105 protein-coding genes (1 of these 105 running past the window's edge) are annotated in these 115,343 nt (G+C 43.5%); 27 read left to right on the top strand and 78 right to left on the bottom strand.

The annotated features are described in order from the left end of the window. Positions 1 to 365: the 5' end (the start) of a formimidoylglutamase gene (locus J4N23_RS08555; protein ID WP_207426543.1), read on the bottom strand. Its footprint begins 820 nt before the window's first position; the window shows 365 of its 1,185 coding nt (coding positions 1–365); the start codon lies at positions 363 to 365; the stop codon falls past the left edge of the window. A 113-nt stretch (positions 366 to 478) separates the two neighbouring features. On the opposite strand from J4N23_RS08555, the gene J4N23_RS08550 reads away from it, so the two are divergent. The 4 genes from J4N23_RS08550 to J4N23_RS08535 all read left to right on the top strand — a co-directional run bounded on the left by J4N23_RS08550 (position 479) and on the right by J4N23_RS08535 (position 4,329). Further along, the gene (locus J4N23_RS08550) at positions 479 to 1,450 is read left to right on the top strand and encodes an NAD-dependent epimerase/dehydratase family protein (protein ID WP_207426542.1); all 972 of its coding nucleotides are present in this window, start codon (positions 479 to 481) and stop codon (positions 1,448 to 1,450) included. Between the two features lie 57 nt (positions 1,451 to 1,507). After that, positions 1,508 to 2,800: an HAD-IB family phosphatase gene (locus J4N23_RS08545; RefSeq protein WP_207426541.1), complete on the top strand. Its 1,293-nt coding sequence runs from the start codon at positions 1,508 to 1,510 to the stop codon at positions 2,798 to 2,800. A 15-nt stretch (positions 2,801 to 2,815) separates the two neighbouring features. After that, positions 2,816 to 3,184 carry a fluoride efflux transporter CrcB gene (gene crcB, locus J4N23_RS08540; RefSeq protein WP_207426540.1) on the top strand — a complete coding sequence of 123 codons (369 nt, stop codon included), beginning with the start codon at positions 2,816 to 2,818 and terminating at the stop codon, positions 3,182 to 3,184. Between the two features lie 80 nt (positions 3,185 to 3,264). Then, positions 3,265 to 4,329 (top strand): branched-chain amino acid aminotransferase, encoded by a 1,065-nt coding sequence (locus tag J4N23_RS08535; protein WP_207426539.1) that lies wholly within the window; start codon positions 3,265 to 3,267, stop codon positions 4,327 to 4,329. A 40-nt stretch (positions 4,330 to 4,369) separates the two neighbouring features. Here the strand turns inward: J4N23_RS08535 and J4N23_RS08530 are convergent, their stop codons facing one another. Continuing rightward, entirely contained in the window at positions 4,370 to 6,178 is a 1,809-nt protein-coding gene (locus J4N23_RS08530; protein WP_207426538.1) for a hypothetical protein, read from the bottom strand. Positions 6,179 to 6,298: 120 nt separating this feature from the next. Between J4N23_RS08530 and miaB the strand changes: the two genes are divergently transcribed. The 7 genes from miaB to groL all read left to right on the top strand — a co-directional run bounded on the left by miaB (position 6,299) and on the right by groL (position 13,651). After that, positions 6,299 to 7,720 carry a tRNA (N6-isopentenyl adenosine(37)-C2)-methylthiotransferase MiaB gene (miaB, locus tag J4N23_RS08525; RefSeq protein ID WP_207426537.1) on the top strand — a complete coding sequence of 474 codons (1,422 nt, stop codon included), beginning with the start codon at positions 6,299 to 6,301 and terminating at the stop codon, positions 7,718 to 7,720. An 84-nt stretch (positions 7,721 to 7,804) separates the two neighbouring features. Then, positions 7,805 to 9,040: a sigma-54-dependent Fis family transcriptional regulator gene (locus J4N23_RS08520; protein WP_207426536.1), complete on the top strand. Its 1,236-nt coding sequence runs from the start codon at positions 7,805 to 7,807 to the stop codon at positions 9,038 to 9,040. A 6-nt stretch (positions 9,041 to 9,046) separates the two neighbouring features. Next, positions 9,047 to 9,562 carry an LptE family protein gene (locus J4N23_RS08515; protein WP_207426535.1) on the top strand — a complete coding sequence of 172 codons (516 nt, stop codon included), beginning with the start codon at positions 9,047 to 9,049 and terminating at the stop codon, positions 9,560 to 9,562. 29 nt (positions 9,563 to 9,591) lie between these two features. Continuing rightward, positions 9,592 to 11,109 (top strand): hypothetical protein, encoded by a 1,518-nt coding sequence (locus tag J4N23_RS08510; RefSeq protein ID WP_207426534.1) that lies wholly within the window; start codon positions 9,592 to 9,594, stop codon positions 11,107 to 11,109. Positions 11,110 to 11,120: 11 nt separating this feature from the next. Beyond that, complete coding sequence (gene secG / locus J4N23_RS08505; RefSeq protein ID WP_207426533.1) at positions 11,121 to 11,471, top strand: preprotein translocase subunit SecG; 351 nt, start codon at positions 11,121 to 11,123, stop codon at positions 11,469 to 11,471. 210 nt (positions 11,472 to 11,681) lie between these two features. Then, the gene (groES, locus tag J4N23_RS08500) at positions 11,682 to 11,957 is read left to right on the top strand and encodes a co-chaperone GroES (RefSeq protein WP_207426532.1); all 276 of its coding nucleotides are present in this window, start codon (positions 11,682 to 11,684) and stop codon (positions 11,955 to 11,957) included. A gap of 56 nt (positions 11,958 to 12,013) precedes the next feature. Then, positions 12,014 to 13,651, top strand: a complete 1,638-nt coding sequence (gene groL / locus J4N23_RS08495) for a chaperonin GroEL (protein ID WP_207426531.1) — start codon at positions 12,014 to 12,016, stop codon at positions 13,649 to 13,651. A gap of 160 nt (positions 13,652 to 13,811) precedes the next feature. Here groL and J4N23_RS08490 read toward each other — a convergent pair whose 3' ends face one another. Beyond that, positions 13,812 to 14,528 carry a hypothetical protein gene (locus J4N23_RS08490; RefSeq protein WP_207426530.1) on the bottom strand — a complete coding sequence of 239 codons (717 nt, stop codon included), beginning with the start codon at positions 14,526 to 14,528 and terminating at the stop codon, positions 13,812 to 13,814. A 170-nt stretch (positions 14,529 to 14,698) separates the two neighbouring features. Here J4N23_RS08490 and J4N23_RS08485 point away from each other — a divergent pair, with 170 nt between their 5' ends. After that, on the top strand, positions 14,699 to 16,078 hold the full coding sequence (locus J4N23_RS08485) for a LutB/LldF family L-lactate oxidation iron-sulfur protein (protein ID WP_207426529.1): 1,380 nt from the start codon (positions 14,699 to 14,701) through the stop codon (positions 16,076 to 16,078). Between the two features lie 200 nt (positions 16,079 to 16,278). Then, complete coding sequence (locus J4N23_RS08480) at positions 16,279 to 17,064, top strand: hypothetical protein (protein WP_207426528.1); 786 nt, start codon at positions 16,279 to 16,281, stop codon at positions 17,062 to 17,064. Here J4N23_RS08480 and J4N23_RS08475 read toward each other — a convergent pair. The 20 genes from J4N23_RS08475 to J4N23_RS08380 form a co-directional block, all read right to left on the bottom strand. Then, entirely contained in the window at positions 17,061 to 17,672 is a 612-nt protein-coding gene (locus tag J4N23_RS08475) for a SprT-like domain-containing protein (RefSeq protein WP_207426527.1), read from the bottom strand. The genes J4N23_RS08480 and J4N23_RS08475 overlap by 4 nt on opposite strands. Positions 17,673 to 17,684: 12 nt before the next feature. After that, complete coding sequence (gene feoB, locus J4N23_RS08470) at positions 17,685 to 19,799, bottom strand: ferrous iron transport protein B (protein ID WP_207426526.1); 2,115 nt, start codon at positions 19,797 to 19,799, stop codon at positions 17,685 to 17,687. Positions 19,800 to 19,812: 13 nt separating this feature from the next. Next, the gene (locus J4N23_RS08465) at positions 19,813 to 20,028 is read right to left on the bottom strand and encodes a FeoA family protein (protein WP_207426525.1); all 216 of its coding nucleotides are present in this window, start codon (positions 20,026 to 20,028) and stop codon (positions 19,813 to 19,815) included. 199 nt (positions 20,029 to 20,227) lie between these two features. Further along, positions 20,228 to 20,626, bottom strand: coding sequence for a VanZ family protein (locus tag J4N23_RS08460; RefSeq protein WP_207426524.1), 399 nt, complete (start codon positions 20,624 to 20,626; stop codon positions 20,228 to 20,230). After that, positions 20,626 to 21,006, bottom strand: a complete 381-nt coding sequence (gene gcvH, locus J4N23_RS08455) for a glycine cleavage system protein GcvH (RefSeq protein WP_207426523.1) — start codon at positions 21,004 to 21,006, stop codon at positions 20,626 to 20,628. The genes J4N23_RS08460 and gcvH overlap by 1 nt, the downstream gene beginning before the upstream one ends. A 62-nt stretch (positions 21,007 to 21,068) precedes the next feature. Beyond that, a complete protein-coding gene (sprA, locus tag J4N23_RS08450) occupies positions 21,069 to 28,064 on the bottom strand; it encodes a cell surface protein SprA (RefSeq protein WP_207426522.1) in 6,996 nt (2,331 codons plus the stop codon). A gap of 80 nt (positions 28,065 to 28,144) precedes the next feature. Then, on the bottom strand, positions 28,145 to 28,729 hold the full coding sequence (ruvA, locus tag J4N23_RS08445; protein WP_207426521.1) for a Holliday junction branch migration protein RuvA: 585 nt from the start codon (positions 28,727 to 28,729) through the stop codon (positions 28,145 to 28,147). 7 nt (positions 28,730 to 28,736) lie between these two features. Continuing rightward, positions 28,737 to 31,055 (bottom strand): NADP-dependent malic enzyme, encoded by a 2,319-nt coding sequence (locus J4N23_RS08440; protein WP_207426520.1) that lies wholly within the window; start codon positions 31,053 to 31,055, stop codon positions 28,737 to 28,739. A 110-nt stretch (positions 31,056 to 31,165) separates the two neighbouring features. After that, positions 31,166 to 32,374, bottom strand: coding sequence for a lytic transglycosylase domain-containing protein (locus J4N23_RS08435; protein ID WP_207426519.1), 1,209 nt, complete (start codon positions 32,372 to 32,374; stop codon positions 31,166 to 31,168). Between the two features lie 49 nt (positions 32,375 to 32,423). Then, on the bottom strand, positions 32,424 to 33,857 hold the full coding sequence (gene gatA, locus J4N23_RS08430) for an Asp-tRNA(Asn)/Glu-tRNA(Gln) amidotransferase subunit GatA (protein ID WP_207426518.1): 1,434 nt from the start codon (positions 33,855 to 33,857) through the stop codon (positions 32,424 to 32,426). A 175-nt stretch (positions 33,858 to 34,032) separates the two neighbouring features. Continuing rightward, on the bottom strand, positions 34,033 to 34,221 hold the full coding sequence (gene tatA / locus J4N23_RS08425; protein WP_207426517.1) for a twin-arginine translocase TatA/TatE family subunit: 189 nt from the start codon (positions 34,219 to 34,221) through the stop codon (positions 34,033 to 34,035). Position 34,222: 1 nt separating this feature from the next. After that, entirely contained in the window at positions 34,223 to 34,489 is a 267-nt protein-coding gene (locus J4N23_RS08420) for a twin-arginine translocase TatA/TatE family subunit (protein WP_207426516.1), read from the bottom strand. Between the two features lie 52 nt (positions 34,490 to 34,541). Continuing rightward, positions 34,542 to 35,804, bottom strand: coding sequence for a murein hydrolase activator EnvC (locus J4N23_RS08415; protein ID WP_207426515.1), 1,263 nt, complete (start codon positions 35,802 to 35,804; stop codon positions 34,542 to 34,544). 17 nt (positions 35,805 to 35,821) lie between these two features. Beyond that, on the bottom strand, positions 35,822 to 36,622 hold the full coding sequence (locus J4N23_RS08410; RefSeq protein ID WP_207426514.1) for a DUF4292 domain-containing protein: 801 nt from the start codon (positions 36,620 to 36,622) through the stop codon (positions 35,822 to 35,824). Further along, positions 36,600 to 38,321 (bottom strand): tetratricopeptide repeat protein, encoded by a 1,722-nt coding sequence (locus J4N23_RS08405; protein WP_207426513.1) that lies wholly within the window; start codon positions 38,319 to 38,321, stop codon positions 36,600 to 36,602. Before J4N23_RS08405 ends, J4N23_RS08410 begins: the two co-directional genes overlap by 23 nt. Before the next feature lie 2 nt (positions 38,322 to 38,323). Next, a complete protein-coding gene (dut, locus tag J4N23_RS08400) occupies positions 38,324 to 38,758 on the bottom strand; it encodes a dUTP diphosphatase (RefSeq protein ID WP_207426512.1) in 435 nt (144 codons plus the stop codon). Beyond that, positions 38,755 to 40,251, bottom strand: a complete 1,497-nt coding sequence (locus J4N23_RS08395) for a lipopolysaccharide biosynthesis protein (RefSeq protein WP_207426511.1) — start codon at positions 40,249 to 40,251, stop codon at positions 38,755 to 38,757. The genes dut and J4N23_RS08395 overlap by 4 nt, the downstream gene beginning before the upstream one ends. A gap of 22 nt (positions 40,252 to 40,273) precedes the next feature. After that, positions 40,274 to 40,558, bottom strand: a complete 285-nt coding sequence (locus tag J4N23_RS08390; RefSeq protein ID WP_207426510.1) for an acylphosphatase — start codon at positions 40,556 to 40,558, stop codon at positions 40,274 to 40,276. Beyond that, positions 40,555 to 41,499, bottom strand: a complete 945-nt coding sequence (locus tag J4N23_RS08385) for a nitronate monooxygenase family protein (RefSeq protein ID WP_207426509.1) — start codon at positions 41,497 to 41,499, stop codon at positions 40,555 to 40,557. The genes J4N23_RS08390 and J4N23_RS08385 overlap by 4 nt, the downstream gene beginning before the upstream one ends. Before the next feature lie 43 nt (positions 41,500 to 41,542). Continuing rightward, the gene (locus J4N23_RS08380; protein WP_207426508.1) at positions 41,543 to 42,718 is read right to left on the bottom strand and encodes an amidohydrolase family protein; all 1,176 of its coding nucleotides are present in this window, start codon (positions 42,716 to 42,718) and stop codon (positions 41,543 to 41,545) included. A 125-nt stretch (positions 42,719 to 42,843) separates the two neighbouring features. Between J4N23_RS08380 and rlmN the strand changes: the two genes are divergently transcribed. The 3 genes from rlmN to J4N23_RS08365 are packed head-to-tail and all read left to right on the top strand — an operon-like array spanning position 42,844 to position 45,988. Next, on the top strand, positions 42,844 to 43,896 hold the full coding sequence (gene rlmN / locus J4N23_RS08375; protein ID WP_207426507.1) for a 23S rRNA (adenine(2503)-C(2))-methyltransferase RlmN: 1,053 nt from the start codon (positions 42,844 to 42,846) through the stop codon (positions 43,894 to 43,896). A gap of 31 nt (positions 43,897 to 43,927) precedes the next feature. Continuing rightward, entirely contained in the window at positions 43,928 to 44,626 is a 699-nt protein-coding gene (locus J4N23_RS08370; protein ID WP_207426506.1) for a ComF family protein, read from the top strand. A 6-nt stretch (positions 44,627 to 44,632) separates the two neighbouring features. Further along, positions 44,633 to 45,988, top strand: a complete 1,356-nt coding sequence (locus J4N23_RS08365) for a right-handed parallel beta-helix repeat-containing protein (protein WP_207426505.1) — start codon at positions 44,633 to 44,635, stop codon at positions 45,986 to 45,988. A 657-nt stretch (positions 45,989 to 46,645) separates the two neighbouring features. Here J4N23_RS08365 and glyA read toward each other — a convergent pair. Beyond that, a complete protein-coding gene (glyA, locus tag J4N23_RS08360; protein ID WP_207426504.1) occupies positions 46,646 to 47,917 on the bottom strand; it encodes a serine hydroxymethyltransferase in 1,272 nt (423 codons plus the stop codon). A 27-nt stretch (positions 47,918 to 47,944) separates the two neighbouring features. Beyond that, positions 47,945 to 48,700: a ScpA family protein gene (locus tag J4N23_RS08355; protein ID WP_370527246.1), complete on the bottom strand. Its 756-nt coding sequence runs from the start codon at positions 48,698 to 48,700 to the stop codon at positions 47,945 to 47,947. 117 nt (positions 48,701 to 48,817) lie between these two features. On the opposite strand from J4N23_RS08355, the gene dxs reads away from it, so the two are divergent. Beyond that, complete coding sequence (gene dxs, locus J4N23_RS08350; RefSeq protein ID WP_207426503.1) at positions 48,818 to 50,746, top strand: 1-deoxy-D-xylulose-5-phosphate synthase; 1,929 nt, start codon at positions 48,818 to 48,820, stop codon at positions 50,744 to 50,746. A gap of 1,187 nt (positions 50,747 to 51,933) precedes the next feature. Beyond that, positions 51,934 to 52,770: an FkbM family methyltransferase gene (locus tag J4N23_RS08345; protein ID WP_207426502.1), complete on the top strand. Its 837-nt coding sequence runs from the start codon at positions 51,934 to 51,936 to the stop codon at positions 52,768 to 52,770. Positions 52,771 to 52,802: 32 nt separating this feature from the next. Here the strand turns inward: J4N23_RS08345 and J4N23_RS08340 are convergent, their stop codons facing one another. The 6 genes from J4N23_RS08340 to J4N23_RS08315 form a co-directional block, all read right to left on the bottom strand. Then, positions 52,803 to 53,594, bottom strand: coding sequence for a glycosyltransferase (locus J4N23_RS08340; RefSeq protein ID WP_207426501.1), 792 nt, complete (start codon positions 53,592 to 53,594; stop codon positions 52,803 to 52,805). Continuing rightward, positions 53,591 to 54,370, bottom strand: a complete 780-nt coding sequence (locus tag J4N23_RS08335) for a hypothetical protein (RefSeq protein ID WP_207426500.1) — start codon at positions 54,368 to 54,370, stop codon at positions 53,591 to 53,593. The genes J4N23_RS08340 and J4N23_RS08335 overlap by 4 nt, the downstream gene beginning before the upstream one ends. A 30-nt stretch (positions 54,371 to 54,400) precedes the next feature. Further along, positions 54,401 to 55,183 (bottom strand): class I SAM-dependent methyltransferase, encoded by a 783-nt coding sequence (locus J4N23_RS08330; protein WP_207426499.1) that lies wholly within the window; start codon positions 55,181 to 55,183, stop codon positions 54,401 to 54,403. A gap of 188 nt (positions 55,184 to 55,371) precedes the next feature. Beyond that, a complete protein-coding gene (locus tag J4N23_RS08325; RefSeq protein ID WP_207426498.1) occupies positions 55,372 to 56,082 on the bottom strand; it encodes a glycosyltransferase family 2 protein in 711 nt (236 codons plus the stop codon). 158 nt (positions 56,083 to 56,240) lie between these two features. Continuing rightward, positions 56,241 to 56,828: an adenylyl-sulfate kinase gene (gene cysC / locus J4N23_RS08320; protein ID WP_255534792.1), complete on the bottom strand. Its 588-nt coding sequence runs from the start codon at positions 56,826 to 56,828 to the stop codon at positions 56,241 to 56,243. Between the two features lie 193 nt (positions 56,829 to 57,021). Next, entirely contained in the window at positions 57,022 to 57,438 is a 417-nt protein-coding gene (locus J4N23_RS08315) for a hypothetical protein (protein ID WP_207426496.1), read from the bottom strand. A gap of 122 nt (positions 57,439 to 57,560) precedes the next feature. Between J4N23_RS08315 and J4N23_RS08310 the strand changes: the two genes are divergently transcribed. Next, positions 57,561 to 57,749, top strand: a complete 189-nt coding sequence (locus J4N23_RS08310; protein ID WP_207426495.1) for a hypothetical protein — start codon at positions 57,561 to 57,563, stop codon at positions 57,747 to 57,749. Positions 57,750 to 57,843: 94 nt separating this feature from the next. Here the strand turns inward: J4N23_RS08310 and J4N23_RS08305 are convergent, their stop codons facing one another. The 41 genes from J4N23_RS08305 to upp form a co-directional block, all read right to left on the bottom strand. Further along, positions 57,844 to 59,247, bottom strand: coding sequence for a lipopolysaccharide biosynthesis protein (locus J4N23_RS08305; RefSeq protein WP_207426494.1), 1,404 nt, complete (start codon positions 59,245 to 59,247; stop codon positions 57,844 to 57,846). A gap of 129 nt (positions 59,248 to 59,376) precedes the next feature. After that, positions 59,377 to 60,165: a sulfotransferase gene (locus J4N23_RS08300; RefSeq protein WP_207426493.1), complete on the bottom strand. Its 789-nt coding sequence runs from the start codon at positions 60,163 to 60,165 to the stop codon at positions 59,377 to 59,379. Then, positions 60,152 to 60,949, bottom strand: a complete 798-nt coding sequence (locus tag J4N23_RS08295; RefSeq protein WP_207426492.1) for a sulfotransferase — start codon at positions 60,947 to 60,949, stop codon at positions 60,152 to 60,154. Before J4N23_RS08295 ends, J4N23_RS08300 begins: the two co-directional genes overlap by 14 nt. Continuing rightward, positions 60,939 to 62,123, bottom strand: coding sequence for a glycoside hydrolase family 99-like domain-containing protein (locus tag J4N23_RS08290; protein ID WP_207426491.1), 1,185 nt, complete (start codon positions 62,121 to 62,123; stop codon positions 60,939 to 60,941). Before J4N23_RS08290 ends, J4N23_RS08295 begins: the two co-directional genes overlap by 11 nt. Before the next feature lie 183 nt (positions 62,124 to 62,306). Beyond that, complete coding sequence (locus tag J4N23_RS08285) at positions 62,307 to 63,938, bottom strand: gliding motility protein RemB (protein ID WP_207426490.1); 1,632 nt, start codon at positions 63,936 to 63,938, stop codon at positions 62,307 to 62,309. An 88-nt stretch (positions 63,939 to 64,026) separates the two neighbouring features. Further along, positions 64,027 to 65,181, bottom strand: coding sequence for an MraY family glycosyltransferase (locus tag J4N23_RS08280; RefSeq protein WP_207426489.1), 1,155 nt, complete (start codon positions 65,179 to 65,181; stop codon positions 64,027 to 64,029). Between the two features lie 107 nt (positions 65,182 to 65,288). Further along, positions 65,289 to 66,065, bottom strand: a complete 777-nt coding sequence (locus J4N23_RS08275; protein ID WP_242689163.1) for a glycosyltransferase family 2 protein — start codon at positions 66,063 to 66,065, stop codon at positions 65,289 to 65,291. Further along, a complete protein-coding gene (locus J4N23_RS08270) occupies positions 66,052 to 67,182 on the bottom strand; it encodes a glycosyltransferase family 4 protein (RefSeq protein WP_207426488.1) in 1,131 nt (376 codons plus the stop codon). The genes J4N23_RS08275 and J4N23_RS08270 overlap by 14 nt, the downstream gene beginning before the upstream one ends. Before the next feature lie 31 nt (positions 67,183 to 67,213). Then, the gene (locus J4N23_RS08265; protein ID WP_207426487.1) at positions 67,214 to 68,098 is read right to left on the bottom strand and encodes an FkbM family methyltransferase; all 885 of its coding nucleotides are present in this window, start codon (positions 68,096 to 68,098) and stop codon (positions 67,214 to 67,216) included. A gap of 33 nt (positions 68,099 to 68,131) precedes the next feature. Then, complete coding sequence (locus tag J4N23_RS08260; protein WP_207426486.1) at positions 68,132 to 69,202, bottom strand: glycosyltransferase family 4 protein; 1,071 nt, start codon at positions 69,200 to 69,202, stop codon at positions 68,132 to 68,134. Then, positions 69,186 to 70,073, bottom strand: a complete 888-nt coding sequence (locus J4N23_RS08255) for an O-antigen ligase (protein WP_207426485.1) — start codon at positions 70,071 to 70,073, stop codon at positions 69,186 to 69,188. Before J4N23_RS08255 ends, J4N23_RS08260 begins: the two co-directional genes overlap by 17 nt. A gap of 382 nt (positions 70,074 to 70,455) precedes the next feature. Further along, positions 70,456 to 71,262, bottom strand: coding sequence for a glycosyltransferase family 2 protein (locus J4N23_RS08250; protein ID WP_207426484.1), 807 nt, complete (start codon positions 71,260 to 71,262; stop codon positions 70,456 to 70,458). Then, positions 71,259 to 72,509 carry a hypothetical protein gene (locus J4N23_RS08245; protein WP_207426483.1) on the bottom strand — a complete coding sequence of 417 codons (1,251 nt, stop codon included), beginning with the start codon at positions 72,507 to 72,509 and terminating at the stop codon, positions 71,259 to 71,261. The genes J4N23_RS08250 and J4N23_RS08245 overlap by 4 nt, the downstream gene beginning before the upstream one ends. Next, positions 72,506 to 73,117, bottom strand: coding sequence for an acyltransferase (locus tag J4N23_RS08240; RefSeq protein ID WP_207426482.1), 612 nt, complete (start codon positions 73,115 to 73,117; stop codon positions 72,506 to 72,508). Before J4N23_RS08240 ends, J4N23_RS08245 begins: the two co-directional genes overlap by 4 nt. An 11-nt stretch (positions 73,118 to 73,128) precedes the next feature. After that, positions 73,129 to 74,544, bottom strand: a complete 1,416-nt coding sequence (locus J4N23_RS08235; RefSeq protein WP_207426481.1) for a hypothetical protein — start codon at positions 74,542 to 74,544, stop codon at positions 73,129 to 73,131. Positions 74,545 to 74,642: 98 nt separating this feature from the next. Next, a complete protein-coding gene (locus J4N23_RS08230; protein WP_207426480.1) occupies positions 74,643 to 75,944 on the bottom strand; it encodes an O-antigen translocase in 1,302 nt (433 codons plus the stop codon). Next, the gene (locus J4N23_RS08225) at positions 75,934 to 77,034 is read right to left on the bottom strand and encodes a DegT/DnrJ/EryC1/StrS aminotransferase family protein (protein ID WP_207426479.1); all 1,101 of its coding nucleotides are present in this window, start codon (positions 77,032 to 77,034) and stop codon (positions 75,934 to 75,936) included. The genes J4N23_RS08230 and J4N23_RS08225 overlap by 11 nt, the downstream gene beginning before the upstream one ends. Then, positions 77,024 to 78,004 carry a GNAT family N-acetyltransferase gene (locus J4N23_RS08220; protein ID WP_207426478.1) on the bottom strand — a complete coding sequence of 327 codons (981 nt, stop codon included), beginning with the start codon at positions 78,002 to 78,004 and terminating at the stop codon, positions 77,024 to 77,026. The genes J4N23_RS08225 and J4N23_RS08220 overlap by 11 nt, the downstream gene beginning before the upstream one ends. Positions 78,005 to 78,006: 2 nt before the next feature. Then, on the bottom strand, positions 78,007 to 78,855 hold the full coding sequence (locus tag J4N23_RS08215) for a methionyl-tRNA formyltransferase (protein WP_207426477.1): 849 nt from the start codon (positions 78,853 to 78,855) through the stop codon (positions 78,007 to 78,009). Continuing rightward, entirely contained in the window at positions 78,845 to 79,264 is a 420-nt protein-coding gene (locus J4N23_RS08210) for an FdtA/QdtA family cupin domain-containing protein (RefSeq protein ID WP_207426476.1), read from the bottom strand. Before J4N23_RS08210 ends, J4N23_RS08215 begins: the two co-directional genes overlap by 11 nt. Then, the gene (locus tag J4N23_RS08205) at positions 79,245 to 79,664 is read right to left on the bottom strand and encodes an FdtA/QdtA family cupin domain-containing protein (protein WP_207426475.1); all 420 of its coding nucleotides are present in this window, start codon (positions 79,662 to 79,664) and stop codon (positions 79,245 to 79,247) included. Before J4N23_RS08205 ends, J4N23_RS08210 begins: the two co-directional genes overlap by 20 nt. 10 nt (positions 79,665 to 79,674) lie before the next feature. Further along, positions 79,675 to 80,736, bottom strand: coding sequence for a lipopolysaccharide biosynthesis protein (locus J4N23_RS08200; protein WP_207426474.1), 1,062 nt, complete (start codon positions 80,734 to 80,736; stop codon positions 79,675 to 79,677). Between the two features lie 24 nt (positions 80,737 to 80,760). Next, positions 80,761 to 83,217, bottom strand: a complete 2,457-nt coding sequence (locus J4N23_RS08195; protein WP_370527244.1) for an SLBB domain-containing protein — start codon at positions 83,215 to 83,217, stop codon at positions 80,761 to 80,763. 151 nt (positions 83,218 to 83,368) lie between these two features. Beyond that, a complete protein-coding gene (gmd, locus tag J4N23_RS08190; protein ID WP_207426472.1) occupies positions 83,369 to 84,505 on the bottom strand; it encodes a GDP-mannose 4,6-dehydratase in 1,137 nt (378 codons plus the stop codon). Positions 84,506 to 84,926: 421 nt separating this feature from the next. After that, the gene (locus J4N23_RS08185; RefSeq protein ID WP_207426471.1) at positions 84,927 to 86,195 is read right to left on the bottom strand and encodes a nucleotide sugar dehydrogenase; all 1,269 of its coding nucleotides are present in this window, start codon (positions 86,193 to 86,195) and stop codon (positions 84,927 to 84,929) included. A 36-nt stretch (positions 86,196 to 86,231) separates the two neighbouring features. After that, positions 86,232 to 87,098, bottom strand: coding sequence for a glucose-1-phosphate thymidylyltransferase RfbA (rfbA, locus tag J4N23_RS08180; protein WP_207426470.1), 867 nt, complete (start codon positions 87,096 to 87,098; stop codon positions 86,232 to 86,234). Positions 87,099 to 87,139: 41 nt separating this feature from the next. Further along, positions 87,140 to 87,991, bottom strand: a complete 852-nt coding sequence (rfbD, locus tag J4N23_RS08175) for a dTDP-4-dehydrorhamnose reductase (RefSeq protein WP_207426469.1) — start codon at positions 87,989 to 87,991, stop codon at positions 87,140 to 87,142. 150 nt (positions 87,992 to 88,141) lie between these two features. Beyond that, positions 88,142 to 89,020: a hypothetical protein gene (locus tag J4N23_RS08170; protein ID WP_207426468.1), complete on the bottom strand. Its 879-nt coding sequence runs from the start codon at positions 89,018 to 89,020 to the stop codon at positions 88,142 to 88,144. 222 nt (positions 89,021 to 89,242) lie between these two features. Continuing rightward, positions 89,243 to 89,806 carry a DUF3109 family protein gene (locus J4N23_RS08165; RefSeq protein ID WP_207426467.1) on the bottom strand — a complete coding sequence of 188 codons (564 nt, stop codon included), beginning with the start codon at positions 89,804 to 89,806 and terminating at the stop codon, positions 89,243 to 89,245. Between the two features lie 11 nt (positions 89,807 to 89,817). Beyond that, positions 89,818 to 90,594 (bottom strand): DUF3108 domain-containing protein, encoded by a 777-nt coding sequence (locus J4N23_RS08160; protein WP_207426466.1) that lies wholly within the window; start codon positions 90,592 to 90,594, stop codon positions 89,818 to 89,820. An 88-nt stretch (positions 90,595 to 90,682) separates the two neighbouring features. After that, complete coding sequence (locus J4N23_RS08155; protein WP_207426465.1) at positions 90,683 to 91,198, bottom strand: DUF2480 family protein; 516 nt, start codon at positions 91,196 to 91,198, stop codon at positions 90,683 to 90,685. Positions 91,199 to 91,315: 117 nt separating this feature from the next. Beyond that, the gene (locus J4N23_RS08150) at positions 91,316 to 93,415 is read right to left on the bottom strand and encodes a SurA N-terminal domain-containing protein (protein WP_370527243.1); all 2,100 of its coding nucleotides are present in this window, start codon (positions 93,413 to 93,415) and stop codon (positions 91,316 to 91,318) included. A gap of 176 nt (positions 93,416 to 93,591) precedes the next feature. Further along, the gene (gene lptC / locus J4N23_RS08145; protein ID WP_207426463.1) at positions 93,592 to 94,164 is read right to left on the bottom strand and encodes an LPS export ABC transporter periplasmic protein LptC; all 573 of its coding nucleotides are present in this window, start codon (positions 94,162 to 94,164) and stop codon (positions 93,592 to 93,594) included. A gap of 10 nt (positions 94,165 to 94,174) precedes the next feature. Then, positions 94,175 to 95,464, bottom strand: coding sequence for a hypothetical protein (locus J4N23_RS08140; RefSeq protein ID WP_207426462.1), 1,290 nt, complete (start codon positions 95,462 to 95,464; stop codon positions 94,175 to 94,177). After that, the gene (locus J4N23_RS08135) at positions 95,457 to 96,200 is read right to left on the bottom strand and encodes a type III pantothenate kinase (protein ID WP_207426461.1); all 744 of its coding nucleotides are present in this window, start codon (positions 96,198 to 96,200) and stop codon (positions 95,457 to 95,459) included. Before J4N23_RS08135 ends, J4N23_RS08140 begins: the two co-directional genes overlap by 8 nt. A 159-nt stretch (positions 96,201 to 96,359) precedes the next feature. Then, the gene (locus J4N23_RS08130; RefSeq protein WP_207426460.1) at positions 96,360 to 97,340 is read right to left on the bottom strand and encodes a DUF6427 family protein; all 981 of its coding nucleotides are present in this window, start codon (positions 97,338 to 97,340) and stop codon (positions 96,360 to 96,362) included. A gap of 53 nt (positions 97,341 to 97,393) precedes the next feature. Further along, positions 97,394 to 98,389, bottom strand: coding sequence for a glycosyltransferase family protein (locus tag J4N23_RS08125; RefSeq protein WP_207426459.1), 996 nt, complete (start codon positions 98,387 to 98,389; stop codon positions 97,394 to 97,396). Positions 98,390 to 98,408: 19 nt separating this feature from the next. Continuing rightward, positions 98,409 to 99,260, bottom strand: a complete 852-nt coding sequence (locus tag J4N23_RS08120) for a UDP-2,3-diacylglucosamine diphosphatase (RefSeq protein WP_207426458.1) — start codon at positions 99,258 to 99,260, stop codon at positions 98,409 to 98,411. Positions 99,261 to 99,474: 214 nt separating this feature from the next. Further along, the gene (locus J4N23_RS08115; RefSeq protein ID WP_207426457.1) at positions 99,475 to 100,005 is read right to left on the bottom strand and encodes a DinB family protein; all 531 of its coding nucleotides are present in this window, start codon (positions 100,003 to 100,005) and stop codon (positions 99,475 to 99,477) included. Next, the gene (locus J4N23_RS08110; RefSeq protein WP_207426456.1) at positions 100,002 to 100,694 is read right to left on the bottom strand and encodes a YjjG family noncanonical pyrimidine nucleotidase; all 693 of its coding nucleotides are present in this window, start codon (positions 100,692 to 100,694) and stop codon (positions 100,002 to 100,004) included. The genes J4N23_RS08115 and J4N23_RS08110 overlap by 4 nt, the downstream gene beginning before the upstream one ends. 81 nt (positions 100,695 to 100,775) lie before the next feature. After that, positions 100,776 to 101,420, bottom strand: a complete 645-nt coding sequence (gene upp / locus J4N23_RS08105; protein ID WP_207426455.1) for a uracil phosphoribosyltransferase — start codon at positions 101,418 to 101,420, stop codon at positions 100,776 to 100,778. 201 nt (positions 101,421 to 101,621) lie between these two features. Here upp and uvrB point away from each other — a divergent pair, with 201 nt between their 5' ends. From uvrB to J4N23_RS08075, 6 genes are all read left to right on the top strand, one after another. Beyond that, a complete protein-coding gene (gene uvrB, locus J4N23_RS08100; RefSeq protein ID WP_207426454.1) occupies positions 101,622 to 103,667 on the top strand; it encodes an excinuclease ABC subunit UvrB in 2,046 nt (681 codons plus the stop codon). A gap of 46 nt (positions 103,668 to 103,713) precedes the next feature. Continuing rightward, on the top strand, positions 103,714 to 103,914 hold the full coding sequence (locus tag J4N23_RS08095) for a hypothetical protein (RefSeq protein WP_207426453.1): 201 nt from the start codon (positions 103,714 to 103,716) through the stop codon (positions 103,912 to 103,914). Next, the gene (locus tag J4N23_RS08090; RefSeq protein ID WP_207426452.1) at positions 103,896 to 104,291 is read left to right on the top strand and encodes a type II toxin-antitoxin system VapC family toxin; all 396 of its coding nucleotides are present in this window, start codon (positions 103,896 to 103,898) and stop codon (positions 104,289 to 104,291) included. Before J4N23_RS08095 ends, J4N23_RS08090 begins: the two co-directional genes overlap by 19 nt. Positions 104,292 to 104,360: 69 nt before the next feature. Continuing rightward, positions 104,361 to 104,558 (top strand): YwbE family protein, encoded by a 198-nt coding sequence (locus tag J4N23_RS08085; protein ID WP_207426451.1) that lies wholly within the window; start codon positions 104,361 to 104,363, stop codon positions 104,556 to 104,558. 81 nt (positions 104,559 to 104,639) lie between these two features. Continuing rightward, positions 104,640 to 104,918 (top strand): DUF4834 family protein, encoded by a 279-nt coding sequence (locus J4N23_RS08080; protein ID WP_242689162.1) that lies wholly within the window; start codon positions 104,640 to 104,642, stop codon positions 104,916 to 104,918. 137 nt (positions 104,919 to 105,055) lie between these two features. Beyond that, on the top strand, positions 105,056 to 107,521 hold the full coding sequence (locus J4N23_RS08075) for a YfhO family protein (protein ID WP_207426450.1): 2,466 nt from the start codon (positions 105,056 to 105,058) through the stop codon (positions 107,519 to 107,521). Positions 107,522 to 107,577: 56 nt separating this feature from the next. On the opposite strand, the gene J4N23_RS08070 is transcribed toward J4N23_RS08075, so the two are convergent. Genes J4N23_RS08070 through J4N23_RS08060 form a run of 3 tightly spaced genes read right to left on the bottom strand, consistent with a single transcriptional unit; the run spans position 107,578 to position 110,219 of the window. Then, positions 107,578 to 108,183, bottom strand: coding sequence for a hypothetical protein (locus J4N23_RS08070; protein WP_207426449.1), 606 nt, complete (start codon positions 108,181 to 108,183; stop codon positions 107,578 to 107,580). After that, positions 108,176 to 108,937 (bottom strand): glycosyltransferase family 2 protein, encoded by a 762-nt coding sequence (locus tag J4N23_RS08065; RefSeq protein ID WP_207426448.1) that lies wholly within the window; start codon positions 108,935 to 108,937, stop codon positions 108,176 to 108,178. Before J4N23_RS08065 ends, J4N23_RS08070 begins: the two co-directional genes overlap by 8 nt. Beyond that, positions 108,915 to 110,219: a glycosyltransferase family 4 protein gene (locus J4N23_RS08060; protein WP_242689161.1), complete on the bottom strand. Its 1,305-nt coding sequence runs from the start codon at positions 110,217 to 110,219 to the stop codon at positions 108,915 to 108,917. Before J4N23_RS08060 ends, J4N23_RS08065 begins: the two co-directional genes overlap by 23 nt. Positions 110,220 to 110,249: 30 nt before the next feature. On the opposite strand from J4N23_RS08060, the gene J4N23_RS08055 reads away from it, so the two are divergent. Next, positions 110,250 to 110,996 (top strand): bifunctional 2-polyprenyl-6-hydroxyphenol methylase/3-demethylubiquinol 3-O-methyltransferase UbiG, encoded by a 747-nt coding sequence (locus J4N23_RS08055; protein ID WP_207426447.1) that lies wholly within the window; start codon positions 110,250 to 110,252, stop codon positions 110,994 to 110,996. Here the strand turns inward: J4N23_RS08055 and J4N23_RS08050 are convergent, their stop codons facing one another. The 3 genes from J4N23_RS08050 to J4N23_RS08040 are packed head-to-tail and all read right to left on the bottom strand — an operon-like array spanning position 110,997 to position 113,664. Next, positions 110,997 to 111,911: a sugar transferase gene (locus tag J4N23_RS08050; protein WP_207426446.1), complete on the bottom strand. Its 915-nt coding sequence runs from the start codon at positions 111,909 to 111,911 to the stop codon at positions 110,997 to 110,999. A gap of 25 nt (positions 111,912 to 111,936) precedes the next feature. Continuing rightward, a complete protein-coding gene (locus J4N23_RS08045) occupies positions 111,937 to 112,659 on the bottom strand; it encodes a class I SAM-dependent methyltransferase (protein ID WP_207426445.1) in 723 nt (240 codons plus the stop codon). Between the two features lie 6 nt (positions 112,660 to 112,665). Then, positions 112,666 to 113,664: a glycosyltransferase gene (locus tag J4N23_RS08040; RefSeq protein ID WP_207426444.1), complete on the bottom strand. Its 999-nt coding sequence runs from the start codon at positions 113,662 to 113,664 to the stop codon at positions 112,666 to 112,668. Between the two features lie 53 nt (positions 113,665 to 113,717). Here J4N23_RS08040 and J4N23_RS08035 point away from each other — a divergent pair, with 53 nt between their 5' ends. After that, positions 113,718 to 115,202 carry a lipopolysaccharide biosynthesis protein gene (locus tag J4N23_RS08035; protein ID WP_207426443.1) on the top strand — a complete coding sequence of 495 codons (1,485 nt, stop codon included), beginning with the start codon at positions 113,718 to 113,720 and terminating at the stop codon, positions 115,200 to 115,202. Positions 115,203 to 115,343 lie beyond the last annotated feature (141 nt).

Here is a 115,343-nt window from a genome sequence, read left to right as displayed (position 1 = left end):
ATTAACGGGACGATATCCTTTTTAATCAACTCAGTGACTACGGTTTTCAGGGCGATATAAGTATCAGCAACCCGGTGACCTGCGCGAATATTTCCCAGATCCACAATTTTGGTGGTATAGCTACCCTCGTAAAGGCTGTACAACTTCTCCCGCACGTAATCTGGCCCGAGGCCACAGCCCTGGTTGTCCACCGCATTCCTATCTTCCAAAACGCCGATAATGGCAATATCAAACTTTTGTTCCTCGAGATCCGGAAAATCACTAGAGAAGATTTCCACTTTAGAACCCAACTGGCTGACGTATAAGGCATCGCCCGGGTTGAACTTTTTTGCATCTAAAGGAGAAAGAAAATCGGCTAATGACATAGTTTGAGCTTTTTTGCTTCTGCCGCTTCTTCGCGCGAGCAATATCCTGTTTCGTTTCGCCCAAATATCAACTTTATTAAATACTTTTGAAAGCAATTTCAATTTTCGGGCGGATGGTATTAGTAACCGGGGCTACCGGATTTTTAGGTTCTGAACTTGTTAAACAACTTTCCCTGGCCGGGGAACAGGTACGTGTCCTCAGGCGCCCTGACTCCGTGATTCCAACTATTCTTCGGGATATTGATACAGTAGAATGGGTTAATGCCGACATTCTTGACTACTTTTCGTTGGAAAGCGCGCTCCAGGGAATAACCAAAATATACCATTGCGCTGCCTATATCTCCTTTCGGCGATCTGATAAAAAGAAACTTTTAAAACTTAACCGGGAGGGAACTGCTCACCTGGTTAATCTGGCACTTGACCTCGGAGTGGAGAAATTCGTTCACGTCAGCTCGGTGGCGGCACTTGGCGAAGCGAAAGAGGGGAAGCCGGTATCCGAACAAAATCACTGGGAGTTTAATGGTACCCAGCACGGCTATTCCATCTCCAAATATGAAAGTGAGATGGAAGTTTGGAGAGGCATTTCGGAGGGGCTGCAGGCGGTCGTTGTAAATCCTTCCTTAATTATTGGTGCAGGAGCCGGGACGAAGGGCAGCGGGCAAATTTTTGAAATGATCCGAAAAGGTGTGAAGTTTTATCCTTCGGGGTCCTGCGGCCTGGTAGATGTAGAAGACGTAGCAAGAGCAATGATCTTACTGATGAACAGCGACCTGAGCGCTGAGCGCTTCATCCTGAATGCAGAAAACTGGCAATACAAAGAGCTTTTCGTTGAAGCCGCAACCTGTTTCGGTACTAAAATTCCAAGTGTAGAGGCAAAATCATGGATGATGGAATTAGCCTGGAGGGGTGCTTCCATTGCTGCTGCATTTAGCGGAAAAGACTACGGTCTTACCCGAGATACGGCACGGAACTCGCTCAAGCGCTTAAAATATTCTAACGAAAAGTTCCTCCGGCATTTCCCCTCGTTCCATTATAAGCCTGTAAAAAAGTCGGTTGAAGAGATTTGCAGAGCTTTAAAAGATTAAACTATTACTACATTTGCAGCAATTTTTTAAACACGAGGCTGCATCCCATTTATAGCAATGAAGAATTTTTACATTATCGATTTTGATAGCACATTTACTCAGGTTGAAGCACTAGATGAGTTGGTACGTATATCCCTGAAAGATCATCCCGAAAGGGAAAGGATTTATAAGGAGATTGAAGACCTTACGAATGCTGCTATGGAAGGCCGTCTTTCTTTCCGTCAAAGCTTGTCAGAAAGAGTAAAACTTCTTCATGCTAATCAGGATCACCTGAAAACGCTGGTTAGCAGACTGAAGAAAAAGGTTTCCTCCTCCTTCTCCCGCAACAGGGCATTTTTCAAAAAGCATGCAGATGAAGTATTAATTGTATCGGGCGGATTTAAGGAATTTATTACTCCAGTAGTACTTCCCTATCATATAAAACAAGAAAACATCTATGCCAATACCTTCAAGTTTGACGAGGAGGGAAAGATTATAGGTTACGACGATACCAATCCTCTCTCAGAAGAAGGTGGCAAAGTAAAGTTGCTGCGGGAGCTGAACCTGCAGGGCAATATTTTTGGTATTGGCGACGGATACTCTGACTTCCAGTTAAAGGAATCCGGTTTGATCCAGAAGTTTTATGCATACACAGAAAATATCGCCCGTCAAAGCATTTTGGAAAAAGCGGACCATATCACGCCGAGCTTTGATGAGTTTCTGTATGTCAACAATCTTCCAAGAGCGATATCCTACCCTAAAAACCGGATACTGTGTTTAATTGTAGGAGACGTGCCAGAACAGGCGATCCAGGTTTTGAAGAAGGATGGATTCTCAATAAGACACAAAACAAGCTTTGAGGAAAAGTATGTGGCAGATGTAGGTATGTTACTATTGGCGGACGGACAGAAGCTGGAAGATCATCAACTGGAGCGGGCTGTAAAGTTAAAAACCATTGGATACCTCGGTCATAGTCGGGAAAATATTACCATGGATATAGCAACGGAGATGGGTATTGTCGTTTTTGATGATCCGAAACAAAACCCACGGAACAGCCAGTTTATCCCCAAACGGATGGCAGATTTCATCAATAAAGGAGACACCTATCTAAGCACGAATTTCCCTAATCTTCAATTGCCTAAGATTGCAAGTGCCCATCGTTTGATCCATATCCACAGCAACGTTCCTGGTATCATGGCCCAGATAAACCAGGTATTCGCTCGTCATAACATCAACATCCTGGGACAGTTCCTGATGACGAATCAGCAAATTGGTTACGCGATTACGGATGTGAGTGCGCAGTACGACAAACAAGTATTGAAGGAACTAAAACAAATAGATCACACGATTAAATTCCGGGTGCTCTATTAGGATTGCAAATAAAAGATGAAGCTGTTGCTGGTATTTTTAGGAGGGGGGCTGGGTAGCATAGCCCGCTTCCTTATTGGCAGACTCTATTCCACCTGGCAACCGGCCTTCCCCTTCGCTACCCTTACGTCCAATTTTCTAAGCTGCGTTGTTTTTGGTGTCGTCATTGCCTTGGGAACAGAAAAACTGCACATCAGCGAACCCCTAAAACTATTATTAATCACCGGTTTCTGCGGCGGATTCAGCACCTACTCCAGTTTCACCTTTGAAACAGTGGAGCTCTTCAGGGGAAGTCAGCACGGCCTCGCCTTTGCCAATATTGTTATCAACTTCCTGCTAAGTGTTGGCGGGCTTTCTCTGGGGACATTGGTAGCTAAACTTTTCTAAAGCACGGGTTTAATGATAAAAAAATCGCAGAAAAACTGTTAATTTGCGGCATTGTTATCTCTATAAAACCCTTTTGAGTTGTGGCCGATACACTTGATATAAAAATTTCAAAAACTACTACCTCTAAATTACCCGAAACAGACTTTAGCAATCTGCCTTTTGGTAAGATCTTTTCTGACCATATGTTCGTTGCGGATTACGATAATGGCGAATGGAAAAACTTTGAGATTGTTCCTTACGGCAATCTTTCTTTCAGTCCGGCAATGGCCTCATTACATTATGGCCAGACCTTTTTTGAGGGACTAAAGGCTTTCAAACAAAAAGACGGTAAAATAGTCGTTTTCCGCCCTTATAAAAACGCCCAGCGCTTCAACTTGTCGGCTGCCCGTATGTGTATGCCGGCACTGTCAGAAGAAATCTTCGTTAAAAGCATTGCGGCACTGGTAGATTTAGACAGGAATTGGGTTCCTGACGCTGCCAACCACTCGCTGTATATCCGCCCTTTCATGTTTGCTACCGACCCCTATCTTGGAGTACAGCCATCAAAGAGCTATAAGTATATGATTTTGACCTGTCCGGTAGGCGCCTACTTTGCCAAGCCGCTGAAGGTTAAAATCGAGAACAAGTATTCGCGTGCAAGCGAAGGAGGATTCGGATTTGCGAAGGCGGGAGGCAATTATGGAGGTTCTCTTTTCCCTGCGCAGGAAGCATTAAAAGAAGGGTTCGATCAAGTCATCTGGACAGATGGGAAGGACCATGCGTTCATAGAAGAGCTGGGAGCTGCAAACGTAATGTTCGTGATCGACGGCACCCTGGTAACGCCCTCAACCAGAGACACTATATTAAACGGAGTTACACGTGACTCGGTACTTACACTTGCACGGAATTGGGGAGTACCAGTAGAAGAGCGAAGGGTTTCGGTAGCCGAAGTTATTGAAGGCCTGAAAGCTGGTAAACTAACGGAAGCCTTTGGAGTTGGAACAGCTGCTACTGTTACTTCCATTGCGACGATCGGCTACGAAGGCGAGCTGTATCACCTGCCTGAAGCTACTGCTGATCAGTTCTCAAGCAAAGCTTTGAAAATACTTACAGATATGCGTTACGGTCTTGCTCCTGACGAGTTTGACTGGAACTACGTGATATAAAAAAATGATCCGGGTGGCCGAATAGCCGCCCGGACTATTCTTATCTGTTTCTCTTCTGCCTTCGTTTCAACCTTTTCTCCCGTCGCAGATCCCGTTTCTTTTCCCGCACTTCCTCATCCTGAGTAATCCCTTTCAGCTGATTCATCAGGTGCTGTTCTCGCTCCCTGGTTAAACCTATACTTTCCTGTAAACCAGTATAGATACTGTTCCACATGGAACTAAAAAAAGCAATGGAATCAGGACGATAATATTGGATCCTTCCAACCCGCAAAGGCTCTCCCGCTGTAGGGTTATCTTCTTTTAGGAGCAGATTGTTCGCCACAAGCGACTTCAAAGTATTTCTTTGCAACAGCTTATTCTCGTTAATCGAAAATATGCCCACTCCAAGGTTTTCATAAAACAGCTTTATGCTTCCTTCTGATCGCCTGTAATCTGCCTTTACATCGAACTCCGCCTTAATGACCCTTCCGGAATTAAACTGCATTAAAGCGAGTGGTCGCAATACAGAGTTGAAAACCCGTGTATTTATTTCTCCTACCCTCCCCCTATAATTATATGCTGCTTCCGCGGAACGTAAATCAAAGTCAATCTTCATTTCAAAAGCACCCTTCCCAAATAACAGCGCCCGAAAATCAGATTTGGCCCAGCTATTTTTTGCTATCCGCGATGAGTCATTGGTTACATTCAGAACTTTGCCGTTAATCGAATTAAAAAACACCCTACCTGTTTTCGCAGTCACCGGATTATATTCGGCATAGGTGATCGAGGAGTTTCGAAGTTTTAAGGTGTCAATACTCGTATTCAACCGGAAACGTTTTAGCGCAACATGGGGAAAATTTCTTCCGCGATCATACAGTGGTTTAGGAATAGTTTTGTTTGAAAACGCGTTCAACTCGAGTCTTCCTAATGAAAGACTTGAAGCTCGAAGTCGTCTCCTGTCAATCAATGTTTTAAAGTCTATATTTTCGAGCTTTATTTCTTCCACACCTACCACATAGCGAATTCTCTTCGTTCTTCTATCGGGCAAAAGGGACATCTCCGGAAAACGAGGAATAAGTTTAAATCCTTCCACAGTAGCTTCCTTTTTAGATGAAGAAGCTTTGAGTTCATCAAAGTATATTTTATAGGAACTGTCTCTCGAGAAATATTCGTGCCCCTGAATGCGCAGAGAAATATCTTTAGAGAAATAGAAGCGATTTTTGTCCAGATGACTTGTAGAATCAATCAGCAGGTCTGAGACCGTGACTGACAAATTCTTCACTCCGTCAATTTCTGCCTTCTGAATAGTCTCATCTATATACTGAAAATTGGCATTGTGAAGCTCAATGCGGTGAATATGTATAGCTTTAAGATATTTAGATAGCCGCTGCCAGGCAGTGCGTCTATCCTCCGACTCTTCTACATCATCGTTACGGTTTTGAAAGTATACTTTGATCTCCGGCTCGTTTATGATCAACGCATTCACTATCAACTTCCTGTCGAAATAAGCCTTAAGCGGATGCGCACCCTTCAGCACTAAACTTTTAACTTGAACAGTGTAAATGTGAGTTGGGTTCGAACCTTTGCGCAGTAATGCGGCATAGACTGCCGGATCAGGTTGGAATTTAATGTCCCGTAGTTTTACATTACCACTCAGAGGGTTGATTTGTATGCCTGAAAAACTAATTGTGTATAAACCGTCCGTCGAACTGGTGATAGTCTCTTTTATCCGATCAGCAACCGTCGGCTCTATTTTCCGGGCCATGTAGATCATCGCCGAAAAAAATAAAACCAATAGAACAGTCAGCAGAGCTAAAGCCAGCTTAAGTCTGAAAGACACTCTTTTAACCTGCTTTTGCGTTAGGGTCATTCACCTTTTACCTCTTCTAAATAACAAGGTTACTCATCATATCGTTTTTTGTAAAAAATAGCCGGCTGACATCCTGTCATTCATTTAAATCCGTACTTTTGACATTCCAAAATTTAAAAGATGTTTAGTCCACAGGTAAGTGAAAAAGAACATGACGAAGCCCGGCAAGGCGAAGCCTTAGTGCTGGAGAATACGACGGGAAAAAACAGCGGCCGGAAGCTCTATATTGAGAGTTATGGCTGTGCAATGAATTTTTCTGACAGTGAGATCGTAGCTTCTATCATGATGGAGATGGGTTTCGAAACTACAGGAGAATATAAAGAAGCTGACGTAGTTTTTATAAATACTTGCTCGATCAGGGAAAACGCGGAGCAAAGAGTACGTAACAGACTTCGCGAATTCAAAGCAGTGAAAGCTAAAAATCCTGGCTTGGTGGTCGGTGTGCTGGGATGTATGGCGGAGCGGCTAAAAGCAAAATTTCTGGAAGAAGAGAAGTTGGTAGATGTGGTGGTAGGCCCGGACGCCTACCGTGATCTGCCGAATCTTATAGATCGTGTTGACGATGGTAATAAGGCCGTAAATGTATTGCTTTCCCGTGAGGAAACATATGCTGATATCAACCCCGTTCGGCTTAATTCAAATGGAATTAGCGCCTTTATTTCCATTATGCGCGGTTGTGACAATATGTGTTCGTTCTGCGTAGTACCTTTTACGCGTGGAAGGGAGCGCAGTCGCGATGCTAAGTCGATTATACAGGAGGCGCAGGATCTGTTTAACGAAGGTTACCGGGAAGTGACTCTACTCGGCCAAAATGTCGACTCCTACAAATGGAGCAATGAGGAGGGTACCGAAAAAGTCAACTTTGCTCAGTTGCTTGAGATGGTAGCGATTGTCAGCCCCGAACTTCGGGTGCGTTTTTCAACATCCCATCCCAAAGATATTACTGATGAAGTGCTCGAGACGATGGCAAAATACGAGAACATCTGTAAATATATCCACTTGCCCGTGCAGTCTGGAAATTCTCGAGTGCTCGAATTAATGAACAGAACATATGACAGAGAGTGGTACATCAACAGGGTCGACGCTATTCGCCGTATCCTGCCCGGTTGTGCTATCTCGACCGATGTGATCGCAGGCTTCTGTTCGGAGAGCGAAGAAGAGCATCAGGAAACGTTGAGTATGATGGATTATGTAAAGTACGACTTCGCCTATATGTTCATGTACTCCGAACGACCAGGAACCCTCGCTGCGAAACGATATGCAGACGACGTTCCTGAGGAGGTAAAAAAACGACGGCTGACTGAAATAGTAAATAAACAACAACAACATTCGCACGAAAGATTGTTAGGACAAGTGGGTCAGGTGCACAAAGTATTGATCGACGGTTTTTCAAAGAAATCAAAGGATGACTACGCGGGCAGAAACGACCAGAACGCAACGGTCGTATTCCCGGTAGACTCCAGGGTTAAGCCAGGGCAGTATGTAAATGTCCTAGTGGAGAAATGCACCACGGCCACCCTGATAGGACGAATTGTTGGTTAATTACATGATTTAAACAGGACGACCGGGAGTCAATAGAAGTGCAGGTACACCTGCTTCCCGACTCTCCACTCTTAACAGAGCAAAATGGATATCCAAGACATTAAAAACCGGTTTGGTATTATCGGAAATTCTCCCCTGTTAAACCGTGCTATCGATATTGCCCGGCAGGTGGCTCCTACCGATATTTCGGTGCTAATTACGGGTGAAAGTGGAAGTGGAAAAGAAGTTTTTTCACATATCATTCATCATTTAAGCGCACGGAAGCACGGTCCTTTTATAGCGGTTAACTGTGGGGCCATTCCTGAGGGAACGATAGATTCCGAACTCTTCGGTCACGAAAAGGGTTCTTTCACCGGGGCACACGAGGCTCGGAAGGGATATTTCGAGGTGGTAAACGGTGGAACAATCTTCCTCGACGAGGTGGCTGAACTTCCCCTTGGAACACAGGCCCGGTTGCTGCGCGTGCTCGAAACCGGTGAATACTTGCGCGTGGGATCATCGAAGGTTCAAAAAACTGACGTGAGGATCGTTGCTGCTACCAATGTCGACGTTTTTGATGCTGTGAGAAACGGCAAATTCAGGGAAGACTTGTACTACCGCCTAAACACGGTTCCTTTGAAAATCCCGGCTCTGCGCGAACGCCAGGAGGACATTTACCTACTTTTCAGAAAGTTTATCGCCGATTTCACAAATAAGTACCGCAGTCCGTCAGTACAGCTGGATGCCGAAGCACAGCAAGTTCTAACGAAGTACAGCTGGCCTGGAAACGTGCGACAACTAAAAAATATTGCTGAGCAGATAGCAGTACTCGAGAAAGAAAGAAATCTTACCGGACAGTCGATCCTCAAATACATTCCCGCGGAGAGCAACACCAGTAATTTACCAATGCTGGTAAGTAAAGACAAGAAAGAAGATTTCTCAGAAAGAGATCTCCTGTATAAAGTGCTGTTCGACATGAAGCGGGATATGGTAGAACTTAAAAAGCTGGTAGCCGAGATCATCAAAAACGGGGGAAACCCTGCTGCTTTAACAGCAAATCCGCAGCTGATTAACCAGCTTTACCATGATGTGGAGCTATTAGGAGCTGAAGAACAGGCTCCCACTATCACTATTCATCATCCCGAGAAGGCAAAGGCTGATTTTAACTTTTCCCACCATGAGGAAGAGGTCGAAGAATCTCTTTCGTTGATTGAAAAAGAATCGGATCTGATCAAGAAAGCACTAAAAAAGCATAAGGGGAAACGAAAGCTGGCAGCGCAGGAATTGGGAATCTCCGAACGCACTTTGTACCGTAAAATAAAAGAATTAAACCTGAGTTAGTAAGAAATGAGATTCACTTTAAAAAAGGCTCTTTTGCTAATCCTGCCCCTTACGTTTTTCATGCAGTCATGCTGGATATACAGCTTTTCAGGAGCATCTATTCCGGCAAATATGAAAACGTTCTCGGTTTCCTTTTTCGAAAATACTGCACCCCTGGTAGTACCCTATTTGAGCCAACAATTTACGGAAGCTTTAAAAGAGCGAGTGCGTAACCAATCGGGCCTCTCTATGGTAAGGGAGAACGCCGACGGAACTTTTGAGGGTAGAATAACAGATTACAGCATAAAACCGGTTGCAGTAACTGCCGATGAACGTGCAGGACTTAGCCGGCTGACTATCACCGTAAACGTTAAATTCACCAATACTGTTGACAACGAATATAGTTTCGAACAATCATTTACCCGCTATACTGACTTTGATATACAGGCTCGCTCCCTGCAGCAGCAAGAACCTGAGATGATCAGGCTGGTGACACAGATGCTTACGGAAGATATCTTTAACCGCGCTTTCGCAAACTGGTAGTTTAATTTTAAATTTATTCTTTACTGAACATGGTGGAAGAACAACGTCTGACAAGTCAAACAGAAATTACTCGGATACTTTCAGATCCTGAAGCAATTACAGCCCGGGACTTATCAATACTGGAAGATCTGACCAAAGAATTTCCTTATTGCCAGTCCTTCCACTACGCCTATACCTCTGCGCTGCGCAGGTTCCAGCCTCAACAGTATGAGCACTATGTGCAAAAGGCAGCGTTTTACTCGCCTGAAAGGGAAGTCCTTTATAAATACATCCACCAGCCGGAACGCTTCAAGTATGTCCTGCAAGCGCCGGGTGTTGACCAGATATTAGTCGATGAGCCGGTTGCTGAAATAGACACTTCCTCTGATTCGCTCCCCCTTGCTTCCACAGAGCTGGAAGACGCAGTTGAAAATTTATCGGTGGATGAAAGCGACGAAGAAATAATCGAACCGATGCAGAGCGATACTGAGTCACCTGACTTACCAGAGCTCGAGCTTTCCTCAGAAGATCCTGAAAGCGAACCAGCAACAGAAAGGAGTTTGGAGAATGTGAGTGAAGAAGCTTCTGTTTCGGAAGATGATTTTTCGAGTTCCAATTTCACTGCTCTTGAGTTGGAAGACGATCAGGAGGAAGACGATGAAGCAATCGAACTGCATAATAGTTCGCCAGAAATTGAAAGTGTAGTTCCTGAAGAACTGCCTTTGCCAATTCCGGTTTCAATTGAAAATGCCTATTATTCAGTAGCAGACGAGATTGAAACGGTGATACCGGAAGTAGAATCCCCTTTCGGAGAAAAGGAAACAGAGGGCCATCCGGCGATCAATGCCGTCGAAGAAGAAGCTAGTCCGGAAATCGCATCCGAACAGGAGGAAATTGTAGCTGCTCCCGCCAACGACCCCGCAGAAGATCGGCGGATAGTGGGAAGCATTGCATCCTCAGACTACTTTGTTTTTGACCGCTCGGCTGTTGATCCTCTAAAATCGCCGGCGATTGAAGAAAACCAGGAGCCTGATCCGGCAGAGGTACAAGAAGTGAATGACCTGGCCAAATATCATGATGATACACTGCCTTATACATTCCTTTGGTGGCTGCATAAAACCCGAAAAGAGTACGCTGCTACTTATCAGCCCTATGTTATTAAAGCTCCGGCTTTCGGGGTGCAGAAAGCAGGCAATGCAGAATTGAACCAGCAGATAATTGAGAACATCTTTCATATACAACCAGAGTTAAACACTTTCCCGCCCAATGTGCTAGCCAGCCCTCCTGTCGAGACAAAGAAGAAAGAGGACGAGATCATTGAAAAATTCATCAAAGAAGAGCCGCAGATAAGACCTCCGCAACTTACTCAGCTGGATACAGAAAATAAGGCGCGTAAAAGCTCGGAAGATAACCTGGACCTGGTTACTGAGACGCTAGCGAGAATCTATACTGACCAGATGTTGTATCACAAGGCCATTGATATCTACAAAAAATTAAGTTTGAAATTCCCGGAGAAAAAGCTTTACTTTGCGGGTCAAATTGAAGAATTAGAAAAGAAAATCCATTAATTATATTTATCATGTTTTATACACTGGTTATTCTGGCAATTATTGTTTGCGTTTTGTTGGCTCTGATTATTTTGATCCAGGAACCAAAAGGGGGCGGCCTTACTTCAGGCTTCGCGGGATCAAATAACATTATGGGAGTTCAACGCACTGGCGATATTTTGGAAAAAGGAACCTGGATTCTTACAATATCATTAATGGTAATCGTATTACTTATAAATGTGGTAATTCCTAAAGGCGGCACTTCTGGCCAAAGTGGAGAAGATCTCCAAAACCAGATTAACAAGCCAGCAACCTCTGTTCCAGCAGCGCCTGCTTTACCTGGTGCTACTCCTAAAGCAGCTGGTGATACCTCTAAAAGATAGAAGATTCGCATCTACAGATACAAGGCTCCGCAAGGAGCCTTTTTTGTTGCTGACACTTCCCTGACAGGCTGACATTGCATTCGTAATCTCTACTCAAGAGCTGACCCGATAAAAATGAAATTTTGACAACTTTAAGTCGAAAAAACAGCAATTTCAGGCTTTGGCATAATAAGTGACCGGTAGGGAACAGAATTAAAATCATATTAAACTATGTCATTAAATATTAAACCAATCGCAGACAGAGTAGTAGTTGAAGCTGCTCCTGCAGAAGAAAAGACAGCATCAGGAATCTATATCCCTGACACAGCTAAAGAGAAACCTCAAAGAGGAACTGTAGTTGCCGTTGGAGATGGCAAAAAAGATGAGCCTTTAACTGTTAAAGTTGGTGACCAGGTTTTATATGGCAAGTATGCCGGTACTGAAATTACTTATGATGGTAAAGAGTACCTGATTATGCGTGAATCTGACATTTACGCGGTTCTTTAATTTAGATGACGAAGAACTAGAAACTCTCTCATTTACTAAAACAAAAAAAAACTAAAATGGCAAAACAAGTTAAATACAACGTTGAAGCACGCGACGCCCTAAAAAGAGGTGTTGATACCTTAGCTAACGCAGTTAAGGTTACTTTAGGACCAAAAGGTCGTAACGTAATTATCGATAAGAAATTCGGTTCTCCTGCTGTAACTAAAGATGGTGTTACTGTAGCTAAAGAAATCGAACTGAAAGACAGTTTAGAGAACATGGGCGCTCAGATGGTAAAAGAAGTAGCTTCTAAAACTGCTGATATTGCAGGTGATGGAACTACAACTGCAACCGTTCTCGCTCAGGCTATCGTGACTGCCGGTATCAAAAACGTAGCTGCTGGTGCCAACCCAATGGACCTGAAACGTGGTATTGATAAAGCTGTTGCTGCAGTAGTTGAGAACCTAAAAACTCAATCACAAACTGTAGGTGAAGACAACAACAAAATCAAACAAGTTGCTTCAATCTCAGCAAACAACGACGAAGTAATCGGTTCGTTAATTGCTGATGCAATGGCTAAAGTTGGTAAAGATGGTGTTATCACTGTTGAAGAAGCAAAAGGTACTGAAACTGAAGTAAAAACTGTAGAAGGTATGCAGTTTGACCGCGGTTACCTTTCTCCTTACTTCGTAACCAACGCTGATAAAATGGAAGCGGAATTGGACAATCCTTACATCCTGATCTATGACAAAAAGATCAGCAGCATGAAAGAATTGCTTCCTGTTCTTGAAAAACAAGTTCAAACTGGTAAACCTCTTTTGATTATTTCTGAAGACCTTGACGGTGAAGCTTTAGCTACTTTAGTAGTAAACAAGATCCGTGGTTCACTGAAAGTTGCTGCCGTTAAAGCTCCAGGCTTCGGTGATCGTCGTAAAGCGATGCTTGAAGATATTGCTATCTTAACTGGCGGTACCGTGATCTCTGAAGAAAGAGGATATAAATTAGAAAACGCCGATCTTTCTTACCTTGGTCAGGCTGAGAAAGTAGTTGTTGATAAAGACAATACTACCATCATCAATGGTGCTGGTAACCCTGAGGATATCAAAGCTCGCGTTAACCAGATCAAATCTCAAATCGAAACTACTACTTCCGACTACGATCGCGAGAAGCTACAAGAGCGCCTTGCTAAACTAGCTGGTGGTGTTGCAGTTCTTTACGTAGGTGCTGCTACTGAAGTAGAGATGAAAGAGAAAAAAGACCGCGTTGATGATGCGTTACATGCAACTCGTGCTGCAGTTGAAGAAGGTATCGTAGCTGGTGGAGGTGTTGCTTTCATCCGCGCAGTATCTGCTTTAGCTGACTTAAAAGGCGAAAACGAGGATGAGAATACTGGTATCCAGATCATCCGTCGTGCTATCGAAGAGCCTCTTCGTCAAATTTGCGAAAACGCAGGTATCGAAGGCTCTATCGTAGTGCAGAAAGTAAAAGAAGGCGAAGGCGACTTCGGTTACAACGCTCGTGCTGATCGTTACGAGAACCTAATCAGCGCTGGTGTTATCGATCCAACTAAAGTATCTCGTGTTGCTTTAGAGAACGCTGCTTCTATTGCTGCGATGTTGCTAACTACCGAGTGTGTACTAGCTGACGATCCAGAAGATGAAAAAGCTGGTGCAGGTATGCCTCCAATGGGCGGTGGCATGGGCGGCATGATGTAATCAGGCAATCCTTAAAGGAACCCAAATAAAACAAAGCGGCTGTACGGAAATGTACGGCCGCTTTTGTTTTTGATCGATAGACGAATCCTACGTCTTTTAAAATTGCAAAAAGAAAGCCGCTATCCTGGGATAGCAGCTCGAAAGTCATATGCAGTTGCGTTTATTTCTGCGCGTAAACAACTCCCTTTCTTACAATCTTCCGGCCTTGCGAATCAATCACCTCCTGCGGCGTTCTGTTCCAGTTAGCCTCGCCATTATGTGTAAACCTGGTAATCACCATGTGGCTGTTTACATCAGTTAAAGTCGCGTTAAGAAACATATTGTAAGTTTTGGGCGTAAGCCCTACCCCTGTAGCATTAGTATTATGGTTGTTATCTTTTTTACTGAGCAGATTATCAAGTACGTTTGCAGCCACGCCAATTCCAAGGGAAGCCGTCTCGGACATAATTCTATCCTCTTTCACCCGCACTTTAAGCACCATGTCCGCCCCCACCAACCTACCCAGACTGTCCGGATTCATCGCCCACGAATCTCTTATATCAATTCCACGTTCGCTCAAAATGCTATTTATCCGATCCACATTGATCAGTTCAACTGCCTTCTTTTTTTTACTCCCTGATTTAGCTTTGAAAAGATATTGGCTGTACAGCTGATTTTGAATCAACGTACTTTCCTCTTCTTCGCGAAGCATCTTTTTAGAAACAGTCATCCCTTTCGGGAGACGACCTGTAAACTCCACTTCCACCGGAAGTATTGCTACCCTTTTCCCTTCCAGGTCCACCTGTTTTAAATACGCTTTGTTATTATAAACTCTTCCTGAACACGCTTGCAACAATACTACCGCTGCTAACATCGTTTTAAATGCAATCCTTTTCATGTGACAAAAATCTAAGTATGTGATTAATCTAAGTGTGTATTGTATACCTATGACGTAGCTGGAAAGGCAGAAGTTACAAGCTGAAGCAGAAATTCTGAGATTGCATCAAACTTTCCTATTTATTGAAACATTACTAATATCTATCTTATAAAAATCAATAACTTCGCATAATGACAAAATTCGCCGAGGATTTTCTGGAAACATCTGACAATAAGGCATTTGACTTGAACCACCGCCGCATCATCAACTTCAACATGGGCAGATATCATACGGCGGTAGAAAGAGGATTGTCAAAGCTGGCCAATCTGGATGCTGCTAAAAAAAAGGCGCACACCATCAAATGGCGGGTGATGGAGAACCTCGACAAATACTTGCCTGAGTTCGAGGCCAACTTCCAGAAGAAGGGCGGGAAAGTGATCTGGGCAAATGACGCCGAGGAAGCTAACCGCGAGATCCTAAACATCCTGAAAAAGGCGAATGCCAGAAGCGTTATCAAGTCGAAATCGATGTCAACCGAGGAAATTCATTTGAACGAATTTCTAGAAGAACATCATATTGAGACACTTGAAAGTGACTTGGGTGAATATATTGTTCAACTGCTAGGTCAAAAGCCTTACCATATTGTAACCCCTGCGATGCATCTTAGCAAAGAAGATATTGCTAAGCTTTTTCATGAAAAACTCGGTACTCCGGCAGACGCCACCCCTGAGCAGCTGACGCTGAAAGCGCGGGAAGTATTAAGAGAAAAATACCTTACAGCTGATGTGGGGATAACGGGAGCCAACTTTTTACTGGCAGATACAGGTAGTATTGCGCTGACTGAAAATGAAGGAAATGCGCGGCTATCGACTACTTTCCCAAAAATCCATATTGTAATTGCTGGGATTGAGAAGGTAATTCCATCCATTACTGATCTGGATTTGTTCTGGCCACTATTAGCCACTCATGGCACTGGTCAAAATCTTACGGTGTACAATACCATCCTCGGTGGCCCGCGACAAGATTGGGAAACTGACGGCCCCGAAGAGATGTACGTGATTTTGCTCGATAACGGCAGAACAAACCTACTTGCTCAGAAAGAACAGCGCCAGGGTCTTTACTGCATACGGTGCGGAGCTTGCCTAAATGCCTGCCCTATCTACAAAAATGTAGGCGGCCATACCTACGAGACCACCTATAGCGGCCCTATTGGCTCTGTCATCACTCCTCACATGAAGGGCATGGAGGACTTCAAGCACCTGAGTTACGCTTCCAGTCTTTGCGGAAAGTGTACCGAAGTTTGTCCCGTTAAAATTGATATCCATAAAATGCTACTCTTAAATAGGAGAGATTCGGTACGGGACGGGATGACTACGAAAGTCGAAAAGATGGGCTGGAAAGGCTGGAAAAAAGGAATGCTGAAGAGGAAGTTCATGGATTTGGTGGGAGGCAAAATGAAAAACTTCCTGATGCGAAACTTCTTCAGGAAAGCTTGGGGAAAATACCGGGAACTTCCTGAACTAGCACCTAAGTCGTTCAGCAAACAGTGGCAGGAGAAAAGCGGGGAATAGCCCTTCAATCTGCCCTAGTGCTTTATATACACTACTGCCTCAAATACTGAACAGCCATGGGGCATGAAGTGCTGCGCTAGTGAGTAGAATGCCTTTAAGGTTCGTCTTCCTCTCTATAAAGAAAGCAATGTGTCAAAATATTTTCGCGTAGAAGTACCTATGGCACGGTATTTCTACGCTCTGCATAATGACAAATAGTTATGCGAAGGATTAAGGTTGGGATTGGGGTCGTGTTAATGAGCGTGCTGCTAATGTTTACTTGCGAAGAATTTTCTTGGGTTAGTGGGACTGCTGCTTCAGCAAGTGCCTTGGTGAAGTCGGACGAAAACCGCCTTGCTTGTTATGCGGATTCCGTTGATGCAATTCTACCGCATCTTTCCTTGCAAAAAAGCTTGATCTACCAGCAGGGAAACTATTCCTTCCAGGTCTTTAAATATATGACTAATGGTGAACCTGTACTATATATTGAGAGGGGAAGCAACGGAAGAGAGGGGCAGGTCGAGAAAAAATACTATGTGAAAGACAACAGGCTGGCTCTTTATGAAGAGAATGCTGTTACTAACAACTCTACCAAACCTTACGTTGCTACGAAGGCCTACTTCAAAAACAACAGATTATTTTACGCCGAGCAAAAGGTTGCTTTAAGTGATTCGGGACTGCAGCGGGTGCGTTTTCAAAAAGCTAACCTTCCAGCTACTTTTAACGTACCAAACCTCTCTACGTACGAAGACGCTCTAACACAGAGAGGAAATTTCGATCTGGTTTTTGAGGGCATCGCAGAATCCCCTAAAGCCAAGTATATTATTTTAGGCAAAAGTGGCTATAAGGGTTACCGCGCTCCTATCCGTGTCGCAAACGAGGACGCCTTTATTCATGAGCTATCTACGAACGCCTATGAGTACAGAGGTGAAAAACTGGAGATTGACTGGGAAATAGGTGACACGAACGAAGTTCTTTACGAAAGTGGGCGACTAAGCAGAAACTAGTCACCTATCGGGGATACTTCTGCTAGAGGATTAAAAAGGTAAATCTTGCCGGAGGACAGCTCTTCACATTTAAACCTCTTCCGGACCCGTTCACCTTTCCTGAAAATCCTTCCATCGCTAATTTTAAATACAGTCGCTACAGGCAAGTTTTCGACTAAAAACACTCCTTCCGGCTTGGAATCATACTTTTTAAGCGCTCGAAAGAGATTGCTGTCGCTGCAGCTAGAGGCAGCAGGATTTTCTAGGTAGAGACTGATGGCGGTCTTCAGGTCCGGCGGAAAAATATCCTGGTCGAAAAAAGGTTTCATCATCCTTTTAAAGTTAGCTTTCCACTCGGCCCCATGAGGTCTTACCTTACCCTTATATTCGTTCCAGGTTAAAAGATGGGCAAATTCATGCACTGTGGTGACAAGGAAAGCGAAAGGGTTTAGATCGAAATTAACGGAGATACGATGCCCTGCCCCCCGGAAAGGAGCGCGGTAATCACCAAATTTGGTATTTCGGTTTCTCGAAATTTTGAATTCGCACTGAAAGTAGTCTATCCACCGAGCTATGAGAGGAGCCGCTCCAGCAGGAAGATAATTAGCAAGTACCGCTGCCTTTTCCAAAAACGTTCCCTTCTATTTGAGTAAATGATATACTACAAGGCTGGAAACGTAGGCCAGGACGGTCATGTAAGCTAGCTGTATCATAGGCCATTTCCAACTTTTGGTTTCCCGATAGACAATCGCCAGAGTACTCATACACTGCATCGCGAAAGCATAAAAGACCATGAGAGAAAAAGCAACGGCAGTGGTAAATATAGGTTGTCCTGTTTCAGGATTTTTTGCTGAGGCCATTTTCTCTCGAACTGACTCCTCCTGCGCTTCGTCAGTCCCTACACTGTAAATTGTTGCCATCGTCCCTACAAATACCTCGCGTGCTGCAAAAGAGGTGATGAGAGCTATCCCAATCTTCCAGTCAAATCCGAGCGGCTTTATCACGGGCTCTATAGTCTTCCCAATAATTCCGGCGTACGAATTCTCGAGCTTCTCAGAAGCATAAAGATTTTGAACTTCTTCTGAGGGAGTGACGCCCGTTACCTTCGCTGTTTGATACTTCTGCTCCAGCACTTCCATCCTGGCAGGAGGACCATAAGACGACAGCACCCATAGTATGACCGAAATCGCGATGATCACTTTTCCTGCTTCTATAATAAACGTCTTCACTTTTTCGTACATCGTAAAAGCAACGTTGTTCCATCTAGGCAAGCGGTACACAGGCAATTCCATTATGAAATAACCCCGTTCGCCCGACTTAATCAATAACTTTATTACCCAGGCCACCAGCACCGCCATGACCATACTAAGGACATACATTGACATGAGTACAAGGCCCTGTAAATTAATCAGCCCCCCGAAAGACTCATCAGGAACGACGAGCGAAATCAACAAGGTATAAATCGGCAAACGTGCTGAACAGCTTACTAAAGGCGTTACCATAATGGTGATCATCCTGTCCTTCCAGTTCTCAATAGTTCTGGCACTCATGATAGAAGGGACTGCACAGGCCAGTCCTCCAATAAGAGGCACCACCGACTTTCCGTTGAGCCCAACCTTACGCATGATTTTATCCATCATGAACGTAACGCGAGCCATATAGCCTGTATCTTCAAGCACGGATATAAAGGCAAAAAGAATAGCGATCTGCGGAATAAAAACGAGCACCCCGCTTAGTCCCGCTAACACTCCGTCAACTAGAAGATCTGCCAAAGGGCCGGGAGGCAAGGCATTATGAGCGGCTTCAGAAACCCAGACGAAGGCCTCTTCAATCAAAGTCATGGGAAACTCGGACCAGGCGAAGATAGCCTGGAATATAATGAACAGCACCGCAAAGAAAATGAGGAAACCCCAGAAGCGATGCGTTAGCACACTGTCAATCTTATTACTGAATGTTTCCTTAGTCCCTTCAGGTTTGAACTTGACTGTATCAAGCAACACATCGTTGATGAAGTTGTAGCGAGCAATAGTTTCCGCTGCCTGCGCTTTTGTCGAATGGAAGGAATACTCTTTCTCTATCTCCTCAATTCTGTCGCTTTGTTCAGGGGTAAGAAATTTGAGCGTTTCATGCTGATGGGCAAACTGGAGTGCCGTGTAAGGCTCATCAACCAGAAACTCCGTTTGAATCTTTCCAATAAGTCCTGGGGCAAGCGCTGCAACCTCTATTGTTTCCAGCTGTAACGGCATTTTCGAAGCATAGCTTAAAGCTTCCCGAAGTTTCCCAATATTGGCATTTTTACGGGCGCAAACAGGAATAACCTGAACACCCAGACGCTTAGAAAGCTCATCGACGTTTATCTCGGTGCCCGCCTTTTCCGCCAGATCGACCATATTAAGTGCGATGATAACCGGAATTTTAAGATCCGCTACTTGCGTATAGAGGAGCAGGTTTCGCTTAAGATTAGAGGCATCTGCGACGAAAATGATCAAATCCGGGTGGGCGCTATTATTTGGATCTGCCAATACCTGAAAAACAATGGATTCGTCCTTGCTTTTTGGATACAAACTATACGTCCCAGGCAGATCAATAATTTCGGCATTTCGGCCGTCAGCTAATCTTGTATAACCTGTTTTTTTATCGACTGTCACCCCTGGGAAGTTGCCAACCCGCTGGTTTAAACCTGTTAAAACGTTGAATAATGTGGATTTTCCTGTATTCGGGTTCCCTACGAGTGCAATTTTGAGATCACCGTTCACTTATCTATATATCTTATTGCAAAATGATGGTAGAAGCTTCATGTTTACGAAGGCTCAACTGATATCCGGAAACTGTAATAGCCATTGGATCACCGAGGGGAGCAAAGCGCTCGACTACTACATGCTCACCAGGTAAACATCCCATTTCCATCAGCTTTACTGACATTTCCAAATCTGTAAACTCCTTAATAACTCCTGATTGTCCTGGTTGTAGTTGCGAAAGCTTCATAACAATTTAAACTTCTCAAAGTTAACCTTATTTGAAATAATTCCAAATAAGAGAGGAGCGCGATCCTGAGACCTGTGTCATTATTGCGTAATTCTATTTAGAATAGGATACCCGTTGCTTGAAATGCGGGCAATTACAGTCCTTTTTAAAGAGTTTGCAGGAACTGACAGATGCGAGGGTAATAAAAAGAATAGAAAGCTTAAAGAAATTTTTCATGGCCGTTTCTGTGTAAAAATATATAACTAAAAATCCCCATTCCTACTCCTACAATATCACAGAACAAGTCCCACCAGTCCGCGGAGCGGTAGGTAAAAACCTTCCACTGCAGCAACTCAATACCAGCGCCCAGGGCCGAAGCAATTACCAGGATTTTTAGAATAGTTTTTATACGGAAGACGTAGCTACGCTGTTGCCTTATTTTTCCATAAAACATCAGTACAGTAAGCACAAAGAAAAAACCGGTGTGAACAAGTTTGTCCATACCTTCGAAGGTTGGAATATGGCCGGTTTCGGCCGCCCCCATAGGAATATCACATAGAATGAGCACCAGAACCGACCAGATAATGGCCAAGTACTGGTGCTTTATGGTATTGATCATCAGGCTCCGATCAGTTCTTTATAGGCCTCGGCAGACAGAAGAGCTTCTACCTCTGCTGCGGAATTAACAGTAACTTTTACCATCCAGCCGTCTCCGTAAGGATCTTGATTAACGAGTTCAGGAGCCGCATCGAGTTTAGGATTGATTTCAGAAATGGTTCCGGTAACAGGCATAAACAAGTCAGAAACAGTTTTAACAGCTTCTACAGTACCAAACACGTCATTCTGCGAAACTTCCTGCCCAACAGTGTTGATATCCACGTAAACGATGTCTCCTAATTCCCGCTGAGCGAAATCAGTGATTCCGATATATGCTTCGTTACCTTCCAAACGAATCCATTCGTGATCTTTGGTGTACTTTAATTCTGATGGAAAATTCATCTCTATTTATTTTGTGGCCAAAAATACCTTTTACTCTATCAAATAGCAAAGTTTATGCGAAGCTATTGAAGCGTAAATCTTAAACTTAAACCGAAGTTGCTGAATGCCGTGTTGAACGTTTGAGAGGTATACGGCCGGGTAATATTTCCGTCGTAAAACATTCTCAAATTCACCCTTTGGTTCAGCACGTAGTCGATTGAAGGACGGAAAGAAATATTTTTCGCACCTGAAGAAACCTCCGCATCATCGACATCCGCTCTGAAGATAGTTGTCTTTCGGTCGTTTAGGGCAAAATCCACTTTCATGTTCAGGTCGTTGCTCAGCTTGCGGCCTCCCAACAATCCGAAAGGAAAACGAAAATTAGCCGTTCTGTATCCGAAACCAAAGATGATACCGTCGTCGCGTTGCTGCGCAAGCTGGCTGTTAGACAGACTTAAACTTAAAGCCCGAGATTTGCGATACTCGAAATTCATGCTCATATTATTCTTCAACCTAAAATCGACACCCAATAGCGGCACGAACTGTTCGAAAAGAGTAACCTGCGAATACTGATAAAAGGGCAGGAAGTTCCCGTTAGCATCTTTGATGTTGACAGCGCCATTTGCCTCCTGGTATCGAGCCAGTGTATTGAAGGAGTTTACGTTGTAGGTGGAACGGTATCCATGGCTCACATCAAAGGACGCAAACAGCTTGTTGAAAAAAGGATACTTCGTTAGGCCATTATAAGTGATACGCCAGTTTGGAATTGGAATCTTTGGAAAACGGCTTAGCGTCGCTCGCTCCGCATCCTTACCAGTATAGGCAGCAAGGAATGAGGCTACTACCACATCCTGCGAATTAGCTTTGTATCCTTCAGCAAAACCATTTCCATCGGTCCCCTGTGAGTTAGGATTTTGAGCACCCAGTCGCCTTGAAACAATCTGTCTGTTTCTTTCAAACTGCTCGAAAAGCCTGGAAGTACCGTTCGGCGACTCCTTAGCGAAAGCTGTACGAAGAGAGAAGAAAGAAATGCTGAAGTCGCCATTGGTAATAGGACTTTGATTCTGGAAACCACCGCTGATACTGTCGTACTTGAAAGTAGTGGAATAGTTGAAATTCTGGCTTTTTACAGCTGTCAATTCTATCCTAAGGTCTTTCAAAGGCTCTATAGTACCGCGAAAGTTCATATCCTCTTTCTTTGTGTTGATATACAGCTGATTCATAGAAGCATCCCGCGTTATCCAACCGTTTCGAATAGCTCTGCCCCGAATGTCCTGCTGGCTTCCAAATACGAAATCCCAACCTGGAGCACTGGCATCCAGATCATAACCAAACACGTTGGTTTGCGGAAGGTAACCAGGAAGGAAAGTTCCCTCGGTACGGGTATAAGCACCAGTCACATTCTTCACACTTGTCAGTGTATTCACCAAAAACCTCTTTACCGGACTCGCCTCCGGACTCGTAGCCGAACGTATTAACCGCGACTTGTTATATAACGAAACAAAGTTCAGAGATGGATTAAGCTGAATGGTTCTCGAATTTTGGATCGTATTACCAAAGTTGATATCAGGGTCGCGAAGGGTAATCAAGGGCTCTGTACGCCAGTTGAAGTTAGTTCCGTAACGAGCTACCAGATTAGTCCAGCCAAAGCCGGGGATCTTATTAATAGGAACCGTATAATTCACGTTCAGGGTGTGATTATAGTCGGTTGTCCTGCCCAGCTTCTTCAAATTATTCCAAATCGTATCTCTCGCCCGACCATCTATCCGGCCTTCCGGCTCGTCAATGATGGAGTAATTGGTGGCGTTGAAATCCAACTGTACTGATTTCGTCAGGTTCCAGCTAATACCATACACCCTCGACATCTGGAAGTTCTTGTTGAAGTTGGTGATAGTGGGAAGTACGTTATTCGGACTGTTATCACGTAGCGTGTTCTCTGTGTAAAGACGATCTACGTCAATCCGGAAATTCAATAGAGAAGGCATCAAGTTGAAATTAAAATCACGCAGTAATGCCAGCGTATTTGATTTAATCAACTTCTCGAAGGGCGTAAAGCCTTTGGACTGCCCGCTATAATTATAAGCTAGACCCGCCCTGTAATTCTTCTGCAGGGCCAGCTCCGTAATATAATCTCTGTGACTGAACTCGGTGAAAGCATAAGTAGCACTAAAGTTTTCAATATCCCAGACATGGCTTTTACTATTAGGATCAGTTTTGATCTTCCGGACATTCGTAAAATTGATACTCCGCCTTTGAGTTACATCATCTACCAATTGATGCACCCTATTTTTCTCGCTTCCCGATAAACCAGTCAGGGAAGTTTTGAGCTCCATATCCTGAAAGCGCGGATCAAACTGAGGGATGCTATGCTGCGAAGACCAGTTGAAGAAGAAAGGAACCTTAATTCCGGCCCTCTCAGGGAAAAACTTACCCAACTCCAGACTGGATGACATATCAAAAAAAGTATCGTCATTTCTACTTCGCTCGCTCACCCTTCTGTCGATAGAGCCAAACCCTACGGTACTCTTACTTCCGGAAAGGGTAAGATCTCCAAAATCGGCTAACTTGGCATTTATCCGGGCTGTAGCAGCCCAGCCGCCACGTTCATCAAAGTCGGTTAACCGCAGCTCATTGAACCAAACCTGGGCGCTCTTTTCCAAACCATCATCAGAACCCGGAGCTGCTGCGTTCCGTAGAGGATTCTTCACTCCCACCATGTATACCCGCACCTTGCTAAGGTCAGGTTGTCCCACCACGGTGATCTTATTGTTTCCGTCTGTTTTAACGAAAGGAAGGTTCTGAGGATAGCCAGAGTTATTACGTTCTGCCTTGGCCTCCTGAAGCTTTTGCAGCGCTATGTCCAGCTTATTTTCTTCCGGCCAGATCCGATAGGCGTCGCGGGTGTTGGGCTGAGTTACCTTAAGCGGAATCTCGTACTCGTAATAGTTATTCTGGTTATCCGTACCGATCCGGATAATTGCGCTCACGTCGTTGTCTCTCAGCTGCTCCCCTTCAGCATGAATAAACATTTCCAGACGCTTGTAGGATCTGAAATCGTTGAAGGTAGTTCTGAAAGCGGCACGGCCGTATCCGTCGCGCAAGTTTTGAACATTGACAGCGAGTGATTGCTCATTTTGAACTGTTTCTCCCCTGAAGTTACTAAAATCTCTTTCCCGCTCGATACCAGGAGGTACCACATAAGGGATTGGGGTACGCTTCCCATTTTCTTCGATGTTTACGGTAGTAACTTCAATAGTAGAGTTATCGGGATTAGTGGTATTCAAATCCTTATCTACAATCACCTCATTACCTGGCAGGTTCTTCGCATTAAAGCGTCTCCACTCGCCTCTTACCAACTGCATTCTGGCCATCCGCAAAATGGTAGTATCACGGAAGTTGGTAAGGTAAGTACGGATAAAGCGGATCGACTTGAAATCCTGAATATTTCCCACCTGATTGTGATACTGCGCTAGCGGCACTTTAAACTGGTACCAGTTCACCTGCTGAGTTGTTCCATTGGGAAGTTTTACGCTGGCAGTCACCTTATCGGTAATATTGTTAGAACCTACCACCATATCCTGGGGCCTCAGCGAAACCTTGTATTCAAAGTATTCATCGGCAATAGTTGTCGTATTGTCACGGTTCACATCCTCGCCATCAGGAAGAGGTGTGGAGGCCGTGTTTTCAATTCCCGTTTCGGCCCGCGACTGCTCGATAGTCTTCGAGTTTCCCTCCAAGCCGTTGTATCGCTGATAGCGTTGAAGAACTCCTGCATTCGCGTTGTCTAAATCACTGCCTCTGTAGTAGTGGTAATCATCAGACGCCGGGTCTGCTTCCAGCGCGGCGGCTGCTTGAGGTGCTAAACGGCCTTTAATCTGATTGATCTGTTCCAAAAAGAACCGTTGCTCTTCGTTGCTGGACAAACCGTCCAAACCCACGTCCTGGTACTTCCTGGCTTCAGGATTATTGTCGAAAGCTTGAATAACGGGTTGTAAACGCGCCACTCGTCCCCAGGCAGACTCGTCTGTCTTCCCAAGATCACCATCAGCAGGAAGACCGTTTTCAAGCGACTTCTTTCCGTCTTTTAAAATGTCTTCGGAAATGTTACCAAGGTTGAAATATAAATCGCCGCCCGAAGAGTTACGGTTGTAGATAAATGGATCCATCACCCAAAACTCAATGAACTCGATGTTCAACGCTTCAAAGTCATTCGACTCCAGTCTCCTGAAAATGCCTCCCCACCTGTCTTGTGGCCTGGTTAAAGTACCATCCGGATTGACGTCAGAGCTAAAATTGTATTGCCCGCGGACGTTAGGATAATAGGCAAGATCAAGGGTTGGCAAGGTTAAGGGCTGACCGGTGCTCGACTGCTTAAAAGGAAACACTTCTTGCTCCAACACCTCTCTCACATAATGATTCGATTGCTCATTCTTGTTGTTCTTGATGTTAGTGGGGGTAAGGGTGCTTCCGCGATTGAAGAAAATAGGGTCGATGTTATAGAAAGCTAAACGGGCCCTGTTTTTTCCATATTCGAGATTGTTCGCGAGATTGGCTTCCGGAAAGCGTTGAGGAGTACCCGATATCTGCCAGGCAGAGGCACTTTTTAAATCGATAATAGAACGGGAACCTTCGAAATCATCTAAATAACTTGCCCCGTTGCGGCTTCCTGCAAAGTTCAGTGCATTGGGATGGCCGGGAATCAGATTAGCAAATTCTCCCGTGAAGGTAATTGACGAGGTTTCCTTGGTGTTAATGAACGGAATTTTATCTACCAGACGCGTTAACCACCTGGAATCAGAACTATAGTTCGCGTCCATACCCCAAATAGTGTTCGAGATCGACTCCTCGCCGATATTAACTTTAGGAGTAAGAGGACGCTCTGTGAGATTCATAACCGTTCCGCCCAGGTTAAGCTTATGATTTACCCGATAATCGAACCTTGAACCAAAGAGAGAGCGCTGTTGCAACCCAAAAAGCTCGTTATTCTCCAGTTTAATCCGGATGGGCTGTCCCGAGTTAAGCAAGGCCTGATTCAAGATTCTTACCCTACCACTGTTATAGTCGACGGTAAAGTCGGCACCTTCCTGAAGCGGCAAAGTTCCTGCAACTACCTGTACAGATCCCGGAGGAACATTAATAGCATTTAATTGAAACTCGGAGGAAACTTCCGATTGGAAAGTACCCCTGATGATATAGCGGTTTTTATGAGTAAATAACTGCTGAGCATCGGCTTTCGTTAAGTCGTAGAGCTCGGGAAAAGCATATCTGCTCCGGTCTGACGGATTAGAAAATTTACGACCTAGGTCTTCTCCGAAAGGTTCTACCAATGGAAAGGTAACCCGTCCGTTGAGCGGATCGATTGTCACCCCTTCTACAAAGTCGAAAAATCCATCTGCAACGTCTGACCCTGCCTGGTTCAAGCGGTCCAGGTTGGTTAGCTGCAGCCACAGTTTTCCATTTGTATTCTGATCTCCTTCATTTACTACCGGAATCTCCACGCCTGTTTTCTCATCCAGTCGGTAAATGTTCAAATTGAAACCGGTGCGACTCACCTGGTAAGCCCCTAGAGAATAAATGTTTTTCATCATCAGATGCCAGGTTGGCAACGACGTTTTCAGCGCCTCGCCCTTCAGCAACTTCACGTAGAGCGCATTGGGACTTGCGGGATCTACCGGAACATCAGTAGAGAACTCCCCCACCTGATACTCTACGCCGTTGGCATTGTAGCGATAGGCCACGGCCAGCACTTCATCGGCATTTAGCGCCGTATTCAGAGAGATATAACCCAGACGAGGATTAAGCGTAAACTCTCGCTCTGTTAATCTTCTGGCATACGACAATTTGGAGTAGTTATCTGTGTTACCGCCGAAGAAGTTATAGATATTGTTAGAGTTCGTTAGCCGGTTGCCCGGGTCAGCCGCCAATTGTTGTAAGAGATTATTCGAGTGCTGAGGAAAGGCTGGATCTCCCAGGGGACCGGCGGCGGGGTATCTTGAATAGGACGGACCGCCTGCTACCCTCGAATCATTATAGATCGTATCCTGATTATTTTCTCCCAGGTCGATCAAACCAATGATATCTCTTGAATCCACCGTACTGTTATTCCGGTTTGTCACCCAAACCTCGATACGGGTAATATTGATGTCGGAGGTAATAATGGGAAGTTTGCTGAGATACTTGTTATAATTTTCACGAAAGTAGTGAGCAAGGAAATAATGCCTGTTCGCCTCGTAGTTATCCGCAGTAAGGCGAAACTCGTTTTGTTGCGAACCGTTAGTGATGGTGATTTCGCGCTGTTGCGACTTCTGTTGAGAGAAAACACTGGTTACGTTCAGTTTACCAAACTGAAGCTGCGTTTTCAATCCGAAAAGTGCCTGGCTTCCGGTTATCAAAGAAGAGCTAAGCGGCAGGTTTACATTTCCCGCTTCTATTTTCTGAACAATTTCATCGGGCCTACCGGTATAGTCGAGCTTCATCTGATTCTCGAAATCAAACTGCGCTTCTGTATTATAATTGGTAGTGATCCTGAGTTTATTTCCAATCTGGCCGAGCACGTTCATCTGGATCCGTTGATCGAAATCAAAGTTTCCCTGACGCCGCTGCCGCTCATTAAATAAAGGATTCTGATTCTTATTGATCCGGCCGGCAAGCGTAAGCTCGGCAGTTCCCTGTGGCCGGATATCAATGGTAGAGCCGCCGAATATCCTTTCAAACGACTCACTTTTAATTGTTACACGTGGAACAAATCCAGGCTCACGAGCTTCCTTTATGGGCGCCTCCGACAGTTGTTTCCAGTAGTCGCGTTTGATCTGCTCGGTTTCATACTTCTGATACTCCTCGATACTGAGATACTGCGGCTCCCGGTACAGCCTGTCTCCAATTTTCTCACGAATTACATATCTTTTTGAAATTGGATCAAACTCTACGGATCTTTGAATGTTAGAAGGATTAGGTAAATAAAATCCAGGCTTGGGATTAAGCTCCAAAAGCCTTGAGTCTAGGAAAGGGTACTTCAGCTTTAAGCTATCCGTACTAGAGCTATTGCTTTGGGCATAGGCTCCCCCTTGTAAAAAAAACATAACACCGCAACAAATCCCAACCAAGGAGAAGGTAGATATCTTTCTCAAAACCCTTATGTAATTTTTTTTATTATAAACTCTTATAAAACTTTCAGAGCACTTTTAATCATTTGCTCAATTGTCAAACTTTCTGACTCTCTTTTAATCACGTTGTCCAGCGCCTTTTCAGCCGCATTCTTAGCGAAGCCCAGCATCACCAAAGCGGCCAAAGCTTCCTCCCGCGAGTTACTGTATGCCGGCAGGTCAATCAAAGAAGCGGAGCCTTCTTTCTTCAGCTTGTCTTGCAGCTCCAAAATAATGCGCTGCGCAGACTTGGGACCGATACCCTTAATGCGCTGAATCAAGGGCACATCTCCTTTTATGATTGCCGTCTGTATTTCTTCAGGTGTGATAGAAGATAATATCATCCGCCCGGTTCCTGCTCCAATACCTGAAACCGAAATCAGGTGTAAAAAAAGACGACGTTCCCCTTCATCGATAAATCCGTATAGGGTGTGTGCGTCTTCCTTTACGTGAAGCCAGGTAAAAAGTTTGCACCGTTCGTCTGCCGGCAGTTTTCCGTAAGTATTCAGTGAAATATTAATCTGATAACCTATGCCCCCTGCCTCGATAACTACGTAGGTTGGACATTTAAATGTTAATCTGCCGTCTATATATGCGTACATTTCCTAATTAAGCTTTAGCCTTGCGACTAAAAAATCCCCTTTTACTATTCTTAGCCGCTTCCGCCTGTTTAGACTGAGCATCTACCACGGCTATTGTTACCATGTTTACTATTTCACGCACCGAGCTATCTAATTGTAAGACATGGACAGGCTTATTCAAACCAAGCAGAATCGGGCCTACAGCTTCCGCTTCTCCCAACTCCTGCAAAAGTTTATATGCTATATTCCCTGATTCCAGGTTCGGGAATACCAAGGTGTTAGCCGGTGCGCCGGCTAGATTGCTAAAAGCGAAATTATCGCGGAGCAGCGTAGGATTTATTGCGAAATTGGCTTGCAACTCACCATCTACTGTTATTTCCGGATATCGCTCGTGTAAAATCCGCACTGCGTCACGAGTTTTAACCGGCACCTCCCCTTCTACGCTACCAAAGTTAGAATAAGAAAGCAAGGCAATTCTTGGATCTACATTTAACTTCCGCACCGCCTTATCAAGCAAAACGGTAATATCAACCAGCTCATCCACACTCGGATTTTTGTTGATGGTGGTGTCACCAAAAAAGATCGGACCTTTTTTAGTCAACATCATATACATACCTGCAACTCTGGATACACCAGCTTCCGTCCCGATTACTTGTAGTGCAGGGCGAACAGTGCTGGCGTAATCCTTGGTCAAGCCCGAAATAAGCACATCTGCTTCGCCAAACTGAACCATGCTCGCGCCGAAATAATTTCTGTCGAGCAGGAGTTTTTTAGCCAGCGCCAGGGTCACGCCCCGTCGTTGACGCTTGGTATACAAAAACTCAGCAAATTCAGCAACAGCCGCTGGTTCTGCATAAGGATCGATAATCATCACTCCTTCCAGCTCCAGTGCGTTGTCTGCAATGATTTTTTTAATTCGTTCTTTATTACCCAACAAAATGGGGCTGGCTATACCTTCATCCCTTACGATTTGGGCAGCCTTTAAAATTTTATAATTATCTGCCTCCGCAAAAACGATGCGCTTAGGATCTGACTTAGCTTTGCTGCTGATTGTACGAAGTAAGGTGTCTTCTTTGCTTAGGCGCAGACGCAATCCTTCGGTATATGCATCCCAATCCTTAATCGTCTGCCGTGCCACTCCTGACTCAATTGCAGCTTTCGCCACGGCAGGAGATACCGCAGTGATAAGGCGAGGGTCCATTGGTTTCGGTATGATATAATCTTTTCCGAATTTAAGATTTTTAATATTGTAGGCAAGATTAACGGTTTCAGGGACAGGCTTCTTCGCCATCTCGGCGATCGCCTTGACTGCCGCAATCTTCATTTCTTCATTGATCGTCGTTGCCCTCACATCTAAGGCGCCCCGGAAGATATATGGAAAACCCAGCACGTTGTTCACCTGATTAGGGTAGTCAGAGCGTCCGGTTGCCATGATGACATCTTTTCTTGCTTTTACAGCGAGTTCATACGCGATTTCAGGGTTGGGATTAGCCATTGCAAAAACGATCGGGTTTTTAGCCATCGTTTTTAGCACCTCCGGAGAAAGCACGTCTGCCGTCGATAGCCCGATAAAGACATCCGCATCCTTCATCGCCTCTTCGAGCGTCTGCAAGTTTCGGTCGGTTGCAAATTCTGCCTTTACAGGATCCAGGTTAGGTCGGTCTTTTCTGATCACCCCCGAACGATCCAACATAACGATGTTTTCTTTCAGTGCGCCCACACTTACATAAAGGCGGGAACAAGAAATTGCCGCGGCACCTGCACCGTTTACGACGATTTTTACTTTGTCTAATTTTTTGCGCTGGAGTTCACATGCGTTTATAAGCGCAGCCGCAGAAATGATGGCGGTTCCATGCTGATCGTCGTGCATCACCGGAATGTTCATCTCTGCCTTCAAACGACGCTCAATCTCAAAACATTCAGGTGCTTTGATGTCCTCCAGATTAATTCCTCCAAAGGTTGGCTCCAACGCTTTTACTATACGGATGAATTCATCAACATCTTTAGTATTCAGCTCCAGGTCAAAAACATCTATATCTGCAAAGATTTTGAACAAAAGGCCTTTCCCTTCCATCACCGGCTTTCCCGCTTCAGGACCAATATCCCCAAGACCCAAAACCGCCGTACCGTTGCTTATAACGGCAACCAGATTCCCTTTCGCAGTGTATTTGTAAACATCCTCCGTATTCTCTGCAATTTTAAGACAAGGCTCTGCTACCCCTGGGGAATAAGCGAGGGTAAGATCTCTTTGAGTATGGGTAGGTTTGGTAGGAATTACAGCAATCTTTCCCGGACGACCATGTGCATGATAATCAAGTGCGTCCTGCTTCTTATTTAACTTTGACATGGTATTTTCGAATCAGTTTGGGCCCAAATTATCATCTTTGGATTGATATAAAAGTAATTCCCGTCATCTGAATGGAACTCCCGGGGGTTGGCCCACCCGAAACTCATCTGTTATCCCTGAATAATTCTCAGCACCATTCCCGGCTTAACTGCCTGATGCTTCAATTTATTGATTACTCGTATTTCTTCTTCCGTGGCTCCCTCAAACTTCTCAGCGATAGAGCTTAACGTGTCGCCCGCTTGTACTCTGTACATGACGTAGGTGTTTCGAGGGACGTAGCTATTAATTTTGGGCTGAGCGAATCCTCTTACCGGCTCCTTAGCTTCAACAGGAATCGTATAAACTAATTTAAGCTCCGTTTCGACTGTTGAAGGCTGCGTTAATACCGCCGCCAAAGCGTCAAAAATATAAGGTTTGATAGCGGGGACAATCAGCCGCTTAGGTGCTTCAGCACTTCCGTTGATAAACTGGTTTTTATAGGCTGCGTTCAATACACCCAGTTCATCATAGCTTACGTTAATAGCTCGCGCTATTGCGGACAAAGATATGGGGCGCTGCACCTGAATCTCCTTAGTATAAACACTAAAATCCGGGCTCTTTGGGTAAATCCCGTGTTTCCGGGCATTGTTCATCAGGTAAACGGTGGCAATGTAAGCAGGTACGTAATTCTGCGTTTCAACAGGGAGATATTCCCGCAGCGACCAGTAGTCGGTAGCACCACCCGCTTTTTCCATAGCCCAACGGATATTATTTCTACCGCAGTTATAGGAAGCAATAGCGAGCACCCAGTCTTTATACATCTCATAAGAGTCTAAAAGGTAACTCGCTGCAGCATTACATGCGAGGTAGGGATCGCGACGTTCGTCAATGGTGTCGTTAATATTTAGGCCATAGATCTTCCCAACGGGCTCCAGGAACTGCCATAATCCACCTGCTTGCGCTGATGATAAGGCATAAGGGTTTAAGGAAGATTCTACAATAGACAAGTATTTGATCTCTTCAGGAATACCACGCTCCCTAAAGATTTTTTCGTAGATGGGAAAATAATATTCAGCCAACCCAAGCACCCGTGAAAAGCGGGACTTTTGAGAGGTCGAATAGTAATTGATCATCCTTTTAACGGACTCGTTGTAGGCGAGAGGAACCGTTTTTTCCAACGCTTCGAGCGATTCCTGGTAATCACGGGAGCTACCTGAAATCGTTACAGGTGGATTTGCAGATGAAGTAACTGTTACATCAAAGGCGTTTCCAGCCGCAGAATAGCTAATTGAAGCTAGTCCTAAAACTGAAAAGAGAACGAATGCCCTAGTGTTTCTCATTATTTATTAGTATTCGGTAGAACAATTTAAAACTATCCTTTATACTAACCTATTCTTTTTTAGTTACATCCAAAAAATATTTGGAAAAAGCAAACAGTTCCACCTCACCAAAACGCTTGCCTATCAATTGAACTCCAAGCGGCAACTTTGTCTGTGTCTCGCCCACAGGTAAGGATATCGCAGGTATACCAGCCAATGAAGCTTGTACTGTAAAAATATCAGCAAGGTACATCGTTACCGGATCGTCAGTTTTTTCACCAATGCCGAACGCTGGACCGGGAGTTGTCGGAAGCAGGATAAAATCGTGGTCTTCGAGAATGGCGTGTGTTTTTTCAGCAATCAGCCTTCTCACTTTCTGAGCCTTCCCATAAAAAGCATCGTAGTGGCCGGCACTCAGCACGAACGTACCTAGCATGATCCGACGTTTTACCTCAGCCCCAAAACCTTCTGATCTCGACTTTTTGTAGGTCGACTCTAAATCTACTGCGTTTGGACTTCGGTAACCGTAATGAACCCCATCATAACGAGCCAGGTTCGAAGAGGCTTCTGCCATCGTTAGGATATAATAAGTTGGAACTACGTAGTCAAGATAGGGAAAGGAGATCGGCTCCACGGTGTGTCCCTCCGCCTTCAGCTGCCTGATAACCTTTTCAGTTAGCGCTTTTACCTCCGGATCGAGGCCTTCAGACTCCAGTGTTTCCGGCAAATAGGCGATGCGCTTTTTACCTTCAAAGCTCAATTGCTTCGAATATTCAGGAACCACTTCCTGAGAAGATGTGCTGTCAAAATCGTCATGACCAGCAATTACCTCCAATAGTAGCGCAGCATCTTCAACCGAATTGGCGATTGGTCCTACCTGATCGAAGGAAGAGGCGTAAGCGATAATTCCATGGCGGGAAACGCGACCGTAAGTAGGTTTCAACCCTACTACCCCGCAGAACGCTGCAGGCTGACGAACTGAGCCACCGGTATCCGTTCCCAGGGACGCCATACATAAACCCGCCTGCACTGCAACCGCTGAACCGCCCGAAGAACCGCCGGGGACTTTTGTATTGTCTGCCGCATTTTTCACTGCTCCGAAATAAGAGTTCTCATTCGAGCCTCCCATTGCAAACTCGTCGCAATTTTGTCTGCCTATAATGATGGCATCTTCAGCAAGTAACCGCTCTACTACGGTTGACGAGAAGATGGATTTGTAATTTTCAATGATCCGAGAACCGGCTGAAACGGTATGACCTTCGTAGCAGATCAGGTCTTTGATTCCAACTACCATACCTGCCAGCTTTCCACCAGTGCCGTTTAAAATTTTAGCATTGATGCTTTCAGCTTGTGCTTTTGCTTCTTCACCATAAACTTCAACAAAAGCATTGAGGTGCTTTGTCTCTTCTATCCTCTGTAAAAAGCCATCTACTAACTGGCCTAAATGAAGCTTTCCCGCTTTAATATCTTGTTGTACGCTGCTTAACGTAGTGTACTGTTCCATGCCGTGAAGGTAAGGATTTCTGTTAAATGAACCATGACAAGCTTAACAAAACCGCCTGCCTGTTACAAGAACGATTAAGGAAACTGCCAAATCTTTGAGAAATAATAAAACTAAAAAACCTCATATTTTGCCTGGGACAAAACATGAGGTAGTATCAAAAATATTTTGTGAAGGATTAATAATCCCGCCGGTCGCCTTCTTTAGCCGGGTCGCCGTCTTTAGCGTCTTTGAATTCCTTCACTCCGCGCCCCAGACCTCGCATTAACTCAGGAATTTTCTTTCCCCCAAACAACAACAAAAGAGCAACTACTATAAGTATAATCTCCGGAGCTCCTAAGCCAATTAATAAAATCGATTGTAACATGCTATGAATTTGTTTGTGCCTGATCGGCAGGTTTATCTGTATCTTTTTTGTCTAAATCCACTGTCAAATCATCTCTGACAGTATTCAAATTGCGATGGATTTCTCTCTTTACACCTTCTGAGGCGTCTTTGAATTCTCGCATCCCCTTCCCGAGTCCTCTGGCTAATTCGGGTAATTTTTTCCCACCGAACAACAACAATACCGCTACCAGGATCAGCATTATTTCCGGGGTTCCCATATTCAGCAATAACAAAACGGTGCTCAACATCTTCTAAATCAATATTTAAACAAATATACGTAATTAATACAGGAACGGATTTTTAATTCGCCAACCAACTTTCAGGATTCATTGGCGCTGCTCCTTTTCTTATCTGGAACTGCATTTCTGTCGTACCGTCCTCAGAATCTGTTGAAACCACTCCAATGGTTTGTTTAACAGATACTTTTTGCCCCCGGGAAACACTTACCGACCTTAGCTTGAAATACACAGAAAAATATTCTCCATGACTAATCAGAACGTAGTGATCAGAACCAATAGCTCCTACCTGGGCAACTGTCCCATCGAACACGGCGCGAATAGCGGCTCCCTGGTTGGTTCTTATGGTAATGCCATCATTATCAACAGTGACTGCACCTACCTTATGTGTACCAAATCGCTCGGTAACAGCAGCATTTGATACAGGCCAAGGGAGCTTTCCTCTATTGCTAAGAAAATCAGACGATAACCGGGCAGCCTCCGGGGTGGATGCAAGCACGCTGGTCCCTCTGCTGGCTGGTTTTGCAGCAGGCACCTCCCGGTTTTCAGCGCGTGCCTTAGCTTCCGCAGCAGCGCGGGCCGCAGCTTCCCGTCTCCGGGCTTCCGCAATCTCCCTGTTGATGGCGTTTTGGATAGCCCGACTCAAACTCGCTGCTTCTCTTTGCTTTTTACTAAGTTCCTGTCTTAATTGCTTTTCCTGTTTGGAGAGTTTGCTCAGTTGTTGCGAGTGATTGTTCTTCTCTTTGCCAAGCGTCACCTTCTCGTTTTCCTGATCATGTAGCAAGTTATTTTTCGACTTCTTACTACGATCCAGCTGCACTAGTTTAATACCCAGCTCCTTAGAGGTCTCTTCAATATATTTAGCCTGCTTTTTTCGGTAATCCCCAAATTGCTGCAAGTATTTTAACCTTTTATAAGCCTGGTTAAAATCCTGAGAAGCAAAGATGAACATGAGCTTACTGTAGGCACTCTGATTCCTGAATGCAAAGAGAACCATAGCCGCATACTCCTTCTTCAACTTGTTAAGCTGCGACTGAAGGGACCGTACAGTATTTGTATTTTCGGAAATCTCATTATCCAGGAGTCTGATTTCAGAGTTGATCGTATTGATTTTTTCTTCGCGAAGCCGAATCTGCGCATTCAGGGCATTAATCTGCTTCAGCGACAGCTTTTTATTATTTCTTACCTGACTCTGAGATCTCCTCAACATCTCTATCTCCCGGTTCAGGGCATCTTTCCGACGTTTCAGCTCGGCACTGCTTTGGGCGTAAGAGCTGCCTGCGAAGCCGAGAAGTACCAGGAAAAGAAATACACGAACTAAACTCATGCTACAAATCTATCTATTTAATTTTTTACACTAAATCTTTTTGGCACACTAAAAGGCATATCCACAGGTTCGTTCAGGGAGATACTGTTATACTGCAAATTAATCGCGACATTCTGGTTATTCGCCGCCGACTTGATCGTCACATTCTGCGGGAATATTTGACCTTTCACGTTCGCAAAGTTACCGTAGCTTACCGCCAGCCTTTGATTTGTTTCTTGGTTTTTTACTGTGTTCTGCACCAAATTGTTCCCATCATTAAAAATAAGCGCGTATATCAAGCCCGAAAGACTTCCTTCCACTATAGTTTGTCCTTCTCTGATATCGACATTTGCGTTCTCTGTTAGACTTCCGGGGATAGCACTGCCTGTAAACAAAGCCTGCACTGTCTTGAAGTCGACGGACCGGTTGGTAAACTGATGAATGTAGCTGAAAGGCTTTTTGGTGTATTCACCCTGAAAGCGATTCAAAATTTTTATGCTATCCGGCGTAACCAAGGCCCGGGCTACTTCTAAACCTGCTAGTGCAGTAACCGAAACCCACATCGCTTCATCTTTTTTCAGGCGAATACTCATGCTAACATCGTTGCTATTATTGTTGATATTTAGATCCGCCTTTGCCTTGATGGCGAGTGTATTAAAATCTACCTGCCGCTCCGTTATTTTTCTAAGAGCTTCTGCCTTTGCCGATGCCGATTCGGCTGTACCCGCAGGCGGCGCAACAGTAGTACCAGTTATGGTGGTTAGCTTACGGGTCTTACAGCCCGATGCCACTACCAATAGTGCTAATATCAAGATCTTACTCCAAAAACTTCTTTCCATTGATTTTCTTTTCCAATATTTCTGATCGAACTCCCTTTTCTTTTGCCTTTCGCCACTGTTCGAGGGCTTGTTCCTTCTCCCCAAGGTTAAACAAAATATCACCGTAGTGTTCCAGTTGGACACCGCTATTGCTATTATGTTTAATCGCTTTTTCGATCCATTTTTTCGCTTCCGCGAATTTCTTTTGCTTAAATAACACCCAGGCGTACGTATCCTCAAAAGAGGCATTATCCGGCATCAGCTTATTCGAACGTAAAGACATTTCTTCTGCTCTGGCTAAAGCTTCCCCCCTTAACGATAAATAGTAAGCATAATTGTTTAAGACATAGGTATTATCCGGACTTAGTTCTAATGCCTTCTCATAGCTGGCATCCGACTCCTTGAACCGCTGCAGGGCGTTGTACGAATCCCCCAGGGAAGAATAGATCTGCGACTGCAGTTCCTTGTTCTCCGCTTCGAGCGTCAAGGCGTTCTGAAAATAATCGACGGCCTTTTCGTGTTTTTTATTTTGGCTATAGCCCAGCCCTGTCAGGAAGTACAAGGTGGATTGGTTTGGGAATAAGGTAAGAGCTTCTTCTCCATCCTTAATCACGTCGGCATAATCACCCTTGCTCAGACTTAAACGCAGAAGTTGCTCCCATATCAGGTATACTTCGTTATTTAAACTCAAAGCCTGCCGATATGCTTTCTTTGCTTCGTCAAGCTTATTATCCTGAAAAAGGACATCTCCGTAAACTGAAAATGACTTTGGATCTGACGAATGAACGTCCGTAAGGATATGAGCCAGTTCGGTTGCCTGAGCCCTCACTTTAGCATCCCGGAATCGGGGGAAAAACGATAAAACCACGCGCACTTTTGTATCAAGGTTCAGGGCAGGGTCGGCAAAAGATGCTTTTACCTCCTCATGAGCTAGATCAGCATTATTTTGGGCGTTATAAATGTCGGCCAAGGCCAGTCGCACAAATGCATTTTTAGGATCAACCTTTTTTGCTTTTTGCAACACCTCCAAGGCCTTGTCCAGATCAGCCTCTTTCTGATAAATTTCGGCAAGAATATGATAGTTCCGGAGATCTGCGGGGTTGGCAGCGATCAGCTTTTCCAGTTCGGCGATACTCCTGCCTGCGTTCCCCTGTTGTTGAAACAGACGCTGCCTGGCGGCGACAAGCTCGTGAGAGCCGCCAAATTTTTCCTCGATGACAGCATATAGCGCCTCCGCCTCCTTAACTTTCTTCTGAATGGTGAGGGCATTGGCTTTGTCGTAGTAATAATCTTCGTTCTGCGGCTCGAGTTTGATAAGTTCGTCAAACACCAGAACAAGTGGTTCAATACTATTTGTCCGTTTGTATATATCTGCCAACAGGAGCCAATACCACTTATTACCGGACTTAACGGTCACCGCCTGACGGGCATAGGTTTCTGCAACCTTCTCGTCACCCTTCGCATGGAAATAATTCGCTAACTCATATAAGGCTGCTGCATTAGCCGGATCGCGCTCTAGTACTGCTTTGAAATAGGCTGCTGACTCATCGAATTTCTGTATCGCCTTTTCACGAAGGCCGCTATAAAAGAGCTCATTTACCCGAAGGCTGTCTTCTGCTGATAACTGCCTGCCCACCACGATAATCGCTCCGTTCTTTTTCTGAGCGAAACAGAAGGCAGCAACAAAAAAATTTATAAAAAGCAGTACAGTTTTAAGCATAGTTAAACTCCAGTATGACCGTATCCCCCGGTTCCCCGCAGCGTTTCTGACAGCGTTTCTACCTCCTGCCAGCTCACCTGCTCGTAACGAGCAATAATCATTTGGGCAATCCGATCTCCGCTAGCGACTACAAAGTCAGTATCAGACAAATTCACCAGCAATATTTTAATTTCTCCACGGTAGTCCGCATCGATAGTACCCGGGGAATTAAGCACGGTAATCCCATGCTTAAACGCCAAACCACTGCGCGGTCGTATCTGCGCTTCAAAACCTGCAGGCAATTCGATAAATAATCCTGTAGGAATTAAAAGTCGTTGCAAGGGTTTAAGTACTACTTCCCCATCTGGCAAGAAAGCTCTTAAATCCATTCCCGCTGATTGCAGGGTCTCGTAAGCTGGAAGACTGTTAGTTGATTTATTGATTACGCCGATCTTCATTTTGACGACAAGATTGATTTTAAGTTTTTTCGCTCAAAGTAGAAAGAACCCGCCGCAAAAAAAAGCAAAAGTAGATTTCCGATAATCAGATTCCGATCAAATACCACGAAAGAAAGGAACACAAAGCCAATTGCAGTTAGCAGGTAAGCGAGATTTTTCTTGATGTTGTAGGGGATCGGATATCTTTTCTGCCCCCACAGGTAAGATAAAACCATCATGCAGGTATAGGCAAGCAAGGTTATCCAGGCGGATGCGTAATAACTGTATTTTGGAATAAAGATTATATTGAGCACCACGGTAATTAGGGCGCCAACACCAGATATGTATAATCCGAACCGTGTCTGATCAGATAGCTTGTACCAAACAGACAGGTTCATGTAAATCCCCAAACTGACATAAGCAAATAAGAGGATCGGCACTACTTTTAAACCCGACCAGAACAGCCCTCTTTGTTCTGGTGTTCCTCCATCTACAAAATATTTGAGGATTTCTACGTTTGCCACCAAAGCCACGAAAATAATAGAGAGCGCTATCACGAAGTAGTCCATGATCACGGCGTAGGTAGCACCGGAATTTTTTTCTTTCGCATGGCTGAAAAAAAAAGGTTCGGCACCCAGTCGGAAGGCTTGTATAAAAATGCTCAGGAAAATGGCGAGCTTAGCAACAGCACCGTAAATACCCACCTCCTGCTCTCCAAAGTCGCCCCCAAGCAATTTCCTGATAAAGATCTTGTCGGATGTTTCGTTGATGATGAAGGAGAGGTTTGCGATAAGTACGGGAAAGCTGTACACCAGCATCTCCCGTAGTAATGCAAAGTCGTAGCGGAACTTTAGCTTGAGGAGCTCTGGTAACAGCATGAGTAAAGTAACAAAACTGGCGATGAGGTTTGACAGAAAGACGTACCCTACCCATCGGCCTTTGAACCAGCTGAACAGCTCGGGAGCTACTTGCTGCCTGATCAGCCAGGGGATTACAAAAAGGAAAATGAGATTGAATGCGACGGCGATGAGGATGTTTGTGAATTTTATCACGGAGTATCTGCCTGGTCTTCCGTCTGCCCGAACTTTCGCAAATGGGACTACAGCGATGGCGTCAAGAACGAGAATCGCTGCGAACATTTTAATAAAGGCCTTATAATTTTCAGGATCGATCTTACTGCCCCCGTGCAGCCAGGCCGCTAACGGGTCGATGAAAGCCAGAATAACTATTAAAAAGAAGAGGGCTATAAAAAGCGTGGTAAAGAAGGTATTACTGTAGACTTTCTGTTTGTCATCATGCTTGTTCAGGTACCGAAAAAAGGTCGTCTCCATTCCGAAAGCGAGGATCGGGTTCAGAATAGATACCCAGGCGTACATGGTGGTGAGGATCCCAAATACCTGAACCGGATAGACCCGGGTATAAATGGGAGTTAAAAGGTAATTCAGCAAACGGGCAACAATCGTACTTAAGCCGTAAATGGCCGTTTGCCCTGCAAATTTCTTAAGAGTAGACAATTAGCGTTAAGATTAGTCACATCTACCAAAGCAGATTCTTTTTTACAACCTCAAAATTACGATAGTTTTTTAATTCGCCTTCTACAACTTCTACCTTTTCCACGAGTGCTCTTTCCGGGCCGGTATGGCACCATTCCAGTATCGATTCAAGGGAAAAGTCGTCGCCTTCCGCCTCGATGTAAACACTTCCATCCGGTTGATTTCTCACAAAGCCTTTCACGCCCAGCTGGTCAGCAACTGCTTTGGTGGAGGCTCTGAAGAATACGCCTTGCACTTTCCCGGATACGGTTATATTCAAATGTTTCATAACTTCAATTTTTCAAGTTTAGCTTTTGTGGCGACAAAGTCGTCCCATATTGTTTTTAGGATTTCGGCCGCGGGTTTTATTTCCTGCAGCGTAGCCGCAACCTGGCCGATTTCCAGTTCTCCCTCCACCAAATCTCCTTCATACATCCCTTTTTTTGCCCGGCCTTTACCTAATAACTTTGCTAGCTCCTCTTTGCTTGCACCCATCCGCTCTGCCTGTTCCACCTGCTCATAGAACTCATTTTTAAGCAACCGGATAGGCACTAAACTTTTCATACTTAATTTGGTATCCCCTTCCCCTGCGTTGAGCACAGCCCTTTTGAAGTTCGGATGGGCAGAAGATTCTGCTGCTACAGCAAAAGCAGACCCTATCTGAACTCCCTCCGCTCCCAGAGCGAAGGCAGCAAGCATCGCCCTGCCAGAACCAATACCACCGGCCGCAATTACGGGAATTGAAACCGCGTCTGCTACCATGGGCACCAAACAAAGAGTCGTAGTTTCCTCCCTGCCATTATGCCCTCCAGCCTCAAAGCCTTCCGCCACTACCGCATCTACTCCACTTACTTCCGCTTTCTTCGCGAATTTGGTATTTGATACCACATGAACTACTTTGATTCCCGCTTCTTTAAGTTTGGAGGTCCAGGTAGCCGGATTTCCAGCCGAAGTAAACACGATCTTTACACCCTCTTCCAGGATGACAGCCATTAGTTCTTCTATCTGGGGGTACAACAACGGGACGTTCACCCCGAACGGATGGACTGTTGCTGCCTTGCATTTTCGAATGTGCTCCCTCAGCGTTCCGGGATGCATGGAGCCGGACCCTATCAAACCTAAACCACCGGCATTGCTGACTGCTGCTGCCAGTTTCCATCCGCTACACCAAACCATCCCCGCTTGAATGACAGGAAAGCGAATATTAAACAGAGAGCACAAACTGTTCATCACCCGTAATTTGAACTATTAAACTAGAACAGACAAATATCGCTTAAATCAGTTTTTGAACTTTTGAATCTGGAGAAAGTTTCATATCCCTCACCTCCGTGATAAGATTCAGTCCGGGCATCTTTCCTTTCTCGATGCTTCCGAGGCGTTCGTTTACACCTAAAAACTTGGCGCCGTTCAAAGTAGCCCAGGCCATTGTTTCTGATAATGAGAGGGAAGGAAAATGAGTGTGTAACGTTTGCAGCTCGGACAGCATACAAAGTTGTGTATTGGAGGCAAGACTGTCTGTACCCAGAACGATATTGAAATCATTAAAAAGAAACATATCTATTTTGGGCAATCTGTCTTCAATGTATAAGTTAGCATTTGGACAAAAACACCAGGTAACTTCCCGGCCGGAACGGCGGATAAAGTAAATGTCTTTCAGACTGGTATACGTATTATGAACCAGTAACACCTTTTGCTGCTCCGGAAGCAAAGGAATGACGCTTTGTATAGAATTTCGGGCCTGAGGTTTAAAAAAGTCGATGTTACGCCCTAGCTTTTCGTAGAAGTCCAGGAATTGACCGCTTTTATACCGGTAGAACTTGTTTTCCTCTTCAGTTTCCTGGTTATGGATGGAAAGGAGGTCGCCTGCTTCACCACAAAATTTTCCAATGAACCGAAAAAGCTCTTTACATACGGAATAGGGAGCATGGGGAACAATGGAGGTCTTTAAAGGTGCAAATTGTTCTTTAAGCTGAAGGCCATCACGGAAAACGTCTTTTGCACATTCGGGCTCAAAGCAAAGCAGCTCCAGAAAGGTGTGGTAGTGGATCTTACTTTTTTGCTTAACTTCTTTGGATATAACGGTATTTGAAATATCAGCTACAGCAACAATTCCATTCTCCTGCATCTGCTGGTCGGCTTCTGCCATAGCTTCTTCAATGCCCTTCTGCACCTGTTTTCGCTTACCGATCACCTCCAGAATGAAAGCCACCAGGCCCTTCTTTTGCGGCACTTGCCCTTTTAAATAAGAAAGCTCCAGATGACAATGAGCATTTATAAAACCAGGAACAATTATTCCTTCAAATTTTTGAATGTCTTTATCTTTTATTTCGGCGCTTGTATCCGTATAAATACCCGTTATTTCGCCTGAAAGATCAACAGCTACCACTCCTTTTTTGATAGGCGGACTGGAAACAGGCAGAATATAATCGGCTGTAAAGTACTTTATCATAAGAAATTTCCAAACTCATCCACCCCTGCATTTTTTATTGCTGTTATAACAACAATAATAGGAAAAAATTTGTTTCCGGCGTTTTTTAACATTCCAATTACTTAATTATTGAGTATTTTTGCATTGTGAATGAGGTTGTTGTAAAAAAAGAAATCAGAAACTTAACATCTGCCGATCTGCTAAAATTTCTATCGGAAGTAGGCGAACCGGCTTTCCGAGCTAAACAAATTTCAGAGTGGCTGTGGATGAAATCTGCTAGAAGCTTTGACGAGATGAGCAATCTCTCAAAAGGCTTAAGGGAAAAACTGAAAGCTCACTTTCAGATTAACGCGGTAGAAATCAACCAATCCCAGTTTAGTAGCGACCGCACCATCAAGAATACTTTCAAACTCTATGATAATAATATCATCGAGGGCGTATTGATTCCCACTCCCGAGCGTATGACTGCTTGCGTGAGCTCTCAGGTGGGCTGCAGTCTAACCTGCAAGTTCTGTGCTACGGGATATATGGAGCGAAAAAGAAATCTGGAACCGGGCGAAATATATGATCAGGTGGTGCTGATTGACCAACAGGCAAAAGAGAATTACGGCATTCCGCTCTCGAACATCGTGTACATGGGGATGGGCGAACCGTTGCTTAACTATGCGAACGTTCTGAAATCAATTGACAGGCTGACAGCCCCGGATGGCTTAAATATGGCGGCTAAACGGATCACCGTTTCCACGGCTGGGATCGCTAAAATGATCAAAAAACTAGGGGATGATCAGGTGAAGTTCAACTTGGCACTCTCGCTGCATGCTGCCAACGATAAAAAACGGAACGAGATTATGCCGATAAATGAGCAGAACTCGCTAAAGGCCCTGGCAGAAGCACTCAAATATTACTATCAGAAAACTAAAAATCCGGTTACCTACGAATACATCATCTTCAACGACTTTAACGATAGTATTCAGGATGCAATGGAGCTAGCTAAGTTTTGCAAACACCTTCCCTGCAAAGTAAATATTATTGAGTATAACCCCATTTCATTCGCTTCCTTCACCAATGCAGAAGAAGATAAAACAGAAGCATTCGCAAACTACTTGAAGAAACAGGGGATTATTACCGTCATCAGGAGAAGCAGAGGCAAGGATATCGATGCTGCCTGCGGGCAACTGGCGATTAAGGAAGAAAAATAAAAATCTTCCTTAATTTAGGTAAATTGTACGAATGAACGCGGTTTACAATTATCTGAACGACTTCCTGTCGCTGTTCTTTCCTGATCTGTGCTGCGGTTGCGGGATAAATCTGGTGAGCAACGAAAGTACTATCTGCACCAATTGTACCTTTCACCTGCCTTACACCAACTACTACAAAGAACCAGATAACCGCGTGGCGAGGCAATTTTGGGGAAGAGTGCCTTTCATCCACTGCAGTGCCTTTTTACATTTTAGGAAAGGTTCGAAAGTGCAGAATCTAATGCATCAGCTGAAATACAATAATAAGACAGACGTGGGCCTCAAGTTAGGTCAGATGTATGGAGACCAGCTGTTACGAGCATTTGAGTCGAGCAAACCCGATCTCATCATTCCCGTCCCGCTGCATAAAGCGAAGGAGAAAAAACGCGGCTACAACCAGAGCTCTTTTTTCGCGGAGGGATTAGCTATTGCCCTTGATATACCTGTAGACAGCTCCAGCCTTCAGCGCAACACGTTTACTGATTCACAAACGCGGAAGTCCAGATTCAACCGGTATGAGAATATGCAGGAGGTGTTTGCAGTAGCAATACCTGACACGCTGGAAGGGAAACACGTGCTTTTAGTGGATGATATCATTACTACCGGTGCCACCATCGAGAGCTGTGCAAAGGCATTGCTAGCCATCCCAAAGGTTCAATTAAGCATTGCAGCCATTGCCTTCACCGACTAATTTTCCATGAAGTTACTCCTTACCTTTTTATCGGCCATCCTGTTTTTAATCTCTTGTAGAAAAGGAGAAATCCTGAAAGACCGATCTGCAAAACTTCGCTTTTCAACAGACACGCTCTTTTTTGATACTATTTTCACTTCCGTGGGATCGACCACCCGGCGGATTAAAATATATAACCCGAACAAGCAAGCCGTAAAAATTTCTGAGATAAAGCTGGAAGGTGGAAGCTCATCACCTTACCAGCTGAATGTCAACGGTCGGGCGACGCACCACATTCTTGACTATGAACTTGGCGCTCAGGACTCTATGTACCTTTTCGTAAAGGTGACTATTGATCCTACTTCGCAGCAACTGCCCTTTGTTGTTTCCGATTCTCTAAGTTTCCTTACCAATGGGAATCTGCAGCGTATCCAACTTCGCGCTTACGGACAAAATGCCCGCTTCTTGAGAGACGCGAGCCTCAACAGTGACGAAATCTGGGATAATCAGCTACCCTTCGTAATCTATGGCACGCTCAGAATTAGGGAAAATACTACGCTCACTATCGAGAAAGGCACTAAGGTTTTCCTGCATAAGGGGGCAAAAATTTCAGTGGAAGGAAAGCTCGACGTCCGTGGTACCCTTTCAGATAGCGTTGTCTTTGCCAGCGACCGGCCTGAAAACATCTACCTGGAAGAAGCAGGTCAATGGGACGGGATTCACTTTTTACCTTCGAGCAAAGATAACCGCATCAACTACGCGGTCATTAAAAACGGTATCACGGCTTTAGAATTGGACTCACCCTCACTCAATGACCAGCCTAAACTACTCCTCACGAATACAAAAATCCGAAACATGGCAATGGCAGGAATCCTGGCGCATAACTCCAGTGTAACCGGCTTTAACAACCTGATCTCTAACTGCGGCCAGCATTTGATCTATGCCAGTTCAGGTGGAAACTATACGTTCATACAGAACACTTTTGCGAACTATAACTATTATTTCTCCCGAAGCACTCCGTCGGTGGAATTTACAGACAGGCAAGGAGCTGCTAAAACTGTCATGCTAAACTTAACCCTTAGCAACAACATCATTTGGGGAAGTTTAACAGACGAATTGAATATCGAGCAGAAGAGCGTGGGAAACTCTGTAGTAATCCAAAACAATTTAATCCGAAGTCGCGACAAAACCCTGGAGCCCGCAAATATTCTGAATGCGGATCCTCTCTTTTTACACCCCCGCAACCGCAACTTCAGGCTCTCCACGACAAGCCCGGCAGCAAATAAGGGTAAGAATTTACAACAGGAGTCCTGGCTACAACTGGATTTATCAGGCAAGCCGAGAATATTTCCCTCTGATTTAGGAAGTTACGAAATACAGTAAATTTTTAAAAATAAAGTAACCTTTTGCTTGTTATACAGTACAAGTAATTGAGAGCGTTAATTTAGATGAAAGAGCTGGAAGCCGTATGGCGACCGGCTTTTTCTTTTTAGGGGCGCTTCTTTTCTTTTTTGGAAACGTGCGCCAGCAGCCCGATCACCTGCAGTCCCGCTGTACACTGCAAGTCCTCGCACCCTCACACTTCCTTTGCTTCGCTGCGGGCTTTCCGTTGCCATCGGGTATATTTTACAAGGTTATCTCCATTAATTAAATTATTATGAATTTCCTGTAACCTTTCCTCCGCGAAACGGTAAAAGGATACCGAGAGCGTTAATTTAGATGAAAGAGCTGGGAGCCTTAGGCGACCGGCTTTTTCTTTTTTAGGTGGAATTTGATAAGCGCCTCGTGATAATTCTCCTCCCAAACAATATCCTTCAGACCCTTCCGCATTTATTGATCCCCTTACCGTACGTATTCTCGGAAAGAAAGAGCCTTGACAAGAGTAAATTGGAAGCTAGGATTTATCCGTCCGGAGACAATGACTGGTAATAATTCGTGGTCAGATGACAATAACTGGATGCAGAGAGTCATCCGGTCACAGCGGATGGATCATAAAAAAAGGAGCCTAAAGCTCCTTTCTCATTTTTATCTCCGAAGATCTTACTTATACAATGGATGCTCTTCCATCATCTCTTCTACCTTCTTACGAACCTTCTTCAGGCTGCTTTCGTTCTCAGGATCTGAGATCACGGTATCGATGTAATCTACAATCTTCGCCATGTGCTTTTCCTTCAATCCGCGAGTAGTGATTGCTGCAGTACCCACCCGAATTCCGGAAGTCACGAATGGTGATTTGTCGTCGAACGGAACCATGTTTTTATTTACGGTGATGTGCGCTTTCTGAAGAGCAGCTTCAGCAGCTTTACCGGTAATACCTTTATTCCGAAGATCGATCAGCATCAGGTGGTTGTCTGTTCCGCCAGAAATGATCTCGAAGCCTTTTTCAACCAATGCCTCTGCCATCGCAGCCGCGTTCTTTTTCACCTGAACCACGTACTTCATGTAGTCATCGCTCAAAGCTTCACCAAAAGCAACCGCTTTAGCAGCAATTACGTGCTCTAATGGTCCGCCCTGTGTTCCCGGGAACACGGCCATATCCAATAAAGAAGACATCATTCTGGTCTCGCCTTTAGGAGTTTTCAATCCGTAAGGATTTTCAAAATCTTTACCCAACATGATCATACCACCGCGAGGTCCGCGAAGAGTTTTGTGGGTAGTAGTCGTTACGATGTGGCAATGAGGAAGTGGATCGTCCAACAGTCCTCTGGCGATCAAACCAGCAGGGTGAGAAATATCAGCCAACACCAAAGCGCCAATTTGATCAGCCACCTGACGGATGAATTTGTAATCCCACTCACGTGAATAAGCAGAAGCACCGCAAATGATCAGTTTTGGTTTTTCAGTTAAAGCCGTTTCTTCAAGCTGCTTGTAGTTAATTCTTCCTGTCTCTTTCTCTACACCGTAGAAAAAAGGCTGGTATAATTTACCGGAAGCATTCACAGGAGAACCATGGGTAAGGTGACCACCATGAGCCAGATCAAAACCAAGGATCTTATCGCCGGGCTGCAACAATGCTAAAAATACCGCAGCGTTCGCCTGCGCACCAGAGTGAGGCTGAACGTTCACCCATTCAGCGCCGAACAGTTCCTTCGCCCGCTCAATCGCGATTGACTCAATCTGATCGACCACTTCGCAACCACCATAGTAACGTTTCCCTGGTAATCCTTCTGCATACTTATTGGTAAGCACAGAACCCGCAGCTTCCATTACCTGCTTACTTACAAAGTTTTCAGATGCGATCAGTTCCAGTCCGCTCTCCTGGCGTTCCTGCTCTTCATCGATCAGCTTAAAGATGACTTTATCTTTCTTCATTATTTGTTGTTGGTTAAATATTCAATCCTAAAAAGCAGCTTCCTTCTCAGCCACCGAAAAATTATTAAAGCCCAGTCCGATCTGAATGTCAATCAGCTGTTGCTGCAACATTTCCAGCATCGCCAGGAAATTATACACAAAATGCACTTTGTTCTCCGAGCTCTTCACCATTTCTGAAAAGTCCATTTGCCTGTTCAGCGCCAGCATGTCCGAAATGATCTTTTTCTGACGCTCGATAGTGTAGGGATACTGCACTACCGTATGTGTTACCTCCACTACCCGCTGTTTGTACCGCGACATCGCCTTTTCATAAACCATCATCAGCCGGTATAACCCTAAGGAAGACAGTTCCTCTCCCGGCTCTGAAGTCTCGGCAATGGTCTGTAAATCTGCTCGTATGTTTCCCCTTTTCTCCTGTTTAAAACGAAGTTCCTCGAGTAGCCTTAGCTCTTCCGAGGCTTGTTTAAACTTCTTGTACTCCAATAGTTTCTGAACGAGGTCTTTCTTGAGGTCAATCTCGTTCCCATTCTCATCAAAATCCGGCCTTGGCAACAGGAATTTTGCTTTGATCCTCATCAAGGTGGCAGCAATGAAAATAAATTCACTGGCCAGCTCAATGTTTAAAGCATTCATTTGCTGGATATAGGCAAGAAAATCGTCGGTGATTTTAGCAATCGGAATGTCGTGCACGTCCAGCTCGTCCCGCTCAATAAAGAATAAAAGCAAGTCAAACGGCCCTTCGAACTGCGGCAGCTTAATCTCAAACGTATCCTGCTGTATCACAAGGGCTCAAAAATAAGTATTTAATTGCTCTTTAAACAGCAAAGAAAGCTGCAGTTTACAATTATTTTATGGATAATATTGAGTTACTTTGTAGCTTTATTTTTTATTTGCTACCGAATGGAAGTAAAAGCGGGAGAACTGTTAGAAAAAATCAATTACCCTTCTGATCTAAGGAAACTTAACGAGGCAGAGCTTGAAAGAGTCTGTAAAGAGTTGAGGCAATACATCATTGATGTAGTTTCCGTAAATGGTGGGCATTTTGCAGCCAGTCTCGGTGTGGTGGAGCTTTCTGTTGCTCTTCACTATGTGCTGAATACCCCTTATGATCAGCTGGTATGGGACGTAGGCCACCAGGCTTACGGACATAAAATACTAACAGGCCGCCGCAATATATTCCACACCAACCGCATCTACGGCGGGATCAGTGGATTTCCAAAAAGATCGGAAAGTGAATATGACACCTTCGGTGTAGGTCATTCTTCTACTTCTATTTCTGCTGCCTTGGGAATGGCGGTTGCCTCGCACTACAAGGGAGAAACCGACCGGCAACACGTGGCAGTCATTGGAGACGGGTCGATGACGGCAGGGATGGCCTTCGAAGCACTTAACCACGCGGGCATTGAAAACTCCAATCTTCTGGTGATCCTGAACGACAATAACATGTCGATCGACCCAAATGTGGGCGCGCTGAAGGAATACCTGACCGACATCACCACTTCCAAACAATACAATAAGTTCCGCGACGATATATCCAATGTCCTGGGCAAGCTCTCAGAGCTGGGACCGAATGCGCATCAGATCGTAAAAAAGATTGAAAAGAGCATTAAAGGAACACTTCTTAAAAAAAGCAACTTCTTTGAGGCCTTGAAATTCCGCTACTTCGGCCCTATTGACGGACACGATGTCAAACACTTGGTAAAAGTACTGAAGGATCTGAGAGAGATTCCCGGACCGAAGCTTCTACATTGTGTTACGGTGAAAGGCAAAGGTTTCGCTCTGGCCGAAAAAGATCAAACGAAGTGGCATGCACCAGGTCTTTTCGATAAGATCACCGGTGAGATCAAGAAAACTGTTAGCGATAAGCCGCAGCCTCCCAAATACCAGGACGTTTTCGGCCATACCCTCGTCGAACTTGCGGAGCAGAATGTGCAAATTATGGGAATCACGCCGGCAATGCCGAGCGGCAGTTCTCTAAATATTATGATGAAAGCCATGCCTAACCGGGCTTTCGACGTAGGCATTGCAGAACAACATGCGGTGACGTTCTCGGCAGGACTTGCTACACAAGGGCTGGTTCCCTTTTGTAACATCTATTCCAGCTTTATGCAGCGGGCCTACGACCAGGTGATACACGATGTTGCGCTTCAGAAGCTAAACGTAGTCTTCTGCCTGGACAGGGCCGGGATCGCCGGGGCTGACGGTCCTACTCATCATGGTGCTTACGATATCGCTTACTTCCGTTGCATTCCGAACATGATCGTGTCAGCACCGATGAACGAAGAAGAACTTCGGAACCTGATGTACACTGCGCAGCAGGAAAACATGGGCCCCTTCTCCATCCGCTACCCAAGAGGGAATGGTGTGATGGCCGACTGGCGCCGCCCTTTCAATGCCATACCAGTAGGGAAAGGAAGAAAGATCTGCGACGGAGAAGATGTTGCCATCCTTTCCATTGGCCATATCGGGAATGAGGCAGTGAAAGCCTGCCTGGAGTTGAATACCGAAGGAATCAACCCTGCCCATTACGACCTGCGTTTTGTCAAGCCCCTGGACGAAGAATTGCTGCATCAGGTATTTTCTAAATTCCAGAAGGTCATTACCGTAGAAGACGGTTGCATCCAGGGGGGAATGGGAAGTGCAGTCCTGGAATTCTTGGCAGATAATGGCTATGCCGCTAAAGTAGTTCGACTTGGCATCCCCGACAAAGTAATCGAGCACGGCGAACAACCGGAGCTCTGGGCTGAATGTGGATTTGATGCTGCGGCGATTGCTTCAGCGGTAAGGGAGATGGCGGTAAGCCGGGCAACAAGTACGATTGCAAGTTAGGAGGGCGCGAATTCCGGTATTAATCTAGCTTCTTGCATCCATCTCCACCTACCTCAAGCTCGAATTTCTCCTATAATAAAGTATACGTTAAGCTGATGATTAGATTTTTTTATCCTTCGTGTACCACGTATAAATATAGAGGATAACCATGAGGTTCCGCCAGATAATTAATATATAAACCAGTAGTGTTGGAACATGTACTTAGAAAAAAGGTGCTAGAGAGAGTATAAAGAACCCGAAACTAAAAAGCCGCTAAGAGCTGCCCGGATCTAGTGGGCGAGCAGCGGAGGAAACTCTCGTTTTTCTTGTACACATGCCCCTACTATTAATAATGTTTGCAATAAAGAGTGTATTTGCCGTACTTGTATTATACGAAACCCGGCTCGAAGATTCTTCTACTTTAATGTCCTTAAATAGATCCCTAGAGGACGCGGAAAGCGAATTGGACATGCTGGTTTATAATAACAGCCCAAGACCGCAGGATTACCCTAATTACTTCAAATATAATAGATTAAACATCCTCTATTGCCACAATCCTCTCAATGGAGGCCTCGGTGTCGCCTATAACTTCGGAGCAGACCTTATCAAGGAACGATCCGATAAAAAGTGGCTATTATTATTAGATCAAGACACTACTTTTTCAACCGACTTTTTTCACAAAACGCAGATCGCAGTAGAAACTTATCCCTGCGTAACATTATTTGCACCGAAGCTTTTTGACGAGATAGGGATATTTTCCCCTGCTAAGTACAAATACAAGAGTGGCCATCGTCTCAGTGATGTAGCTCCTGGAATTTATCATTTAAAAAAAATCGTGCCGGTAAATAGCGGCCTACTTATCTCAAAAACCGCTTTCTTTGAAGCGGGAAAATACAATGAGAAAGTCAAACTTGATTTTAGCGACCTTCAGTTTATTGAACGACTTAAAAAAATACACCCTTCCTTTTGCCTTACAGGGGCAATTGGCCACCAAAATTTTTCTAACAATGAAACCGATGTTTTGAAATTGAATTTGAGATATAGTTTTTTTTGCCAGGGAGCACGAAACATTGAGAGAAATAGCCCCCTTGACAGCTTAATATACTTCCTACTTGCATTTAAGAGGGGCATTAGTTTAGCCAGACGAACTAAAAAAACCATATTTTTTAAGACGTTTTTTATTTACTATTGCCGAAATAGAAGAAATAGTGAGTGAAGAGTTAATTTTTGATATCGGTTTCCATTTAGGAGAAGATTCAGATTATTTTTTAAAAAAAGGTTTTAAGGTAGTCGCAATAGACGCTAACCCTCAGTGTGTTGCTGCAGTTGGGACAAAATTTGGACCCTATATTAATTCTGGCCAGCTCACTCTCATTAATTGTGCTATTTCTAATTTCGAAGGATACGCCAACTTCAACATTAGCCAGGAAAGTGTATGGTCCTCATTAAATTTTGATATAGCTAACAGACAGGAAGCCCTAAAGGACACCGTTACTGTTAAAGCTAGAACTTTACTTTCGTTGATCGAGGAATTTGGGATGCCTTCTTACTGCAAGATCGATATAGAAGGCTCTGATAAACATGCGCTTCAATCCTTGTTCAGCATTGCAGAAAGGCCTGAACTTATTTCAGTTGAAACAGAATGCATCGGACAAGAGAAACAGCTAGGAAATGGCGAAGCACTAGAGACGCTTCTACTTCTACGTAAGTTAGGCTATACAAAATTCAAACTTGTTGACCAGACAACTCTCCTTCCATTGTTGCCAGATGAACAGTTTTATACCCTTGATTTTCTAGGCCGAATAAGGATGAGGGCTAGGTATAACTATATTTTTTTGAGAAGCTACCGTCATAAACTGAGCAAGATATTTGGCCACCACTTTTTACCAGGCTGTTCAGGGCCTTTCGGTGACGATATTTCCGGCCCATGGCTCGATTTTAATACTGCCAGGGCTACTCTACTCTATCATAGAGAAGCTTATTACAGCAAAAAAAATGCTTTAAATTACGGGTTCTGGTGCGATTGGCATGCAAAGTGGAGCTAAAGCACATAGTGGATTAACATACAAGAGTGAAATTATCTTTTCAAATTCCTGTATTTAAGGTTACGGAAGGTGACAAGCGTAAAACTAATAAACAACTTCGGAGTAAATTTGAGAAGCACCAAAGCTGCTTCTTTCCGATAATTGCTCTTGAAAAGCGACGTGACCATTCGGATCGTATTATAGGAAATTCTTCTAATAGAAAACACATGGCGGTAGGCTAATAAAGGCTCTTGCAAGGAGGCGAAATGGCTACTGCTGAATGATCTTAACAATAAGTCAAAATCTTCTCCCCCGTATTTTAAAAAAAAATTCCGGTATCGCCATCTAAAAAACCACTCTTTCTTTCCGAACCAGGTCGGGTGATACAGGGGAATACCATTACTTATATTTTTAACAAGCTCGTAATGACTCTGAGGAGCAATATACCGATAAAGAAAATTTCCGGATTCACCGAATGCAATAATAGATGAGCCGAGTAAATCTATCTCCGGGTGAGCCTCCATAAAATTTACTTGCTTTTGGATTCTTGTTGGAAAAGATAAGTCATCAGCATCCATTCGGGCAATATATTTTCCATGAGCCAATGAAATACCTTGATTTAGCCTATTCGCAATGCCTTTTCGGCCTCTACCGGCATAAAACCTAATTCTGTTATCGGAAAACCGCTCTACTTTTTTCAAGGTATCATCTGTGGACCCGTCGTCACAAATCAAAAGTTCCCATGTTTCATAGGTTTGAAGTAATATAGAGTTAATTGCTGATTCAATAGTCGCTTCACTATTATACGTAGGCATTATTATGGAGACCAGAGGAAAAATACTCATAGAAATTGGTTCGTTCTGCTCAACACTACTAGTTCTGAATAAATTGCCTTTGCTTTCTCCTCTAGATCCGTCCTAAAATCGAATTTTTCTGATATGCTTTCGGCAAAAAGATTTGGCTTAAATATCGTGAGCGGATCTGTATAGCTAAGCTCAAAACCAAGATTATTAAAATAGGCGATGATCGCTTCACTTGATTGAAGCAATATGTCCAGGCTGACAACCAAATAATCCTTCCTGTCTTTCTTTTTCAAATACATCAGAATTTGCTGATTATACTTTATCCATTCTGATAAATAAAAATTATATATTCTTTTTTTTCGCCAATACAAAAAAATCAAGCGGTATGCCTTTACTAAAAAATGCTTCTTCTCTGTCTGTGATTTGTATCTCCTCATAATAGAATCGACGACAAAGGAGTAGTGTCTGAAGATGACAATGGCAGAGGTATCCGGGATAATCATATGCCACTTATCCAATAACAAACAGGTTCTGGGATCTTTCCACGCCCATTGTTTATGGCTGGAATTATTCACTTCTACAAGGTAACGAGCATGCTTTTCAAAGTCAAAATCCTCGCGCTGTACCTCAAACGGCTTTTCCTTTAGGGCCCTCCGATGTAGGTCTATGAAATTCCAGTCTTCGAAATGGCCATCCCTATTTCCTATATCTTCCCCGTATAATTCGGCTCCTACATACAACCCGCACCGTTGCAACCAATTCGTTAGAAATGATGTACCGGAGCGGTGCATCCCTAAAATCATAACTATTCTATTCATCAAATATTTCAGTTGGTTTTGCTACGGCCTTTAACTTGGGTCTCTTTTTTTTCCTATTATTATCTGATGAAAAGGTGGTACAAACTCTTGACAAACAACATCTAAATCAAAACAACTAAAACACTGCCGCATAACCTCTTGCGAAAAAACATGGTGGTGGAGCGCTCTGTTGACAGTATTCTTTTCACTTCTTTCTTTAAAAGAATTAAAATCCAGACCTGCGTCTGGATCAAGTCTCAAATCATGTAACTTTAAAATTTCTGATAGGTGACTTAAGTCGTGTTCCGAAGTGCCCAAATTATAATCTGTCAGAAGATGTTCAAAGGAAGTATAGGCTCTTCTATGATCGAAAGTGAAATTTTTATCAGGAAATACGAGCACAACAAATCCTCCCGGCTTCAAAATCCTCTTCCATTCTTCGAGAGCATTTAAGGGGTTAGCAATATGTTCAATACAATGAGACGACAAGACGAAATCGTATTTCTCATCCTCAACAGGCAAGGCCGTTCCCTCAGCAATATATCGAACACCATACTTTCTTGCTGAATGGCGATACTCCGCTCCTTTAAAGTCCTTTTCCCAGAGAGTTGTGTCGCGAAAATTACAATTATCTACACTATGTACCCAGTCATAAACGGGAAACACATCTGATAGAAAGAGTTTACTCGGCCCTCCGATTTCGAATCCCTTTTTCTGGTCGAATACTGAACGTAATGACGAAAGGCGCTTTTTGCATTTCTTCCTTTTCCATATAAACATCAAGCGTGACCTTGCTTGGAAATAAAAAAAAGAGTAACTGTAGAAAATTCTCACAGGTTCACCAACTAAAAGGAAAAAAACAAAAGCCCTGTAACGCGTAGCGAAAGATTAGTTGAACGCTCTACATGGCAAAGACAAGGTATTAACCAACCAACAATACAATATAATAACATCCTAATAGACCGTTACTCTAAAATCGCCAAAAAAAAGCTTTTGACGATAGAGTCAACTATGCGCTTCCCTTATCCTCTAGCCTTTCGGAAGAGGAGACGAATAATACTTTTTATTAATATGATTCTAAATTTTAGTTTAGTTACCACCGAAGTTTTTAACCGATATTTATTTAAAAAACTATGGTCATGCCTCCTCCAGATGGATAATTTGTTTCGGATGAAATAGACTTTCCCGTATAATGTCGCTACTAAGCCTATCCACATATCATGCATGGGGATGTCTTCTGGAAACGGCAAAGCATGCAACAAAACATTGCGACGGAAAGCCATACAGTTGCCAAGAAAAGTATTCTTTAATAGGTTTTTAATTAACCCGCTTCCAGAATTGCTATCACTAAAATAGCTACCAACTACCCTACCGTCCTTTTGAATTTTACAATCATGGACAACGAGGTCATATTTCTTAAGATATCCAAGCACCAGATTTACCTTATTGGGAAACCAAATGTCGTCCTGATCCGATAGAAAGATATACTCACCTTTTGCGTGAGAGAGTGCATGTTCAAAGTTTGAAACAGGGGACTTGGGCCTTGCACTGTGCAACACCCTTATTCGTGAATCGTGAAACGATTCAATAATAGTCAGAGTATGGTCTGTTGAACCGTCGTCAGAGACAATTACTTCGTCGTCATACCTCAATTGGTCGAGAATCGACTTTAGTTGTTCCTGGAGGTAGCTTTCGCCATTGTAGGTGGCGATGCAAACAGATAATCGTTTCAAAAATATATCTTAGATTGAGGAAGGAAAACTAACGTTACTGTTGTCGGAAATGCATGGATATACATAGCGACTTCGCAGCTTTAAATGTCACCCCCGATAGCATTGTTTATTAATAAAAAAGATAACATTCCCAACCTCGACATTGAACAAAGCTCCATTTACCGAGGTAGTGCGGGATCTAGCGTTACAATGAAGTCATAGATCTCCTTCACCGATTCTTCTACGCTCTTAAGTCCTGTGCTTATTTTTAAATCTGGCGTACCGGGAGGCTCGTACAAAGAGCCTATGCCCGTAAAGTCATTAATAAGACCCTTCCTTGCCTTCGCATACAGTCCTTTTGTATCCCTACCTTCACAAATACTTAAAGGGCAATCGAGATACACCTCGATCATACCACAATTTTTCAGAATTTGTTTTATCATCGAGCGATCTGCCTCCAAAGGAGTAATGAAAGCAGCAATAACAATAATTCCGGCATCAACCATTAGAGCGGCAACTTCTGCCACTCTTCGCAAATTCTCAGACCGGTCAGATGGTGAAAAGCTTAGATCACGGTTTAGCCCTTTCCTGATCAAGTCTCCGTCCAGTACATAGGTCCTTTTACCAGCCCTATATAATTTGTGTTCCAACAAATTTGCTAACGTACTCTTTCCAGCCCCTGACAAGCCTGTAAGCCAAACTACAAAGGCCTTTTGCTGGTTCATTTCTTCTCTAAGCTTTACATTAATTGTATAATCCGGCAACATCCCAAAACATATTTCTATCGTGATACTCTAAGAAGGCAGCCTACTTCAAAAGTGGTGGTGCTTACAATTATACATCAATTAAACTAACTGTACAATTGTACTCCAACTTGAACGAGGTACTTCATCGAACATGCAAAAAGCCGTTTTATCACCAAAAATTATTAAATACCTCATTTTTCAAACAACTGCGGGCCTACAAAAAGGTCGGTCTTTGATAGTCTATCCCCTTATTCTTTAATATCCTAAAAAGGAATGATTCATTTTCTTCTACATATTCCAAAGCCTTTTCAGTCCAAAGGCTGGTTCTGTCAACATACCTTTGACGGGTTTTATTAACCTTCCTATGATTCTTTATAAAATTAAACTCATCACTTGTAAACCCTTCCGTTGCTAATAGTGCAACTAAATCTTCAGCCAAGCTTTCTTGTCTTAAGAAGTGGATTTCCCCGAGGTCATTCACGTAGTCTTGAGAACTTAAATATCTTTCATCCAATTTGCCAAAAATTTCTTTTGGTCTTCTAAAAAACATTTGGATAAATTGAGCAGTTTGGTTTCCAATATTATACATGTTATCTGATCCTACCCTTGCCTTTGCAATCAACTTATTCATTTCTACAAACTCGTCGAGGCTGATCTTAGGGAAGCTGGGGAAGTGCCTACGTAGGACTTCTCTATTAATAGGAGGATGATCGTACCACCTTCTATATTCATAGATAGAGAGAAACTTGTCATATGGATTTCTTACTACTGAAATTACTTTTCGAGCTGAGTATTTTGAAGGAATTTGGCAGTAGGTACCATGTTGATCAGGAGGATTTCCTGGCAGCTTTATATTGGGATGAATTAACTCAAGGTAAGGAGGAGAAAGCAAACCGAATTGGCAAGCACATTTATATAGAGGACTCGAAAACGCTCTTTTAAGATAAATTCCTTTGATGACACTTCTTACAAAAGTGCTTCCGGTTTTTGGGTTGTTAAGAAAAACAAAATGATCACAGATTAACATAAACAACAACTACTCTGAAGCTGAGCAAACTTTCGAAGTCTTTTTAACAAAATCAACCACCTTTTTTAAATACAGATTGATATCCTCCGAAACTTTAAAACAGTAACAGAAAAAAACGTAATAACAGCAGATAAACGTTGTGCGAAGTAAAAAGTCTACCGTAGGGTTCATCCTTTCCGGAATAAGATGGCAAAAGAAAAGACCCGTCAAACCTATGGCGAGAGTTACGAGCGTCGAATTCGAAAAAGGATGCATATTCAACTTTATGTAGATAAAACTCAAACGGTATATGTTCAATAAGATAAACATGCAGCAAATAGAAACAGCAGCTCCATGAAGCTGATAGAGAGGAATTAGCACAAAACTCAACAAGACGCAGAAGCCCGCAATGAACAGCTGAAAATAAGAGTCAAGCTTCACATATTTGGATGTATTTAATATTGTCCCATTTATTCCGCACACTGCATTGATTAAGTTACCAAATGCTGCGATTAATATAACTTCTTCCCCATTCGAAAACTCCTTCCCTATCAATGCCAAGATGTTATCAATATTGGCATAAGTGATCACAAACAGCAATAGGGTAATTAAGAAGAGGTTTAGAGAACTTTTCCTATAGATACTTTCTATCGCATCTAAATTGTTTTCAGCCCATTTGCTTGCTACAACTGAATATGCAATGGAATAGAGAGATCTGCCCGGTAGTGCGATGATAGCAGCAAAGTTCAGCGCTACAGTTAGTACCCCTACATCAGCCAACCCAAAATATTGCTTAACAAGGAACACTGAGGCCGTTTGAATAAAAAGGGGGATTGCACCAGTTAACAATCCTAACAAACTTACTAACCACAGCTCTCTTTTTACTGCCCTCCCGAGAGATTTAAAGTCGGGCTTCCAGAAATGCGACCAATTAATATTTATCTTATATAATACTATTACTGCAGGTATAGCGTTCCCAACCAGCCATACAAGCATAAACCCTTCAAAAGGGATAACTTTAAAAAACAATAAAAGTATCGAAAATAATATCAGAATACGCCTTAAAAACTCTCTGAATAATCTCCCCGTTACAATGTCCTGAACCATTTGCCCATACAGCTCAATTATGTTATACAATAGGAAAACGAATGAAAGTGGAAAAAGAAAGTTAAAATAGTCGGAAAGTAGATTAGAATCCTCGCCTTGCCCAGTTAGTATTACATCCCTAAATAAAAATACAGCCGTTCCAATACAAGTATATCCAGTAAGAGCAATGAAAGACGACAGGAAAAGAAATGTATGTTGCATCCCCTCGGTCACGTTGAACTTCGGAAAAAACTTACCAGTATTAGCAAAGCCTAGTAAGCTAAAATGGGCAATTATTTGAGAAAGGATCAGCAAGGTGGATATGAAGCCCACCTCGTCTGCAGTCATAGCTCTTGTCTGAAAAAAGAACGTCGTGATGAATGTTGTAACAACCCCTAGAACCGTGAATATGACAGCTGATGTACTTTGTTCTCTGATTATCCCCATCTATCACTTATTTGTTCAAACGACAATCTGTCAACGGCTAAAGATCCTTTTACTGCGAAGTAATCTCAATGTTTCTTCTGCGTCTTCCAAAATCTCTTCCCCCACCTCTAAAACCTCCTCCCGGTTACTAAGTAACTCCGCATCATACAAATTTTCCGGATTTTCGTACCTTAAACAGAAGCCCATTTCCTGAGTAAGGTGGCAAAAAATCTGCTCGCTGAATTTTAACATGTCTCCTACTTCAAGCACAAGGAACTCTTCTCCTGTCCTCTTTTCTAAGTACGAAAGTATGGCCTTGTTGTATCGCAGCCATTCTTGCAATGCTATCTGTTCCGACAGTTCCTCTGTTCCCAGTGCCATCAAAGGCTTCCTAATGAACGCCGAAAGGTTTCTTCTTCTGTGCAGTTTTTCCTTCTGGCCTCTACGACGAAGAGAGTGAACTACCTGACGAAAGTCTCTGAATATTACTATTGCTTTTGCGTCGGGTAAAAGAGTATGCCATTCAGGAAGAAACAAGCAGGTCCTGGGATCCTTCCATCCCCATTGCTCATATTTCAAATTGTATTCTCTTATCAAAGCCGCACCCTCAATCTGAAAATCAGGTTTGATACGGTTTCGTTGGTACCACAATCTTTCGTTCAGCGCCCGCATGTGTAGCTTCAGGAATTTCAAATCTTCGAAATGACCTTTAACGTTCCCTATACCGCCTGGATTAAATTCCTCGCCTAAGGGCAGGCCAAGGTGCATTAACCAATTAGCCAATAAAGAGGTTCCTGAGCGGTGCATCCCCAAAATCATAAGTACCTTAACTGTCGACATCCCAATTTAGCTCTTGATTCAGTAACTGTGCCAGGTCTTCATTGTAACTTTTGAAATACTGCCTCAAAAAATCAAGCAGCTCCTGCGGAATTTCGCCCGCCGTTCCAGGATTTTGAGGACTGAGATCGGTTGGGTAGACCTGTTTTACTGCTAGAAATTCGTAAACGATTTTTAACGTATTCTGAGGGTTTATAAAAAAATCTTCACTTCTGAGAACAAGAAGTTGCTCCTTTGGAAGAACTTTATACCACCGTTGGAGCTGAAGAGCGTATTTACCCCTCTCTAGATAGGAATAATGCTGATGCTCCAGACTGTATGAAAAGGGATTTAGCTGCAGTGCCTTTTTTCCATGCTTCATTCTTTCAGACTCAAGCGTTATTGCTTCTTCGAAAGTCAACTTTTCGATTCCTTGCTTCACGCAATGGCGGTAGTGTGAAAACGCTCTATCCACCGGATTTCTCAAAAGGGCGATTATTTTTACGGTGGGCAAGTCTCTGGAAATCCGCCCGGGCACATATGGGTGAAAAAGATAATACGGACTCGCTTCTCCTGCTAAACATCCGTCTTTTCTAATGAAGTGTTTTTTATACCAGTTAGGACCTTTTAAATAATTAATGTCAAAATAATGCACTTCCTTTACTGTTGACATAGAAAGTTCGGGGTGCTGTGACAAGTAATAATATAGTGAGCTTGTCCCGCCTTTTTGCGCTCCTACGATGATAAAAGAGGGGAATGTACGCTCAATCTGCTTAGGGAGAAACTTACTAATTACTCTACTTAACATCCAAAAGTTGATTATAATACTCTTTGCTTTCTTTTACGACCTCCAGCCTTTGGTTCTGCCACCGCTCATCTTTTTGGAGATAAGCCCCCTCGCCCCATTCATTCCAGGCAAAGAGAAACACCACGTGTTCGATTTCTTCTGATATGGCTATTTCGCGAGCCAACTTTTTTAAATAAGATCCAAACTTGCCTGGAGCAAAACCATTTACTACAATTGCCTTATCCCTGTACCTTGGGCTGTTATCGAAATTGACAAAGGCTGCAGTATAAACCTTGTTTTTTGATTTAAGGGCGAACTTATATTGATCTAGCAAGGTCTGCCATAGCTTATCATAATCATAATGCTTTACCCCCCTGACTAGCTTACTCTTTACTTGAAGTAATAAGCGCTGAACCCAACGAGGAGAAATCCTTCCGATAGCAGAAAATAGCTGATTAAAGGTGGGCTTAGAAGGCCCTAAAATGACATCCGGAGCTGACATAGCTAAACCAGGTTGCCATAACATAACACCATCTAGTAGTTTTAAATAACTAAAATCAAATCGATAAAGGGTAATTACCCCGATGATATGAATTTTCAAGCCTGCTTCCGCCAAAACAAACTCTCTTAGATCCTTAATAAAGCCAGCAATATCGGGAATTTCTTCGGGTTTATATATCTGGAACATAGGGCTATCTCCAATTTTAATATACCTGGGGTCCAGAAACGCCTTAAGGAGCAATCGGAAGTGTTTAAGTTGCTCGCTCTTACTCCTTTCGTATCCTTGATGTAACAGCACTTTATTCCTATCCTTTTTATAGTTCCAGGTTCTGCTCCAGGTTTGATTAGCCCAACATAACGAAAATCTAAATTCGATTTGGGGATTATCAAGCAATCTGTCGAGTATAGCTCCTAGTGGCCTTTTGCCCTCAAACCAATAATGATAAAGTACAAAACCGTCAATACCATGTTCCTTCGCCTCCTTAAACTGGGATTCAAGGGCCTCATTATTGTTTAGATCGTAATAGCCGTCAAGAGGTACACTAGGTTGATTATGCCCGTCAAACTGAGGTCTTGATTCCTTTACTAAATTCCATTCGGTAAAGCCTTCACCCCACCATCTGTTGTTATAAGGACAACTATGAAATTGAGGAAGAAAAAAAGCGTAATACTTTAATCCCTTTGCTTTTGACATTTAACACATTTATATGACACGCTCATCGCTTTAGTTAAAGCAACTTTTAGCGTCGTGGTCGCGAATAGGGCGATAATTACAAAGAAAATAGAAATATAACATGTATTACCCGGGTAGTAGCTGAATAAGTAATACGTTTAATTAGTATTAACGTGTTAAGAATTCAACCCTATGTAATGACCGTTAAAAATCCTGATACAAATTCCTAAACGAGCTTCTTAAGCCAAACATTACCCAAGCAGTACTATTGCTCGTTATCGATTGCTTTTCGTTCCGAAGAATTCCTTTCAACTCAAGTCGCAGGTTGTACTTAGGATTGAGGAGATAGGAAGCAGTTCCCTCTAAATAAGCCAAAGCAGTAGTATTCCCCTGACCCAGAAAGTTTCCATTAGATCTTGAGAATTGCGTATTGTAAGGGCGATAAATGTTCTTTCCGTAGTTGGTTGCTTCATTCAGCCTATCTAGGCCATACTTAGCGAGATTAAACTGTCCCTGCAGATCCAATTGATGCTTCGACCAGGATAAAATACCTACGAGTTCCCGGAAGTTGGCACCATAAGGGTGAGCGAGCGGCTCGCTATAGTGGCCGTAGGTGAGCATGGAGAAATCCCGGTCGTTTAAGTCGGATTTTCTGGAAGAGTAGGTATAGGGTTTAGCCGTGTTAAACTCGAGGAGATAATTCAGGCTGTTTACCTTCAACAGGTCCGCCCCCCTTAGTCCCAACTGTATCCCGTACTTGTTGCGGTTGCTCCCCGCCTTACTAAAAAACTCCTTCGCCTGAAACTCATCCAGGAAGAACTGCCCGTATACTGCCATCTTATTAAATATCTCATATTTCCCTGTTAATCCCATTGCCGCATTATCGGGAGATCCACTGGTAGCCTCATTGGGACGCAAAAAGATGATAGGGCTGGCGTAGCCCCAGTCAAAACCTCTTTTGTTCCCTTCATCATCATATTGACTCCAGATCACCGCGTCGAAGAAGCCCAGCGATAGCCGGTTGTTTACATTCCAATCCAGGTAGTGAAATACCCCTCCCTTTCTTCGGTTTCCCGAATCGTAGGAAAACTTTGTTCCATTGGGCTCCTGCAGTGCTGCCCACATAGCCATATACTGCACACTCCCTAAATTCCCTGTTAGTTTCAGGAATGGATAATTGGAAGAATAATCAGACAGCAGCATCGAGCGATAGCCATCGCCAATGAAGTTCTTATCCTGGCCTAGCGTAATATTAATGTATTTGGATGGTGTGTACGAAATAAGTGCTGTAACATAGGACCAATCTTTGGTAGGACCCGGGATATGGGCGTTTCTGTCGTAGAACTGCCCGGGAACGACACGTGTAGTATTGATGTAGTTGGTATAATAATCGGCAAAACGACCCTGGTTCTCAAAACCGCTGGTGTAGAAGTAGAAGTTCTTGCCAATTGTCCCCCCTATCTGAAAACCGCGGGTGTTGAGCCAGGTTCCACTTCCATCTGCATTTCCAACCAAGAAGTCGGGAAGAAAATCAACGTAGGCCATGTAGTCCCCCCGTCTTACATCGATCAAATGCTCATTAAAAAGCTTTCTTTTGATCCAGTCTGAACGACTCGAATCCACGCCAACAGATAATAAGGAATCCACACTGTGAACGAGCAGCGAATCATTTGCAATAAAGGGCTTTAAGGAGCTATGAAAGCGAGTATTCTTATTGTAGACATCCCTGCTCAACTTTTGATAGAAATGAAAGGAGTAAGGTTGGGGATGGGACTGGGCTACCAGATTTTGAACTTGGGTCAGAACAAAAAAAGAAACAATTAGAAAAAACCTCATTTGCCTAATTTTCCCGCAAACATAAGGGATTCGACTTAGAAAGTAGAAGGAAAAATCAAGAGGAAAGAAGTATTCCTTTGTAGAGCCTCTAGTTTTCACTGATTTTCTCCAGCACCGATTGAACAAAGCTCTTATCCGTAATAGGTTGTTCAGGGTTGGCATCTTGTCCAAAGGTTTCCGTCTTTGAAGCTAATCTGATCTTTCTGCTATAGATATAAAAGGTAAAACCAATGTTAAGCAGGATGATCAGTAAGGCGATCGTTCCAATAAGTTGGTTATTACCAATGTCTTGAAAATACAGGGTTAGCGCAATACATGCCAGCGTTATTCCGGCGAGTACTGCAGAAGCTTTCGTATGGTTTAGGCCAACAGAAAGCAAACGATGGTGGAGATGATTGCTATCTGCTTTAAACGGCGATTCATTACTTACAATCCGGATAGTAAAGACCCGCAGCGTATCAAACATGGGAATGATCAGGATAGCAACAACCAATGCAGGAGCAGAGCTGATGATAACCCCCGCGTCGATTAAACGGTCAGTGCTAATATTGATCAGATGAATTCCGCAAACAGCCGAAATAAAGCCGATCATCAGAGAACCAGAGTCGCCCATGAAAATCCGCGCAGGTGATACATTATGAATTAAGAAGCCGATCAGCGCGCCCGCAAGGGACAAGGATAGCAAGGCCCAGCCAGTTTCGCCTGCCGAATAAAACAGCCAAAAAAACGCGATAGACATGATGAGCCCTAGAGATCCCGCCAAACCGTCTATTCCGTCGATAAGATTAAATGCATTGACGATACCAACGATAGTAAAAACCGAAAGGCCAATACTAAAAGGGTAGGCTAACGTATGCACTCCCAGTATACCCTGGAGGTCCATTATCCTTATATCGCCAAGGATAGTTATGATAAAGGCCGCTGCAAATTGAGCAACGAATTTTTTCAAAGGATCAACTCCAATGATATCATCTTTAAGACCTATGATAAAGAGAATGACTCCACTCGCAAGAAGTTGGTTACCAATAGGAAAATCTGATGTTTTGCAGCAGAGAGCCAAAGAGAATAAAAACCCCGAGAAGATTGCTAGGCCGCCAAGGTTCGGAATAATCTTCTTATGAATTTTTCTGGTTTCATTAGGGGCATCGAATAATCTTTTACGGAGGGAGATCGTTATGATAGTGGGGATGCTAAAAGCAACAACCACTAAACTTACACAAAAAGTTAAGATATAGGCTACCATATTCTCTCAGCTAGGTGAAATTGGAACAAAGGTATAAATATTTAAGTGAAAACAATTTCTAAAGTCAATACGCACCGGAAAGTGCATTCGCTACATCTGCCCTATTTTCACCTAAATCGAAAAAAAAGGCTGAATACTTTGAACAGATATCTTAAGCTTATCAATAATGAATTTGAGTAAATTCCATTGCTGCGTAGGGACGATAGAATTTCCCTATTCATAACAAGCTTATTTTTTAAACTCTTAGTACTCTTGCCTCCCAACCTCATCTTTACCCAGACATCGGGAATGTATTTAAATGGCAAGCTGTGGATATATAGGAACCGGAGTAGCAAATCGAAATCTCCCGCAATCTTCATCGTCGAATTGTATAAGCCGAATTTTAAATAATTCCGCCTGTAGGTATAAAAGGTGGGGTGTGCAGGCTGAAATCCGAAACGAAACAAAAAAGGCCTGAAGAACCGGGATGAGTAAAACCTGACTACTTTATTAATATTTGTGGAGCTTATGAAGTCAATATTCGATATAACTGCTTCAGTCCCCGATTCCGTAAGTGCCTGCACAACCCTGGTAACAACCTGGGGATCAGCGAAAAAGTCATCCGAATGAAGCAGACCGACGATCTCCCCGGTTGCTATCTCAATTCCCTTGTTCAACGCATCATAGATACCCCGATCTTCTTCAGATATATAGGTGTTAATAAATCCCTTATAGCGCTCAATGATATTGTTCGTCGAATCCCTCGATCCGCCATCAATTACTATATATTCGATATCAGGATAATCCTGACCTACCACTGAGGTGATACAATGCTCCAGGTTGGCTTCCGAATTGTAGGTACATGTTATTAAAGAGACGCGCATAATACCCTTAGTCCTTTTCAATTTTCCTTAGAAGAGCGGCAACGTTCGTCTTTTGATCAAACTTCTTGCAAGCTACTTCCCTGCCCTTTTTACCCAAGGATACCCGTAATTCAGGAAACTCCAATAACCGCCGTACGCTCGCCGCCATTGCCACACTGTCATAGGGATCAACGAGCAACCCTGTGACACCGTCCTCAACAACTTCGCTTATTCCCCCGGCTTTAAATGCCACCACTGGCAAGCTGTAGCACATTGCCTCTGCTAAGGCATAGCCAAATGATTCGCTTTCGGAAGGGTGCAATAAGACGTCCGCCTCCTGATAGAGAGTTCTAATATCTGTTTGGCTGTCAGCAAAAAAAATATATTCTTGAAGGCCAAAAGACTTTATTTTATTTTCAATTTGCTTTTTATAGCTAAAATCTGCAGATTTATTATTCCAACCTGCTACTGTACAAAAAAATTTTACTTTATGCTCTAGTAAATGATGAAGAGCTTGTATTAGATAGTGTGCGCCTTTATGTGGCACGGGATGCAGAACGCTTAAAATCCGCCTTGAAGTTTTGTTAGGCACGCTTACATCATAGCCAGAAATAAACTCGTTTGTATCTACCCCATTATAGTTCATGATAACTTCCCCTCTTACTCCAGCATCTCGCAAGCTTTCTCTTACGGCGTCCGACACCGCGATATACTTATGTTTTCGCAGCTCCTGAAGAAAAAAAGTTATTCTGGTACTAATTGCGGTTCCCTTGAATGATAGGGAATGGACCATTGTATACACCGGAATATCTGAAGGTATTGCCTGAGTTGCAAACGATAATAGTTCGGAATTGATTATCGCATAATCTACTTTTTCGCTATTAATTCTTTTTCGAAGCAAAAAAAACAGGAGCAAAAGCTCATTTGAAACACGGGTGGAAATTTTTTTAGCAAGGTTATTGATGTGCTTTAACTCAATATGTTTAAAGTACCAAACTTCGCATCCAAGGTCCTCGAATTTCTTCGAAAGGGAGTCTCTAAACGGATATATCAAAGTTATCTTCCTTCCAGACTCCATTAATTCCATTACTAGCCCATTTAAAAACGTATTAGGGCCAATTTTACCCGTCCAAGGATTAATAATAAGGTATTTTTTCAATTTTAGTTGCTGCAAATTAATGACAATTAAATCAGATTAACTGATTGAAAACCTTTACTTTTTCTGCCGTAATAAGCCTTTGTTGAACATAATTGAGGTCCTTGACATAGAGTGTATTTTGTCTACCTTCCTTGGTCGGGCGAAGGAGTCGGGTGATAGGATCGTAACTAAACGGCTCGTATCCTTTTTCCACTAGTTCCTTATGTACCTCAAATTGGTTGTGCCCATATCGATTAGAAAGACCGTTTAGTTCGATTATAATTGCTTTCAAAGAATCCTTCGATAAGATCCCCCCCCCGCCTCGAATCACTTCGTTTTCAAATCCTTCGACGTCGATTTTCAATAATGAAGGGTCGAGCTCGGCAAGTACGTTATCCAACTTGTCCACCGGTATAGATATTGTACCTTCCCCCTCATCAACTGTAACATGGTTTACGGTATCCATATTATTGGTAAATGTCAAAGTACCCGGCTCTCCCCCTATTCCAATATTTAAGGCAGTGGTTGAATCCTGAACATTATTTAATCTAATATTTTGCATCAACTGCTCAAAGGTTGCCGAAATCGGCTCAATTGCGACAACTCTTGCCCCCACATGAGCCCCTGCCAGAACCGTATAGCTTCCAATATTCGCTCCAACGTCAACAAATAGATCTCCCTGTCTGAGAAAATGTAATAGAAAGGCCATGTCATGATACTCATCTAACCCGCAGTACAGATTTCCCGTTGCTCCAGCCATCCCCTTTTTTAACACTAACTTGGCCTTATCCGTAAAAGGATAAATTACTGGGTAAGGATTGAGCATACAGCTAAGCTGCCATTTAAGAAAACGAAAAGTTGCAACTGCGGGCGCTTTTCTATTCATTGGATGTGAATTGATAGTCCGCAAAACTTTAATCAAATCTAATATTCTCATTAACAAAATTTTTAAAAAAGGATTCGTGCCACGCTAGTTAACCAACACGGATACTAGGTTTCCAACCGTAGTATCAACACTAATACGTCTGCTAATTTTTTCACTATTTTGACCCATCCTATTCAGTTCTAAGTCGCTTAACTCAACAAATTTTTTTAGCTTATCTGCAAGGTCCTCCATATCGCCATTTTTGAATTTTAACCCATTATATCCCGGTATTAAAAAAGTAAAGTTCGCCCCACAAATATCAGACGTCAATAGCGGAAGCCCTAGGGCTGCAAACTCATGTAAAACAAGCCCCCAAGATTCTGATATACTAGGCAGTATAAATACCGAGCAACCGTTAGCTATTTCTATAATTTGCTCAGCGGGAAGGAAGGGTTTAACAATTATTTTTTCACTTGCAACTACCTTAATTTTATCATGTTCTTGCTGCCCAACTAACACCAGTTTCCAATCATGCTTTAGTTCTCTCTCTAATTTAGAGAACGCCTCGAGCAAAATCTGAACGCCTTTTTCTTCAGAAAATCTTCCGACGTACAGAAACTTTTTACCGTCCAAATTCAATAATCCGTTTTTTTTTCGGTGCTCGTTCAAAAATAAATTTGTATTTGCGGTTAAACAATCAAAAATAATTTGGCTATTTCCAAAACCTAGTCGTTTAGCATATTCAAACTGCAATGGCCCCGCCACCCATATATGAGTAAAACAGCGACGGAGGTAAAACCGGGAGATAAGCCTGGCAATATTCTGTCTGAAACTTCCCCGCCACGGGGTGTCACATCCTGCGACTATTTTACAATTGGTATTGTTTTTTTTTAACCACCTACACACGGCAAGATAATCCCTGTCCATCCAGCCGGAAGTGTAAACAAGGCTCGGCTGGAAATCTGCTACAAAGGAAAAGAGGTCGCTTCTATTAAAAGCGCTTCGTTTGTAATATTTCACTCCCTCTACCGCGGCCGGACTATATCTTATAAGTTCGCTATCCCAGTGGACGACAGAAATTTGGGCTGAATACTCTTTAACTAGAGTCTGGAATATGGGTATTTGATAATGTCCCAGTTCCGAATATAGATAGAGTATTTTAACGGTTTCTTTCATTCGAATTGATTTTTTTTATGAAATAAAACGACCATATAAACAATGGGAATCCGTTGATGAAATAATGGCCCTGTCTTAGCAAGAAGCTTAACACTAAAACCAAGACTGCACTGCTCAATACCCAGTCATCTTCGTCAGGGCTTTTATCAAACTTTTTACTAACATAATGGGATTTAAGGAAATATACCAGTAAAAGCAAGCCTACTATCCCAAATTCGGTAAGTAGCCGGTTGAACAAGGAGTTACCATCTTCCTTGTTGAGGTTTTCCATCCAAGTTCCTTTCAACAGGGAAAACTTTTCAAATGCAGTAGAATAAGATCCTATGCCTGTACCGAACAGGGGGTGTGCCCGAGTGTTTTGTGATGCAACATAAAAGCCATTTAATAATATTAACGTGGAACCATCTACCTCTCCCGATGTTGTGTTTTCAAATACATTTTGCCCCTCTGTGTTGAACGTAATAAGGGAATTAACCCGGGTTTGGAACTTGTGTATCGTAAAGTATAGTACCAAAAAGAGGGGAATAGCCACCAAGATTAGCAAAAAACTCTTCTTCTTCTTGTAATTATTAACGAGATAAAAGATTAAAGAGAAAAGAATTGCGGCGTAGGCAGTGGAAGAAGAGGTTAATATAATAGCCAGAATAATAGCAAGACTTTTTAGTCGGGTTATAAAAAGATCCTTCGATTCAAAAATATTATAAATAGAAATAAAAAGGGCAGGACTTAATACTATGCCGAAATGAGCAGGCTCTGAAAAGATAGAATGTATCAAATAGCCGTTATCTGCATCAGAAATAACACGCAACCCCATCCAAGAGTAATCGTATCCGTAACGAAAACCTATTTTAAAGGAAATATATTGAATCAAACCTAGTAGGGCGACCCAAAAGCAGAATTGTGTGTAGATTTTAAAAAACTTTCGATAATTGAAGTTAATCAATCCCAAGAACTGATAGTAAAAAAAATATGCAACAGTTACACCTAGAAAGTTTTTCAGGAATCCGCCCAAAGTATTATTTTTTAAAAAAACGTGTAGAATCCCGTGTAAAATTAACAAGGTGACGACTATTAAAAAGCGCTTGTTGACAGAGGGGCGGTAGAAAGTAAAAAAAGGCAAAAAAACTAAAATAATTAGATAATAATAATAAAAGTCTATGACACCTAAAGGGAGACTCGCTAGCGTAAAAAAAACGCACGTAACAATTATGACACTCGTAAGCCAGAAGTTTAGCCTTTTTGTAGGCTGCACTTTATCTACCTGCATATATAATCTTTGCTAGTGCTCTACTGACGACAACATAAGGGTCCCTAAAAACTTTCCTACACCTAATTTCGAGGACCGTGAAGGGTCGGACTTTAATCTTTAACTTGATTTTTTCATTAATTCGGTCACAATCTTGCAAAAATAATGCACTTAATCGTCCTGAACCTGTAATAGAGTTGGAATGGATGCGGAAACCTGAAAGAGTCGATGGCATTCTCGTCATTCTTCCACCTGCGAGCGCAATATCCACCAATAATTCTCCATCCCAGCAGGATCTATTACGAGTGTTAAAGCCCCCCACCAAGTCAAAAAGAGATTTCCGGATAAAAGTAGAAGGCTGGACGATACTTATTCCATTTAAGGCATATAATTCTGTATTCCATTTATCACTGAAAATCTTTCCTATAAGCTTAGTGCCTTCATTGATAATCACTGCGTTTCCGTAATAGACATCATAGTTGGAATTTGCATTATAGAAATTAACAAATTTGCTAAATGCCTCGGGAAGAAGAATATCATCAGAATTAATATAAACTAAAAAGTCGCCGCTCGCGTGTTTAAATCCTTTATTCAACGCATGTGCCGCTCCATCGTCTGGTTCTGATGTCCAAAATTTCAACTTAGAGCTATACTTCTTTATAATATCTACCGAACCGTCTTTTGAAGCTCCATCAATAATGATGTACTCGAAATTTTCGTAATCCTGATTAATCACCGACAAAATCGTTTCTTCCAAAAAAGATGACTGATTGAAAGAGATAGTTACAACAGATATTTTTACTTTCTCAATCATTTCTTAAGCATGAAAATCAAAGTTTCATATTTTAGATTATTTACCAAATATCTGAATAATAGTATAAAACGTTGGGCACCTAGCAAAGCTTTTAGGACGACAAGAACTTTTTCTATTAATACTATCTTAGACCCTATTCTTTTCTCGTTGCCCCTATTGATAGCATCTAAAGCCCGATTCCTTACTATAAGCCCGCTTTTGCATAAAAGAGCGTAGAAGGACCTCTTCCCGCAGGCAAAAGGAGATTCGTGCAGCGTTAAGTGTGGGGTAGCGAGAGCTTCTTTATAAAGGCGTCGGTACAGTGCATTAATAGGGATACCGTTATCGAAACAGGAATACTGGTAGCCCAATTTGAAAAAATCAGAAAAATGATTGGCTTGCAGTCGCTCAGCGTATAAATTCACTAAAGGTTCGATATCAGGGTAACCATCGATTTCAATTCCTTTAAAAGAATTTTTAGCTAGGCCGAGATTAAGATAGTCAAAACCAGAAAAGTGGGTAAAAACTAAAGGATACTCGTCGCCATCGGTAATACGATTATTGACAAAAAATTTGCTATCACGAAAAACTACCTTTCGCTCGTGTAGGTTCCAAGGACCTAAATTTAATCCTAGATCATGAGAGACGCCTATCCCTTCTTTGAAAAAGCAGTGGATAAAGTTTAACCATATTTGGTCTGTAAAGAGGCCTGCAGCTGTCTGGTTAAAGGCGTACGTTTTTAATCTAGTCCCCCACCAAGCCAGAAAGGTGATAGATTCAGAAGTTTTCTTTAGAGCAATAAACCCGAGGTTATAGACGCCGAAGTTTAAAAACGCAGTATCCGGGATGATGCCCGTAAAATTTTCTTGGATAGTGCAAACATGCGGGGTAAGTACTATAAATTCTGACTCTAATCTATCCCAAACTGTATCTAGACTATGGGTGACAAGGACGTCGGGGTCGAAGTAAATTGCATGAGTAAAACCAGATTCAAATAAATAAGTAAACGCGAAAGACTTTACAGACGTACAAAATTCGGTAACGTTATATTTGAATGCCATTTCCAAAAAGGAAGACTCCTCCTTAATCAAATTGCCTTTTACTTGAATAATAGGGAAGCTAAGCTCGTCTTCATTTATGTTCCCAATTCCGTCCACGACAAATGCATAAAAGGCTACCTTTTCATTATGAGCACGAACCGAGTCAGCAAGAACCTTGGCTAGTCCCAAATAGTTCTTCGCTACTATTGTAAAAATAACCTTTTTCATTCTTCTGCTAAGGTATATAAAATCTTCGCTGGAGCCCCGGCCACTACACAATTGGAAGGAAGATCTCTTGTTACAACTGAATTAGCCCCAATTATTACGTTTTCGCCGATCTTAACTCCTGATAAAATAGCTACTCCCTCACCTATCCATACATTACATCCTATCTCAATGTCACCTTTTGAATACAGCTTTCTCAGCGCAGGAGGCACTAAACTAAACTCTTTGGGGTCTCCATGGTAATGATCAGAGATGAAGACTTTGCTGCCTACGAGAACATTGTCACCAATGACGATTCGACTGATGCAGGCGACATGACAATCTTGATTGAAAGAAACATTGTTACCTATGATAATACGAGGGTAATACGAACTCTCATTGTAGCTACTTACGGCATCTAACCGCAGGCGTTCTAATGCCGAGAAATTATCGCCTATTTCAATAAATCCTAAACCTTTAACTTGCGAAGGATATTTAAACTTTATATTATCTCCAGCTCGTGCTATCTTACCGATAACTGCCTGAGTATAGATTTCACTGAGTAAAAAGGACCAGGCATGAAAGGCTCTAACTCCAACTACTCGGGATACGAGGCTAGTTAGTAGCCTCATTAGCGACCTTTTCATAGGAATTGCGCTTTTTTATATAAATAGTTTACAACCACGCCAGCAACCGTACGTAAGCCATCTTCCAAGGATCCCAACAAAGCATCCTGGCCCAGCAACGATAGCTTTGAAGAGTAAAACTTTTTCATGTAGTCATTCTCTAGGGTAAGATAGTAAGATAAAAACTCGTCTTTATCCATAAATTCACCCATTATTTCGTGATGGTTGTTTTTCATATCTTCGTTCAGTATCAACTGAAATCTTAGATTAAAACTTTGCTCCGTATCGATCAAATTTTTATACGCCTCAATCCTATTGTTCATCCCCTTCTGCCTTGAAAGGTGGACCAGTTCTTCAATGCCAGCTTCGAATTCCTGTGAAGAGGCCTTTGATTGAACTATGTTTGTATTCAAAAAGCTACTTAGCGAGTTCCAGGTAAGTGTCGGCTTCATCAGACCTACTAACGGGACCCCTTTCGACACTGCATAATGAACCATCAGTCCTCCTAACATCGGATACGTGTCTACGTAAAAATGAACGTTATCAAAAATAGCGGATATATCTTTTCGTCTCCGCAAATAAAAAAATTGTTTCTGCAGACCATTCTCCTTAATAAATTTCAACAAATAACGCTCATCACCGCCGGCTACAAATAGGAAAACGAAATCTTTATTTCTTTCCAAAACATGCTTAATTGCGTTCAGATAAGTATTATCTGGGTCTCCATAAATTTTGTACAATGATCCTCCTCCAAACCCGATAATTTTATCGGCAGTCTCAAAAGGAAAACCTTGAAAGCTTGAGTTTGACTTTGTGAAAACTGGATAGAAAGGCAGAAGTATTAATTTCTCCTCGGGTATATCCCGGAGAACTTTCGAAATATAAAAACCATAGTTCCGGAACTCAAAAAAATAATCCGAACACTTCCTGCCCAGCCAAAAAGCATGATCCGTAAGATTAATGAAGTAGCGCGTTACTTCATCCAGGGTAGAAAACACACAAAACCCTTCAATCTCCCAAGGAGTAAAATGTAAAAATCCTTTTGAAGGACCGAATTCGCGTATCTTATAAAGCGCAAACCTGATTCTCTCTGTTGAGTCAATAGAGTCGGGCAAAACACAAATGGTCACATTACTGTTGCTGCTTAACTCCTCGTACAGATTCAGTCCTCTCATTATCATTTTTTCACTTGTTATAATGAATAAAACTTCAAAGCCGTTTTTCAACAAAGCCCTCACATACTGCAAAGTTAAACCACTATTGTCTAGAAAATGCGAATCCCAAAAGACAACCCGATTGGAACGTGGAGGATTAGTAGCCGTACTACCCTTGTCGATTTGCATAGCTACTTTCGTTAAAGCGGCTTCAATCTCCTCATCATAGAACTTAGGAAGGAAAGGATATTCATATGCGATCGTTAAGCAATATCTCAAAAGCTTGAAAGACTTATCAAAATCTGACTTTTCTGCTAGCGTAAGAGCTCTTTCCTTAAAGCTATTATATTCTCGTGTTAAAAAAGCGCTGGTTATCTTCAAAATAAGCTCCTCCGAAAAACATATACCATCAACAGAAAATAAAGGAAATAATTAGCACAGAAAGCAATGACGGCGCCGTTCAAACCGTACCAATTAATAAAGATGGCGCTTAAGCCTACTAGACTTAATGAAAAGATTAATTCGCTAACGACATATAGCCTCGTCTGCACACGGGCGACCATTTGAAATGCTAAAATCCAGGAGGCTACTTTGAGTAAATCTCCAAGTAACTGAAAGAAAAAGAGGTCGGTCATTGGCATAAAGTCCGTAGAAAACAGCAGATTAACAATGAGATCTCTCGCTAGGTAGATAATGCCCGAAATCAAAAATAAAACCGGAATTGTAATTTTATAGACCATGCGTATTTCAGATTTCAGCTCACTTTCGCTGCTTAGTTCTGACAGTCTGGGTAAGTAATACGTGCTCAGGGCCGTGGTAACCACTAATAGATAATTATTAGAAATTCTGTTTATCCCCTCCCAAATACCGGCGGCGGCAAAAGAAACCTCTTGGCTTAACAAATATCTGATGAAAATTTGAGCTACAGGAAGGCACCCTGCCGATACTAAGGCCATGAACGTGAAATTGTAAAGCGGCTTAATACTTGCCCAGTCAACCTTAAATATTTTTCGGATAGAAGTACTTTTCAATAGTGGCAAACGGTTAACCTGATAATGAGTTAAAAAGAATGTAAGTGAAGGGGCCAGTAGCAAAGCACACAATGCACCTTCTACAGAATAAATCAGAGACAAGACGACAGTAAGTACAAATCCTATCATAGTTGCGGCCATACTGATAGCATTATAAGTTTTAAACTCTTTTAATCCGTTTAAAACTGAGAGGTAGAAGTTATTGACCGCGTAGAGTAGGAATGTCGTTCCTCCAACCACGAAAATATAGAAATAATTACTATTACCAAGAAGCAGTCTACTTAGTCTAGTTGAAAAAAAAACTACCAGAATTCCAATTAATACGCTGGCAAGAACGGTCAACTTAAAAGCATTTGATAACAAGTTTTGCAGCGCGTAATTATTCTCATAACGCAGTTCCGCGACAAATTTGACTATGCCACTGTTAAAGCCTAGACAACAGACGGGAAGAATAACCGCGATAAAATTGCTTAGTTGCCCAAGCATTCCGAGTCCACTGGGCCCAAGATGGACGGCTATCACCTTGCTCGTTACGAGAGCTGTTAAAACTTTTATTAATGTGACTAACCCTGAATAAAAGGAGGTCTTCAAAAAAGCACTCTTCCCAAATCTTCTGAGCCTTGAAAATGAAACCATTTCAAAAGGCATTGATCACCTCTAGTAAGTAGTCAATCTCTGTCTCTTTTAGCGTAGGATATATCGGTAAACTGACCACCTCCTTATGCAACAACTCTGAAATAGGGAAGCTTTGATTGCTCAACTCCTTATATGCTTGTTGATGATGGGGGGGGATAGGGTAGTGGTTTACCGTTTGAATTCCCTTGTTCTCCAGATAGGCTTGAAAAGAGCCTCTATTCTTAACGCGCACTACGAAAAGGTGCCAGACATGTGCTTCACGAACCTTCACCTCGGGCAATGCAATATTTTTATTCCTAATTTCAGTGAGATACCTACTAGCAATAGCTCTTCGTGCCTCAATTTCCCGATCTAAATACGCTAGTTTTACGTTTAATATAGCAGCCTGCACCTCATCCAGTCTGCTATTAACGCCCTTGTACAAATTCTCGTACTTATGAAATGATCCATAGTTTCCTAGGCTCCTAATAATTTCTGCAAGCTCCTCTGAGCTCGTTGTAACTCCTCCTGCATCACCTAACGCGCCAAGGTTTTTTCCTGGATAAAAACTGAAGCCGGCTGCATCACCCCAATTTCCCGCCTTCCTACCATTCAACTCCGCCCCATGAGCCTGGGCTGCGTCTTCAATCACTTTAAGATTATATTTTCGTCCAATTGCTACCAGCTCGGGCATTGGGGCGAGTTGACCGTATAAATGCACGGCTAAGATTGCTTTGGTTTTCCTAGAAATCTTTTGTTCAATCTTGCTGGGATCGATGTTGAACGAATTGATTTCAGGTTCAACGAAGACAGGTTGGAGATTGTTGGCTGAAATTGCTAAAATAGTTGCGATGAATGTATTGGAAGGCACGATTATTTCATCCCCGTCTTTAAACACACCTAATTCTTTATATGCCCTAATAATTAAGATGAGCGCGTCTAATCCATTAGCAACACCAACGCAATGTCGGCTTCCACAATATCTCGCAAATTGTTTCTCAAACTCTCTAACCTCTTTTCCTAAAATAAACCAACCTGAATCTAAAACGCGCTCAAACGCTTCCTTTAGTTCTTTCCGGTACTGGTGATTTATTTGCAATAAATCCAAAAACTTAATTTCCATTGAATTTCTCCTCTAAAACTGAGTAACTCTTTGTTTCGATTTTATAAAACTCATGTAAGTACGTTCTTCCTCCAAAGCCTTCCTTCCATTCTAACAAGCCTGTATTAATCTTTTTACCCTCCTCCTCGTTACAAATTCCAAAATCAAATACTGTATGAGACGAGAATTTGTCAAATATTAATGACTGAAATAGTAAATCAATGGCTCCTGAATCTTTACCTCTACTATCAGCCGAGATGTACTGGGCATGTGCAACCCTTCCAGTATCATAAATTGTTGTACCCGCACAAATCCTTCCATCTAAATAGGCACTAAACTGCCTTATATTCGCTGGGAATCGGCTCGCTAAATACTCAATTTCTCGTAGAGAGTGAACAGGTGTCACTCCAAAACGGCTTCTCAGGTTAGGTATCAGAATGTCATTCCAAAAGCCTGCAAACGATTCCTCCTCGACTATCTCTACACCCAGCTTTCTTGCCTTTTTAATCGCCCTAATTCTTCTTTCCTGACAAGGGAGCTCCAAACTCGTATCCACAGCAATCGCTGTGTCTAATCTATACCTCATTCCTTGAAGAAGAAATATCAGATATAGAAGATCGTCGTTGGAATACGCTGAATAAAAGGATGGTAAAACCTTCAGGGTCAGCAATTCTATTTCATTTATGTGTAAGAATCTTAGCAATTCGCACAGAATTTTTGCTGCTTGTTTAAGAGTCGTCCCTACATTGAGTACTAGTCCCCCATATGTTAAACCTTGATGACTAATTACGAGGTTATCTACTGACCTATTAGCGGGTAACAATCCAACTAGGTTATCTTTGTCGTCGAAAATCATTAGTGAGTAATCTTCAAATCGATTCGAATGATACTCAATATAGTCTCTATGAAGCATAAAAGTGCTATTTCTGGCCTTTTTTACAAACTCATTCCAGCTAATAGCATCTTCTTTTTCGTATTTTTTAACTAACATATTTAAGTCAAGTACATTCCTATCTTAAACCGATCGAAGCTAACTCTTTGAAAATTATTGTCCACTATCTCTTTAAGTATCATATATCCATCACCAGTCTTTACCCATACCCCATCATTGTCTATATTTAAAATCCGTCCGACGTGAGTGTCACAAGTCTGGTCGTGAAAGGCTACTTTCAGCACTGAATACCTTTCCCTACTCCTAGTTGTAAAAAATGGTGCGGGATATGGACTAGATAAGGCTCTAAAAAAACTCCTTAAATAATAGTTTGTCCTTTGAAAATCAATCTTACAGTCATCGATACTACGTTTTCCGACCCAGGTAGCTTGTTTTTTATCTTGCGGAGTAGGAAGTATCTCCTGCCCCAAGTACTGTTGAAGAATGAGCCCGAGATTTTCTCCCACCCATTCATTAAACATCTGTATAAAATCCGTGGCAGTACTTATTCTATTGTTTTGAACAGCATGTTGATAGATGATTGGACCGTCATCCATATTTTCATTCATTTCATGAATAGTCACACCTAACCAGTCCTCGTCGTTTAGGATCGCCCAGACAGTAGAATGAAGTCCTCTATACCTAGGGAGCAACGAATAATGCACGTTCACAAATGTCTTGGCTGATAAAAGGGTTTTAGGGATCAAAGGCTTATAGCCGGCACATACAACCAGCCTAGCTTCTGAGTCTTCAAAACGACTGATGTGACGCGCCCCAGACACCATTTCTTTCAAGGAATCGTCATTTGACATCAGATCGATACTGAAATTACAATGCGTTAAACTTTTAAGTGCTGCTTTTGCTCCCCATCCTTCGCCTGCAAAACAAACCTTTTCTGCCTTAGCCTGCATTTCGCCTCCAATTTAAAAATTCGGCATAATCCCGGATGTAATCTTGCTCCGAATATTTATTGGATGCGAGAACTAACAGGACAGCCCCAGAAGAAAAATTAATCAAGTCCCGCCAAATACCGGGGGTGACGTAGAGTCCGTAGTTAGGCCGGTTGAGAGTCACAGTCTTCTTATTATTGCCATCATCCAGCACTACATCAAAGCTTCCACTAGCAGCTATTATCAATTGATGCAACTCATAATGCGCGTGGCCACCCCTTGTCTCTCCCCCCGGCACGTCGTATAGATAATATATTCGTCGAATTGAAAATGGAATATCTTTATTACTTGCAATCGGAGTAATATTTCCCGCCCTATTATGAATTTTAGGGAGCTCGATAACATTACAGTTATAAATTGAAGCCTTCACTTTTAACCTTTTGAAAGTATTGGTGATCTCGTATGTAATCCCCCTCGTTGTACGACGTGGACGCTGCTATAAAGGCGAGTGAGTTAGTGGAGAAGTTTTCCATATGTCTCCATATCTTTCCTGGAATATACAGTGCATAGTAGGACCTATTTAGGGAGAACACTTTTCTGTTCGTCCCATCGTCCAGTACAACATCAAAGCTCCCCGCTAAGGCAATAATTAATTCCTGATTCTCAAGATAAGCATGACCACCTCTAACCGCGCCGCCCGGCACATCATAGATCCAGTAAGTCCTTGCAACCTTAAAGGGAATGTGAACACCTTCCTCTAAAAATGTTAAATTTCCTCTATCATCTAAAATCTTCGGAAGGTCTAAAATTCGAGGTTCATTAGTAGTCATAGCTAAACTTTCACGAAAAAAACATATTAAAAGCTTCCCTAAAAACCAGCACTCCTATCGTTAGGATTAAAGATAGAACTGTACCGATTATTATTCCTTTTAGCTTCGTAAAAACGACATACGGCAGGGGTAAAACTGGCTCATCAATAACCTGAATCAAGGGCGTTTCTCTCCGCAAAGACATACTGGCTATTTCCAGGTTTTTTACAATTTCCGAATACATAGCTGAATTAGCCTGAACATCGATCTGCCGTCTTTGCGAAGGCACGTTCAATATTCGTAAGGCAGGATTAGCGTTCGGATTAACGTCAGCAGCCTCAGCAATGCCAGTTATAGACATATTTAATACTCGTCGTATGCTGTCTGCTTGCCTCCGTAACAAAGTTAGGTTATTCAAAGACTTCTTCGTTTTTGTTTCTATGTAGAAGTTATTGACATTACGAACGATATTTTCCGTGAAAGACTTGGCGAGGAGTTCATCGCGTGACTTTGTTACAACACTGATAATACTCAACTTCCTATCAGGCTTTTCTACAATCAAATGATTCCTTCTTATTTCGTTAACTACTTCACTGACGATGCTATTGTGCTTATCCGTGAAAGCTTCTGGAGCAATATCGAATCTAAGATTGTGCTCTTTTAAAACGGTTGACCCTACTTTCCCCCCCATCTCCGTCGAAATAAATCTTTCTATTAATTGAAATCGCTCCCCTCGACTGCTATCAATAGCGAGGAGAGTTTTTTCAATCATTCTCCTTGACTTATACAATTCAATTATATTTTCCCCGGCAAATATCCCGCTCCTTCCTCCTCCTAGATCAATTCCCACCATCGATGCTAAGCCTGAATATTGCCCTAGCCCACCCTTTCCTTCCTCTTCTAAGACGAAAGTGCACTGAGCAGAGTAAATCGGATTTACGTAACTAGAATAAATAAGTCCTGAGATCGATCCAACTATAGCAGCAAGGAGCAATATTGGCCATTTAGTAGATAAAAACCGTAAGCCTTTTTTTACCTTTTGACCTAGCTCTTTTACAGAAATTTCATCATCTGCTTCTAACGGGTTCTTCATTCAATTTTTTCTATCTTCTGTGAACTAGCGTAAGTTAAGTATACCCAGTATAATAGCACCTAACGAAGCCACCCCAGAAGTTAATCCCACAATCTCCCCCGCCGTCAACTTTCTTCCTTCCGCCTTCTTCGGTACAAATATCTCCGCCCCCGGCTTCACCATCGGATAATTGTTAAAAAACAAAAACTTCTTCGTACTCTTTACCGATCCATTCGCATAAATAATATATGCCCGCTTTTTCAAAGAGCGGTCAGAGAAACCTCCTGCATCCGAAATATAGTTCTTAAATGTCTTATTTCCGTTATAAACAGCTGTCGCCGGATACAGCACTTCTCCTGTTACTTTCACTGTCTGCAACTGCTTCGGTACCCTCAGCACATCTCCTTCCTCCAAGATCAAATCATGTTTCGACCCGCTCTTGTCCATAATGCGTTCGAGATTGATACCCACATTATCATTTTTTAATAGGGTCTGCTGTTTGGTGATATCAAGCGAATCCTTGGTTGTTTCCTGCAGACGCTGAAGTTTCACTAATTTTTGTGCATTTTCCTCTGCAGTGTTAATGGTATTTTTCCCGGAACCGCGTTCCGCTACTTCGCTTCTTTTTAGTGATGCTCCTTCCAGGTAAGCCAGATCAGTAAAGCCTCCGGCCCTTTTCACCAGGTCAGAGATGCGCTCGTCTTTGCGGGTAATTGTGTAGGTGCCTGGATAGAGCACTTCACCTTCTACACGGACTTGTCTTTGCGTTTCATAGCCCGTTGCGCTTCTTACTACTACTATATCAAATGGTTGCAATTCGAACCGTGGCCCCTGGATCTTCAGATTTTGGTCCACATCGACCTGGAACACCTGCGCTGTTCGGGAGTTTGCAGCACCTGCTTCGCTGTCTTTTACTCTTCTGGCGATTTCGATCCGGCGAGGCGTGGCTCCCTCCTTGAATCCACCGGCAAGAAGTACCAGGTCTTCCAGGGCCATGTTCTCACCATAATTATAGGTACCCGCCTCGCGAACCTCTCCTTCGATGGTGACCTTGTATTCATCTCTCAGATCAAAGATGGAAGCGATCATCACCGAGTCTTCGCGAAGAAGCGGAATATCTGTTGCCGTTCCTTTCAATATGGCTCCTAAATCAAAAGATAGTAGTTCCGCTGTATTATCGGGGCGTAGACGATTGATATAACCGCGGGAAAGAAAAGCGTCTTCCCGTACTCCTTCTGCTTTTTTGATCAACTGGCCCAAGGTCAAGCCCGGCTCCAATTGGTACTGACCCGGCCGGAACACCGCGCCCCCAATGGTAACGCGATTCTCGAAACGCTCCAGAATAGGCTCCGCAAAATAGCGGTCTCCATTCTTCGGACTGTAGCTCGCGAAGGCCTCGTCGAACACGTCGGTAATACGACGCTCGGTTGGAGTGTTCTGAATGACTTTTATCCGGGCGGTATAGGCTTCACTGGTGAAACCGCCTGCGAAATCAATCACATCTTGCAGGGTCTCATTATTAACTGCCTCGTAAATAGCCGGCCGTTTTACTTCTCCTGTAAATTGTACGCGTTTTTTGTAGGTGGGGATCCGAATTACGTCCTGATCCTGTAAACGGATATTGGTACGCTGGTATCCTCTTAAGAGGAAGTCATACACATCTATCGTTGCAACGACTCTCCCCGAACGAATTACTTCGATCGCTCGGAAGGAACCGTTCTCTGTAGGGCCGCCAGAAGAATACAAGGCGTTGAACGCTGTCGCCAGAGAAGGCAGGGTGTAGGTACCTGGTCTCGTAACCTCCCCTAAAAGGGTTACCTTAATACTGCGGATATTTCCCAGTGACACCGCAACTTTAGTATTGCCTGTACGAATATTTGAATAAATAGTGGAAAGCCGGGAACGGATACGGGCAGTGGCCTGCTCCATCGTTAGGCCGCCGAGAGACACCACACCTACATAAGGAATGTTAATCGTCCCTTCGGGAGAGATGCGTAAGCGGTAATTGGCTTCTGAATAGCCGTAAATGTCTATGAGGACTTCGTCATCGGGACCTAACTGATAGTTGGCTGGTGTTGCCAGACGTAAATTAGGTTCGAAGGTAATTTGTGAATTTCTAAAAAGATCAGAACCGAAGATCTTTGGTTTTAGGGACTGCAGGGCCGACTCTGCTTCTTCCGGCCGGTTTTGCATGGTATCTGGTTCGAAATTTAACTCACGTGATCCTCTTCCCTCTGTCTGAGTCTGGCTTCCATTGTTTTTCTGCGTGGATTGTCCTGAATTGGCAGTACCCTGTTGTCGGATCCGGTTAACGCGCTCCCGTAGCTTGGCTACTTCGCTCGCACTCATTCCACGGGCCATTGCGACCTGCTCCAACTGAGCTTCCGTTAAGCCCTGCGCTTCTACCTGCTGAATAAACTGTCGGATCTGCGCATCAGACAACTCATCCACGCGTATGTTGCTCAAGTTCTGACCACTTTGCGCAGAAACAGAAAAACTCACAGAAAATACTGCAAGAAGTACTAATGCGATTCTAAAAACTTGTTTGACCCTCTGACTCACCTTAAAAAATCTGCTATACTGCACTCTTCTTTCTCTAAACTATTTTAAGATCCCTCCTTCGTCTGGATAACAAGAAGGAAGTTCTATCTTCTTACTCGAAATAATTCAACACCTTAAACCCACCTTTTTTTAGGTACTCATCTCTCTTCATCAAATGTAAATCCGACTGAATCATATCTTTTACCAAGGCCGGAAGATCGTATTTCGGCGTCCAGCCCAGCTTTTGTTTTGCTTTAGTGGGGTCGCCCAGAAGCAAATCTACCTCGGTAGGACGAAAATAGCGCGGATCAACTTTTACTACGGTTTGTCCCGGCTTCAGGGCTTCTATATTAATTCCCAACTCAGCGGCTTTGGCTTCGTCCACGTTGATGATCACTCCTTTCTCATGCTCCTCTTTTCCGCTGAACTCTACTTCTATTCCCAGTTCGGCAAAGCTCATCCGAACAAAATCTCTTACAGTAGTGGTTATTCCAGTGGCTATAACGTAATCTTCCGGCTTTTCTTGCTGAAGGATTAGCCACATCGCCTCGATATAATCTTTTGCATGTCCCCAGTCGCGCTGCGCAGAAAGATTTCCCAGGTATAAGCACCCCTGCAGGCCCAAGGCAATTTTTGCAGCTGCTCTGGTAATTTTACGGGTTACGAATGTTTCCCCCCTGATCGGGCTCTCGTGGTTAAATAAAATACCATTGCAAGCATACATCCCGTAAGCTTCTCTATAGTTTACCGTAATCCAGTAAGCATACATTTTAGCTACTGCATAAGGGGAGCGAGGATAGAATGGAGTGGTCTCTGACTGAGGAACAGCCTGAACCAAACCATATAATTCAGAGGTAGAGGCCTGGTAAACTCTTGTTTTTTGGGTAAGCCCCAGCAGACGAACCGCTTCTAAAATGCGTAGCGTTCCAATGCCATCTGCATTGGCTGTATATTCTGGTGTATCAAAACTCACCTTCACATGGCTCATTGCGGCCAGGTTGAAGATTTCGTCAGGTTGGATCTCCTGTATGATACGAATAAGATTAGTTGAGTCGGTAAGGTCCCCGTAATGCAATTTCAATCTTACGTCCGTTTCATGGGGATCCTGGTATAGGTGATCGATACGATCGGTATTGAATAAAGAAGCTCTTCTCTTCAGTCCATGCACTTCATAGCCCTTTTTCAATAAAAACTCGGCTAGGTAAGCGCCGTCTTGTCCGGTTATTCCTGTTATTAAAGCTACTTTCATCTGATATTTCCGTAATAAGGCCGAGGCATTTAGTGAACAGTTCGAGTAAATGCGGAGGCAAAAATAACAAAATAATTAAAACAAAAATGATAATATTGTGATTGTTTAATGCTTGTTCGCATGTGCATTTACTACTGCTAAAACACAATGCTAGCCTTCGATATCTAGTAATAAATGCTAAAAGTCCGAACTCGATATTTCATCTTGTAATTTTCCTCCAACTTTTTCTTGACAAAAAGTTGGGCAAAAGTCAAGAAAAGAACGAAGCTTCAGCCCGCAGGCTCACTCGGGCCCGCCGTTCTTTTCAGCCCTACGCGCAGCACTCTAATCAACCACATGCGAAACCCTTGCTTTTAACCGCCTAGTTTCTCTGCTTGAATTACCCGCACAGTTTCAGATACGACACAAGTATTAACAACTACTACAACCGTCCGTCTACCAGCTCCCTTGGGATGACTGCTTTTGTATCGAACAATACGGAGGTTCCGTTCTTAATGCGACAATAGTCGAGCGATAAAAATTCGGTGTGGGCGACGCTGAGGATAATGGCCTGGTATTTCTGTCGGTAAGGGTCCTGGATCAGGTCGATATTAAAAATTTCTTTTACTTCGGATGGATCTGCCCAGGGGTCGTAGATGTCAACTTCCATCCCGTATTGCTGCAGTTCCTGAAAGATGTCTACCACCTTGGTGTTGCGGACATCGGGACAGTTTTCTTTAAAGGTTAATCCGAGGATAAGGGCTTTCGAATTTTTTACTGCTATTTCTTTAGCCAGCATCAGTTTCACCACCTTGCTGGCAATGAACTCCGCAATGAAGTCATTCACCCTTCTGCCCGACAGGATCACCTGAGGGTGGTAACCCAGGCGCTCGGCTTTATGGGCCAGGTAGTAGGGGTCCACGCCGATACAGTGCCCCCCAACAAGTCCAGGTTTAAATTTGAGGAAGTTCCATTTGGTGGAGGCAGCTTCGATCACATCATTAGTGTCAATCTCGATCCGGTCAAAAATCAGGGCAAGTTCATTGACAAAGGAAATATTGACATCGCGCTGCGCATTCTCAATTGCTTTGGACGCTTCAGCAACCTTGATAGACGCTGCTTTGAAAGTGCCTGCTTCGATGATAGAGGCGTACAATTGATCAATATATTCAGCAATCTCGGGAGTAGAGCCGGATGTCACTTTCACAATTTTGGTGAGGGTACGTGCGGAATCACCGGGACTGATCCGCTCTGGCGAATAGCCGCAATAAAAGTCCTCGTTGAATTTCAGTCCACTTGCCGCCTCCAGTACCGGGACACAGTCTTCCTCCGTACAACCCGGATAGACAGTAGATTCGTAGACCACGACATTGCCCTTCTTCAAAAGCCCCCCGATCGCCTCGGAAGCACTTAAAAGCGGCCTTAAGTCTGGTTTTTTATATTCGTCGACGGGAGTCGGAACGGTTACAATATAGACGATACAATCAGCGAGATCTTCAATCCGGGAGCTGTACCGAAGGCTACTGGAAGTCAGCTCTTCGCTTGTTATTTGAAGCGTTACATCATTTCCGGTCCTTAGCTCGTCTATCCGGGAAGCCTTGATATCAAACCCGATCACCTCAAACTTCTTCGCGAAAGCTAAAGCCAGAGGCAAGCCGACGTAGCCAAGGCCCACGACCGCTATTTTGGGTGATTTTGTATCTGGGATCATCAGGGAATCTAACAACAAGCTCTGCTTTTAGTCCTGCTACTTGAAATCAATCATCCGCAGCAAATACTGTCCATATCCACTCTTCACCAGAGGTGCTGCGATGGCTCTTAGTTCATCCGCTGTAATGAAGCCCATCCGGAAGGCAACCTCTTCAATACATCCGATCTTCAACCCCTGACGTTCTTCGATGACTTGCACGAACTGCCCGGCCTGCATCAACGAATTGAAGGTCCCGGTATCTAACCAGGCGGTTCCCCGGCTCAACACGCCCACCTTCAGTTTCCCCTGACGCAGGTATTCCTTGTTGACATCGGTGATCTCATATTCTCCCCTTGGAGAAGGCTTGATATTTTTTGCAATTTCAATGACCGAATTATCATAGAAGTACAAACCAGGTACTGCGTAGTTCGACTTGGGCTCTGCAGGTTTCTCCTCAATGGAAATTACCTGGTTGTTTTCGTCAAACTCCACCACGCCATATCGTTCGGGGTCAGACACTGGATACGCGAAAACCACTCCTCCCTGCGGTTCCTTTAATTCTTGTAGTAAATGCGATAAGCCATCTCCGTAAAAGATATTATCTCCCAGGATCAGCGCCACACTGTCATCTCCTACAAACTCTTCTCCGATAACGAAGGCCTGCGCCAAACCATTAGGCTCTTCCTGCACCTTGTAAGAAAACTTACAGCCAATGCGCGAACCGTCGCCCAGTAACTTCTCAAAATTGGGAAGATCATGGGGTGTAGAGATGATCAGGATTTCTTTAATCCCTGCCAGCATTAAAATAGACAGCGGATAATAGATCATCGGTTTATCGTACACCGGCATCATTTGTTTACTGGTAGCCAGGGTCAGGGGATGCAGTCGGGTGCCGGAACCGCCGGCAAGGATTATACCTTTCATACTATATCATCAAATTTTTAGTAGCGATTAAATTATAAAGATTACAGTTTGGACATACACTCCACCAGGCTTTCCCTCCAATAGGGGACCTCCAGATTAAATGTGCTTTTTATCTTAGCCTTGTCCATTACGGAAAAAGCAGGACGAACCGCTTTAGTCACATACTCGGAAGTGCGAACGGGCAAAGCCTTCACCTGTACATTTGCGATATCAAAAATCGCTTTCGCGAAGTCATACCAGGAAGTAACGCCTTCGTTGCTGTAATGGTAGAGCCCGTAGTTCTCCTTGCCGTTCTGTATCAGGTGGAAGATACATTTAGCCAGGTCCATGGCGTAGGTAGGAGTTCCTATCTGATCGGCGATGATCTTCAGTTCCTCTCTTTCGGTCCCTAAACGAAGCATAGTCTTCACAAAGTTATTTCCATATTCTGAATACAGCCAGCTGGTTCGGAGGATATAGTACTTGTTGGTTTGTTCGGCGATCGCCTGCTCTCCTTCTAATTTCGTCAATCCGTACACGTTGATCGGATTTGCCGGATCTGTTTCCACCAGCGGTGCTGCTACATTCCCTTCAAAAACGAAGTCGGTGGAGATATGGATCAGAGTGGTGGAGAAACCTGCACATTCCCGGGCAAGATTCTCGGCCCCGGTCTTATTGATCTTTCTTGCCAGATCCACCTCGTCTTCTGCTTTGTCTACTGCGGTGTAAGCAGCGCAGTTGATACAGAAGGAGGGAGTGTATTGCTGAAATACCTTTTGCAAGGTAGCGGTATCAAGGATATCTGCTTCTTCTTCCGGTAGAAAAACAATGTCCTCCAATTTTAATTCTTTAGCTACGGCCTGAAGACATTGTCCCAGTTGACCGGCAGCCCCAAATACGACGGTTTTACCCATTTTCAAACTCGTGATTGATGTTAATACGGCTTAGGACCTTAAAATCAGGGCTAAAATAGGGTATTTTTTCTTAAAGCCGGAACTCCGGAAGATCAAATGAAAAATCGCTCAACACATTTAGCGTCGAGGCGGCTCGTGAATGACTCTTCGCTACGATCGCTTCTTACGGGATGCCTTCTTCTTTTCCTCCATCTTCCGTGCCATCAGCTTTCCGGTGATCTTGCTTACCGAATGCTGATAGGCAGTAGCGGGTTCCCATTCCAGCTCCGGAGGTGTTTCTCCATCTGTCAGGGCCACTCCACTTAACCTTGAAGCGCCAATAATCGATACCGGGTTAAACTGCTTGTTATTTAAGATGGATTGGCCTCGCCGGGTCTCTTTAATCAACTCCACCGCCAAACAGGTAATTACGATGTGCTCCTTTAATCCGGCAAGCGGAACAAGACTTTGGAAAGCCGCGTTCTCCTCTTCTGTTCTGCGAAAGCTCAGCTCCTGTTCGGGCAAGTAGCAAAAGGCATAATTTTCAAGATCAAGGACTGCGGTAAGGATACGAAGGCTTCCGCAGGTCCAGTCGAGCTTCGTACGGATGTCATGTTCCGGTTTGAAAGACGGCACTTCTATGATCAACTCATCCTGCCCGGATATACTGGCAACCGGAAAAACATTAAAGACATTTTCCAAAGGCGAGTTCAGATTAAACTCAAAGCCCTCCAGCTTTTCCATCTTTGCCCCTTCCACGCCCCTCGCCCATACTTGCTGTGCCTGGTTCTCCCTGATGGCCATTCTGATGGCTACACTAAGGCGATTGACCATGCCTCCATCGTAATTACCCATCAGAAGAGGTTGAAAGATGATGCGAACTAATTTTCCGAAAGCACTTGCTCTACTAAGCTCGGTACCGTTATCCCGAGTACTTTCACTTTGTTCAAAACTGGATGGGCGACTTTGGGCGACGTTTTTATCACGCATTTGCCGAAGCACTATATTGCCGATCAGCCCGGAGAGGGATTTACCGTTATAAACAGCCATGTGACGAAGGTTTGATTTAGAAGCTTAAGTTAAAAACAAGATTAGATAATAGCAAGGATGCTCCCACCATCTGTATTGATCCTGAATGCAGGAATAGTAATAAGGTAGTGATTAAATGAGAAGTGCAGGTTTTTCAAGGGAAACCTGCACTTAAGGTGCATTCAACGTGCACTCACCCTGCACTCACTAGCAATGAAATGAGTACAAGAGCCGTGTTAAGCATTAGATCAGCGTTGCCGCTTCTTCTACTTCTTTGTACCATTCTTCCCCGTATTTACGGATCAAAGGGTCTTTCAGGAATTTATAAACCGGAACCTTCAACTCCTTTCCGAAGGAACAGGCAGGAGAACAAATATGCCAGCGATCATAGTTCAACACATCAAAATCAGGATAAGCGGTGATCCTTATGGGATAGAGGTGACAGGAGATCGGTTTCTTCCAGTTGATCTTCCCTTCCAGGTAAGCTTTTTCGATCGCGCATTTGCTGATACCATTCTCCCACATCACATAAGCACACTCTTTATTCCCACCTACGCAAGGGGTCGTAAAATCGCCTTCAAAGTCCTTCACCCAGGTACCCTGCTCCTCTACTGCTTTTATTCCTTCTTCCGTCATGTAGGGCTTTACTTCCGGGTAGATTTCTTCCAGAATCTTCAGCTCAGCTTTTTCCAGGGGAGCACCAGCATCTCCCTCGACGCAGCAAGCCCCTTTACACCGCTCCAGGTTGCACACAAAGTTCTCCTCGAACACATCCTCATGCACTAGTGTGTGCTGTATCTCGATCATATATCTTTTTCTTATTTTTTTGAAACTGCCAATGGTGCCTTTAATCCCTTGTACGACGTAAGTTCCATCGTTACCGTTCCCACCAAAATTTCTACTTGCGCCTTTACGGGAATACGGTTTCCATCGTCGGTGATCCAGAGATAAAGCTTACTATCTTTGCGGAAAATTCTGCCAGGCTGAATGGAGGGACTAAATTTCAGACAATTGAAATATCCTAACGATGTCTTTACTCGTTCTTTTCCGACATAGGTCACTTCTAAGGAAGACACTCCGTCATCGAGGAAGTACGGCATTTTAAACTTTGTGCCTGTTCTGACATTCGCCAGGTCCAAACTGCGGGCAAAATAATAAGCCGAAACGATATCAAAAGTCTGATCGCCGGTTTTGAAGGTACCTTTGTTCGAAACTACCTTGTTTTGATCCTGGTAAAATCTGGCCTTATCGGCTCTCCGGTAGTTCGACTCCCGGATACTTTCCGTATAAAGATGCGGAAGCAAGGTCTCTTTATCAATATAGGAATCATACCTGTTCCTTACCTTATAAAAGACGTCGAAGGAGCCCGAAGTTTTCCCATTTGCAAGTAAATGGTACACCGGCCGATTGTTCAACTTAATATCGGAGTCTAATACCTGCAAAGTAGCCTCTGCAGCTGTGACGATGCCGTAACGGATCTTATATTTCAGCACTTCTCCTGGTCCGAAAACCATTGCATCACGGCTTTCGAGATTTTGCCCGGAAACTATATTTGCAGCGAATACAAGAAAAATCAGTACAAAAAATCTAGCCATAATTTAAAATTCAACTCTTATACGTCAATTCCAATTACTTGTTAGACGTATTTTCCCAGCAAATCGCTGCAATCCAACCACACAAAATCTAATCTTTCCTCTTAAAGATGGGAACCGTTGAACAGGGCTCACCAAACATGATGCTCTTCGCCACTTTTGTCAGCCGTGCCGTTAGCTCAACATAAGCAGACACGGGAATATCAATCTCCCCGCAGCCTTTCACCACAATCCGCTCATCCCGGTATTTCTCTACATCCAAACTAGTAAGAACCCGGTCAAAGAGAACTGTCTCCAGGGCGGTAAGATCGCCAAAAACTACCGTAGCTGCAAAAGGAGACATTCGATTGGCTAAGAGCATATAGGCCCAGGTGGGAACAATGGCATCTGTTGAACAGGTGATGGCCACGTGCTTTCCCTGGTACTGAGACCAGTCATGTTCTTTGATGAACTCCCTAAAGTCCTTTTCCTTCAGAATCAGACCGTGGAAGAGGTTATCTTTAATATCGTATACAATTCGTTCTCCTGCCGGATAAAAATCTGCCAGGTCAAAACTAATAAGCCCGCTCTGGGCTACTTTATTTACTATATTTTCCTGAATATCCATGTTGTAAAATCAAAAAAGACAGAAAGCAGCTGGGACTGTAATCGCCAGCCTTAGTATAAAAACAAAAAATCCGGAAGAATATTTTCTTCCGGATGCAAAGTTATTAAATTCGAGGGCTTAGAAGAACCTGAAACGATTGTCTGTTATTTCTGCTTTTTCCTTCAACACCTCGAACACTGATCCCTGAGCACGTTGACGTAGCGACTCTGCTATCTGTTCTTTTAAAGTGATGGTGTTGGTTAACGGAGCAGGGTTAGAGAAGCTGTTGACAGCTACCACAAACACACCGCTTTCGCCTTCAATTGGATTAGACAGTTTGCGTGGTTGCAAACCAAAAACAGTTCCTACCACTTTATTTTCCTGACCTAAACCTGGGATGATTGGATTGGCAAATACAATATTTTGAGCTGGCTGCGCTTGCTTACCTACTTTCTGTGCTACCTGCTGAATGTTGGAAGCGCCAGAAGCTGCTTTAGAAAGTCTCTCACTTAGCATACGGCCTTTCACCAGGTTACGAACCATCGGCTCAATATCCTTTTTCACTTTTGCCAAAGGCAGTATTCCTTTTTCTCTAACATCGGTAAGCTTGGCAACTACGTATCTGTTTTCGAGCTCAAATACTCGGTCGGATACATCACCCTGGTCTGCCTGGAAAGCCCAGCGAATCAATTCTCTCGGATTATCCAGTCCTGCTACCATCGATTGAGATGCCGTTACATTCTCTGCCACCAGCTTGTTCAATTTCTGTTTTTTCACCTGCTCGTCGAAGGCCTTGTCGTCATCAGCAGTACTTAGAAAAGATGAAGCTTTTGAATAAGCAGCCTGCTGTGTTTCGTTGCTGCTGGCAACCGCTTTGTCTACTACCGCTACTCTTGCAACTCTTGAAGATCCTACTTGTCTCACAACGCGAACCACGTGAACACCAAATTGAGAAGTCACTACTTTCAAATCACCTGGTTTGCCGTTGAAAACCGCTTCCTCAAAAGCTGGAATCATCGCTCCGCGACCAAAGGTTCCCAGGTCACCGCCCTTGTCTTTGGAAGCGTCTGTACCAAACTTGGTAGCCAGTTCTGCAAAGCTTGCTCCGTTTCTGATCAAGTTTGCGATAGAGTCGGCCTTGGCCTTCGCCTTCGGCAAACCGCCCTCTGTAGCTGGGTTAATCAAAATATGGCTGGCTTGAACTGAGTCAGGAGACATTCTCACGTCAAGGACCTTTGCTACCCGGAAAGCATTGTTACTATAAACCGGGCCAACTACCGAACCTACCGGAGCGCTGAACACCAGCGAATCCAGGGCAGGATCAAGCTGTCCTTTTTTCATGTAGGAAATCGGTGCCTTTGTGTCCGCATTCACACTTACAAAAAGTGAGTCGTTGGTCGTATTTCTAAACTCAGCAGCTATTCTGCCGATGTTTGTTCTGATGGCGGCAGAGTCTGCCTTGGTTGGACTCGCGTCAAATACCACGTATTCAAAAGTACGTGTTTCTTCACGGTTCTTGAACAAGTTCTTGTGCTCATCGTAATACTCTTGATAGTCCTTATCTTCCAGTTTCACCTGGTTATCCGGAATCGAAGCGTATTCTAAGTTTACGTAGCTAAAATCAGCCAACTTGTTACGGTTCTGGTGTTCTTCCCTCGCCTCAAGCGAAGTCACATAAATGCTGTTCTTTACCAGGTTCGTATATTTTTGGAACAAGCGATCCTGCTTGATAGACACAAGGAACTGCTCCCACTGACTTCTTATCGGACTGTTTGCAGGTTGCGTAGATAAATTCGACAAAAACGAATTCAGCTGCGACCTGTCGATCTGACCTGTCTGCGGATTACCAAATGTTTGGACAACCTGCGGATGCGGATTCTTACCGCTCACCATGTCGTTCAGCTCTGTTCTTCCTACCTCAAGTCCTAAGCGCTTCACTTCTTTCCCTAACAGGATTTCAGATATCGTTTGATTCCAGGTATTTTCTACAATGTAAGAACTCATCTGAGGATTCAGGTTTCCACCCATCTGCTGCCTGAAATTCGCTTCGTTCTGTTCAACTTTCGCTCTGAACTCCTCGATCCCAATTGTCTCGCCGGCAACCTCCCCTACTTCTGTCTGGCTTTCGGCCCAAAACGGCGTACCAAAACTGATCGCATCATTGAGTAAAAAGGCAAAAATTGCCAAACCGATTGCGCCTATCAAGATGGCTCCTGCCCGGTTCCGCAAAAAACTCATTATTCCCATATGTATTCTAAACTTGTATAAAATTCAACTTTACGCTCTAAGGAAATCCTACCAGATTATTTAGGTCTATTGCATCTGGCTCCCCCAAAAGAGCGCGCAAGATACAATTTTTACGAAAAAATCCTAGTGAAAAAATTTGGTGGGTCTGACGGGGCAACTCTCTTATTTTAAGGCGTTGAACTATTAAAATTAAGTTTATCGCCTGTGGCCAGATTACCCGAAGCATTGGTGATTACCGGATTCGCAAAACTCTCGTCACTCTCAAACTGCGTTCCGAAGATGCTGGTGCCATCCGGCTTCGTGATATTTACTAACTGATTTGAATAAAAGATCTTCCTGTTCTCGTCCCAGATCAACTCCTCTGATTTAAAAGTGTCGCCCTTTTTGTTTGTCACCACCACATTCTTTCGCAATTCAACTACTTTCTCACTATCTCTCCTTATCGCATAATCTGAAACTACGCGACTGCTCTCCTCCTTGGTTTGAGGATCAAGAAAAATAATGGTAACGCCTTTCGGCATCTCATAATAGGGACTCGCGGTTTTAACGTGATGAAGTTCGGGAGTCATCATTTTAGCCTTTACAACAGCGGAATCACTGTAAATGATGGTTACACCGTACGATTTATCTATCGGAACGGCCGTATTCCGGGCAGAGATCTTCTCCACATCCCGCAAATCGTTCTCGCAAGCTGCAAAAAACAATCCCAAAACCACTACTATTCTGCCTGCCCAGCTCACGGTTCTTTGACTAATCGAATTTATAACGCTGGAACCAGCGGTCGTTTATCGTAAAGCCTAAATGAAAATTCACAAAGCGTTCCCTCACAAGGTTTTGTTCCAGAGTGCCACGGTTACCGAGTTCGGCCGCGAAATTGATCTTATAAAAGGTGGTCCTATTAGAAGGAAGAGGAAACCCGAAGCCAAGGGTCAGGGCGGCCTGATTTATGTCCTGATTTGCGATATTGATATACGTTTTATCGTACCTGAAACCCAGACGATAATCAACCAGAGCAAAGTAATTGGATACAGAATTTACATCAGGTGTGATCTGCCAGCCTACAGCAATTCCGGAAGAGTTCTGCAGCCCCTGGTTTACACCGCCAATCGCGTAATCCTTCCAGTTACCCATGTACGCATCTACACCAAAGAACCATTTGTTGGAACGCTCCAATGCAAAGCCAACGGTGTGCATGGACGGCAAACGCAGCTTCATCGTTGCACGTTCATCGAAAAAGGAGGTATCAAGCGCCACGCTCTCATTACCCTGCGCATCGGTTGTATAGCGGGTAGAAACCGTCCTTTCAGTAGACTTCAGATTCGTGCTCAGCGTAGTTGTATAACCCAGCGTCAGTTTTACATTTTTAGAGATATTTGTAAAATACTGCACGCCAAGATCAGAGTTTAAGCCGCCGATGCTGTTGCTCCGCTGCGTTCTGGAGTTAACAAAAGAAAAATCCTCCGGAAACTCTGTATCCTGGTCATTTTCCAGCTTTCCGAAAATATAGGAAGCGTTGGCTCCGATACTTAGGTGTTTGCCTATTTGAATTCCGTAGCCCAGATAAGCCTTCGACAAGCCACCCTCACCCCTGTAGATATAGTCCACCGTGTTGGTATCTAATTCCGTTCTCACGCGGGAGCGATAACCAAGGCTGCTGTAAGGCACTAATCCGAAGCTAAGAGCTGACTGTCTGCTAATGGGAACCGCGAACACCACATGGCTCAATGAGGCATTGAAGTTATTCTCTGATACGTTTCCCTTTGAAAGGTTCGCCAGACCTGAGTAAAGGCCGATGTCAAAAGTGGTAAGTTCTATAGCTGAATAGGAAGCCGGATTACCAAGATTGATATTGCTATACGTACCCGGTCTGCGCAAGCCAGCACTAACGCCACCTAAAGCGCGGTTCTGAGGAAGGCTCGGACCGTTGAGAATTCCCAGGCCAAACTGGGAATAAGGAGAGCTGGTTGTAGACTGGGCGAAAGTAGCCGTACTTGCTACCAGACAGCAAAATAAAAGTATATTCTTCTTAAACCTATTCATTATTTTGATAGATAACTTCGTTTAAACCAATTAACACCAAATCAGGTACGGCTCGAACAATGGGGGCAAAGATGCTATTTTTCAACTGGGTCTCAAAAAATTTAACGTTGCCTCCGCATAGTGCAACCACTAACTCGGGATATTTATTAAGATAAGATGCGATAAAGCCTTTTAGCTCATACACCACCCCGTTTTGGACTCCGGAGAGAATAGACGTGGCAGTATCGACGCCGTTAGACGCATTAAAATCCTCCTTCATGTTCAATAAAGGCAGCTTTCCCGTAAACGCGTTCATAGCTTTATAACGCATGGCGATGCCGGGTGATATACTTCCGCCAAAATAGTTCCTGTCTTTATCTACGAAATCGTAGGTAATACAGGTTCCCGCATCAACTACCAAAACATCCTGGGCATTAAAAAGATAAGTAGCGCCGATTACAGCGGCGTATCGATCAAGGCCTAGTGTTTCGGGAGTTTTATACTGATTGTTCAGCTTTTTAGCAGCAAAAGCACTAAACCGAATATAAGACGCAACGGAGCGCAGATAATTCTCTACCGCAGTGATATCATAGCTGACAGAAGAAATAATGGCATGATCTAAGCGTTTCCCCTCTATAATTCCTGCTATTGCTTCTTCATCTACCCGATCTAGAACGTATTGTTCAACTATACTCCGACCATTGAATAACGCTACTTTTGACAAAGTATTCCCAATATCAATAACCAGATTAAGCATTTAGACCGGGACAGATTTTTATGTAGAGAAACACTGTTACTCCGAATTTCACAGGGGCAAAACTATTCAAAATTTGGATGTTATGACTTTTTATTTTGTTAAAAAAGGTTAATGTGGCGGGTAGCGAACGCGCAGCCGCTGCCTTCCGAAGCAATCTGCCTAGTGGAATTGAAAATAAATAATAAAGCTTATTAGTAGTAGGTAGAGACTTTCGTAAAACCACTTTTTGCTGGCATTCATGAAATAATGCGACATGAAGACGGCTACCGGCGGAACCGCCAACAAGAAGTGATAGAGGTGATAATCAGGCTTAAGATAAAACGACAGGAAGGCAAAAACAAGCAGGAAGAAGAGCAACAGGTAAGATTTACGGATGTGCATATTGCTCCTGTATAGCTTTTGCTGAAGAGAGACGACGGAAAGCACCATAATCAATAGCAAGGGCGCCACAACTATGTAATCGTACAGATTGATGTTCAAATTTTTAGGAAATGCGTGGGCCAGGGGCATTTTAGAAGTATTTAGTTCCTGAAAGGAGTCGTTCAAATAATAGAATACGCCAAGAAAAAAGAAAATGGTCATAAATCCCACTATTCCCGCCACCCATTCCCGCCAGTTGAAGGGCCTAAAGATAGCAAGGGCTATCCAAAGCACTACCAGCATGGTAGCGAAAGGAAAATAAATAAGGGAACCCACCCCAATGATCATCCCGCAGTCAAACATTACCGATCGGGCCTCATTTTTCCGATAAACGCTCAGAAATCGGTGAATGAGCCAGATCATCAGAAAATTACAGAGCAATGCAGGACTTAACACCAAAAAGGGCGTCAACAAGCTGGAAGCGGTAATGTACATCAAGCCAGGCAGAAACGAAGGCTTACCTAACAGATTGTAGTTATTCACCACCCGACTGAAAATAATTGCCTGAATCAGCGTCACCACTAGAGCGAAGAACGCGTTGGCAGCCGGAGAGAACAGATTTTGAGAGTCGATACTAACTACATAGTTAGCATAGGGTTCGAGGATATCGAAACTGGAGATTTCAGGTGTTTGCAGAAATATCCCGATCCTGATAAACACCGCAATCGCAATTAAAAACAGCAGGTTTACCGGGTTTAATCTTTTAAATTGTTCAATCATCCCTGAAATCGTCTTTACAGGACAATATTAACTAAAAGCTGGCAGAATGGAAATCAGGACTTGGAAGAGTATTTTTTTACAAGACTATCAACGATAGAAGCAGTCTCGTCGGGGTAGTGAACCTGCGGCCCAGAGCTAACAGACAACCATTCCTTCAATTTTGGGATCGCACTATCATTGAAGCAGTTAAGCACAGGAATTCCCAGATGTCGCGCAGCCTCAGCATTGCACAATTGCTCGTACTGGTTCCTCATAGGGACCACCATTACTTTTTTACCCAGAAACAGAGCTTCTGCAGGGCTCTCAAAGCCCCCACCTGTAAGCAGACCGGCTGAGCTTGCTACACTCTTGTTATAAAGCTCATTATTGATGGGTCTGACCGAAATATTCTTATCCGTATAACAGGATTTAGCATGCTTTGAGAAAATCTCCCAGCGATACTCGGGGATACGCTTCAACAGATTCACCAAATACTTATCGTGGTAAGCGGGAAGATAGACAGTGATATGTCCGAAGTTCTTAACATCCTGATTTCTAATCTCACTTCTGATTACCGGAGTATGAATAAAGTTATCGTACTTATCAAAATGAAAACCAACCTTGTGTGTCGCAGGCGCATAATGCGAAAAGAGGCACTCCTGCCAGTGATAGGTACCAATCGGACGAGGCGTTTTTTTAGAAAGAAAAGCAGCCTGATGACTTAGGGCAACGCTTGGCCTGCCCTGAAAACGGCAAGCCCAGGCAGTCACCGGTTCAAAATCATTAATAATGAGGTCGTAGTTTTTCAAGGGCAAGGATTTGATATCCCTCCATAAACGTGGAAGGTTCATGCACTTATATGTCTTCCAGTGATCTACCCCGCCCTTCTTGCCAAACACAAAACTAAAGCCATGAAAGCGATATTGCAGCGGCTCTTCAGGCAAAACATCTGCCTGCGTTCCGCTAATCAGCATATCCACGGTTCCGTACTGCTTTAGCAAGGGAACAATTTCGCGGGCACGACTTATGTGTCCGTTCCCTGTTCCCTGTACTGCAAATAATATTCGCATCCCCAAAATTATCAGAATCTTATATACTTTCCGCCTTAAATTGTTCCAGCAACATTTTCACATTAAGCAAATCTGCCAGGTTCTCCAGGTCGGCTGGCTCGGTATCCACAAACTTTTCCTCTGCGAAATAGTCCGCAGCGTACCTGAAGATCTCCCACTTTCCCTCATTATATTCCAAACTGGTTAGATTTTCCACCCAGTCGCCCGAGTTTAAATAAACAGCCTTTCCGGCAGGAGTCACAATTTCCCGTACTTCAGGCTGATGTATGTGTCCGCACACCACAAAATCATATCCCTTATCAATAGCCAAATCAGCAGCTGTGTTTTCAAAATCGTTGATAAACTTCACTGCATCTTTAAACTTCGCCTTAATCCGTTTTGAGAAACTCATTTTCCCTTGTCCTGCAAGCGTTAGACACCAGTTTACAAAACGGTTTAACAAAATCAATGTATCATATCCTACTGCACCCAACCTGGCCAGCCATTTACTGTGCTGCATGGTAACATCAAAAACATCGCCGTGAAAAAACCAGGCTTTTCTACCATCTAAGTTTAGTACCAGTTTATTTACCAAATGAAAGCAGCCTATGTTCATCTCGGCAAACTTCCGAAGCATCTCATCGTGATTGCCGGTAAGATAGTAAACGGACGTGCCCTCAGAAATAAATTTCATAATCTTTCGAACGACTTTCATATGCGACTCTGGCCAATAAGACTTGCTGAATTGCCAGATGTCAATAATATCGCCGTTAAGGATTAAAGCTTTGGGCTTGATGCTTTTCAGATATCTCAAAAGTTCTTTGGCATGACAGCCGTAAGTTCCCAGATGCACATCCGAAATCACGACCAGTTCTACTTCTCGTTTATTCATTCGGTTTATTTGAAAGGATAGCTTTTGCTCTAGTCATCTTCCTCCTCAAAATAGAACTCATACGGGCCGAAGAGGAACACCAGGCCCAGCACCAGCAGGCAGACCAACATAAGTGCGACAACTACTTCCGATTCCATTCCATTTTTTTAACGAAAATGCAAATCAGAAATTAGGAGAGTATTAAGAAGTGATTAAGTAATTGGTTAGTACTCGTTTAAGCTACAGCGAATGCAAGGCTCTTTCGAACACGATAGACTTGTTTCAGGTGGTGTTTAGTATGGATCTCAATAAACCGAAGCCACTCTTCAGAGTTCAACATTCCCAGCCGGGGATGTTTTACGCGGCAGTAAGGAGACGCTTTAGCTATCTTGGGTGTTACATCCTTCAAGCGCCCGGTGAATTTGATCAGCTGATTCCTTGCCTCTTCCCTGCTTATCTTTTTCACCATGGATGCTATAGTATCGGGTGCTTTGTATTTTCCTCCGGGAAGTCGTCCAAGAAAAAGTATTATCCGGGTAATAAACGGCACAGAATATTTGCCGGCGCTCGCCCTCCCATGAATACATTTCTCAATAGCCAAAATGGAGCCAAGATTAGCCTGGGCGATATGGCAGAACACCTCAGAACAGGACCAGCCGCCCCTTGCAGGTTGCTGCAGAAATTCCTCGTCAGAAATCGAATTCAAAAGCTCGTGGTATTCCTGCAATGCTTTCAAAATGGCTTTGGCCGTATCATTTACACTCATAGAAATTTCATTAGATCCTCAAGGCAAACTATCTGATGTTTGATATCATCCGGCTTCTCTTTCCCGAAAGGATTAAAAAAAATGGCATCCATTCCGAAAGCCATGGCGCCACGAATGTCCGCTTCAATACTATCCCCGATCATGATGCTTTCTTCCTTTCTAGCCCCTGCTGCATCAAGCGCAAACTCGAAAATAGCAGGGTTTGGCTTATTAACCCCGATAACTTCTGATATCACGATGTTGTCGAAATACTTTCCAAGTCCGGTTACTTCAATTTTTAGCTCCGTGGATTCTTTGAAGCCGTTCGAAATCAGATGCAGGGAATATTTATTTTGAAGGTAAGACAGCACCTCGTGAGCTTTTGGGAAAAGATTTGTTTTTGTTGGACAGATACGAACGTAGTCTTCCTCAAAAGCCAGTGGAATCAGCTCAGGAGTAAGACCGAGGTCGATAAACGTTTTCCTGAACCTGGTTTCCCGAAGATGGTCTTTGGTAATTTTCCCCAGGTGGTAGGAGGCCCAGAGTTCGTGATTATTTCGGGTATATGTTTCAATAAAAGTAGTCGGGCAAGTCAGTCCGAGCTCTTCCAAACTATGGGTCAGGTAAAGTTCCCGGAGGGTCTCTTCGGCATTCTTATCAAAGTCCCAAATGGTATGATCAAGATCGAAGAATATATGGCGGTAAGTCATTATTATGCTATTTGATAGACATACAAATATGCAAATAATTGAGGTCAAAGAGATTGCTCTCTGCTAATTCGCTGTACTGAATTAGTCCCGCTCCCCGAAAGCCAGGTCGCCTGCATCTCCCAAACCAGGAACGATGTAAGCTTTAGTGGTCATTTCTTCATCAATAGCTCCCAGCCACAAATGTGCTTTGGGAAGATTCGCTCTTACATGAGCCACACCTTCAGAACTTGCAATCACAGAGACTATGTGCAGTTGTTTGATTTGGTATTGATCCAGCAGCTCCTTGCAACTTAGCACCATACTCTGCCCCGTTGCCAGCATAGGATCAGACACGACGACAATTTTCCCGTTGAGGTCTGGGGTGGTTACATATTCTTTCTGAACTACAAAACCGCCTCCCTTGGTTGTTTGACGATACGCCGCAATGAAAGCAGAATCTGCTTTATCGAAAAAGTTAAGCAAACCCTGATGGAGTGGCAAGCCAGCCCTGAGTATCGTAGCTAAAACCGGATGTTCCTGGATGATCGGCACAAGAGCCGTTCCCAGCGGCGTCTCGAACTCAGTTTCAACGTAGCTAAGCTTTTTACTTATCTCATAGGCGAATAGCTCTCCTAATCTTTCCAGGTTTTTTCGGAAACGCATGCTGTCCAGTTGAATCTGCGCATCACGTAGTTCGGCGATAAAATTATTACCGACAGAAGGGGTATCGCTTAATAGAAATATCACAAGCTAAAGTTAAATTATTTTCAAAAGAAAAACTGCTGCCTATGCTTTTTGCTCATCCACCTATTAATAACTATTGCTGCACCCTTTAGTTTCCCGTATTGTAAAAATTTCGGGTCGAATTTTAAAACCTTATGACACACTTAAACGCACTATGTTCGTTAATAACCTGCGATAATTTTTGTTATCACTATCTTTGAAATAATGGAGTTTAAATTAACATCTGACTATCAACCCACAGGTGACCAACCGGAGGCGATACGTCAGCTAGTAGAAGGAGTTCAGGCTCAGGAGCATTACCAAACCCTTTTAGGGGTGACGGGCTCGGGGAAAACCTTCACGGTAGCGAACGTTATTCAGCAGACGCAGAAGCCGACGTTGATCTTAAGTCATAATAAAACCCTGGCGGCTCAGCTCTATGGAGAGTTCAAACAGTTCTTTCCTGAAAACTCAGTCAACTACTTTGTTTCCTACTACGATTACTATCAGCCGGAGGCTTACCTGCCGACAACGAATACATACATTGAGAAGGATCTTCAGATCAATGATGAAATTGAAAAGTTAAGACTGCGTACAACATCTGCACTGATGTCGGGACGCCGTGATGTGATTGTGGTTTCTTCTATCTCCTGTATCTACGGTATGGGTAACCCCGAAGACTTCTACAACTCCGTGTTCAAGTTTGCCGTGGGAACCAGGATCAGCCGGAATGCTTTTCTTCACCGCCTGGTAGAGATCTTATATTCCAGAACCACGGCTGATTTTCGACGGGGTACTTTTCGGGTAAAGGGAGATACTGTGGACATCTACCCGGCCTATATGGACTATGCCTATCGTGTTTGTTTCTTTGGGGATGATATCGAAGAGCTCAGCGCTATAGATCCGGCAACGGGAAAAACAATTGAAAAGATGACCCATATGGTGGTTTACCCCGCCAACCTTTTTATTACACCAAAGGATCGCTTCAACCAGTCGGTTTGGGCTATTCAGGAAGAGCTTGAGGTAAGAAAGCAGCAATTTGTTACCGAACAGCGATTTTTGGAGGCTAAAAGGCTGGAAGAAAGGGTTAACTATGATCTGGAGATGATCAGGGAGTTAGGCTATTGCAGTGGTATCGAGAACTATTCAAGGTTTTTCGATGGCAGAACGCCTGGAATGCGTCCCTTCTGCTTGCTGGATTACTTCCCGGATGATTACCTAATGGTGATCGACGAAAGTCACGTAACAGTGCCCCAGATCAGGGCGATGTATGGAGGTGACCGGTCAAGAAAGATGTCGCTGGTAGACTATGGGTTCCGCCTACCCGCAGCTCTGGACAACCGTCCGCTCAACTTCGAGGAATTTGAGCGACTCGCTCCGCAGACCATTTACGTAAGTGCTACTCCGGGCGATTATGAGCTGGAGAAAACTGGCGGTGTGGTAGTGGAACAGGTAATCCGGCCGACGGGACTTTTGGATCCGCCTATCGATATCCGCCCCGCCATTAATCAGGTCGACGACTTGCTGGACGAGGTGGACAAGACCGTAAAACAGGGAGACCGCGTACTGGTAACCACCTTGACCAAGCGCATGGCGGAAGAGCTGACCAAATACATGGACCGCCTGGGGATTAAGGTAAGATACATTCACTCGGAAATTAAAACACTGGAACGGGTAGAGATTTTGCGTGGGTTACGACTTGGAGAGTTTGATGTTTTAGTGGGGATCAACTTATTGCGCGAGGGATTGGATTTACCGGAAGTTTCGCTGGTTGCCATCCTCGACGCCGACAAGGAAGGCTTCTTGCGTTCAGAAAGGTCTTTGATCCAGACGATAGGCAGAGCAGCCCGTAATGATCGTGGCCGCGTGATTATGTATGCGGATAATATCACCGAAAGTATGCGGGTGACGATCGAAGAAACGACCCGGCGCCGGGAGAAACAGATACGATACAACGAGGAACACGGAATTACCCCTAGAACCGTTGGAAAATCTAAAGAGGCCATTATCGAACAGACTTCGGTTGTCGATTTCAAGGGTGGCGTCCAAAAAGCTTACATAGAGGCCGAAACAGCAAACAGTATCGCTGCAGACCCAATTGTGCAGTACATGAGTAAGCCGGAGCTTCAAAAGTCTATCGACAAAACTAAAAAGGAAATGCTGGCTGCAGCCAAAGACATGGACTTCCTTTTAGCGGCCAAGTTAAGGGACGAGATGTTTGCTCTGGAAAAAATGATGGAGGAACGATTTGGCGTAAAGATGAAAGGCTAGTGGAATGGCTTTATTTTTGTATTTTGTAGAAAATCAAGGAGGGTTAATGGATACAATAGAAATAGAAATCAACAACCCAAAAGCAATGAAACTCCTGTTGGATATGGAGGAGTTAAACCTGATTAAAGTGATAAAGAAAAAAGTTTCGCTGTCCGGCCTGAGAAAACAGGTACAGAGCCCAATGAGTGAGGAGGATATAAATCGACAGCTCACTTCATTGAGGAATGAATGGCAACGAGATATTTAATAGACACGAGCGCGGTTATCAAGTATATCAATAATACTCTACCCTTTGCGGGGCTTCGCTTTATTGATGCAATTATTGATGAAGAGTGTAATATCTCATTCATATCAGAGATAAAGTTATTAGCCTGGAGTCCTCCCAGTGACGCCGACTTAGTTATCTATTCATCATTTGTTTCAGCATCCAATATTATTGGGATGTCCGCAACGGTAACCAGCGAAACGATTCGCGTACGGAAAGATTTTCGTTTAAAACTACCCGACGCAATTATTGCTGCTACTGCTCTCGTCAATGACCTTACTTTAATCGCTGACAACGACAATGATTTCAAGAGAGTCGAAGCTCTCAATTATGTCAACCCGAGAAAAATAGTTAGCTGAACGCAAGTGGCTTCCGTTGTACTCCTTCAATAAATACAATTCAATTCCCATCAAGAGTTATTAATAAACATGAACGGACAAAATAGAAAAGACATATATCCCGGATTAGAGGTAGAGATTATCCTTAAAAAAGACCAGCGCAGCGGAAAACGCACCAGGGGAATAGTAAAAGACTTGTTAACGAGCTCGAGTTTTCACTCACGAGGAATTAAAGTAAGACTGGAAGACGGACAAATTGGTAGGGTTATTGAAATAGTTGAAGAGTAAAAATCATCATACATTTGTAAGCTTCAAATTAGTTTTGAAACTTTTCAACGTTATTGTAGTCATATTTGCATTCTAATAATTATGATACTTAAAATTCTTTTTATAACTATCCTTGTTCTGTATCTGTTGAAACTCATTGCTCGCATTGTACTCCCCATGCTATTCCAAAAGATGGTGAACAAGGCGCAACAACAGGTAAATCAGCAATTCCGCCAACAGGGAGCGCCATATAATCAACAACAGTACAGACAGCAAAAGCCGACGGGCCAGTTGCATGTAGACTACGTTCCGCCAAAAGATAAAGAAGCACGTGCCGCTGACAAAGCCGGCGACTTTATCGACTTTGAAGAAATTAAATAGCGTCCTGCTACTTGATATTCTACTGGTAGTTCCGGGTATTTTTTCGGGGACTACCAGTAGCTCGTGCTCCCATCTCAACATTTCCCATTGCACATCTATCCTTTTTTCTATTTTTGATTTCCACAAATAATTAAGAAATGACTAATTGGTTTAAACGAAATGGAACCCATTTGGCCATTATTGGCCTTTTTATCGTTTTGTGTTTCATTTATTTCAGTCCAGCCCTGCAAGGAAAAGCCTTAAGCCAGCACGATGTGTTGCAGGCAAAAGGCATGCAGAAAGAAATCATGGACTATAAAGCGAGTGAGGGGAAAGCACCGCTATGGACTAACTCCATGTTTGGTGGGATGCCAGCCTTCCAGATCTGGGCTCAATACCCTAATAACATCGCGACCCATATCGTTTCCTTCTTCAAAATTGTATTTCCAAACCCGATCGATACTGTTCTTTTATATCTTTTAGGGGCCTACTTGTTATTCTGCGTCTTGAAAGTGCGTCCATGGCTTGCGGCCGCCGGGGCAATTGCTTTCGCCTTTACCTCCTACAACTTTCAGATCATCGAGGCGGGACACAGTAACAAAGCCTTTGCGATTGCTTTTTTCGCTCCTATTCTTGCAGGCATTATCCTTACATTAAGAGGAAAATATCTACTGGGGGCATCTCTTACCGCCTTGTTTCTGGCGATTGAAATCCGAGCGAACCACATCCAGATGACCTATTATCTTTTCCTGGCCATTTTGATTCTAGTTGGTGTGGAACTGTATAATGCCATCAAAAAGAAAGAAACGAAAGCATTCTTCAAATCAATAGCTTATTTGGCTGTAGCAGCTATGATCTCTGTCGGGGTGAATGCAAGCATGCTTTGGACAACGTATGAGTACGGCCAGGAGAGTACTCGCGGTAAATCAAATTTAAAAACAGAAGGGAATGCGCCTTCCAACGGCCTTGACAGAGAATATGCTTACGGATGGAGTCAGGGAGTAGGAGAAATCGTTACTTTCCTCGTTCCCAATGCTTACGGTGGTGCTTCAGCGGGCGGACTAGACGAGGATTCAAAAGTTGCTAAGACACTCATTGAACGTGGAGTACCTGCCGAGCAAGCCACTGGCTTTGCGAAACAACTTCCCACCTATTGGGGCGAGAAACAATTCACAGCGGGGCCTTACTATTTCGGAGCTATCGTCTGCCTTTTATTTGTCTTAGGATTGTTTATTGTCAGGGGGCCATTAAAATGGTGGATTGTCGGAGCCACGATACTGACGATCCTGCTCTCATTCGGTAAACATTTCCCGCTTGTTTCTGACTTGTTCTTTAACTACTTCCCGCTTTACAATAAGTTCAGAGCGGTAGAATCTATTCTGGCGGTTACCGGATTTTTATTCCCGATCCTGGCCATTCTAGCAGTAAAAGAGATTACAACAGAAGGCTTGGACAAAAAGGACCTGATTAAAAAACTTCAGTATTCCATTTACATTGTCGGCGGACTACTACTTATTCTGATCATTTTCCCTTCCTTGTTGCTTGCTTTCAGAAACTCGGGGCACGAGGATCTGATTCAGCAGTTAACCCAAATTACAGGTGGAGATGCCAGCTTCGCTACTTCAATTGCTAATGCCCTGATCGAGGACCGGGAAAGCCTGGCAAGAATGGACGCCTTACGCTCGCTTATTTTTGTGCTGATTGGAGCGGCGCTAACCTGGGCCCTTATTCAAAAGAAGCTACAGCCACAAGTGGCCTTCATCATACTAACTGTGGCGATATTGGTAGACATGTGGTCGGTAGACAAGCGCTACCTCAACAATGAAAACTTTGTTGAACCTACTAACATGGTTTTTGAACCAAGGCAGGTAGACGAGCTTATTTTAAGAGATCAGGGACACTACCGGGTAATCGATTTAACAGAAAGCACCTTCCAAAGCGCCAGAGCTTCCTACTTCCATAAATCTATAGGAGGATACCATGCCGCTAAACTAAAGCGCTTCCAGGAAGTAATCGACAAGCAGTTCAACAACTCCATCAACGAAGATGTGCTGGATATGCTGAACACCAAATATGCTATTACCATGTCGCAGGACGGGCAGTCGCAACGTATCCAGAACCGCGAGACGGCTGCGGGTAATGCCTGGTTTGTAACGGACGTTCTCTACGTAAAAAGTAATGAGCAGGAGATGGAGGCAATCAGCAGCTTCGATCCTAAGAAGGAAGCGATTGTGCACGAGAGCTTCAAGTCGCTAATTGACGAGAAAAAGCTGGGTACTATTACGAATTCCTCTATTGAGCTTGTCAGCTATAAACCCGACCACTTGGTTTACGAATATACTGCGCCTAACGACCTCATTGCCGTATTCTCGGAAATTTGGTATGATAAGGGCTGGAATGCCTATGTGGATGGCAACAAGATCCCTTACTTCAGGGCGAACTACCTGCTAAGAGCAGCTCAGCTACCAGGCGGGAATCACAAAGTGGAATTCAAGTTTGAGCCTGCCTCCTATTATAGCGGAGAAACAGTCTCTCTGATATCTTCCATATTGCTCGTTGGAGGTTTAGGATTTGCTGGCTTCAGCTCCTTCAGAAGGAGAAAAGAAGAAGAGGAAAAAGCATAAGCCTTAAAAAAGGAATTAAGGGAAGCAGAGCCAGTGGTTCTGCTTTTTTTATGCACTTACTTTGCAGTCGCCGGCAATGTTACCCGGATCAGGTAATTCTTATAGTCGACAGGAACCGATGAGAAAAGAGGCAACCGTTCAAAATTTACGAGGGCAGTAGAAATCCTAATCACTCTATCTTCAAGAAAAATATCCGCTACTTTCGCGTGCCGGAGGCGGAAGAGATATTGATGAATTACTATCTTTCGAATATCCGCATGATTGAAAACAAATCTGCGGCTCCCATCCTGGTATTCATACACCGAGTAGTCGACGTCAAAAATTAGTTTTTTGCCTTCCTCAAATGCCACAAGCTTCCAGTGGGTAATGGCGTTCATCAGGAAGTAAGCGGCCAGGAATACATGAAGATAACGAAGCTCCTGCCGGTAAAGCATCAGCAAAAGGAGGATGGTGGTGAAAAGGATGCCGTAAACGAGCAGAGCTTTTGCTCGTAACCTCTCGGTTTTGTTCAATTGAAACTTAAGCGTCCGGGGTGGCTCTATCCCAGAATCCGTACTTTTACTTCTCAAAAAAGGAAGAATTACCCCCATTAGGATGAGCGGCCCGATTGCCACCAGCAGAGCAAAGTACAGGAAGCCGGAGCCGCCCAGGCTGTCAATCATTCGTCCTTCTATGCTTTACGTAGTAGAAAAAAAGCTTAAAGGCAATGACCACGTGATTCACAACATTTGGTAAAACGCCGTAGTGCCGGCTAAAGATGTGAAATCGCTCTTCAAGGCTTTGGCGGTGTTTCTTCTTTGACATCCCCCCCACCAGATACTTAGCTACATACATACGCGTATTCACTATCTTTTTTGCACGCTTTATGGCCTTCAATACCCAGTCGATGTCCGAGCTTAGTTTATAGTGGAGATCGTAGGGAACAGCGATGGCACGACGAACATAAACAGCCTGGTGACTTACACTCATCCCGTACTTAAAACTAGCGAAACTTAAGTTCTCGGGTGCCTTATGTCTTCGCTGCCCCAGGCTCTGCCAGCGCTCGTCAAACATCTCCGTTTCACCATAATAAATGTCGGCTCCAGGTTCAGTAGCAAACACTTTTTGCACTGTATCCTCCGCATAGATCTCATCGCCCGAATTCATGAACAACACATAGTCGCCGGTAGCCAGTGAAAGGCCCTTATTCATGGCGTCATAAATCCCCCTGTCCGGTTCAGAAACCAGGCGGGTTATCCTTGAAGAATACTTTCGCAATATTTCGAGCGTTCCGTCTGTTGATCCACCATCCACCACAACGTATTCTATATTCTCGTAGGTTTGATTAAGCACAGAAAGCACGGTTCGTTCAATGTCCCTCACGTTGTTGTAAACGATAGTGATGACAGATAGCCTAGGATTCCAGCTGCTTTCCATAGTTGTTTAAAAGTTGCTGGTATAAGGAAAGATGCTGCTGAGCGATGACGTGTTCCGAAAAGCGCTCCAGCACCCCCGTCCTTGCTGCATTGTTAATTTTTTCCTTGTTGGGATGGTTGTAAACCCAGCGGATACCTTCCGCCAGATTTTCAGATGATTTATAAGTCACCAGGTATCCATTCTCCTGGTGCTGCACCATGTCGGGAATTCCCCCGGTAGTGAAAGCAACCACAGGTGTGCCGCAAGAAAGACTTTCCATTACCGTATTGGGAAGGTTATCCTCCAACGAGGGAGCCAAAAAAACATCGGCGGCGCTGTAGCAGAGCGCCAGTCGCACATCGTCTGAGATAGTCCCAAGAAAGGTGGCCTTTACCGGAAAGTCAGGAACGTTCTTTTCGTCGCGGTTTCCAAACACGAGCAGTTCTACCGCGTCCTTGTCCGCAAAATTTTTAGTAATCAGAATTTCGAGCGCCTCCAGCAGGTAGGGTGTCCCCTTGTGCAAATCCTTCCGGGAAGGCATAAAACCGCTCAGCATGATAAATTTGTCTGAGGGTAGTCCCAGCAGCTTTCTTGCCTGCAGCTTATCAGTAGCTTGGAAAACAGCAGTATCCAGGGTATTAGGAATCACCAGGGTAGGCTTAGTAGCGGCAAGCTTACTTCTTCCCACCGAACTCCTCATCCAGTTGCTAGGTGCCACAATGGAAAACGGAAGCTTTCTATAAGCCTTCTCCTTCGCCACCCAAATTTTGTGGGAGATATCGTCCGGATTACTTTGCTTTAGAAGCGGGCAGTTGCCACACTCATTTTCGAAATGGTCACAGCCATATCGGACATGACAGCCGCCCGTGAAGGCATTGCTATCGTGAAACGTCCATACAATAGGCTTATTCAGTGCCGCCAACTTAGCCAGCTCCCTGGGCCGAAGAAAGGCGTGATTGATCCAGTGGATGTGAATGATGTCAGCCGATTTTACTGCTGGATGGCCGGCAATATTTCTTCCCCAAACGGGAACAGAAAATGGAATTTTAAGCTTTTTAGCGACAAAAGAAGAAATGAAGCGCTCCAGTAAGATTCCGAAAGCAGCGACCCCGCGGCGGAGAAAACCTGGAGAAAAGCTATTTATGTCGGGATTCGTACCAAACTTGTAATAGGCCCAAACCTCCGACTCCACCCCCGCCGATCTTAATGCCTTATTTAACCGAAGGCAGGCCCGACCTGCGCCGCCATTGCCATCATACGTGTTGATTTGTACAACTTTCACTCCCTCAAAAATACAATTCATTTGCTTTCTTTTTTCTTTCTTTGCTTCAGGATGGAAAATCAACTAACAGATCGCGAATTCTGGAAAAGTTATTGGGAATCTAAGAAAAACCTCGCGGTGCCTATTCCCCGCAACTATTTGTTTCACCAGCAGCTAACGGGAATAATTGAAAAAGAAGGAGTGAAAACAGCTATTGAACTGGGAGGTTTCCCCGGCTATTATACCATCTTCCTCAAGAAATACTTCAACCTCGAAAGCACATTGTTCGACTATTTTGTGCACGCGGGAATACTCCGGGAAGTGGCAGAGGCGAATGATCTTGCAGCAAACGAAATTAAAGTCATTGAAGCAGATGTTTTCAACTATCAGCCTGAAGCGAGCTTCGATTTGGTTCTATCCTGTGGCTTGATTGAACATTTTGAAGACACCAAAGACATCATTCAACGGCATCTAAGCTTTTTAAAGCCTGGGGGTACCCTGTTTATTACACTTCCTAATTTCACAGGCGTTAATGGGTGGGTGCAGAAAAACTTCGACCAGGAGAACTATTTGAAGCATAACATGAAATCGATGGACGTGGCTATGTTGGGTCGGGTGTCTGAGGAGTTGGGGCTTAAAGATATCTCGGTAGATTACTTCGGCGGCTTTAGTGTTTGGCTGGAGAACAAAGACCAAAAATCAGCACTGACAAAGGCATTTATTAAAACCCTTTGGTATGCGGGTAAGATCCCTACGAAAATTTTAGGGTTCGAATCGAAACTACTTTCTCCTTATATCGTTCTTCAGGCGAAAAAATAGCTACCGAAGTTTTGCCATTGTCATCCTTTCTTGCATAAAGCGCATCGCCCGTTGCCACAAATTACCTTTCCTCTTTTGGAGAAACGACTTGATAGCCAGGTAAGCTTCGGGATGTTCCTTCAGCTCGTCCGGGAATTCGGTTATTGTTTTACTGTCGACTGTCACGCTATAGATGCTGTTTACTCCAGAATGAACGCCGGTTCCGTCGTGCCCAATGTTATTGATTAAAGAGGAAGCCGGGTTTAACGAAAGGCCTTCTTTCAGAAAGATCGAAGCGTACCACCTAATCGCCCAGGAGTTGTTCTTCCCCGATTTAAACTCCTGGATTTGCTTCCAGAAGTTCATTGTCCCATCGATGGAAAAGTCATTGATTTTCTGGCTATCAAATTGGGTGATAAGCGTGTCGATATTGGGCTCAAAATGAGTCCAGGCCCTTTTCCAGGTTGCCCAGCCCCAGCTGGTAGCGATTCGGGCAAAAAAAGTTTCGGGAAGCACAGCAGCATCTATAGGATACATATAGGCCCCAATGTGCATCACTTTCTCCTCCTGCTCATACCTGTTGAGGGCATCATTGAAATACTGAAGGGTAGCTGAAGAAGAGATTAAATCGTCCTCAAATACGATGACTTTCCCATACTCATCCACTAGCTTTGACACTCCATCGATAATCGAATTAGCAAGTCCTAAATTGATATCCCGCTCGATTACTTCTACCGATTTAAAGCCCTCTATATTCCTGATCAAAGTTCTTACCTCTGCCACCTTCGCCTCATCTTCCGCCCGCTTCGCCGCATCAGAAAAAATATGCAGCCGCGACTCATCCGCGAGCAGATTTTGCTGCAAAAACTTTAAGGTGCGACGCGTATGCTCTGGCCGATTGTAAACAAATAAAGCGATGGGGGCTAAGTTTTGCATCCGGAATACATTTTACTTGAAACAACTAAATAGCTTCTAGATATGTTTTATATGCGTCTGCAGGTTTCAGATTCAGCAGTCTGGTGCGCTCAGTTGCCAAATCATCATACGATAAAGCTTTAACTTCCTCTGAGCTATAGGCGAGCGTGTTTTCAGGACTTCCGGGGGTAACATATCCTATCCCATAGTCGCAGTCAAAAACTGCAATTTGCAAATCCTTTCGTCGGGATCTAAGTTCTACCAAAGCCTTCCAGGTATCTCCATTCCATTCTCCCGTCCAGCCTTCAGGAGGATTGGCCCAGAGTTCTTTTGGAGAATAAGCTCTTGCTGCCGCGGCTGCGGAGATTGGATTGCAGTCGTGCATTAGTACAACGCCTCCGGTATTTAAAAAACGTAGTGCATTTTCCACGTCGACAACTACCTGTTCATGCATGTGCAACCCGTCGATAAAAATAACATCGATGCCTCCGATTTCCGCAAGATACTGTGCTTTCTTTTCGAAGAACTCGTCGCTTGTGATCTCAAAAAACACGTTTCGGAAATTGGAAAAATTTCTGAGATAAGCTTTCAGCTTTTTTGTGGGTTTTATGATAAAGTTGGGATCAACAGCAACTTTTCGATCTGCTTTAATTTTAAAGAAGCAGAAACCGGTCTGCACCCCAATCTCTACATAATTCACAGCGGGCTTTCTTTCTTTAATTTTATCTATAAAAGCCTGAATTATATGATATCTCTTTATTTCACTCATTTTTATTTAAAAGTATCTGCGTCCTAAACTACCCTGTAGCCCATCGTCAACAGCTTTCTTTAGGCTTTGGTATTCCTTATCCTTAGAGTTTGCTCGGCTGAGCACTTTCAACCATGTCAAATATAAATGCTTATTTAGTTTGAACACCAATTTATTTTGGACTGCCTCGCGCCTATTGAAATAGATCATGTTGCGCACGTGGTAATACGTTCTAAAGCTCCAGCAGTCTAACAAAATTGAGCGGAAAGGCCCACCTTTGTAGCCGATACCCTGCGATTTGTCTATATCGTTGACTTTTACGTCAGTGACAAGCCAAATTGTCCCCCCCTGTTTTGTAATTCGATAAGTGTACTCCGAATCGTCTACATATAGGTAAAACCGTTCATCAGGATAGCCAATGGATTTAAGAAGAGATTTTTTAAAAAACAGTCCCCCATAGGGGGCGTAGGGAATTTCGGCGAGGCGTTTGAATGGTGTCTTCTTTACCAGTTTATCTCTCAACTTATAGAACTGATTGACCGGGATCCTAAACAGATCAAATCCAAGGAAATTGTTTGGAGTCAGGTAAAATCGGGAAGGTGGTTGGCCGCTGGCTATTTTGATATGAGCCACTCTATCTTCCCTCAGGCAATATAGAGCTCTTAGTTCCTCCTTGCCCGGAAGCTCGGCCCACAAAGAAACTAATTTAGCAGCAGCATCTTCATCGGGAAGGTTATCATCATCTAGTAAAAAAACAAAATCGCAATGTAACTGAGATGCCAGCTCCAGTCCTTTTTTGTACCCTCCGGCAGAGCCCAGGTTCTCCTCCTGTCGGCTCACCAGCACACGCTCGTCCTCCAAATCGCTAACAGCCGAAGTGACAGAGTACACAGAAGCGTTATCCACGACGATAACCTGACTCACCTGCTCCCAACCTAGCACCCTTTTCAGCACTTGGCGGAGAAATTCCCAGCGATCGCCGTAGGTTACAGTCACCACGCAAATTTTATATTCTATCTTTACCATGCGGTTTTCAAAAATATACTTTAATACGTAAAGGGAAGGGTATAAATAAAAGAATGGGGATTATTCAGCAACAAACTCTTAAGGGATCTTTCTATTCCTACCTGGGAATACTAATTGGTTTCGGAACGCAGGTTTTTTTACTCCCCCATGCATTAAATCCTGACCAGCTGGGCCTGATAAATATTCAGACTTATCTATCGATGCTCTTTGCACAATTTGCCATTCTGGGCTTCAACGGTACGGCCAGATACTTCCCATATTTCCGCGACCCGAAAAAGAACCACAACGGCTATCTTTTTCTTTTTTGCACAGTTGCGCTTATTGGTTTTATTCTATTTTCAATTGTAAGCTTTGCGTTCAAAGACGAAATTATTAATCAGGAGGCGCAGAAGTCTTCCATATTCAAAGACTATTATTGGTACCTGATCCCCCTGACCTTTTTTACCTTGTACTTTAATGTTCTTGAAATCTATAACCAGTGTCTCTACGATACTATAACGGGAAGAATATTAAGAGAATTTGTAAAAAGGTTGCTCATTTTGGTGCCAATCCTGCTCGTAACCTCAAAAATCCTGACGTTTCAAAAATTCATGCCGCTGTGGCTGGTCGCGAATATGATCCCTACCATCCTTTTAGCCTCTGTTCTCTATGGGCGACAGCAGTTAAACTTAAATCCTCAACTCAGCTTTGTAACGGGTGAAATCAGGAAAAAACTGGTGGGGATGAGTCTGTTTGCTATACTTACCGGCTCTGCCCCTATTTTAGTGCAAAGCATTGATGTTTTGATGGTAAACCGGGCATTCGGACTTAATGAGGTTGCCATCTATAGTATAGCCTTTCAGTTTGGCACCATTATCACCCTGCCTGCCAGATCGCTATACAGCATCTCCTATACCATCATCGCCGACTCCTGGAAAAGGAACGATTTAGCCAATATCTACACGATCTATCGTAAAAGCTGCCTCAACCAATTGATAGCAGCCCTTTTTATCTTTGAAGTGGTTTGGGTAAACGTAGACTCCATTTTTTTGCTTATCCCCCCTGAGTACGCTGCAGGAAAATATGTTATCTTTTTTATTGGCTTAGCAAATCTCATTGATTCAGCTACAGGAACGAACGGTGTAATTTTGAGTACATCCAAATATTTTAAATATGACTCTCTTTTTTATCTGGGAATGATCGGGATAACTATCTTGTTCAACCTACTATTTATTCCCATGTTTGGAATAACTGGGGCTGCTATTGCTGCAGCTGCCTCCTATCTTGTATTCAACAGCTTTAGATATCTCTTTATCCTGAAAGCTTTTCAGATGCAACCTTTTTCGATGAAGAACCTTTATGTCTTAATCATTGGAGGGATAGCCTATGGTGCTGTCTACCTGCTTCCGCGGATTGATAATCTATATATAGATGTCTTAGTCCGTTCAGGAATCTTAAGTGCGATCTACCTGTTGTGCATTATTGGATTTAAGCTTTCGGAGGACATCAACGGGATTTTGATGGGTTATTTAAATAAGCTTTGGAGGAAAACCAGTTAAAGCAGGCATAAAAAAAGAGGCTGTCTCAAAAGGGCAGCCTCTTTTCTTGTATAAAGGAGTAGATTTCGGTAAATTGAGGCATGGGAACAAAGCGCTCAACAGCGGTAGTTTTTAAGCCTTACGATCCGGCTCAGATGTCAC

This window comes from Pedobacter sp. SYSU D00535 (genome assembly GCF_017355855.1).
GTDB lineage: Bacteria > Bacteroidota > Bacteroidia > Sphingobacteriales > Sphingobacteriaceae > Desertivirga.
This window is presented reverse-complemented; position numbering and strand designations above follow the sequence as displayed.

Excerpts from the sequence above, each read along its gene's own strand:
- J4N23_RS08550 (WP_207426542.1), top strand. The coding sequence starts at position 479 with ATGGTATTAGTAACCGGGGCTACCGGATTTTTAGGTTCTGAACTTGTT.
- J4N23_RS08545 (WP_207426541.1), top strand. The coding sequence starts at position 1,508 with ATGAAGAATTTTTACATTATCGATTTTGATAGCACATTTACTCAGGTT.
- crcB (WP_207426540.1), top strand. The coding sequence starts at position 2,816 with ATGAAGCTGTTGCTGGTATTTTTAGGAGGGGGGCTGGGTAGCATAGCC.
- J4N23_RS08530 (WP_207426538.1), bottom strand. The coding sequence starts at position 6,178 with ATGACCCTAACGCAAAAGCAGGTTAAAAGAGTGTCTTTCAGACTTAAG.
- miaB (WP_207426537.1), top strand. The coding sequence starts at position 6,299 with ATGTTTAGTCCACAGGTAAGTGAAAAAGAACATGACGAAGCCCGGCAA.
- J4N23_RS08520 (WP_207426536.1), top strand. The coding sequence starts at position 7,805 with ATGGATATCCAAGACATTAAAAACCGGTTTGGTATTATCGGAAATTCT.
- J4N23_RS08515 (WP_207426535.1), top strand. The coding sequence starts at position 9,047 with ATGAGATTCACTTTAAAAAAGGCTCTTTTGCTAATCCTGCCCCTTACG.
- J4N23_RS08510 (WP_207426534.1), top strand. The coding sequence starts at position 9,592 with ATGGTGGAAGAACAACGTCTGACAAGTCAAACAGAAATTACTCGGATA.
- secG (WP_207426533.1), top strand. The coding sequence starts at position 11,121 with ATGTTTTATACACTGGTTATTCTGGCAATTATTGTTTGCGTTTTGTTG.
- groES (WP_207426532.1), top strand. The coding sequence starts at position 11,682 with ATGTCATTAAATATTAAACCAATCGCAGACAGAGTAGTAGTTGAAGCT.
- groL (WP_207426531.1), top strand. The coding sequence starts at position 12,014 with ATGGCAAAACAAGTTAAATACAACGTTGAAGCACGCGACGCCCTAAAA.
- J4N23_RS08490 (WP_207426530.1), bottom strand. The coding sequence starts at position 14,528 with ATGAAAAGGATTGCATTTAAAACGATGTTAGCAGCGGTAGTATTGTTG.
- J4N23_RS08485 (WP_207426529.1), top strand. The coding sequence starts at position 14,699 with ATGACAAAATTCGCCGAGGATTTTCTGGAAACATCTGACAATAAGGCA.
- J4N23_RS08480 (WP_207426528.1), top strand. The coding sequence starts at position 16,279 with ATGCGAAGGATTAAGGTTGGGATTGGGGTCGTGTTAATGAGCGTGCTG.
- J4N23_RS08465 (WP_207426525.1), bottom strand. The coding sequence starts at position 20,028 with ATGAAGCTTTCGCAACTACAACCAGGACAATCAGGAGTTATTAAGGAG.
- J4N23_RS08460 (WP_207426524.1), bottom strand. The coding sequence starts at position 20,626 with ATGATCAATACCATAAAGCACCAGTACTTGGCCATTATCTGGTCGGTT.
- gcvH (WP_207426523.1), bottom strand. The coding sequence starts at position 21,006 with ATGAATTTTCCATCAGAATTAAAGTACACCAAAGATCACGAATGGATT.
- sprA (WP_207426522.1), bottom strand. The coding sequence starts at position 28,064 with ATGTTTTTTTTACAAGGGGGAGCCTATGCCCAAAGCAATAGCTCTAGT.
- ruvA (WP_207426521.1), bottom strand. The coding sequence starts at position 28,729 with ATGTACGCATATATAGACGGCAGATTAACATTTAAATGTCCAACCTAC.
- J4N23_RS08440 (WP_207426520.1), bottom strand. The coding sequence starts at position 31,055 with ATGTCAAAGTTAAATAAGAAGCAGGACGCACTTGATTATCATGCACAT.
- J4N23_RS08435 (WP_207426519.1), bottom strand. The coding sequence starts at position 32,374 with ATGAGAAACACTAGGGCATTCGTTCTCTTTTCAGTTTTAGGACTAGCT.
- gatA (WP_207426518.1), bottom strand. The coding sequence starts at position 33,857 with ATGGAACAGTACACTACGTTAAGCAGCGTACAACAAGATATTAAAGCG.
- tatA (WP_207426517.1), bottom strand. The coding sequence starts at position 34,221 with ATGTTACAATCGATTTTATTAATTGGCTTAGGAGCTCCGGAGATTATA.
- J4N23_RS08420 (WP_207426516.1), bottom strand. The coding sequence starts at position 34,489 with ATGTTGAGCACCGTTTTGTTATTGCTGAATATGGGAACCCCGGAAATA.
- J4N23_RS08415 (WP_207426515.1), bottom strand. The coding sequence starts at position 35,804 with ATGAGTTTAGTTCGTGTATTTCTTTTCCTGGTACTTCTCGGCTTCGCA.
- J4N23_RS08410 (WP_207426514.1), bottom strand. The coding sequence starts at position 36,622 with ATGGAAAGAAGTTTTTGGAGTAAGATCTTGATATTAGCACTATTGGTA.
- J4N23_RS08405 (WP_207426513.1), bottom strand. The coding sequence starts at position 38,321 with ATGCTTAAAACTGTACTGCTTTTTATAAATTTTTTTGTTGCTGCCTTC.
- dut (WP_207426512.1), bottom strand. The coding sequence starts at position 38,758 with ATGAAGATCGGCGTAATCAATAAATCAACTAACAGTCTTCCAGCTTAC.
- J4N23_RS08390 (WP_207426510.1), bottom strand. The coding sequence starts at position 40,558 with ATGAAACATTTGAATATAACCGTATCCGGGAAAGTGCAAGGCGTATTC.
- J4N23_RS08385 (WP_207426509.1), bottom strand. The coding sequence starts at position 41,499 with ATGAACAGTTTGTGCTCTCTGTTTAATATTCGCTTTCCTGTCATTCAA.
- J4N23_RS08380 (WP_207426508.1), bottom strand. The coding sequence starts at position 42,718 with ATGATAAAGTACTTTACAGCCGATTATATTCTGCCTGTTTCCAGTCCG.
- J4N23_RS08370 (WP_207426506.1), top strand. The coding sequence starts at position 43,928 with ATGAACGCGGTTTACAATTATCTGAACGACTTCCTGTCGCTGTTCTTT.
- J4N23_RS08365 (WP_207426505.1), top strand. The coding sequence starts at position 44,633 with ATGAAGTTACTCCTTACCTTTTTATCGGCCATCCTGTTTTTAATCTCT.
- glyA (WP_207426504.1), bottom strand. The coding sequence starts at position 47,917 with ATGAAGAAAGATAAAGTCATCTTTAAGCTGATCGATGAAGAGCAGGAA.
- dxs (WP_207426503.1), top strand. The coding sequence starts at position 48,818 with ATGGAAGTAAAAGCGGGAGAACTGTTAGAAAAAATCAATTACCCTTCT.
- J4N23_RS08340 (WP_207426501.1), bottom strand. The coding sequence starts at position 53,594 with ATGAGTATTTTTCCTCTGGTCTCCATAATAATGCCTACGTATAATAGT.
- J4N23_RS08335 (WP_207426500.1), bottom strand. The coding sequence starts at position 54,370 with ATGAATAGAATAGTTATGATTTTAGGGATGCACCGCTCCGGTACATCA.
- cysC (WP_255534792.1), bottom strand. The coding sequence starts at position 56,828 with ATGTTGCCGGATTATACAATTAATGTAAAGCTTAGAGAAGAAATGAAC.
- J4N23_RS08315 (WP_207426496.1), bottom strand. The coding sequence starts at position 57,438 with ATGAATAAGTTGATTGCAAAGGCAAGGGTAGGATCAGATAACATGTAT.
- J4N23_RS08310 (WP_207426495.1), top strand. The coding sequence starts at position 57,561 with ATGGATTTCTTACTACTGAAATTACTTTTCGAGCTGAGTATTTTGAAG.
- J4N23_RS08305 (WP_207426494.1), bottom strand. The coding sequence starts at position 59,247 with ATGACTGCAGACGAGGTGGGCTTCATATCCACCTTGCTGATCCTTTCT.
- J4N23_RS08300 (WP_207426493.1), bottom strand. The coding sequence starts at position 60,165 with ATGTCGACAGTTAAGGTACTTATGATTTTGGGGATGCACCGCTCAGGA.
- J4N23_RS08295 (WP_207426492.1), bottom strand. The coding sequence starts at position 60,949 with ATGTTAAGTAGAGTAATTAGTAAGTTTCTCCCTAAGCAGATTGAGCGT.
- J4N23_RS08290 (WP_207426491.1), bottom strand. The coding sequence starts at position 62,123 with ATGTCAAAAGCAAAGGGATTAAAGTATTACGCTTTTTTTCTTCCTCAA.
- J4N23_RS08285 (WP_207426490.1), bottom strand. The coding sequence starts at position 63,938 with ATGAGGTTTTTTCTAATTGTTTCTTTTTTTGTTCTGACCCAAGTTCAA.
- J4N23_RS08280 (WP_207426489.1), bottom strand. The coding sequence starts at position 65,181 with ATGGTAGCCTATATCTTAACTTTTTGTGTAAGTTTAGTGGTTGTTGCT.
- J4N23_RS08265 (WP_207426487.1), bottom strand. The coding sequence starts at position 68,098 with ATGAGAATATTAGATTTGATTAAAGTTTTGCGGACTATCAATTCACAT.
- J4N23_RS08260 (WP_207426486.1), bottom strand. The coding sequence starts at position 69,202 with ATGAAAGAAACCGTTAAAATACTCTATCTATATTCGGAACTGGGACAT.
- J4N23_RS08250 (WP_207426484.1), bottom strand. The coding sequence starts at position 71,262 with ATGATTGAGAAAGTAAAAATATCTGTTGTAACTATCTCTTTCAATCAG.
- J4N23_RS08245 (WP_207426483.1), bottom strand. The coding sequence starts at position 72,509 with ATGAAAAAGGTTATTTTTACAATAGTAGCGAAGAACTATTTGGGACTA.
- J4N23_RS08240 (WP_207426482.1), bottom strand. The coding sequence starts at position 73,117 with ATGAGGCTACTAACTAGCCTCGTATCCCGAGTAGTTGGAGTTAGAGCC.
- J4N23_RS08230 (WP_207426480.1), bottom strand. The coding sequence starts at position 75,944 with ATGCCTTTTGAAATGGTTTCATTTTCAAGGCTCAGAAGATTTGGGAAG.
- J4N23_RS08225 (WP_207426479.1), bottom strand. The coding sequence starts at position 77,034 with ATGGAAATTAAGTTTTTGGATTTATTGCAAATAAATCACCAGTACCGG.
- J4N23_RS08220 (WP_207426478.1), bottom strand. The coding sequence starts at position 78,004 with ATGTTAGTTAAAAAATACGAAAAAGAAGATGCTATTAGCTGGAATGAG.
- J4N23_RS08215 (WP_207426477.1), bottom strand. The coding sequence starts at position 78,855 with ATGCAGGCTAAGGCAGAAAAGGTTTGTTTTGCAGGCGAAGGATGGGGA.
- J4N23_RS08205 (WP_207426475.1), bottom strand. The coding sequence starts at position 79,664 with ATGACTACTAATGAACCTCGAATTTTAGACCTTCCGAAGATTTTAGAT.
- J4N23_RS08200 (WP_207426474.1), bottom strand. The coding sequence starts at position 80,736 with ATGAAGAACCCGTTAGAAGCAGATGATGAAATTTCTGTAAAAGAGCTA.
- gmd (WP_207426472.1), bottom strand. The coding sequence starts at position 84,505 with ATGAAAGTAGCTTTAATAACAGGAATAACCGGACAAGACGGCGCTTAC.
- J4N23_RS08185 (WP_207426471.1), bottom strand. The coding sequence starts at position 86,195 with ATGATCCCAGATACAAAATCACCCAAAATAGCGGTCGTGGGCCTTGGC.
- rfbA (WP_207426470.1), bottom strand. The coding sequence starts at position 87,098 with ATGAAAGGTATAATCCTTGCCGGCGGTTCCGGCACCCGACTGCATCCC.
- rfbD (WP_207426469.1), bottom strand. The coding sequence starts at position 87,991 with ATGGGTAAAACCGTCGTATTTGGGGCTGCCGGTCAACTGGGACAATGT.
- J4N23_RS08170 (WP_207426468.1), bottom strand. The coding sequence starts at position 89,020 with ATGGCTGTTTATAACGGTAAATCCCTCTCCGGGCTGATCGGCAATATA.
- J4N23_RS08165 (WP_207426467.1), bottom strand. The coding sequence starts at position 89,806 with ATGATCGAGATACAGCACACACTAGTGCATGAGGATGTGTTCGAGGAG.
- J4N23_RS08160 (WP_207426466.1), bottom strand. The coding sequence starts at position 90,594 with ATGGCTAGATTTTTTGTACTGATTTTTCTTGTATTCGCTGCAAATATA.
- J4N23_RS08155 (WP_207426465.1), bottom strand. The coding sequence starts at position 91,198 with ATGGATATTCAGGAAAATATAGTAAATAAAGTAGCCCAGAGCGGGCTT.
- J4N23_RS08150 (WP_370527243.1), bottom strand. The coding sequence starts at position 93,415 with ATGAGTTTTTTGCGGAACCGGGCAGGAGCCATCTTGATAGGCGCAATC.
- J4N23_RS08140 (WP_207426462.1), bottom strand. The coding sequence starts at position 95,464 with ATGAATAGGTTTAAGAAGAATATACTTTTATTTTGCTGTCTGGTAGCA.
- J4N23_RS08135 (WP_207426461.1), bottom strand. The coding sequence starts at position 96,200 with ATGCTTAATCTGGTTATTGATATTGGGAATACTTTGTCAAAAGTAGCG.
- J4N23_RS08130 (WP_207426460.1), bottom strand. The coding sequence starts at position 97,340 with ATGATTGAACAATTTAAAAGATTAAACCCGGTAAACCTGCTGTTTTTA.
- J4N23_RS08125 (WP_207426459.1), bottom strand. The coding sequence starts at position 98,389 with ATGCGAATATTATTTGCAGTACAGGGAACAGGGAACGGACACATAAGT.
- J4N23_RS08120 (WP_207426458.1), bottom strand. The coding sequence starts at position 99,260 with ATGAATAAACGAGAAGTAGAACTGGTCGTGATTTCGGATGTGCATCTG.
- J4N23_RS08115 (WP_207426457.1), bottom strand. The coding sequence starts at position 100,005 with ATGAGTGTAAATGATACGGCCAAAGCCATTTTGAAAGCATTGCAGGAA.
- J4N23_RS08110 (WP_207426456.1), bottom strand. The coding sequence starts at position 100,694 with ATGACTTACCGCCATATATTCTTCGATCTTGATCATACCATTTGGGAC.
- uvrB (WP_207426454.1), top strand. The coding sequence starts at position 101,622 with ATGGAGTTTAAATTAACATCTGACTATCAACCCACAGGTGACCAACCG.
- J4N23_RS08095 (WP_207426453.1), top strand. The coding sequence starts at position 103,714 with ATGGATACAATAGAAATAGAAATCAACAACCCAAAAGCAATGAAACTC.
- J4N23_RS08090 (WP_207426452.1), top strand. The coding sequence starts at position 103,896 with ATGGCAACGAGATATTTAATAGACACGAGCGCGGTTATCAAGTATATC.
- J4N23_RS08085 (WP_207426451.1), top strand. The coding sequence starts at position 104,361 with ATGAACGGACAAAATAGAAAAGACATATATCCCGGATTAGAGGTAGAG.
- J4N23_RS08080 (WP_242689162.1), top strand. The coding sequence starts at position 104,640 with ATGATACTTAAAATTCTTTTTATAACTATCCTTGTTCTGTATCTGTTG.
- J4N23_RS08075 (WP_207426450.1), top strand. The coding sequence starts at position 105,056 with ATGACTAATTGGTTTAAACGAAATGGAACCCATTTGGCCATTATTGGC.
- J4N23_RS08070 (WP_207426449.1), bottom strand. The coding sequence starts at position 108,183 with ATGATTGACAGCCTGGGCGGCTCCGGCTTCCTGTACTTTGCTCTGCTG.
- J4N23_RS08065 (WP_207426448.1), bottom strand. The coding sequence starts at position 108,937 with ATGGAAAGCAGCTGGAATCCTAGGCTATCTGTCATCACTATCGTTTAC.
- J4N23_RS08060 (WP_242689161.1), bottom strand. The coding sequence starts at position 110,219 with ATGAATTGTATTTTTGAGGGAGTGAAAGTTGTACAAATCAACACGTAT.
- J4N23_RS08055 (WP_207426447.1), top strand. The coding sequence starts at position 110,250 with ATGGAAAATCAACTAACAGATCGCGAATTCTGGAAAAGTTATTGGGAA.
- J4N23_RS08050 (WP_207426446.1), bottom strand. The coding sequence starts at position 111,911 with ATGCAAAACTTAGCCCCCATCGCTTTATTTGTTTACAATCGGCCAGAG.
- J4N23_RS08045 (WP_207426445.1), bottom strand. The coding sequence starts at position 112,659 with ATGAGTGAAATAAAGAGATATCATATAATTCAGGCTTTTATAGATAAA.
- J4N23_RS08040 (WP_207426444.1), bottom strand. The coding sequence starts at position 113,664 with ATGGTAAAGATAGAATATAAAATTTGCGTGGTGACTGTAACCTACGGC.
- J4N23_RS08035 (WP_207426443.1), top strand. The coding sequence starts at position 113,718 with ATGGGGATTATTCAGCAACAAACTCTTAAGGGATCTTTCTATTCCTAC.